The sequence below is a fragment of the Paraburkholderia sp. GAS32 genome, from assembly GCF_050434225.1.
In the GTDB taxonomy this organism is placed as follows: Bacteria; Pseudomonadota; Gammaproteobacteria; order Burkholderiales; family Burkholderiaceae; genus Paraburkholderia; species Paraburkholderia madseniana.
In genome coordinates this window covers 1-115,343 of the sequence record NZ_JBNPVS010000024.1, presented here as the reverse complement: position 1 = coordinate 115,343, position 115,343 = coordinate 1, and the positions used below count along the sequence as shown (strand labels likewise).

92 protein-coding genes and 11 pseudogenes (1 of these 103 running past the window's edge) are annotated in these 115,343 nt (G+C 58.5%); 72 read left to right on the top strand and 31 right to left on the bottom strand.

From position 1 onward, the window contains the following. A protein-coding gene (locus P3T25_RS26995) for a LysR substrate-binding domain-containing protein (protein ID WP_424104039.1) crosses the window boundary here: on the top strand, positions 1-36 show its end. It extends 954 nt beyond the left edge of the window; the window shows 36 of its 990 coding nt (coding positions 955-990); its start codon lies off the left edge, out of view; it ends in the stop codon at positions 34-36. Positions 37-38: 2 nt separating this feature from the next. Here P3T25_RS26995 and P3T25_RS26990 read toward each other — a convergent pair. Then, positions 39-215: pseudogene (locus tag P3T25_RS26990) on the bottom strand (IS6 family transposase); the annotation flags it as partial. A 386-nt stretch (positions 216-601) separates the two neighbouring features. Here P3T25_RS26990 and P3T25_RS26985 point away from each other — a divergent pair. Next, positions 602-2,101 carry a DHA2 family efflux MFS transporter permease subunit gene (locus tag P3T25_RS26985; protein ID WP_429359729.1) on the top strand — a complete coding sequence of 500 codons (1,500 nt, stop codon included), beginning with the start codon at positions 602-604 and terminating at the stop codon, positions 2,099-2,101. 197 nt (positions 2,102-2,298) lie between these two features. Here P3T25_RS26985 and P3T25_RS26980 read toward each other — a convergent pair whose 3' ends face one another. Continuing rightward, positions 2,299-3,240, bottom strand: coding sequence for an AraC family transcriptional regulator (locus tag P3T25_RS26980; RefSeq protein WP_429359677.1), 942 nt, complete (start codon positions 3,238-3,240; stop codon positions 2,299-2,301). A 95-nt stretch (positions 3,241-3,335) separates the two neighbouring features. Here P3T25_RS26980 and P3T25_RS26975 point away from each other — a divergent pair, with 95 nt between their 5' ends. Further along, complete coding sequence (locus P3T25_RS26975) at positions 3,336-4,088, top strand: SDR family oxidoreductase (RefSeq protein WP_429359675.1); 753 nt, start codon at positions 3,336-3,338, stop codon at positions 4,086-4,088. A gap of 321 nt (positions 4,089-4,409) precedes the next feature. On the opposite strand, the gene P3T25_RS26970 is transcribed toward P3T25_RS26975, so the two are convergent. Continuing rightward, complete coding sequence (locus tag P3T25_RS26970) at positions 4,410-4,598, bottom strand: hypothetical protein (protein ID WP_429359673.1); 189 nt, start codon at positions 4,596-4,598, stop codon at positions 4,410-4,412. A 23-nt stretch (positions 4,599-4,621) separates the two neighbouring features. On the opposite strand from P3T25_RS26970, the gene P3T25_RS26965 reads away from it, so the two are divergent. The 3 genes from P3T25_RS26965 (at position 4,622) to P3T25_RS26955 (ending at position 7,354) form a co-directional block, all read left to right on the top strand. Beyond that, the gene (locus P3T25_RS26965; RefSeq protein WP_429359671.1) at positions 4,622-5,506 is read left to right on the top strand and encodes an NAD(P)H-binding protein; all 885 of its coding nucleotides are present in this window, start codon (positions 4,622-4,624) and stop codon (positions 5,504-5,506) included. Between the two features lie 38 nt (positions 5,507-5,544). Next, positions 5,545-6,300 (top strand): SDR family oxidoreductase, encoded by a 756-nt coding sequence (locus tag P3T25_RS26960; protein WP_429359669.1) that lies wholly within the window; start codon positions 5,545-5,547, stop codon positions 6,298-6,300. Between the two features lie 919 nt (positions 6,301-7,219). Next, entirely contained in the window at positions 7,220-7,354 is a 135-nt protein-coding gene (locus tag P3T25_RS26955; RefSeq protein ID WP_429359667.1) for an NAD(P)(+) transhydrogenase (Re/Si-specific) subunit beta, read from the top strand. Positions 7,355-7,514: 160 nt separating this feature from the next. Here the strand turns inward: P3T25_RS26955 and P3T25_RS26950 are convergent. Beyond that, positions 7,515-7,884, bottom strand: a pseudogene (locus P3T25_RS26950) (transposase); the annotation flags it as partial. On the opposite strand from P3T25_RS26950, the gene P3T25_RS26945 reads away from it, so the two are divergent. The 21 genes and pseudogenes from P3T25_RS26945 to P3T25_RS26845 all read left to right on the top strand — a co-directional run bounded on the left by P3T25_RS26945 (position 7,861) and on the right by P3T25_RS26845 (position 29,218). Further along, entirely contained in the window at positions 7,861-8,145 is a 285-nt protein-coding gene (locus P3T25_RS26945) for an EAL domain-containing protein (protein ID WP_429359727.1), read from the top strand. The pseudogene P3T25_RS26950 and the gene P3T25_RS26945 overlap by 24 nt on opposite strands. A gap of 671 nt (positions 8,146-8,816) precedes the next feature. Beyond that, positions 8,817-9,182: pseudogene (locus P3T25_RS26940) on the top strand (MFS transporter); the annotation flags it as partial. 150 nt (positions 9,183-9,332) lie between these two features. Beyond that, positions 9,333-10,859: a CoA-acylating methylmalonate-semialdehyde dehydrogenase gene (locus P3T25_RS26935; RefSeq protein ID WP_429359665.1), complete on the top strand. Its 1,527-nt coding sequence runs from the start codon at positions 9,333-9,335 to the stop codon at positions 10,857-10,859. A gap of 90 nt (positions 10,860-10,949) precedes the next feature. Continuing rightward, positions 10,950-11,855 (top strand): 3-hydroxyisobutyrate dehydrogenase, encoded by a 906-nt coding sequence (gene mmsB / locus P3T25_RS26930; protein ID WP_429359663.1) that lies wholly within the window; start codon positions 10,950-10,952, stop codon positions 11,853-11,855. Continuing rightward, complete coding sequence (locus tag P3T25_RS26925) at positions 11,852-12,688, top strand: enoyl-CoA hydratase (RefSeq protein ID WP_429359661.1); 837 nt, start codon at positions 11,852-11,854, stop codon at positions 12,686-12,688. The genes mmsB and P3T25_RS26925 overlap by 4 nt, the downstream gene beginning before the upstream one ends. Continuing rightward, positions 12,685-13,854, top strand: a complete 1,170-nt coding sequence (locus tag P3T25_RS26920) for an enoyl-CoA hydratase/isomerase family protein (RefSeq protein ID WP_429359659.1) — start codon at positions 12,685-12,687, stop codon at positions 13,852-13,854. The genes P3T25_RS26925 and P3T25_RS26920 overlap by 4 nt, the downstream gene beginning before the upstream one ends. 287 nt (positions 13,855-14,141) lie before the next feature. Next, a complete protein-coding gene (locus tag P3T25_RS26915) occupies positions 14,142-14,891 on the top strand; it encodes an electron transfer flavoprotein subunit beta/FixA family protein (RefSeq protein WP_429359657.1) in 750 nt (249 codons plus the stop codon). A 13-nt stretch (positions 14,892-14,904) separates the two neighbouring features. Continuing rightward, on the top strand, positions 14,905-15,840 hold the full coding sequence (locus tag P3T25_RS26910) for an electron transfer flavoprotein subunit alpha/FixB family protein (protein ID WP_429359655.1): 936 nt from the start codon (positions 14,905-14,907) through the stop codon (positions 15,838-15,840). Between the two features lie 576 nt (positions 15,841-16,416). Beyond that, positions 16,417-17,124: pseudogene (locus tag P3T25_RS26905) on the top strand (transposase); the annotation flags it as partial. A 192-nt stretch (positions 17,125-17,316) separates the two neighbouring features. Next, positions 17,317-17,703: pseudogene (locus tag P3T25_RS26900) on the top strand (SDR family NAD(P)-dependent oxidoreductase). Positions 17,704-17,761: 58 nt separating this feature from the next. Further along, positions 17,762-19,021 carry an alpha/beta hydrolase gene (locus P3T25_RS26895; RefSeq protein WP_429359653.1) on the top strand — a complete coding sequence of 420 codons (1,260 nt, stop codon included), beginning with the start codon at positions 17,762-17,764 and terminating at the stop codon, positions 19,019-19,021. Between the two features lie 15 nt (positions 19,022-19,036). Then, positions 19,037-19,900, top strand: a complete 864-nt coding sequence (locus P3T25_RS26890; RefSeq protein WP_429359651.1) for a VOC family protein — start codon at positions 19,037-19,039, stop codon at positions 19,898-19,900. 26 nt (positions 19,901-19,926) lie between these two features. After that, entirely contained in the window at positions 19,927-21,618 is a 1,692-nt protein-coding gene (locus P3T25_RS26885; protein ID WP_429359649.1) for an AMP-binding protein, read from the top strand. Position 21,619: 1 nt separating this feature from the next. Then, positions 21,620-22,402, top strand: coding sequence for a maleate cis-trans isomerase family protein (locus P3T25_RS26880; protein ID WP_429359647.1), 783 nt, complete (start codon positions 21,620-21,622; stop codon positions 22,400-22,402). Position 22,403: 1 nt separating this feature from the next. Beyond that, positions 22,404-22,901, top strand: coding sequence for an acyl-CoA thioesterase (locus P3T25_RS26875; protein ID WP_424782650.1), 498 nt, complete (start codon positions 22,404-22,406; stop codon positions 22,899-22,901). Positions 22,902-22,903: 2 nt separating this feature from the next. Continuing rightward, positions 22,904-24,043 carry an FAD-dependent monooxygenase gene (locus P3T25_RS26870; protein ID WP_429359644.1) on the top strand — a complete coding sequence of 380 codons (1,140 nt, stop codon included), beginning with the start codon at positions 22,904-22,906 and terminating at the stop codon, positions 24,041-24,043. A gap of 159 nt (positions 24,044-24,202) precedes the next feature. Further along, positions 24,203-25,591 carry an MFS transporter gene (locus P3T25_RS26865; protein ID WP_429359643.1) on the top strand — a complete coding sequence of 463 codons (1,389 nt, stop codon included), beginning with the start codon at positions 24,203-24,205 and terminating at the stop codon, positions 25,589-25,591. Between the two features lie 88 nt (positions 25,592-25,679). Further along, the gene (locus P3T25_RS26860) at positions 25,680-26,093 is read left to right on the top strand and encodes a DoxX family protein (RefSeq protein ID WP_429359641.1); all 414 of its coding nucleotides are present in this window, start codon (positions 25,680-25,682) and stop codon (positions 26,091-26,093) included. Between the two features lie 113 nt (positions 26,094-26,206). Further along, the gene (locus P3T25_RS26855) at positions 26,207-27,430 is read left to right on the top strand and encodes a porin (RefSeq protein ID WP_429359639.1); all 1,224 of its coding nucleotides are present in this window, start codon (positions 26,207-26,209) and stop codon (positions 27,428-27,430) included. Positions 27,431-27,458: 28 nt separating this feature from the next. Beyond that, positions 27,459-28,448 carry a LysR substrate-binding domain-containing protein gene (locus P3T25_RS26850; protein ID WP_429359725.1) on the top strand — a complete coding sequence of 330 codons (990 nt, stop codon included), beginning with the start codon at positions 27,459-27,461 and terminating at the stop codon, positions 28,446-28,448. A gap of 74 nt (positions 28,449-28,522) precedes the next feature. After that, positions 28,523-29,218: a TetR/AcrR family transcriptional regulator gene (locus P3T25_RS26845; RefSeq protein ID WP_429359637.1), complete on the top strand. Its 696-nt coding sequence runs from the start codon at positions 28,523-28,525 to the stop codon at positions 29,216-29,218. A 12-nt stretch (positions 29,219-29,230) separates the two neighbouring features. On the opposite strand, the gene P3T25_RS26840 is transcribed toward P3T25_RS26845, so the two are convergent. Beyond that, the gene (locus tag P3T25_RS26840; RefSeq protein ID WP_429359635.1) at positions 29,231-29,566 is read right to left on the bottom strand and encodes a nuclear transport factor 2 family protein; all 336 of its coding nucleotides are present in this window, start codon (positions 29,564-29,566) and stop codon (positions 29,231-29,233) included. A 60-nt stretch (positions 29,567-29,626) separates the two neighbouring features. Next, positions 29,627-30,400, bottom strand: a complete 774-nt coding sequence (locus tag P3T25_RS26835) for an EAL domain-containing protein (RefSeq protein ID WP_429359633.1) — start codon at positions 30,398-30,400, stop codon at positions 29,627-29,629. Positions 30,401-31,231: 831 nt separating this feature from the next. On the opposite strand from P3T25_RS26835, the gene P3T25_RS26830 reads away from it, so the two are divergent. The 11 genes and pseudogenes from P3T25_RS26830 (at position 31,232) to paaG (ending at position 46,896) form a co-directional block, all read left to right on the top strand. Continuing rightward, positions 31,232-34,786 (top strand): indolepyruvate ferredoxin oxidoreductase family protein, encoded by a 3,555-nt coding sequence (locus P3T25_RS26830; RefSeq protein ID WP_429359631.1) that lies wholly within the window; start codon positions 31,232-31,234, stop codon positions 34,784-34,786. A 42-nt stretch (positions 34,787-34,828) separates the two neighbouring features. Then, entirely contained in the window at positions 34,829-36,628 is a 1,800-nt protein-coding gene (gene ilvB, locus P3T25_RS26825; RefSeq protein ID WP_429359629.1) for a biosynthetic-type acetolactate synthase large subunit, read from the top strand. Positions 36,629-36,716: 88 nt separating this feature from the next. Next, a pseudogene (locus P3T25_RS26820) lies at positions 36,717-37,226 on the top strand (Cache 3/Cache 2 fusion domain-containing protein); the annotation flags it as partial. A gap of 195 nt (positions 37,227-37,421) precedes the next feature. Next, positions 37,422-38,528, top strand: a pseudogene (locus P3T25_RS26815) (methyl-accepting chemotaxis protein); the annotation flags it as partial. Between the two features lie 239 nt (positions 38,529-38,767). Then, positions 38,768-38,851 (top strand): annotated as a pseudogene (locus tag P3T25_RS26810) (transposase); the annotation flags it as partial. Positions 38,852-40,500: 1,649 nt separating this feature from the next. Next, positions 40,501-40,935, top strand: coding sequence for an SET domain-containing protein (locus tag P3T25_RS26805; RefSeq protein ID WP_429359627.1), 435 nt, complete (start codon positions 40,501-40,503; stop codon positions 40,933-40,935). A 20-nt stretch (positions 40,936-40,955) separates the two neighbouring features. Continuing rightward, positions 40,956-41,150: a hypothetical protein gene (locus tag P3T25_RS26800; RefSeq protein WP_429359625.1), complete on the top strand. Its 195-nt coding sequence runs from the start codon at positions 40,956-40,958 to the stop codon at positions 41,148-41,150. A 1,427-nt stretch (positions 41,151-42,577) separates the two neighbouring features. Then, entirely contained in the window at positions 42,578-43,852 is a 1,275-nt protein-coding gene (locus tag P3T25_RS26795; RefSeq protein WP_429359623.1) for an FAS1-like dehydratase domain-containing protein, read from the top strand. 63 nt (positions 43,853-43,915) lie between these two features. Next, positions 43,916-44,698, top strand: coding sequence for an enoyl-CoA hydratase/isomerase family protein (locus tag P3T25_RS26790; RefSeq protein ID WP_429359621.1), 783 nt, complete (start codon positions 43,916-43,918; stop codon positions 44,696-44,698). A gap of 19 nt (positions 44,699-44,717) precedes the next feature. Further along, complete coding sequence (locus tag P3T25_RS26785) at positions 44,718-46,061, top strand: CaiB/BaiF CoA transferase family protein (protein ID WP_429359619.1); 1,344 nt, start codon at positions 44,718-44,720, stop codon at positions 46,059-46,061. 49 nt (positions 46,062-46,110) lie between these two features. Then, positions 46,111-46,896, top strand: a complete 786-nt coding sequence (gene paaG, locus P3T25_RS26780; RefSeq protein WP_429359617.1) for a 2-(1,2-epoxy-1,2-dihydrophenyl)acetyl-CoA isomerase PaaG — start codon at positions 46,111-46,113, stop codon at positions 46,894-46,896. A 103-nt stretch (positions 46,897-46,999) separates the two neighbouring features. On the opposite strand, the gene P3T25_RS26775 is transcribed toward paaG, so the two are convergent. Continuing rightward, positions 47,000-47,968, bottom strand: a complete 969-nt coding sequence (locus P3T25_RS26775; RefSeq protein WP_429359723.1) for an NAD(P)H-dependent flavin oxidoreductase — start codon at positions 47,966-47,968, stop codon at positions 47,000-47,002. Positions 47,969-48,121: 153 nt separating this feature from the next. Here P3T25_RS26775 and P3T25_RS26770 point away from each other — a divergent pair, with 153 nt between their 5' ends. The 10 genes from P3T25_RS26770 (at position 48,122) to P3T25_RS26725 (ending at position 59,433) form a co-directional block, all read left to right on the top strand. Continuing rightward, positions 48,122-49,279, top strand: a complete 1,158-nt coding sequence (locus P3T25_RS26770; protein WP_429359615.1) for an acyl-CoA dehydrogenase family protein — start codon at positions 48,122-48,124, stop codon at positions 49,277-49,279. A gap of 2 nt (positions 49,280-49,281) precedes the next feature. Then, entirely contained in the window at positions 49,282-50,274 is a 993-nt protein-coding gene (locus P3T25_RS26765) for an acyl-CoA dehydrogenase family protein (RefSeq protein ID WP_429359613.1), read from the top strand. 22 nt (positions 50,275-50,296) lie between these two features. Then, complete coding sequence (locus P3T25_RS26760; protein WP_429359611.1) at positions 50,297-51,160, top strand: enoyl-CoA hydratase-related protein; 864 nt, start codon at positions 50,297-50,299, stop codon at positions 51,158-51,160. A 234-nt stretch (positions 51,161-51,394) separates the two neighbouring features. Then, on the top strand, positions 51,395-52,171 hold the full coding sequence (locus P3T25_RS26755) for a FadR/GntR family transcriptional regulator (RefSeq protein ID WP_429359609.1): 777 nt from the start codon (positions 51,395-51,397) through the stop codon (positions 52,169-52,171). A gap of 1,458 nt (positions 52,172-53,629) precedes the next feature. Further along, the gene (locus P3T25_RS26750; protein WP_429359607.1) at positions 53,630-54,073 is read left to right on the top strand and encodes a cupin domain-containing protein; all 444 of its coding nucleotides are present in this window, start codon (positions 53,630-53,632) and stop codon (positions 54,071-54,073) included. Between the two features lie 40 nt (positions 54,074-54,113). After that, positions 54,114-54,881, top strand: a complete 768-nt coding sequence (locus P3T25_RS26745; RefSeq protein WP_429359605.1) for an SDR family NAD(P)-dependent oxidoreductase — start codon at positions 54,114-54,116, stop codon at positions 54,879-54,881. A gap of 28 nt (positions 54,882-54,909) precedes the next feature. Continuing rightward, a complete protein-coding gene (locus P3T25_RS26740) occupies positions 54,910-56,388 on the top strand; it encodes an aldehyde dehydrogenase (RefSeq protein WP_429359603.1) in 1,479 nt (492 codons plus the stop codon). A gap of 245 nt (positions 56,389-56,633) precedes the next feature. Continuing rightward, entirely contained in the window at positions 56,634-57,398 is a 765-nt protein-coding gene (locus P3T25_RS26735) for an SDR family NAD(P)-dependent oxidoreductase (RefSeq protein ID WP_429359601.1), read from the top strand. A gap of 207 nt (positions 57,399-57,605) precedes the next feature. Beyond that, the gene (gene bktB, locus P3T25_RS26730) at positions 57,606-58,796 is read left to right on the top strand and encodes a beta-ketothiolase BktB (RefSeq protein WP_429359721.1); all 1,191 of its coding nucleotides are present in this window, start codon (positions 57,606-57,608) and stop codon (positions 58,794-58,796) included. 310 nt (positions 58,797-59,106) lie between these two features. Then, positions 59,107-59,433 (top strand): hypothetical protein, encoded by a 327-nt coding sequence (locus P3T25_RS26725; protein ID WP_429359599.1) that lies wholly within the window; start codon positions 59,107-59,109, stop codon positions 59,431-59,433. 127 nt (positions 59,434-59,560) lie between these two features. On the opposite strand, the gene P3T25_RS26720 is transcribed toward P3T25_RS26725, so the two are convergent. The 5 genes from P3T25_RS26720 to P3T25_RS26700 form a co-directional block, all read right to left on the bottom strand. Next, positions 59,561-59,947: a nuclear transport factor 2 family protein gene (locus tag P3T25_RS26720; protein WP_429359597.1), complete on the bottom strand. Its 387-nt coding sequence runs from the start codon at positions 59,945-59,947 to the stop codon at positions 59,561-59,563. 102 nt (positions 59,948-60,049) lie between these two features. Further along, complete coding sequence (locus tag P3T25_RS26715; protein ID WP_429359595.1) at positions 60,050-60,655, bottom strand: carboxymuconolactone decarboxylase family protein; 606 nt, start codon at positions 60,653-60,655, stop codon at positions 60,050-60,052. Positions 60,656-60,681: 26 nt separating this feature from the next. After that, positions 60,682-61,614, bottom strand: coding sequence for a VOC family protein (locus P3T25_RS26710; protein ID WP_429359593.1), 933 nt, complete (start codon positions 61,612-61,614; stop codon positions 60,682-60,684). 14 nt (positions 61,615-61,628) lie between these two features. Next, positions 61,629-62,471 (bottom strand): fumarylacetoacetate hydrolase family protein, encoded by an 843-nt coding sequence (locus P3T25_RS26705; RefSeq protein WP_429359591.1) that lies wholly within the window; start codon positions 62,469-62,471, stop codon positions 61,629-61,631. Continuing rightward, positions 62,458-64,284, bottom strand: coding sequence for an FAD-dependent monooxygenase (locus P3T25_RS26700; protein ID WP_429359589.1), 1,827 nt, complete (start codon positions 64,282-64,284; stop codon positions 62,458-62,460). Before P3T25_RS26700 ends, P3T25_RS26705 begins: the two co-directional genes overlap by 14 nt. 1,174 nt (positions 64,285-65,458) lie before the next feature. Here P3T25_RS26700 and P3T25_RS26695 point away from each other — a divergent pair. The 3 genes from P3T25_RS26695 to P3T25_RS26685 all read left to right on the top strand — a co-directional run bounded on the left by P3T25_RS26695 (position 65,459) and on the right by P3T25_RS26685 (position 69,601). Further along, positions 65,459-66,829, top strand: a complete 1,371-nt coding sequence (locus P3T25_RS26695) for an MFS transporter (RefSeq protein ID WP_429359587.1) — start codon at positions 65,459-65,461, stop codon at positions 66,827-66,829. Positions 66,830-66,988: 159 nt separating this feature from the next. Then, the gene (locus tag P3T25_RS26690) at positions 66,989-68,497 is read left to right on the top strand and encodes a class I adenylate-forming enzyme family protein (RefSeq protein ID WP_429359585.1); all 1,509 of its coding nucleotides are present in this window, start codon (positions 66,989-66,991) and stop codon (positions 68,495-68,497) included. A 201-nt stretch (positions 68,498-68,698) separates the two neighbouring features. Further along, the gene (locus P3T25_RS26685; RefSeq protein WP_429359583.1) at positions 68,699-69,601 is read left to right on the top strand and encodes a LysR family transcriptional regulator; all 903 of its coding nucleotides are present in this window, start codon (positions 68,699-68,701) and stop codon (positions 69,599-69,601) included. 193 nt (positions 69,602-69,794) lie between these two features. On the opposite strand, the gene P3T25_RS26680 is transcribed toward P3T25_RS26685, so the two are convergent. Both P3T25_RS26680 and P3T25_RS26675 read right to left on the bottom strand, forming a co-directional pair. Beyond that, positions 69,795-70,832, bottom strand: coding sequence for a methyl-accepting chemotaxis protein (locus P3T25_RS26680; RefSeq protein WP_429359581.1), 1,038 nt, complete (start codon positions 70,830-70,832; stop codon positions 69,795-69,797). A gap of 230 nt (positions 70,833-71,062) precedes the next feature. After that, a complete protein-coding gene (locus P3T25_RS26675) occupies positions 71,063-72,352 on the bottom strand; it encodes an EAL domain-containing protein (RefSeq protein ID WP_429359579.1) in 1,290 nt (429 codons plus the stop codon). Between the two features lie 931 nt (positions 72,353-73,283). On the opposite strand from P3T25_RS26675, the gene P3T25_RS26670 reads away from it, so the two are divergent. The 3 genes and pseudogenes from P3T25_RS26670 to P3T25_RS26660 all read left to right on the top strand — a co-directional run. Next, a complete protein-coding gene (locus P3T25_RS26670) occupies positions 73,284-73,622 on the top strand; it encodes a P-II family nitrogen regulator (protein ID WP_429359577.1) in 339 nt (112 codons plus the stop codon). A gap of 32 nt (positions 73,623-73,654) precedes the next feature. After that, positions 73,655-75,172, top strand: coding sequence for an ammonium transporter (locus P3T25_RS26665; RefSeq protein ID WP_429359575.1), 1,518 nt, complete (start codon positions 73,655-73,657; stop codon positions 75,170-75,172). 505 nt (positions 75,173-75,677) lie between these two features. Then, a pseudogene (locus tag P3T25_RS26660) lies at positions 75,678-76,155 on the top strand (IS66 family transposase); the annotation flags it as partial. 44 nt (positions 76,156-76,199) lie between these two features. Here P3T25_RS26660 and P3T25_RS26655 read toward each other — a convergent pair. Continuing rightward, entirely contained in the window at positions 76,200-76,322 is a 123-nt protein-coding gene (locus tag P3T25_RS26655) for a hypothetical protein (protein ID WP_429359573.1), read from the bottom strand. A gap of 272 nt (positions 76,323-76,594) precedes the next feature. Here P3T25_RS26655 and P3T25_RS26650 point away from each other — a divergent pair, with 272 nt between their 5' ends. Continuing rightward, positions 76,595-77,032, top strand: a complete 438-nt coding sequence (locus P3T25_RS26650; RefSeq protein WP_429359571.1) for a winged helix-turn-helix transcriptional regulator — start codon at positions 76,595-76,597, stop codon at positions 77,030-77,032. A 217-nt stretch (positions 77,033-77,249) separates the two neighbouring features. Here the strand turns inward: P3T25_RS26650 and P3T25_RS26645 are convergent, their stop codons facing one another. Both P3T25_RS26645 and P3T25_RS26640 read right to left on the bottom strand, forming a co-directional pair. Continuing rightward, positions 77,250-77,669, bottom strand: a complete 420-nt coding sequence (locus tag P3T25_RS26645) for a DoxX family protein (RefSeq protein ID WP_429359569.1) — start codon at positions 77,667-77,669, stop codon at positions 77,250-77,252. 48 nt (positions 77,670-77,717) lie between these two features. After that, positions 77,718-78,293 carry an NADPH-dependent FMN reductase gene (locus P3T25_RS26640; RefSeq protein ID WP_429359567.1) on the bottom strand — a complete coding sequence of 192 codons (576 nt, stop codon included), beginning with the start codon at positions 78,291-78,293 and terminating at the stop codon, positions 77,718-77,720. Positions 78,294-78,934: 641 nt separating this feature from the next. Here P3T25_RS26640 and P3T25_RS26635 point away from each other — a divergent pair. Next, a pseudogene (locus tag P3T25_RS26635) lies at positions 78,935-79,075 on the top strand (biopolymer transporter ExbD); the annotation flags it as partial. 454 nt (positions 79,076-79,529) lie between these two features. Here the strand turns inward: P3T25_RS26635 and P3T25_RS26630 are convergent. The 6 genes from P3T25_RS26630 to P3T25_RS26605 all read right to left on the bottom strand — a co-directional run bounded on the left by P3T25_RS26630 (position 79,530) and on the right by P3T25_RS26605 (position 89,168). Continuing rightward, entirely contained in the window at positions 79,530-82,004 is a 2,475-nt protein-coding gene (locus tag P3T25_RS26630; RefSeq protein WP_429359719.1) for an efflux RND transporter permease subunit, read from the bottom strand. A 92-nt stretch (positions 82,005-82,096) separates the two neighbouring features. After that, on the bottom strand, positions 82,097-83,170 hold the full coding sequence (locus tag P3T25_RS26625; RefSeq protein ID WP_429359565.1) for a YCF48-related protein: 1,074 nt from the start codon (positions 83,168-83,170) through the stop codon (positions 82,097-82,099). A 36-nt stretch (positions 83,171-83,206) separates the two neighbouring features. Further along, a complete protein-coding gene (locus P3T25_RS26620; protein WP_429359563.1) occupies positions 83,207-84,838 on the bottom strand; it encodes a DUF1302 domain-containing protein in 1,632 nt (543 codons plus the stop codon). A 273-nt stretch (positions 84,839-85,111) separates the two neighbouring features. Continuing rightward, a complete protein-coding gene (locus P3T25_RS26615; RefSeq protein ID WP_429359561.1) occupies positions 85,112-86,476 on the bottom strand; it encodes a DUF1329 domain-containing protein in 1,365 nt (454 codons plus the stop codon). A gap of 892 nt (positions 86,477-87,368) precedes the next feature. Next, entirely contained in the window at positions 87,369-88,202 is an 834-nt protein-coding gene (locus P3T25_RS26610; protein WP_429359559.1) for a pirin family protein, read from the bottom strand. Between the two features lie 300 nt (positions 88,203-88,502). Continuing rightward, on the bottom strand, positions 88,503-89,168 hold the full coding sequence (locus P3T25_RS26605; RefSeq protein WP_429359557.1) for an NADPH-dependent FMN reductase: 666 nt from the start codon (positions 89,166-89,168) through the stop codon (positions 88,503-88,505). A 172-nt stretch (positions 89,169-89,340) separates the two neighbouring features. On the opposite strand from P3T25_RS26605, the gene P3T25_RS26600 reads away from it, so the two are divergent. Further along, on the top strand, positions 89,341-90,282 hold the full coding sequence (locus P3T25_RS26600; protein ID WP_429359555.1) for a LysR family transcriptional regulator: 942 nt from the start codon (positions 89,341-89,343) through the stop codon (positions 90,280-90,282). A gap of 230 nt (positions 90,283-90,512) precedes the next feature. On the opposite strand, the gene P3T25_RS26595 is transcribed toward P3T25_RS26600, so the two are convergent. After that, on the bottom strand, positions 90,513-90,911 hold the full coding sequence (locus P3T25_RS26595) for a DUF3331 domain-containing protein (protein ID WP_429359553.1): 399 nt from the start codon (positions 90,909-90,911) through the stop codon (positions 90,513-90,515). 652 nt (positions 90,912-91,563) lie between these two features. Between P3T25_RS26595 and P3T25_RS26590 the strand changes: the two genes are divergently transcribed. The 4 genes from P3T25_RS26590 (at position 91,564) to P3T25_RS26575 (ending at position 95,163) form a co-directional block, all read left to right on the top strand. Next, positions 91,564-92,313, top strand: a complete 750-nt coding sequence (locus P3T25_RS26590; RefSeq protein WP_429359551.1) for an electron transfer flavoprotein subunit beta/FixA family protein — start codon at positions 91,564-91,566, stop codon at positions 92,311-92,313. Positions 92,314-92,326: 13 nt separating this feature from the next. After that, entirely contained in the window at positions 92,327-93,259 is a 933-nt protein-coding gene (locus tag P3T25_RS26585; RefSeq protein ID WP_429359550.1) for an electron transfer flavoprotein subunit alpha/FixB family protein, read from the top strand. A 20-nt stretch (positions 93,260-93,279) separates the two neighbouring features. Further along, positions 93,280-94,101, top strand: a complete 822-nt coding sequence (locus P3T25_RS26580) for an HpcH/HpaI aldolase/citrate lyase family protein (RefSeq protein WP_429359548.1) — start codon at positions 93,280-93,282, stop codon at positions 94,099-94,101. A gap of 114 nt (positions 94,102-94,215) precedes the next feature. Further along, on the top strand, positions 94,216-95,163 hold the full coding sequence (locus P3T25_RS26575) for a LysR substrate-binding domain-containing protein (protein ID WP_429359546.1): 948 nt from the start codon (positions 94,216-94,218) through the stop codon (positions 95,161-95,163). 32 nt (positions 95,164-95,195) lie between these two features. Here P3T25_RS26575 and P3T25_RS26570 read toward each other — a convergent pair whose 3' ends face one another. From P3T25_RS26570 to P3T25_RS26560, 3 genes are read right to left on the bottom strand one after another with little or no spacing between them, the layout of a single operon-like run. Further along, positions 95,196-96,374 carry a CaiB/BaiF CoA transferase family protein gene (locus P3T25_RS26570; protein ID WP_429359544.1) on the bottom strand — a complete coding sequence of 393 codons (1,179 nt, stop codon included), beginning with the start codon at positions 96,372-96,374 and terminating at the stop codon, positions 95,196-95,198. A gap of 13 nt (positions 96,375-96,387) precedes the next feature. After that, on the bottom strand, positions 96,388-97,551 hold the full coding sequence (locus P3T25_RS26565) for an acyl-CoA dehydrogenase family protein (RefSeq protein ID WP_429359542.1): 1,164 nt from the start codon (positions 97,549-97,551) through the stop codon (positions 96,388-96,390). A gap of 43 nt (positions 97,552-97,594) precedes the next feature. After that, complete coding sequence (locus tag P3T25_RS26560; protein WP_429359540.1) at positions 97,595-98,449, bottom strand: FAS1-like dehydratase domain-containing protein; 855 nt, start codon at positions 98,447-98,449, stop codon at positions 97,595-97,597. 807 nt (positions 98,450-99,256) lie between these two features. Here P3T25_RS26560 and P3T25_RS26555 point away from each other — a divergent pair. The 6 genes from P3T25_RS26555 to P3T25_RS26530 all read left to right on the top strand — a co-directional run bounded on the left by P3T25_RS26555 (position 99,257) and on the right by P3T25_RS26530 (position 105,735). Then, positions 99,257-100,615, top strand: a complete 1,359-nt coding sequence (locus tag P3T25_RS26555) for a class I adenylate-forming enzyme family protein (protein WP_429359538.1) — start codon at positions 99,257-99,259, stop codon at positions 100,613-100,615. Then, the gene (locus tag P3T25_RS26550; protein WP_429359536.1) at positions 100,612-101,343 is read left to right on the top strand and encodes a hypothetical protein; all 732 of its coding nucleotides are present in this window, start codon (positions 100,612-100,614) and stop codon (positions 101,341-101,343) included. Before P3T25_RS26555 ends, P3T25_RS26550 begins: the two co-directional genes overlap by 4 nt. A gap of 11 nt (positions 101,344-101,354) precedes the next feature. Beyond that, complete coding sequence (locus P3T25_RS26545; protein ID WP_429359534.1) at positions 101,355-102,260, top strand: SDR family NAD(P)-dependent oxidoreductase; 906 nt, start codon at positions 101,355-101,357, stop codon at positions 102,258-102,260. Next, complete coding sequence (locus tag P3T25_RS26540) at positions 102,257-103,534, top strand: acetyl-CoA hydrolase/transferase family protein (RefSeq protein WP_429359532.1); 1,278 nt, start codon at positions 102,257-102,259, stop codon at positions 103,532-103,534. The genes P3T25_RS26545 and P3T25_RS26540 overlap by 4 nt, the downstream gene beginning before the upstream one ends. Positions 103,535-103,563: 29 nt before the next feature. Next, positions 103,564-104,760 carry an acetyl-CoA C-acetyltransferase gene (locus P3T25_RS26535; RefSeq protein ID WP_429359530.1) on the top strand — a complete coding sequence of 399 codons (1,197 nt, stop codon included), beginning with the start codon at positions 103,564-103,566 and terminating at the stop codon, positions 104,758-104,760. A 105-nt stretch (positions 104,761-104,865) separates the two neighbouring features. Continuing rightward, entirely contained in the window at positions 104,866-105,735 is an 870-nt protein-coding gene (locus P3T25_RS26530; RefSeq protein ID WP_429359528.1) for a MaoC/PaaZ C-terminal domain-containing protein, read from the top strand. 22 nt (positions 105,736-105,757) lie between these two features. On the opposite strand, the gene P3T25_RS26525 is transcribed toward P3T25_RS26530, so the two are convergent. From P3T25_RS26525 to P3T25_RS26515, 3 genes and pseudogenes are all read right to left on the bottom strand, one after another. Continuing rightward, positions 105,758-106,051, bottom strand: coding sequence for a helix-turn-helix domain-containing protein (locus P3T25_RS26525; protein WP_429359526.1), 294 nt, complete (start codon positions 106,049-106,051; stop codon positions 105,758-105,760). A gap of 317 nt (positions 106,052-106,368) precedes the next feature. After that, positions 106,369-107,385 (bottom strand): annotated as a pseudogene (locus P3T25_RS26520) (IS110 family transposase). Positions 107,386-107,696: 311 nt separating this feature from the next. After that, positions 107,697-108,596: a LysR family transcriptional regulator gene (locus P3T25_RS26515; protein WP_429359524.1), complete on the bottom strand. Its 900-nt coding sequence runs from the start codon at positions 108,594-108,596 to the stop codon at positions 107,697-107,699. A gap of 137 nt (positions 108,597-108,733) precedes the next feature. Here P3T25_RS26515 and P3T25_RS26510 point away from each other — a divergent pair, with 137 nt between their 5' ends. Genes P3T25_RS26510 through P3T25_RS26495 form a run of 4 tightly spaced genes read left to right on the top strand, consistent with a single transcriptional unit; the run spans position 108,734 to position 112,835 of the window. Next, entirely contained in the window at positions 108,734-110,065 is a 1,332-nt protein-coding gene (locus P3T25_RS26510) for an MFS transporter (protein ID WP_429359522.1), read from the top strand. A gap of 1 nt (position 110,066) precedes the next feature. Continuing rightward, positions 110,067-110,561, top strand: a complete 495-nt coding sequence (locus P3T25_RS26505; RefSeq protein WP_429359520.1) for an ureidoglycolate lyase — start codon at positions 110,067-110,069, stop codon at positions 110,559-110,561. A gap of 14 nt (positions 110,562-110,575) precedes the next feature. Next, entirely contained in the window at positions 110,576-111,502 is a 927-nt protein-coding gene (locus tag P3T25_RS26500) for a polysaccharide deacetylase family protein (RefSeq protein ID WP_429359518.1), read from the top strand. A 37-nt stretch (positions 111,503-111,539) separates the two neighbouring features. Next, positions 111,540-112,835 carry an amidase gene (locus P3T25_RS26495; protein WP_429359516.1) on the top strand — a complete coding sequence of 432 codons (1,296 nt, stop codon included), beginning with the start codon at positions 111,540-111,542 and terminating at the stop codon, positions 112,833-112,835. A gap of 544 nt (positions 112,836-113,379) precedes the next feature. Here P3T25_RS26495 and P3T25_RS26490 read toward each other — a convergent pair. Continuing rightward, complete coding sequence (locus P3T25_RS26490) at positions 113,380-114,480, bottom strand: hypothetical protein (protein ID WP_429359514.1); 1,101 nt, start codon at positions 114,478-114,480, stop codon at positions 113,380-113,382. A gap of 191 nt (positions 114,481-114,671) precedes the next feature. Here P3T25_RS26490 and P3T25_RS26485 point away from each other — a divergent pair, with 191 nt between their 5' ends. After that, positions 114,672-115,148 (top strand): DUF1488 family protein, encoded by a 477-nt coding sequence (locus P3T25_RS26485; RefSeq protein ID WP_429359512.1) that lies wholly within the window; start codon positions 114,672-114,674, stop codon positions 115,146-115,148. Positions 115,149-115,343: the final 195 nt, after the last annotated feature.

The window sequence follows — 115,343 nt, the reverse complement described above, 5'->3', positions numbered from 1 at the left end:
CGAACAAGCAAAATCGATATGGTATGGAATCCTTGACAGATCAGCGAGTAGAGCCGCTGGGCGGGAGTCTGGTCGTTATCGCTACCGTTATCGCTACCGTTCAGTTGTCCCTTCTTAATCATGTGCATCAGTTCGATGCCACCCAGAAAAATGCGGGCGCACCGGAAAGTCTTAAACCAGAGCATTGGCCGAGTGCAACGCTTGATTGCCCGGTAAATGGGGTTGAACTTTTGAGTCGGTGATGCGCGCGGTCGCGGCGGCGCTATCAATGGAAAGTGCCGATTATTTTCCAGTCTTTCCATTCGCGGGGGAGGTGACCGCACGCCATGGATTTTGCACAACCCGACGATCCCAGTGTCGAGTCTAGGCGCCTCTTTTGACCGGGGACCCTGCCAAAAGACTCGAGATCGAAGGCAGGTTTGCGTCCGAAGTCGTCCCATCATCGCTAAGGATCGTGAATTGTGAGAATTGCGCTAGCGGACCGTGCTCTGGTGCGCGCCATTCGGCTTTGTGAAGGATGTGTTTTTGCCTTTCGTGGGAGAGCGTTGTGAGTACACCGTCCGGAGTTCCAATCCATCCGCCGCTCACGGGCGGCAGGCTGATGCTCGGCACGCTTGTCGTCGCTCTGGCGACGTTCATGAATGTGCTTGACTCGTCCATAGCAAACGTCGCGATTCCGACGCTGTCGGGCAATCTCGGAGTCTCGGTCGACGAAGGGACGTGGGTCATCACGGTCTTCGCGGCGGCCAATGCGGTGTCCATCCCTCTGACGGGCTGGCTCAGCCAGCGTTTTGGCCAGATCAGACTCTTTGTCGGCGCGATCGCGATGTTCACACTCGCATCGTGGCTGTGCGGCATTGCGCCGAACCTTCCGGTGCTGCTCGTGGCACGCGCGCTTCAGGGCGCCATGGCCGGACCGCTTATCCCAATGTCGCAGTCGATTCTGCTTAGCTCTTGGCCGAAAGCTAAGTCGGCTACGGCGCTCGCGTTGTGGGGCATGACGGCGACCGTCGGGCCGATCGCCGGACCGGCGCTAGGTGGGTGGATCACGGACAGCTACAGCTGGTCGTGGATTTTCTATATCAACGTTCCAGTCGGCATCTTCGCCGCAGGAGTGATCTGGGCGATCTACCGCACGCGCGAAACGCCCATCCGTAAGTCGCCGATCGACCTTGTCGGACTGGGCCTACTTATTGCGTGGGTCGGATCGCTGCAGATCATGCTTGACAAGGGCAAGGACCTTGACTGGTTCGACTCGCCGGTCATCGTTATGCTTACACTCGCGGCCCTTGTGAGCTTCGCATTTTTCCTCATTTGGGTATTGACAGAGGAGCATCCAATCGTCGATCTACGTCTCTTCAGTCAGAGGAACTTCTTTGGCGGTACCGTTGCGATCTCGATTGCGTATGGCGTGTTTTTCGGCAATCTCGTGCTGTTGCCGCAGTGGATGCAGGAGTATCTGGGTTACCGGTCTGTGGATGCGGGGCTCGTCATTGCCCCGCTCGGTGTGTTCGCAGTGCTGCTCTCGCCAGTGATTGCGCGGGTGCTACCGCGCTCGGACGCGCGGAAAATCGCGACGGTGGCGTTCGCCGGCTTCGCGGTAGTCTTCTACATGCGCTCGAATTACGTCGTGTCGGTCGACACATGGCACCTCGTGCTGCCCACGCTGCTGCAAGGCATTCCGATGGCGATGTTCTTCGTGCCACTCACGGCGATTATTCTCACGGGACAACCGCCGAGCAGGATTCCCGCCGCAGCGGGATTGTCGAACTTCGTGCGCGTATTATGCGGCGCGGTCGGCACGTCGCTCACTGTGAACGAGTGGAACAACCGCACCGTATTGCATCACGTGCGGCTCACTGAGCAGGCCATGCCGGGAAATCCCGAATACGATCGCCTAATTGGCTTCCTCGGGAACTGGGCGCACCTCGACCCGGCAGCATCCAACGCCGTATTCGATTCGCTCGTGAATGCGCAGGCGGCGATGCTCGGTCTGAACGACATCTTCTACATCTCGGCTTTAATTTTTCTCGCGATCATTCCGCTCGTCTGGATCACGAAGGCAGGCAAGGCGGTGGGCGGCGATTCAGGCGCGCACTAAGCGAAACCTTCGTCCGCGGCACTGAGTCAGTCGCGAACGCTCACCACAGAACCCGGGAGATGAAATCTTTCGTTTCGGCTACGCGGACCCGATCGCGCGCAGCGCTGCCTGTATGTACGATCACACTTGCAATGGCTGCGAGCAATGCGGTCGTACTCAATCCATCTGAACGCATGATGGCCGCGTCAACTACTCCGCTATCCCTGTGTAACCAGTTCTGCGGAACCCGGGTGTTGACTGCGTCCGTACTGTCGGGGCGAGCAGCCCATATTTCGCTTAAAGGCCGTACAGAATGCGCTTTCGGATTCATAGCCCATGGCCTGTGCAATAGAGGAAATCGGCTCTACTGACGTTTCTAGCCGATCCGCTGCCAGAAGCATTCGCCAACGTGTCAGGTATTCCAGAGGCGATACCCTAACAGTCTCCTTGAACTTCGATGCGAAGGCCGAGCGCGACATACAGGCACGTTCCGCGAGGTCCTGCAATGTCCAACGATGCGACGGGTCTTCATGCATGGCAGCGATTGCCGTCCCTATCTGTCTGTCGGCGAGAGCGAACAGCCACCCCTGTCCAATCGCGGCGTCTTCCTCCTGATGCAGCCGCAGTGCTTGTACCAGCATCATGTGCGCCAGATGCTGTGCGATCAGTATCCCGCCAGGCCTGCGTTCGCGCAGCTCCTGCATCATTCGTTCAACCGACCAACGCAGTGCTTCCTGCTCGGATTCGCGACGTATATGCACGATTGGCGGTAGCATCGCTAATAGGATACCGGCATGGGTGCCGTGGACGGCAAAGCGGCTACCAACCAGAAAGAAATCCCCTCCGCCGATGTAGGAAACGACACCACCTTCTCGCGCCGGCGGAAAGATCGTACCCGCATCAACGGAGGGTAGTTTCATGTCGCTCGCCAGCCGGAAAGGCCGCCCGCTCGGCAACACGAAACAGTCTCCCGTCCTCAGGCGTACTGGCGCAGCCACACCGTCGACGGACAACCAACATTTGCCGGAAATCACCGCGTAGCACTTGATCCGCTCATGTTGGCTGGAGAACTGGATCGACCAGTCCCCGCCTGCGTCGAATCCGGCCGACACGTAGCTACGGGGCCGCAACAGTGAGAGCACGTCTGACAAGGGATCCATCAGTCAAATTTGGACGATTAACGAAATAATGTGGATTTTCCAATATAGATCGTAGCTCAGCTGACGTCTATTGTGGAGTGTCAGGAGGAATTCCCATGCAACTTACTGACGACGGGATCCGCATTACCGGTGGCACCAGCGGCATAGGCCGCGCCCTGGCCGAAGCGCTCCACCAGCGCGGTGACCGGGCCATCATCGCCGGGCGCCGTCAGCAGTTGATTGACCAAATCGTTGCCTTGCATCCCGGGATGCAAGGCCTGCAAGTCGATATGGCAGACTCGAGCGCCGTTGACACCTTTGCTGTCGGTGTGCGCGAACGCTTCCCCGACTTGAACGCTCTAATCAACAACGCCAGCATTACTCAAGCCGAAGACCTGACCATCACCGATATCGACGTTTCCGTGGCGCGGTCGATCATCGAGACCAACATCGTCGGTGTACTCCAGTTGACTGCAGCGTCGCTGCCAACCCTCCGACGGCAATCGCGCGCAACCATTCTTACTATGACCCCCGGTTTGGCCTTTGTGCCGCGCACCGAGTATCCGACCTACTCTGCAAGCAAGGCGTTCCTGCACCCATGGCTGCAATCGATGCGTTCGCAATTGCGCGGTACCGTGGAAGTTCTGGAGCTGTCACCGCCCTACGTACAAACCGAGCTGGGTGGTTCTTGGCAGGCGACCGACCCCAACGCCATCGCTCTGGCCGACAATGTGACCGAAGTGATGCAGGCTCTTGAGGCTCCGGCTCCATCGCGCGGCGAGATCCTTGTTGAGCGGCTTAAGACGCTGCGCTGGGCCGCCACCAATGGCGTGTACGAAAAGATGTTCGATGCCCTCAATGGGAGTTGATCTAAATGAGACAACTTGTCGAGAACATCACGCCCTGTTAGATCTGACAGGGAGGCAGTCGGTTTCGCGAGCGTAAGAACTCAGGCAACCCGGAAGGAAATGGCTCAGGCTGAATTGATTTTCGAAAGATTTCGTGGCGAACGTGCCAGAGGTTGGGTAGTCCGCGGGGGAAAGTGGTGAGAACGGGGCGTTTCAGGAATCTTGCGCCGCGGCTTCAATGGCAGTATGCGCAGTTCGTTGTGGGGGGGCCGGCGCCTGTGCCGTTTTGGTTAGTCGAATTGGTGCGGTCGATGGACGAAGTCGAGGATGCGGTGGAACGTGTCAGACGGTTGATGGGGCGAAATATCGGCTGGCTTCAGCGAGCAAAGTCGCGGCATCTCGCAAGTCAGCCAAACCGTTCTCGACATGGATCGCGCTGGACGATCGCGAAATTAATATGGATTTTGCCACATAGACCGTCTTTAACCAATCGAGTAACTTGATCGCGATGACGCCGCCGATTGCGGCCATAAACCGATACAGGAGAGTTCCACATGATCGTAGTTACTGCGCCCACTAGCATGATCGGCCAACAGGTCGTCACGCATCTTCTTGACGCCGGCGCTCCTATTCGCATGATTGCACGCGATCCGTCGCGTCTCTCTTTGGAAATACGTGATCGCGTCGAGGTCGTAGAGGGCTCGCATAGCGATACCAGAGTGGTGAACACAGCGTTCGACGGGGCTGACTCCGTGTTCTGGCTGCTTCCCCCTGATCCCGGCGCGAAGAGCGTTGAGGCGGCCTACGTTGATTTCACCCGATCCGCATGCGAAGCGTTCAAAAGCCATGCAATCGCTAGGGTCGTCGGAATCTCAGCCCTAGGCCGCGGGACGCCCGTCGCCTCTCACGCAGGTTACGTCACGGCATCACTCGCGATGGATGATCAGATTGCCAGTACCGCGGTCGGTTATCGGGCTTTGACGATGCCTTCGTTTATGGACAATATTCTTCGACAGGCAGCGGCCATCAAGAATCAGGACATGTTCTTTTCGCCTATTTCCGGTGATCGCAAGATGCCGAGCTGCGCCACCCGGGACATCGCTGCTGTCGCCGCCGAACTACTGCTCGATACATCCTGGCGCGGGCAAGGACGCGTGGCTGTCCTCGGTCCAGAAGACCTGTCCTTCGGCGACATGGCGAGAATCATGTCGGAGGTACTGGCTAAGCCGGTTCGCTTCCAGCAAATCCCCTTTGAGGCCTACAAGTCGCGGTTCATCGAGTTCGGGATGTCCGAGGCAATGGCACAGGGGATGACAGACATGGCGCGAGCGAAGGACGAAGGACTCGACAACGCGGAGCCTCGCACCGCCGAGAACACCACCCCGACCAGTTTTCGAGAGTGGTGCGAAGAAGTACTGAAGCCTGCGATTCTCGGCTAACTAGCGGCTTTACTGATGTCCAACGGGAGCACACATCTATGAATCTCACTGGTAATACTATTCTCATCACTGGCGGCACCAGCGGTATCGGTCTCGCGCTTGCAGAGGCATTTTTCCAACTTGGCAACAAGGTTATCGTTGCAGGCCGCCGTCAGTCCCTTCTCGACAAGATCACTGCTGCCAACCCAGGAATGCACGGCAAGCAGCTCGATGTCCAGGACCCCTATGCCCTCGACGAATTTGCCGCCAACATCCAGAAGGAGTTTCCCGAACTTAACATTTTAATCAGCAATGCAGGCGTCTCGAGGCAGGAAGATCTCGCGGCTGATCATATTGACCTTTCCGACGCGCGTTCGATCATCCAGACTAACATCGTCAGCACCCTGCACCTGACCGCGGCGCTCCTTCCAATACTCAAGCGCCAACCGGATGCGACGATTATCACAACCACTTCCGGCTTGGCCTTCGTGCCGCGAAACAACTTCCCGACCTACTGCGCCAGCAAGGCATTGCTGCACTCGTGGTTACAGTCACTGCGTGTGCAGCTCCGGCCCACCTCGGTAGAGGTGCTGGAACTCATCCCGCCGTACGTCCAAACAGAGTTAAGTGGACCACATCAGGCGACGGACCCAAGGGCTATGCCGCTGGCGGACTATGTTGCTGAGGTGATGCAACTGCTTGGTGACGGTACCTCGCCTTCTGGTGAAATCCTCGTCGAGCGTGTCAAAGGAGAGCGCTGGGCTGAAAGAAACGGCGATTACGAACAACGCTTTATTGCTTTCAATGGTGAATGATTTTAACGACCGTCACGAACCCACTCTTACCGATTTCATAGGGTGGGTCGCGCTCGCTCGAGGTTGGCTTGATGCTGGCTGACCTTCGCAGGACGACGTCGGACTGGCGGTGACCTTCAGACGCAATCCGAAGGTTCCGTCCAGTTGCGTCTCCATGATCGAACCGTTTCACGAGCTGGTGCGCGACTGATTCGAGTCCGGCGTCCAGAGCACGACGATCCTCAACGCGCTTGCGCTTAGCCACGGCCACATGGGTGGGTATTCTGCGGCGCGTCGCTTCGTGCTGGACCTCTGAACGCCAAACGTGGCGCGAAAGCGACGACAATCCTGGGGCTTGCGCTGGCCAGGGCAGTGCAGCTCGACCTCGGGGCTGGCCCGATGTCGCTTTCACTGTTTGGTGCCACCTGGAAACTCGCCTCGATATCTGGTGAACGCGGATTCGCCTAGCTATTGGCGCGGCGAGACTGTTAGGGCAATTCGACGACCGTCCTTATCGAATCCGTGTGTTATTTAAAAGCGTAATTCGGGTTGGCGAAATCGCCTCACATGCGTGCTACGGCGCCGCCAAAGTTGTGTCACCTTCAAGCGCGCGCGTGTCCCACGACGCATTTCGGTCCGATCTTGAAGTTGCGCGCTCGCACGGCCTCTGTCGCGAAACGTTATCGCTAAGGCTGGATGAGCTGGTCGATGAAGGTGCGATTTCTAGCGGGCTTGACTCTTCGCGAGTTTGGGACTATTGTTCATTTACGTCGAGACGATACGGTATCGTTCCGTAGTTGATTGGAGTGAGAAGTTCCACATGCCAGCTGTACGTACTTGAGTGACGCCTGCGTAATGAAGGGGGGCAGAACCAGACGGGCGGCGGTCGTGACAGTCAGGTGCTCTATCCATTCTGTGGCCGAGCGTGTGCCGGGGCCATATGAACGTGCTGCTTGAGGAGGAAAAAATGCCCTGCGGGCTAGGGGGTGAGAAGGAAGAGATCGACGGCCGATTTGCGCAGGTCGATGTGGTGACCGTGTTAGGCGCAAACGATGTGGTTAATCGGGGTCTTTGAAATCTAGCGGAAAGGTAGAGCTATCATGATGAATGTTTTATCCCACTGTATTTTTATTGGCAGCAATGCATACGACGAGTACACGTTCGTACCGTGGCTGAATAAATATATTTATCGGAGAACCGTTGATCTTTGTCGCGTGTGCTTGCTTTAAGAAGCGCTAACACAATGAGTTTTTAAGCTGTCGCCAACGGACGATGCAGGGCGATTTCATGAGCACCTTGTGTATTGCGGCGAGTTGTTCAGACCGGATTCGCAGGCGCCTGAAGTTGTGCAGCCATGCAAAGGTCCGCTCGACGACCCACCGGGTCTTTCTGAGGCCACTGCCGCGCGGTTCACCGTGACGGGCAATGTACGAAGCAATGCCGTTGGCGTGCAGTGGTCTGTGATATTTTTCGTGATCGTAAGCGCGATCGGCCTGCACGACGACTGCCTTTGACAGTGGCCGCCCCGCTTGCCACGGATGGGCCGGACAGCCGCATAAGGACCAACAGCCGGGTGAAGTCATTGCTGTTTGCGTCAGTGAGGACCCCGTCAATACGATCAGGATCGACCGCTCGTTCGTGCACGATCTGGACATTGATCCGGGTGGGCGGGCGCGGCTGCTGGTAGGAACGGTTGTCGCGTTGTGCAAGTCGCTCGGTCTTCACGTGATCGCGCAGGGCGTCGAAACAGAAGATCAGAGAAAGGTGCTCCACGAGGCCGGGTGCGACCCGATCCGGGGATTTCTCGTCAGTTCGGCGCTTCCGGCGGCAGAGTTCTGGGAGTTTTTGAAAGAGCACAATGGGTAGACAGAACATCGTGAACTCGCGAAGCGTTTTACTGGGTGCGGATACATGAAGGCCAGTAGCGCCTGTCTTGCCCCCGCATGACGTGGTACCGCCTGCCCGACATTAAATCACTTTAGCTTTGAGAATCAGGAATACCTTGCGGCTTGAGAATATATTGAGGTCGACTACGTCAAGGGTAGACTCTGTTGCGGGGCGCGCGCGAACCCGACTTTGACCAAGGCCAGATTGGCTGAGGTCTACGGATTGCTAACAATTTCATGGACCATTCCCATGAGAATAGCTGACACTGGGGGGATTCGCTTTGCCTTATGCAACACGATTGAATACAGAACGGCTGGATGACCTGTGCCAAATCCTGTTTGACCGATGGTGCGAAAGGCGAGCGTTAGTACCTTTGTGTTATCTGCTTATCGCCTGGCCAGTTGCCTGGGGAACTGCGGCAGATTTGCACAGACTCTCCGACGCGCTTGGCGAGTTATTAAGGGATAACAAAAATGACCTTTCAAGCTATGAACTCAGTGTTATCCGCAGAATCATGTCCGAAATTACCTGTGTTTGTATTGAAGACGTGATCTCAACTCCAGAACGACCTTGGAATCGGCATCTGAAAGCGGCAGAGGAAGGGGTGCCGATCGGATGCCTACACCGGTCTGAGGGAGATGAAAGGTGAACGTCTGTTCCTGATAGACCTTGTCGTCATGTCCCTGTTTACGGCGCCGTTCTTCGCCATGCTCGGAACGCGCAATCCCGTCATCGTTTGGCGGGCGATGGTGCTCGGCGTAGGCGTGGTATTTCCGATTCTTTGTGCGCCGGAGGCACGATTGTTCGCTTCGCCGATTCCCGCTGAGATCCGCGATAGCGGGATCTCGTTGTCGGTGCAGATCGCGGGTGTGCTTGGAGGCGGAGTCGCGTCGATGATTGCAACTGCCTTGCTGGCCGTGGGCGGTGGCCGCTCTCACTATGTAGTCGCTTACATGCTGGTGCCAGATATCGCCACGCTGTGCTGCACGATGTTGAAGCGGACACGGGTTGAATAGCAACGAGTGGCCGATCTTACCGTCAGGTGGTCACGTATCGCCGCAACGCCGCGGAGCGCGTGCAGTCGATAGGCGAGCTGATCACCTTGTTTTTTTATGTTGTCCGGCGTTCGACCGGACCTATTCGAACCTAACCAAAAGAGTTAAAGCATGAATGCTGTGACCGAAGCGTCCAATGAAGGCTTGAACACGGCCAAGCTGTTGATCAACGGTGAGTTCGTCGAATCCAAAACCACCGAATGGCGCGACATCGTCAACCCGGCCACGCAAGAGGTGCTGGCGCGCGTACCGTTCGCCACCGCCGAAGAAGTGAACGAAGCGATCTGCTCGGCGCATGCCGCGTTCAAGACGTGGAAGGACACGCCGATCGGCGCACGCATGCGCATCATGCTGAAGTTCCAGGCGCTGATTCGCGAGCATTCGCCGCGGATCGCCAAGACCCTGAGCGCCGAGCAGGGCAAGACAATTCCCGACGCGGAAGGCGATATCTTCCGCGGGCTTGAAGTGGTCGAGCACGCCTGCTCGATCGGCACCTTGCAGCAGGGTGAATTCGCCGAGAACGTGGCGGGTGGCGTGGATACCTACACGCTGCGTCAGCCGATCGGCGTATGCGCCGGCATCACGCCGTTCAATTTCCCCGCGATGATCCCGCTGTGGATGTTCCCGATGGCGATCGTCTGCGGCAATACGTTCGTGCTGAAGCCTTCCGAGCAGGATCCGCTCTCGACCATGCAACTGGTCGAACTCGCGCTCGCGGCCGGCGTGCCGAAGGGCGTGCTGAATGTCGTACATGGCGGCAAGGACGTGGTCGACGCGCTCTGCACGCATGAACTGGTCAAGGCGATTTCGTTCGTCGGTTCGACCGCGGTGGGCACGCACGTTTATCGCCTCGGCAGCGAACACGGCAAGCGCGTGCAATCGATGATGGGCGCAAAGAATCACGCCGTGGTGCTGCCCGATGCGAACCGCGAGCAGACCCTGAATGCTCTCGCTGGCGCGGGGTTCGGTGCAGCGGGACAGCGTTGCATGGCAACCTCGGTAATCGTGCTGGTCGGCGCGGCGCAGCAATGGCTGCCGGATCTGGTCGCGAAAGCAAAGACGCTGAAGGTCAACGCGGGCAATGAGCCGGGTACGGACGTCGGCCCGGTCGTCTCACGCACCGCGAAGCAGCGCATTCTCGGCCTGATCGAAACAGGCGTGAAAGAGGGCGCAACGCTGGCGCTCGACGGTCGCGACGTGAAGGTTCCCGGCTACGAGCAAGGCAACTTCATCGGCCCGACGGTGTTCACGGACGTCACCACGGAGATGGAGATCTACCGTCAGGAAATCTTCGGCCCGGTGCTGGTGGTGCTGAATGCCGCCACGCTCGATGATGCGATCGCGCTCGTCAACAGCAATCCGTTCGGCAACGGCGTGGGTCTTTTCACGCAAAGCGGAGCGGCGGCGCGCAAATTCCAGAGCGAAATCGATATCGGCCAGGTCGGCATCAACATTTCGATTCCGGTGCCGGTGCCGTTCTTCAGCTTTACCGGCTCGCGCGGTTCGAAACTCGGCGACCTCGGTCCGTACGGCAAACAGGTCGTGCAGTTTTACACGCAGACCAAAACCGTCACCGCCCGTTGGTTCGACGACGACACCGTCAACGACGGCGTCAATACGACCATTAGCCTGCGCTGAGCCCAGGATCTAATGTTTTGCATGGGAGCGCGCCGCGTGGGACGGGAGTAAGCGCTAAAGCGCCAACTCCTATCGACTGGAGACGACATCATGAAAATAGGCTTTATCGGACTCGGCAACATGGGCGCGCCGATGGCGCACAACCTGCTCAAGGCGGGCAACGCGGTCAACGTGTTTGACCTCAACGCGCAAGCCGTGCAGGCGCTCGTCGATGCGGGCGCGAAAGCGGCCGGTTCGCCGAAAGCAGCGGTGGCCGACGCGGAATGTGTGATCACCATGCTGCCCGCCGCTGCGCATGTGCGCAGCGTACTGACCGCGGATGACGGCGTGTTCGCCGGCATCGCGAAAGGCGTGACGATCATCGATTCGAGCACGATCGATCCCGCGAGCGTGAAATACTTCGCCGAACTCGCGCAGCAACACGGCAACACTTTTGTCGATGCGCCCGTGTCCGGCGGCACCGGCGGCGCGGCGGCGGGTACGTTGACCTTCATGGTTGGCGGCAGCGCGAGCGCGTATGAGCAGGTCAAGCCGGTGCTCTCGGCGATGGGCAAGAATATCGTGCATTGCGGCGACACCGGCACCGGCCAGGTCGCGAAGATTTGTAACAACCTCGTGCTCGGCATCACGATGGCAGGCGTGGCCGAGGCGATGTCGCTGGGCGAGGCGCTCGGCATCGACGCGAAAGTGCTGGGCGGCATCATCAATACCTCGACGGGCCGCTGCTGGAGTTCGGACACGTATAACCCGATGCCCGGCGTGATCGAAACCGCACCGTCCACGCGCGGTTATACCGGTGGCTTCGGCACCGATCTGATGCTCAAGGACCTGGGCCTCGCCATCGACGTCGCAAAAGCCGCACGTCAACCGGTCTATTGCGGGGCGCTCGCGCAGCTGCTTTATCAATCGATGAGCGCGAAGGGCGCGGGACGCCTGGACTTCTCGGCGGTCATCAAGCTCTATCGAAAGGACAGCAAGGTCGGAGAGGCGTCATGATCGAGCTCGACTACGCCCACGACGGCGCCGTCGCGCTGCTGACACTCAAGCGGCCACCGGCGAACGCGTTCACGCCCGACGGCTTGCTGATGTTGCAGCAGACCGTCGAACATCTGAACGGCGAAGCGCGCGTGCGGGCCATCGTGATTGCGGGCGATGGCCCGAAGTTCTTCAGTGCGGGCGCCGACCTGAACGCGTTCGCTGACGGCAATCGCGAAGTCGCGCGCACGGCGGCGACGCGCTTCGGCTCGGCGTTCGAGACCTTGCAGAACGCACGACCGGTGGTGATCGCGGCGATCAACGGTTATGCAATGGGCGGTGGGCTCGAATGTGCGCTGGCCTGTGATATCCGCATCGCCGAGCAACATGCGGTGATGGCGCTTCCCGAAACGGCGGTGGGCTTACTGCCGTGCGGCTGCGGCACGCAGACGTTGCCATGGCTGGTCGGCGAAGGCTGGGCCAAGCGGATGATTCTGACCGGCGAACGCGTCGACGCTGCGACCGCATTGCGTATCGGCCTTGTCGAAGAAGTGGTGGAAAAGGGTGCCGCGCGGGAGGCCGCGCTTACGATGGCGGCGCGTGTCGCGAGCCTTAGCCCGCAAGCGGTCGCCTTCAGCAAGACGCTGATTCACCAGGGCCGCAACGGCGTGCCGCGTGCGGCGGCGTTGGCGGTGGAGCGGGAACGCTTTGTCGATCTGTTCGACGGCGCCGATCAGCGCGAAGGCGTCACTGCGTTTCTCGAGAAGCGCGCGCCACGCTGGCAGGTGACGCAGGCTGGGCACGCAGGGAACGCTGACCAGGTCGCAAACGTCGAGCAGGAGACCCGCCGATGAGCGCCTTGCAGAGCGTCGTACTCGATACAGGCGTAGCAGCGGAGCGCGAAATTCTGTTTCGTGTTGTCAACCGTGTGGCGATCATCACGCTGAACCGGCCGGCCGCGCTCAATGCGCTATCGCACGCGATGGTGCGCGAGCTTGCTGTGCTGGTCGAACATTGCCGTACCGACGACGGCATCGTTGCCCTCGTGCTGAAAGGCGCGGGCGCCAAGGGCTTTTGTGCCGGCGGCGATGTGCGCGATCTGCATCGCCTTGCGAGCGCGAAGCATCTCGATTGGCAGCAGTTCTTCATCGACGAATACCGGCTCGATTACGCTTTGCATACCTTTCCGAAGCCAGTAGTCGCGCTACTTGATGGCGTGACGATGGGCGGCGGTATGGGCCTCGGTCAGGGCGCGCGGCTGCGCGTCGTTACCGAGCGCACGAAGATGGCGATGCCGGAGACGCGTATCGGACTAATTCCTGATGTGGGCGCCAGCTATTTTCTCGCGAAGATGCCCGTTGAGACCGAACTGTATGTGGGGCTCACCGGAACCACGCTGACGGGGCCCGACGCAGTGCTCTGCCACCTGGCCGACGTCTGCGTGTCGTCGGAATGGCTGAAGACATTCGAGGAGCGGCTGCAATCGATGCCATCGTCTCGCCTCAATCCCGCGTTTCCTGACGTGCTGATGCGCTCGCTACAGGCGATCTTCGAGCCGCCTGGCAACGTGATGGCGCATGCGCCACTCGGGTCGCTGACGCAGGTCATCAAGCGCTATTTCAATCCGCGCTTTGATCTCGATCGGATCGTGGGAACGTTGAAGCACGACGCCGATGCGAACGCTCCGCGCGAGATCAGGCAGTGGATTCAGGCGACGCTCGAAGTGCTGAAGATGCATTCGCCAACGATGCTCTATGTCGCGCGGGAGGCGATGCTGCGCGGCCGCCACAGCACGCTTGCCGATTGCTTCCGGATGGAACTGGGGATCGTGACGCGGGCGGTCGAGGAGGGTGACTTCCTCGAAGGAGTGCGCGCCCATCTTGTCGACAAGGACCGCGAGCCGCGTTGGGCACTTGCGCACATACACGAAGTTCGCCACGAGCGCGTGCGGCATTTCCTGTCGTCGCCTTGGCGTTCGACGGATCACCCACTGCGTGACATAGAGTGCGTTCGTCCTTGACGATCTGGGAATCGGCGACGCGACGCGCAGACTGCATCGGAATACCTGCCGGCCCCGCACGAGAACGAACGCTTGTCGTGTAAGCGGTACTACGGGTGCGCGGCCAACGGCGCAGGCGCTACACCCCACTGCAGCCACGCTGCATTCGCTTGGCCTGTTGCGCGAGGGCAGGGACGGCCCGTTGCATGCGTACGTGCAGCGCTCGGTTTGAGAGCGCGATGAATCGGATCGTGTGGTGCGAGTCGCCTCACACGATGTCTCAATGAATCTCGCAATAGGAATGCGATATGAAAATCATGGTGCCAGTCAAGAGAGTGGTCGATTACAACGTGAAAGTTCGAGTGAAATCGGACGGCACGGGCGTCGACATCGCGAACGTGAAGATGTCGATGAATCCGTTCGACGAAATCGCGGTTGAAGAAGCCGTTCGTCTGCGCGAAGCGGGCGTGGCGACCGAAGTGATCGCCGTGTCGGCCGGTGTCACGCAGGCGCAGGAAACGCTGCGCACGGCGCTGGCAATTGGTGCGGACCGCGCGATCCTGATCGAGTCGGGCGAAGACCTGCAGCCGCTGGCGGTGGCCAAGCTGCTGAAGGCGCTGGTCGACAAGGAACAGCCGCAACTGGTCATCCTCGGCAAGCAGGCCATCGACGACGATTCGAACCAGACCGGCCAGATGCTGGCTGCGCTGGCGAACCTGCCGCAAGCTACCTTCGCGTCGAAGGTTGTCGTCGCTGACGGTAAGGCTACGGTGTCGCGCGAAGTCGACGGTGGCGCGGAAACGCTGTCGCTGAGCCTGCCGGCTGTGATCACGACCGACCTGCGCCTGAACGAGCCGCGCTACGTGACGCTGCCGAACATCATGAAGGCGAAGAAGAAGCCGCTGGAAGTCATCAAGCCGGAAGACCTCGGCGTTGATGTGACGCCGCGCCTGAAGACGCTGAAAGTCGTCGAGCCGCCGAAGCGCTCTGCCGGTGTGAAGGTGCCGGATGTGAAGACGCTGGTCGAGAAGCTAAAGACCGAAGCCAAGGTGCTGTGAGGAGACGGACGAAATGACGAATCTGGTAATTGCTGAACACGACAACGCGTCGATCAAGGCTGCGACGCTGAATACGATTGGAGCCGCGCAGAAGATTGGTGGCGATATTCACGTGCTGGTGGCAGGTCACAACGCACAGGCTGCGGCGGATGCGGCAGCGAAGATTGCAGGTGTTTCGAAGGTGTTGCTGGCCGACGCGGCGCAACTCGAAGCGGGCCTGGCGGAAAACGTCCAGGCAACCGTGATGAACATCGCGAAGGACTACACGCACATCCTCACGCCGGCGACCGCCTACGGCAAGAACATCGCGCCGCGCATCGCCGCGAAGCTGGACGTCGCGCAGATCAGCGACATTACCGCGGTAGATAGCGCCGATACGTTCGAACGCCCGATCTACGCAGGCAACGCAATCGCCACGGTTCAATCTCAGGACCCAATCAAGGTCATCACGGTCCGCACGACCGGTTTTGACCCGGTGGCAGCAGAAGGCGGCGGCGCAACGGTCGAGAAGATCGAAGCGGCAGCCGACACGGGCCTCTCGCAGTTCGTGAGCCGCGAAGTGACGAAGCTGGACCGTCCGGAGCTGACCTCGGCGAAGATTATCGTCTCGGGTGGCCGGGGTCTCGGCAACGGCGAGAACTACACGAAGGTTCTGGAGCCGCTGGCGGACAAGCTGAACGCAGCGCTGGGCGCATCGCGTGCGGCCGTAGATGCGGGCTTCGTGCCGAACGACTATCAGGTCGGCCAGACGGGCAAGATCGTCGCGCCGCAACTGTACGTGGCGGTCGGCATCTCGGGCGCGATCCAGCATCTGGCCGGTATGAAAGACTCGAAGGTCATCGTCGCCATCAACAAGGACCCGGAAGCGCCGATTTTCAGCGTCGCCGATTATGGTCTGGTGGGCGATCTGTTCGCACTCGTGCCGGAACTCGTGAGTGAGCTCGGATGATATGGCTAGATTGACAAGCGGACCAGCGGGCCGACCATTTCTTACGGAGAAACGAGATATCTGATGCGCTCATCTTCCGAGCGGAAGTTAAATGAACAGCTCTCCGTAAAGCGTCGCGGAATTCAACGTTGCATCCGGAATTTAGTTGTGCGCGTCAAGCTGTGCAGAAAGTTGTGAAGATGGCTGCCGCTGCCAACGAGCGCCAAGGCGTCCATCTTAATATTGAGATGAGTCAGAGATCAATATTTGGGTTATTTTTTTAACCGGTGTGGAGGCGCGGGGCGAACGTGCCGTGCATCGCGCTCCTGAAGAGCGCGGACATCGCCACGTCTGGATGCAGCTCTGGGAGGAGCAACCGATAGCAGAAGGCCGTGTTTGATCGCAATCAGTCGCACGGGAAGAAAGGCGACAGTTGATTTGACGTCTGACGTCCGAACCTCAGCAGAGCTTTCGTAGTCGACCTTGAACAATTCGGAAGTCCTTGGTGGAGAGGCTTTACGGCCGAAATGGTGTTGTGGGAATTGCAGGGACCGGGCGTATTGATGCATGAATCCTGCAGTTTCTAACGAGGTACAGATGGGTCCCAAGACGCCTGTGACGGAGAGAGATTTCTTTCCGGCAACGATTGCGTGAACAGATCAACTTGACGCATCCGCTGATGTGCCTCGCCGACCTGATCAACTAGGAGCAGCTGGACACGGAGATGAGTGAAAGCTTTGTGCCCGGCAGGGCTCGCCCGGCTACATCGCTGCGCCTGATTGCGGGTCTGCTCTACCTGCAACACGCTTTCGACCTGTCCGGCGAAGAGGTCGTCTGGCAATGGGTCGAAAACCCGTATTGGCACGTGTTCAACTGGCGAGACTTACCTGCGGACGGAACCACCAGTTGACCCATCGAGCCTGCCACGCTAGCGCAGGCGGCTGGGGGAAGCCAAAGTTGAAGAATTGCTGGCAGAGACGATTGACGCAGCAAAGCGCGCCGGCACGATCAAAGTCGCGAGCGTGAAACGCGTAATCGTTGACACGACAGTGATGGGGGATGCGATCGCGCATCCGACCGATTCGCGCCTGCTCGAGCGGTGTTGCGAACACCTGGTGAGGGCCACTGCGAGACACGGCCTGAAGCTGCGGTAGAACTACAACCGTCAGGCGTCACGCCTAGCAAGCCAGATCAGTCGTTACGCACATGCGAAGCAATACAAACGGATGAGAAAGACACTGCGCATGTTGCGCTCGCGTGTGGGTCGGGTGGCGCGATGTCGAGAGGCAACTCGACACGGTGGCGGTGGTGCACGCGACGGGATAGGTTTTGCAACCGCGCAGATGCTGGCCGAACGGGGTGCCCATATCGCACTGGCCGATCTCGATGGCGTGCGAGTCCGCGAACTCGTGGCCGATCTGCCGGGCCGCGTGCGGCATTCGGCCCACCGCTCGATGTCACGGACGAGGCCGTGATCGCGCACGTCTTTGAGGAGTCGTGCAGAACCGCGGCGCGATCGATGGTCTCGTCGTTGCAGCCGGGCTGTATTCGCCCGAGTCTTTCACGGCGACTTCGCGCGCGACTTGGGACCGCATATTCGCGGTCAACGCCTCGGGTGCGTTTCTGGTCTCGTAGACCGTCTCGAAACGCATGCTGGGGCGGGGCGGCGGCCACATCATTCTGGTTGCTTCGATCGGCATGCTCCAGCCACAACTGACCGCGGCGGCTTACGGTGCGTCGAAAGCGGTGGTAATCCAGTTGGGTCGTTGGCGGCGAGCAGTCGTTTCTAGAGACCTAGTTTGGCGCGAAAACAGGCACGGCCGACCTTCTAGCCGGACAGTGCCGGGGCAGGCCTGTGGACTTCGGTCAGATTTTTCTGTCTAAAATTTGACGTAGTAGTCAAAAAAGCTATACTAACGTCAATGGCTACGGAGACATTTATATGAGCAATATGCCAGCTGGCGTGGTTCTCGAACGTCCTCATACGTTGACGATTGACTGGTTTCCTGACGCATTGCCGCTTGCCACGCAACAAACCAGCGCCACGCTGCGTACCGAAGATGGCGCGGCCACCTGTGGCGTGCTGTACTGCGGTGCATCGACGAAAACAGTCGTTTGCCTGATGCACCCACGCGAGAACTTCACGTTCCACTATCTGATTCCCGGATTGCTGCGGGCGGGGGCGTCGGTTTGGGCGCAGGCGGCTCGCTCGGTCGGCAACGACCTCCGGCTCGAGCATGAACTTGCCTTGCACGACGTCGCGGCCGGTTTGCGCTACCTGCGCGAGGCAGGCTTCGAGCGCATTGTGTTGCTCGGCAATTCGGGCGGTTCCGGGCTCTATAGTTTCTACATCCAGCAATCGGCGCTTTCCGCACAAGACCGGATCGCAAGGACACCCGGTGGGCGCGCCACCCATCTGGCGAGTGCGACCATGCCGATGGTGGATGGCATGATCTATCTGGCGCCGCATCCGGGGCAGGGTCGCTTATTGATGGGGTGCATCGATCCTTCCGTGACCGACGAAGGCGATGCGTTATCGATCGACGATGCGCTGAACCCGTTCAACCCCGGGAACGGCTATTCCCGCGAACCCGGCGCGACGCGCTATAGCGCAGAGTTCGTTGCCCGCTATCGCGATGCGCAACGGGACCGCGTAGCGCGTCTTGACCAGATGGCCCGGCAATTGATCGCCGCGCGTCAGGACGCGCGGCAAGCCGTGAAGGAAAAAGTTGCGACCCGCCGGCAGAAGCTCGAGGCCAACCACACGCCGGTCATGACCGTGTGGCGGACGGACGCCGACCTACGCTGTCTGGACGCATCGCTCGATCCGTCCGACCGCAAACCCGGTTCGCTGTGGTCGCCGAATCCGGTCGTCTCGAACTATGGTTCGGTCGGGTTTGGACGCTTGTGTTCCCCGGAGTCCTGGCTTTCGACATGGTCCGGTCTCTCGTCGAATGCAGCGTTGGAAGCAACGGCGCCTTCGGTCACCGTGCCCTCGTTGCTGGTCGAATACACCGGCGATCAGACTACTTTTCCATTGGCCATTGCCGACATTTTTGCCGGTATCGGTTCGACCGATAAGACCCACGTTCGCGTGCGTGGCGATCATCACGGCAGACCGCTGGAGGCCGCGGACGAACCGGGCCGGGCAATCGCCGCGCGCGCGGCCGGCGAATGGCTGCATCAACGCTCTTTCTTATAACTCGGGAGTTGACGAATGAATCAATCAGTACCGCTCAGGCTGTCGGGGGTCGATCACACGGCGCGCCCGACGTGGAAGCTGCGCGAAACCATCGAGTTCTATCGCGACACGCTGGGTCTGCCGCTTGTCCACACGATCTCCGCGCGAGGCTGGGGCCCGGAGCGCCACCCAGACTTTCTTCATTTCTTCTTCGATAGCGGCAACGGAAGCACGATCGCGTTTTTTTACTATCTGGGCGAACCGCCGCCGCAAGAACGTCCCTTGATGCCGCCCACGCCCGACGATCATGTATTCGATGCGACGCACACCGCGTGGCTGACCGATAGCGCGGAAAAGTTGCTCGCATGGAAGGAGATGCTCGAGGCGAAAGGTGTGGAAGTCTCATCGACCACTCAGCACGAAGTGATCGAATCGATCTACTTTCGCGACCCCAACGGTTACTTCATCGAAATCACCGTCAAGCTGCGCGAACTGCAATCGCTAGACGCGCGGGATGCGGCGCTGACGCTTGAAGCGGCAATCATGGCGGAGCAGCTCGCGAGCGACCATGCAGGACAACTCCGGCAAATTGATACTGTATGGCAGGCAAAGGGCAGGTTATTGAGCGGGCAATGCGGCATAAAGAGCGAAGGCCCGGGCATATTTGTGCCGGCGCTGGCGGAGTTCGCGAGCGTGGTGGATGCAGCGCGGTGCAATCCCGAGTATCGCGTATCGCAACCGTCGCCGGGCTACTTTCTGATTGAATCGGAAGAGGCGCTCGAATTCAACCGCAAGGAGCTGGGTCTGAAACCAGCCGTCTGGTATGGCCTCTTCACAGGCGGCTTGTGCGGGCGTATCGATACGTTTGACAAAGACCGCGTTCGCATCGTCGAACAATAAGAACGCGTCGACTGGAGAAGACAGACATGGCAGGCATCCATTATCCGCTCGAAGGTGTCGCATATTGCGAACCATCGGTCGCTCAGCATTATTTTCAGGTCGGCGCGTGGGTCGACAAAACGTTCGGCGAGGCGCTCGCGGCAACGGCGCGACGCCTTCCCGACAAGCTGGCCTTGATCAGCGACGAGCGCAGCATCACGTTTCGCGCGCTGGATGAACAAAGCGACCGTCTGGCCACGGCATTGCTCAAACTCGGACTCGAACCCGGAGCACGCGCTGTGTTCCAGATGGGGACGACCATCGACACCGCACTGGCGCTGTGTGCATGCTACAAGAGCGGCATTGTTCCGGTTTGCGCTCTGCCGCAGTACCGCGAGATCGAGATCGGCAAGCTGGCAGGCTTGTCGCTGCCGCAAGCCTATTTCGTGCAGGCCGACGCGGCACAGCTCGATCTGGTCGGTTTTGCGCGGAAGATGTGTGCCGAACATCCGTCTTTCAAACATCTGGTCGTTGCGCGTGGTGATGCGCCCGCTGGGACGCATTCGATGTCCGCATTACTGGAGTCGGTGTCGCTGGATGAGGCGAGGACCACTCTACGCGGTGTGCACATCGGCTCGGAAGACGTCCTTAGCTTCCAACTGTCTGGCGGTACGACAGGGGTGCCAAAGATCATCCCGCGTTTTCACGCGGAATATCTCGCGCATGCCGAAGCGTGGTCCAGGCACGTCGAGGCCGGCGAAAACGCCACGTTGATCTGGTCACTACCTTTACTTCACAACGCGGCGCATCTTTATGCGCTGGTGCCCACGATATCCCTCGGGCAGACCACCGTATTGATGCCAAAGGTCGATATCGTGCGGATGGCGGAACTGATCCAGCAGCATCGCGTAACGCATGCTGTTTCGATCGGACCGGTCGCCCCGCAGATCATGGCGTGCCCCGAAGTGCTCAACTATGACCTGTCGTCGCTCAAGCTGTTCTTTTGTCTGACCCGGGCCGATGGGCTCGAAGCGTTTCTCGGCGTGACCAGTTCGAATATGTACGGCACGACCGAAGGTTTGCTGATCGGTTCGGGGCCGGCTGCCGACGAGTTCGTGCGTCATCACACGCATGGGCGATCAGGCTGCGAACATGACGAAGTTGTTCTGCTCCATGCTGACAATGAATCACCGGTCGCGCCGGGCGAAATGGGTGAACTGTGTTTTCGTGGTCCGTCCAGCCTGAGAGGCTACTACAACGCGCCCGAGGCCAACGCGACGGCCTTTACGTCGACGGGTTTCTTCCGGACCGGGGACATGATGCGCGCTCATGTCGTCGATGGGGTGACTTACTTCTCGTTTGAAGGACGCCTGCGCGACAACATCAATCGCGGTGGCGAGAAAATCGGTGCCGAGGAAGTCGAAGCGTTGATGAGCCACCACCCGGCCGTGCTGGACGCAAAGCTCGTGGCGATGCCCGATCCGTTTTACGGAGAAAAGGGCTGTGCGTTTCTCATCATCCGTGAAGGACATGCCGCGCCCGATATTCCACAGATGATCGACTTCCTCTCGTCTCAGGGACTCGCGAAGTTCAAGTGTCCGGAGCGGATCGAAATCGTGGATGAGTTTCCGGTCACGCGAGTCGGCAAAGTCGACAAACCCGCCATGCGCCGGATCATCGCGCAGACCATCGAGTCCGAAGCCGCGGCGAATGTTTCACCTTCCAGACAGGATCATTGACATGAGCAAGATCGCCTACCGGATCGGCCAGATCGTGCCGAGTTCCAACACGACGATGGAAACAGAAGTGCCCGCCTTATTGCGGCGCCGCGAAACGCTGGCGCCAGAACGCTTCACGTTTCATTCGAGTCGCATGCGCATGCACAAGGTGACGAAGGAAGAACTCGTCGCCATGAACAAGGAAGGCTTGCGGTGCGCTGCGGAACTCGCCGACGCTCGCATGGATGTGATGAGCACGGCTTGTCTTGTCGCAATCATGGCCATGGGACCGGGATATCACCGCACGGTGGAGAGGGAGTTGGCCGAGGTGGTCAAAGCCAATCAGTGCGATGCGGCGGTGATGACTTCAGCCGGAGCGCTCATAGAAGGTCTGAAGATCATGGGCGCCCGTCGAATTTCATTGATGGCGCCCTACATGAAGCCGCTGACCAAACTGGTGGTGGAATACATCGAGAGCGAGGGGATCGAGGTGGTCGACGCGCTCTCATTCGAAATTCCGGATAACCTGGATGTGGGGCGGCGTGACCCCATGCAGCTTCTGCAAGACGTGGGGACGCTTAATGTGGCGAATGTCGATGTCGTCGTCGCATCGGCCTGTGTGCAGATGCAATCGCTGCCGGCTATCGACGCGATCCAGGCGCGACTTGGCATTCCGGTGACGTCGACCGCGGTGTGCACGACGCGGCGGATGCTCGACAAGCTGGGACTCGACGCAAAGATTCCTGGCGGAGGCGCGTTGCTGACTGAAAAGTTTGCGACGCCAATCGCGCCGGCCGAGGCCTGACATGACCGCCTTCGAGGGTTTCGACACAGGCCCGTCGGAGTGGCTGATCAGCGGCCAGCCCTTCGTGGTGCGCCGGCGCGTAAAGTGGAGTGAGTGCGATCCGGCAGGGGTGGTGTACACGGTCAATTTCAGCGAGTACGTGATTTCCGTGGCAAACAGGTTCTACGCTTTCCTGCTTGGCGCCCCGGTTGAAGCGGGCAAGGACGCACAAGGATTCGGCACGCCGGTCAAAGCGCTCAGCTTTGTGTTCAACAAAAGCCTGAGACCGGATGAACTGTTCGACATGAGCGTGGCGGTCATGGACGTACGTGAGCGTTCTTTCGACCTCGGGATAGCGGGAACCAGCGAGACCGGGGAGACCATTTTTTCGGCGACGCTGAGCCCTATCTGCATAGCCCGGCCCGAACGTCGTTCGATCGCCATACCCGTGGAATTTCGCAACCGTTTGATGGAAGTCGCCGCGCAGCGCACGGCGCTCGAGTCAGACGCAGGAGACTGAGGATGAACATCAATATCGTAGGAGGAGGGCCCGGCGGGCTGTTTCTCTCGTATCTGGTCAAACGACGCTTTCCGGAGTGGGCGGTCCGGGTCTTCGAACAGAATGACGCCAGCGCCACTTACGGCTGGGGGGTGGTGTTCTCGGACGTTGCACTATCGTTTCTCGAGAAATCTGACCCCGAGTTCTTCCGTCGGTTTACGGCCGGCCACGTGCGTTCGGAGCACATGGAAATCGTTCACCGCGGTGTGCACGTGCCAATCCATGGCAACTGCTTCTCGCGGGTCGCCCGCATTGCATTGCTGCAGTTTCTGCATGCCGAATGCAGATCGGCGGGCGTCGATCTACAGTTCAATGCTCGCGTGGATGATCTGGGTGCATTGCGTGAGGCAGATCTCGTGGTGGTGGCGGATGGTGTGAACAGCCGGACTCGCGCGCAATATGCGGACGCATTCAAACCGTCGTTCGTGCAGCGCCGCAACAAATTTGCCTGGTACGGGACCAGCAAACCGTTTCATGCAGTCTCGCTGATCTTTCGCGAAACCGAGTTTGGTGTGTTCATCGCCCATAGTTACGAGTACGCCAACGGCATGAGTACGTTTCTGATCGAAACGGATCCGCAGACGTGGGCACGCGCCGGATTGGACGCGATGAGCGATGCGGACAGCCGCGCCTTCTGCGAACAGGTTTTCGCCGACGACCTGGACGGACACGGTCTGCTGTCGAACAAGTCCACATGGTTTGAAGCCGTGACCGTCAAAAACGAGAACTGGCATCACGAGAACATGATTCTGATCGGGGATGCGCTGCGTTCGGTGCACTTTTCGCTCGGCTCCGGCACGCGTATGGCGATGGAAGATTCGATCGCGCTATACGAAGGTTTGTGTGCCCATACGAATGATCTCAACGCTGCGTTTGAGTATTTCGAGGCGTCGCGCCGCTCGGCTTCGGATCGCTTCCAGCTGGCCGCGGCAAAGAGTCTTGATTGGTATGAAAACGTCGGTGACAAGCTGCATCTCGATCCGGTCAGCTTCACTTACGACTACATGCGTCGTACCGGACGTGTCACGCATGATGATTTGCGCAAGCGCGACCCGGAATTCGTTCGGCAATATGAACTGCTTCACGGCGATGCGGTGAACTGAAGCTGCGACTGACGCGCGCTTATTTTTTTGTTCGTAATTTGTCGAATTCGTCAAATAAACGACATGAGAGTAAATTGAACGACAGATAAGAGGTGCGGTGGCGATGCGTCCCTTCACGCGAATCCGCACCGACTATAGCAATCAGGTTGGGAGACAGTCATGGCATCGTCAGGTGAAGAGAGCGCATTTTCGTTGTTCGACGGCAGGCCTGTTACCACCATGCAGTGGCGCGTGCTCGGCTTATGCGCGTTGTGTATGGTGATCGACGGCTTTGATGTGCAGGCGATGGCTTATGCCGCTCCGGCCTTGATCAAAACCTGGGGCGCCAGCCGCTCCATGTTGGGGCCCGTGTTCGCAGCCGGGTTGCTGGGCATGTTCGCCGGATCGCTGATGCTCGCGGGATTTGCTGACACGATCGGCCGCCGTCCGATGCTGATCGCCGCGACCGCCTGGATCGCGCTTTGCATGACGCTTACCCCTTTCGCCACCTCGATCGGCGCACTGATCGGCGTTCGTTTTGCCGCTGGTATCGGAATGGGAGCAATCGTTCCGAATGCGATGGCCCTCGCAGGCGAATACAGCCCGGCACGCATCCGCGTGAGCCTGATGATGGCGGTATCGTCGGGTTACATCGTCGGCGGGGTGGTCGGCGGAGGGATTGCGGCTCTCGTGATTGCGCCGTTCGGCTGGGGCGGTGTTTTTTACGCGGGGGCATTGCTCACAGCGCTGCTGTCCCTTTCAATGTTCGCGGCGCTTCCCGAATCCCTGCAATTTTGCCTGCTGCGCCACCCGCAAACGCTACGTACCTTGCTATTGCTGCAACGGGTGGCGCCCGGGGCCGCCATGCCCACATTGCCACCCGCGAACAGCGTACTCAGCGGCAGCACGCTGGCGATGCTGCTGGGCGAAGGCCGTCGAATCGTCACACCGCTGCTCTGGGCGGCGAACTTCGCCAACATGCTTTGTGCGTACTTTCTCGCCGCGTGGATTCCCGTGCTGATGAGCGGCGCAGGCTATTCGTCCAATCGAGCGGTGCTGGCGGGCACGGCGCTGTGGCTTGGCGGGTTGCTGGGCAACTTCGCGCTCGGCATGCTGATCGATCGGCGCGGCTTTGCCGCAGTGTTGTTTGCTAATTTCGCCCTCGGGGGCATCGCCATCGTCGGCATCAGCTACTTCCATACGGTGCCGCTGGCCGCCGCCCTGTGGATCGCATTCGCCGGATTCTGCATTCTGGGCGGGCAATCCGGCCTGAATGCACTGGCGGTCACGATCTATCCGACAAGCACGCGCGCTACCGGCGCGGGCTGGGCACTCGGTTTCGGCAGGCTCGGCGCGGTGCTTGGGCCGCTAGCCGGTGGACAGTTGATGGCGCTCGCGTGGAGCGTCGACCGGACCTTGCTCGTCTCGGCCGTACCGACTGTGCTGGCTGCGGTGGCGGTCGGCACGCTTGGTCGCCTGCGTGAGCGTCGTGTCAAGCAGATTCCGGCTTACCCGGAGACGTTCCCGGTCCGGCACAACACGACCAATCCACTGGACAAAGAGGCATAGCCGGCGCCCGCACGGGATGCCGAATCCAGGCAGCTGGTGAACGTATTGAACGTATTGATCCGATTTCTAACCACGATGTGAGGCACTGTTGAATACAAGCACTTCTTCGGCCGCAACCCTCGGCCGCATTCTCATGAGCTCGCTTTTCATGATGAGTGGTTTCGGCAAGCTGGCCGATCCCATTGGCACGAAAGCCTACATTGCCTCGAAGGCGCTGCCATGGCCCGAGGCTGCCTACGTCATCGCCGTGATTATCGAACTCGGGTTCGGCACGGCGCTAGCTCTCGGCTATCGCACCCGTATGGTGGCAGCAGTGATGGCGATCTTTACGTTGGCGACGGGGCTGACCTTTCACGACAACTTTGCTGATCCCAAGCAGATGATCAGCTTCATGAAGAACATTGCGATTACGGGCGGATTTCTGCAAGTGATCGTATGGGGTGCCGGTTCTCTGAGCCTCGATGCATTCATCGCGGCAAACCGGCGACGTGCGCGAGCGTAGTGGTCAACAGTTTTCCATTGCTTGACACCTGTTGAATTGCTGCGACACGAAATGATCCGTCCATAGATGGATCAATAATAAATAGTATAACGTATTAATATTGGAGATGATTCGTGAAAAAAACTTATATTGGCTGCTTCCTCGGTGGTTTCGTTTGTACGGCACATGCGCAAAACTCGATTAGCCTCTATGGCATTGTGGATCTCGGCGTCACTTACGTGAGCAACGCGCAAACCGGCAAGACCGGCGGTGCGCTGTCAGGCGCGCACCAGTTTGCTCTGACCGATGGAACGGCGACGGGAGCAAGCGGGAGTCGCTGGGGCCTGCGAGGAACCGAGGACCTCGGCGGCGGACTGAAATCCCTATTCGTCATCGAGAATGGCTTCACTGCGAATAACGGCGCACTCGCGCAAGGCGGAACGGAGTTCGGCCGCCAGGCCTACGTGGGTATTGCCGGCGGCTCCGGAGCAGTGACGCTCGGCAGGCAATATGACACGCTGGTCGACTTCTTGCAGCCGCTGGCTGTCGTGGGGCAGTGGGCGGGATATATGGGCACCCATCCCGACGACGTGGACAATCTGGCCAATACGAACCGCATCAACAATGCGGTCAAGTTCACGACTGCTGCGTACCACGGCTTAAGCGCCGGCGCAGCCTATAGTTTCGGCGGCACGGCGGGGAGCATCACGCAGAACCAGATCTGGTCACTCGGTGCAGGCTATACCGGCGGATCCCTGTCGCTCGGGGCCGGTTACCTGAATGCGCGCGACCCGAACATTTCCTTCTATGGAAACACGCCGAATAAGGGCGGTGTGACGGCGGACAACATGGGGGGGCTGGGATCGGCGACGTCGGCCCAATCGAATCCAGTGTTTGCCGGCTACGCGTCGGCTAAAACGACCGAGATTTTTGGGGTTGGCGCTGCTTATACATTCAGCGCCACTACGCTCGGACTGGTCGCGACCAATACACGTTTTGAGTCGCTTGGCTCAGCCTCTGGTCCCAACCCGTTCGGCTATTCCGGAGCGGCCCAGTTCACGAACCTTGAATTGAGCGTGAGAACCCGAGTAACCCCGACATTATTGCTCGGTACCGCATTTGACTATATGCGGCGAAATTCGGTCAAAGGCGATGATGGCGCCCGGTATCTGCAATTCGACCTCGGTGCCGATTACAACCTGTCCAAGCGAACTGACCTATACGCGCTGGCAGTACTGCAGCACGCAAGCGGCCGCGACTCGCTTGATCAACCGGTGGTTGCCTCGATCAGCGGCTTTAGTCCGTCCACTACCAGCAAGCAGGTGGGTGTTCGCGTCGCGTTGCGGCACAAATTCTAGCGATAGCTGGGGTAGCCGGGCGGACAGGATGAACCTGATACGAAACATGAGAGTCTTCGTGCGCGTGGCGGAGGCGGGCAGCTTCACCGCGGGCGCGGAGCAGTCGGACGTGACCACGGCGCAGGCTTCCCGCTTTATCTCGGATCTGGAGGCACATTTGCGCACCCGGCTGTTCAATCGGACGACCCGGCGTATCGCATTGACTGATGCAGGAAATCGATATTTGCATCGCTGCAGGGAGATCCTCGCGCTGGTCGATTCGTCCGAAGCGGAAGCCGGAGAGGCGCGGACATCGCCGGCTGGCGTGCTGCGGATTCATGCTCCTTTGAGCTTCGGACAGATTTATGTCATGCCGGCACTCACACGGTATCTCGAAAAGTATCCGCTGGTACGTGCTGAAGTTACGCTGTCGCAGCGAATTCCCGACCTCCTCGATGAGGGGTTCGATGTTTCGCTTCAGGTCGCCACTGCACATTTGCCCGACTCCGCACTCGTGTCCGCCAGAATCTGTACGATGCCGACCGTGCTTTGTGCATCGCCGAAATATATTGAATGCCGTGGCGCGCCGAGGTCGGTGCCGGAGTTGCATCAGCATACGTGCTTGCAACTGGTCACGCCGCACTTTCCGGCCGATCGCTGGAAGTTCGAAGGAAGGGACGGTGTGGCTGAAATCGAACTGCTACCTGGAAAATTGCGTGTGAACTCGGCCGAAGCTCTGGCGGCTGCACTGGTCGAAGGATTTGGCATCGGTCCGTTGCCGATGTTGTCGGCGTTATCTTCGCTGCAAGACGGTCTACTGGTACGAGTGCTGCCGGAGTATGAGATGCAGGGTACAACCGTGTACGCGACTTATCTGTCGCGAGAATACCTGGACGCAAAAATCAAAACACGGATTGCTTTTCTACGCGACTTTGTGGCGGCGGCGCTTTCTGCCCGTTATGCTCAATACTCGTGTGGCGACGATGACGCCGGCGTATGGGTTAGGACAGACCGCGAGGGGTTGAACGGAATGACCTGAGCGTTAGAATCACGCAAACACAACACTACGGTAGGGCGGCATTCTGGCCGTCGACCGCTATCAGGAGTGGTTTCGTGGCAAAGGTGAATGCTGACGGACAAAAAGAACAGATACTGAACGCCGCGGCCGCGCTCTTCATCGAGAAGGGTTTCGGCGGTGCGTCGATGCAGGAAATCGCCGAGGCGCTCGGCGTGACACGTACCGCGGTCTATTACTACTTCAAGAACAAGGACGAGATACTTACGGCGCTGGTCGAGGAGGTCACGTTAAGAGCAAGGCGGCTGTCGAGCCAGGCCGTGGCTGAGACGGACGCGGATCCGAAAGAGCGCCTGCGTCTGCTAGTTCATCAGCATACGATGCTGATTCTGAGCCACTACAACGAGTTTCGCGTGATTCAACGCACCGAGCAGCAGTTGCCCGAGCGCGCCTATCGTGCGAACGAAGATGCGAAGCGCGCGGTGCTGAACAACTTTACCGCGGCCATCGAAGCAGGAGTGAGCGCCGGGGTGTTCCGGGTCGTCGACGCCAAGGTCACGGCGTTCACGCTCATCGGCATGTGCAGTTGGCCCGCGTTCTGGTACAAACCGGAGGGCGCGAGCAGCGCAATCGAGATCGCCGACACGATCGCGGAGCTCGCCGTGCAATCGGTCGTACGGCCGGCCAAACGGCAATTGAAAGGCAGCAGCGCCGTCAGCGAGGCGTTGGCGCTGCTGCGCGAGGATCTGGATCATCTGTCGTTGATGATCGACAAAACACCGAAGGCCAGCTAGTGACTTATTCGCCTACGGTTTGACGCTCTCGCTGCACGCAACCGGTGTCCAGTTGGTGAGTGGTGTGAGGAAATGAAGGTCGAAACGGCGTTCGACGAACGCCCTGCGACCGTCTCGACGTTCAAAACGGTCGTGGCAGAGGCCGCTGATTTGCATTGGACCCATTTCGACATGGGCGCACAGGCAGTCGACGGCAGCCGGGCCGGTCGCTGTATCGCCGGCGATGTCGATCAATGGGTTGGCCATCCAGTGATGCATGTGCGGCATTGTCTGCCAGTTCTGCCGGGCTGATCCGAGAATCGCCTCGACGCCTTCGAAGTTGCCGCACGCATAGAAGTGCATCTTCATGCCATATGCTGCGCAGCAGGGCTTCATCGTGACGATCGAAGGCTTGAGCGTATTCAGCGATCAACCGTTCAAGAAAGAGCAAAGCGGTTCTTCGACCCATTCGGCGATGCTGCGCATGCCGAGATTGCGTGCGAGGGTAATGATAGCCCCTACGATCGCGATGTCGGTCGGATGGTTACTCATCGTGCGCACAAATTCGCCGTCGATCTTCAGTGCGTCGGCCGACAGCTTCTTCAGATAACGCAACGATGACTGACCGGCGCCGAAATCGTCGATCGCGATTTTTTCACCCATGTCGTGCACGCGCGCAATGAAGCGCTCTGTATGCTCGAGATCGTGCAGCGCGGCGCTTTCGTTGATGTCGATGCACAGGTAATGGATGACGTCCTCGTGACGCGAAAATAGCGCGAAGAGATCGTCGAGGAAGTGTTCGTCGTTCAGCGAACCACCGCTCTGATTCACGCACACGAAGCAAGTGGTGGAGAGCGACGCGCGGTTCTCGCTGAGCCATGCGAGCGTCGTCGAGAGCACCCAGCGGTCGATCGCGGCGATGGTGCTGGAGTCCTCGGCGGGGCGATCAGCTTCGCCGTAGTGGTCACCGAGCCGTCCGGCATGCGCAGACGCAGCAGCACCTAGAAGTCGAACGCTTTCGCCGGCGCGCGCTTCGACATGATCGGTTGCATCACGAGGAACAGCAAGGTTCCGGCCCAGGCCGATTGCTTTCAACTTGTGGCGAAACAGCTCGACAAAGAGCGCCGCGATCAGCAAGTAGTAGGCCGCGAACGTGACTTGCCGCAACAGCCCGATATGGTCGGTCGGGATGAGTCGCCCCATCCATTCGGTATCGAAGCCTATTGTCGGTCTAAGTCTACGTGGGTCGATATTCGATGCAAATTACCGCATCTGATGGATCAGGATTCCGTGTAACTCAACAATGTCGGCTCTGGAGGCCGCGATCAACTCATCCACGATGTCGCACTGAGACTGGAAGGTCGCCGATACCCGCAGGGTCACCAGTGAACGTGTCCAGTTCGTCTTCCTGACTGGCTTGCCTCGGCGATCCGCAAGACTGTCGACTACGTTGAAGTGGTCGACGCGCCCTTCGCGAATAGGTCGCTGAGGCGCGGCACAACGATCGAGCAAGTCCCAATAGCCGCTCAGTCACGATTCGATCGACGAGGTGCGGCGGAACATCGATGCTGATCAGGCAGTCCTGATAGACGCGCTCGCAGCGGCGAACCTCGTTATTCCTATTCAATAGTTACATATCCGTAACCCTTATTTGGCTGAACGATCTGACTATGTTCAGATAGCGGCTCGACACGCGAGCTGCTCGCATGAAGTCCGGGAAATGAGCGGATTTGCCACTAATGCCCGATTGGCCGGGTACGCGTTGCGGGATGCCAGGACGGGACGGTCTGGCGTTACATATATAACGCTGTCCGCAGGGACGGGTGCGGGGCCATCGTTTTTCACGATATCAGTATCGTGAGACCGTATTTCCTCCAAAGATTTATCTCTGGATAGACTTGGTTGCATGTAACGCGATTACGAAGTCGCGAAGCAGGCCGATACCAACGGCCAGGTCGTCTTTTCCTTCACGGTCCCCACCGTACAACAGAAGGTAGAGCGCGTTGAGACCATACAAGGTTCACGGAGATAAGAATGGAAGATACGCTGGTCGCGACTCAAGAGGTCGCGGATTCGAGCGGAGCGGTGTTGAAGGCAGACGTCACCCTTGATGACAAATACACGAAACGATCCGGACGTGTGTTCCTCTCTGGGGTCCAGGCCCTGGTGCGACTTCCGCTGATGCAGCGGCTGCGTGATCAGGCAGAAGGCCTGAACACAGCGGGTTTTATCTCCGGGTATCGTGGCTCGCCGCTTGGTGGCTTCGACGAAGCGTTGTGGAAAGCGCAAAAGCATCTCGGTGCGAGCCATGTGAAGTTTCAGCCGGGTGTCAACGAAGACTTGGCCGCCACGGCCGTATGGGGCACCCAGCAGGTAAATCTGCTGGGTGAATCGGACTACGATGGTGTGTTCGCCATGTGGTACGGCAAGGGGCCCGGTGTTGATCGCTGTGGTGACGTGTTTAAACACATGAATCACGCTGGCACTTCGCGGTCCGGGGGTGTCCTTCTGGTCGCAGCGGATGATCACGGCGCCTACTCGTCGACGCTGCCACATCAATCCGAGCACGCGTTTTCCGCTGCCATGATTCCGGTGCTCTATCCAAGTAACGTGGAAGAGTATCTGTCGCTTGGGTTGCATGGATGGGCGATGTCCCGGTTTTCCGGGTGCGCCGTTGGCTTCAAGGCACTCGCAGATACGGTCGAGTCCAGTTCCTCAATTGATGCAGATCCCTTCCGCGTCAAGACCGTATTTCCGCGAGATTTCACGCTGCCGGAAGGCGGCCTGCATGCACGCCTATCCACTGACCCGCTAGGGGTTCAGGCGCGCAAGCAGGAAGCGTTGATGCAGGATTACAAGATATATGCAGCCTTGGCTTACGCACGCGCCAACAAGCTCAATCACGTCACCATCGATTCGCCGAAAGCGCGGCTGGGAATTATCGCATCGGGCAAATCGTACCTTGATGTACTGGAGGCGCTTGAGGAACTCGGCATCGACGAGACAGCTGCCGAAAAAATCGGTCTTCGCCTGTACAAGGTTGCTATGCCGTGGCCGCTTGAACCTGAGGGGGTGAGGGAGTTTGCGGACGGCCTCGAGGAAATTCTCGTCGTAGAAGAAAAACGCCAGATTGTGGAGTATCAACTCAAGGAACAGCTCTATAACTGGAAGGAGGACGTGAGACCGCGCGTCATTGGGAAGTTCGACGAGAAAGGCGAGTGGGTGGCTCCTCGCGGGGAGTGGCTCCTCACATCGAAAGCTGATTTCTCTGTAGCCCAGATTGCCCGGGTCGTCGCTGGCAGAATTGCGCGCTTTCATTCAAGCACCGCTATCGAAGCGCGCCTAGGATTTCTCGAGGAGAAGGAAGCTGCGCTGGCACGGGCTTTCGTCGCCCCGCCGCGACCTGCATACTACTGCTCCGGTTGTCCGCACAACTCGTCCACGAAGGTTCCCGAGGGTAGCTTCGCGCTCGCAGGCATTGGCTGTCATGTGATGGCGACCGCGATCTATCCCGAATACAACAAGACCACTACCCACATGGGTGGCGAGGGTGCGCCCTGGATCGGTCAGGCTCCTTTTTCAAAGGTGCCGCATGTCTTCGCCAACCTCGGAGACGGGACGTATTTTCACTCGGGTTCGCTTGCAATCCGGGCGGCAGTCGCGTCCAAAGTGAATATTACATACAAGGTTTTATACAACGACGCGGTGGCCATGACGGGCGGTCAACCCGTTGACGGCACCATCTCCGTCGACCGTATTGCAAGGCAACTTGCTGCAGAAGGGGTCAAACGTATTGCAGTGGTGACAGAGGATATGGAGCGCTACGTATCCACGAAGGCGTTTCCGGACATTACGACGTTCAACGATCGTAAGGATCTGGACGCGATTCAACGCGAGCTTCGGCAAATCGAGGGTGTGTCTATCCTCATTTACGATCAGACTTGCGCCGCGGAAAAGCGCCGCCGGCGGAAGAAGAAAGAATTTCCCGATCCGGACAAGCGCCTGTTTATCAACGACGCTGTTTGTGAGGGCTGTGGCGACTGCGGCGTGCAGTCGAACTGCACGTCGATTCTGCCGCTGGAAACTTCGACCGGGCGTAAGCGGACGATCGATCAGTCGTCCTGTAACAAAGATTATTCATGCGTTAATGGATTCTGCCCGAGCTTCGTTACTGTGAAGGGCGGGAAGCCTCGCAGCAAAGCTGTTTCGACTGCGAAGAGTGAATTGCCGGATGTACAGCAATTGCCTGAAGTGACGCTGCCTTCCTGCGAGCATCCCTACAACATTCTCATTAACGGCATCGGTGGCACAGGTGTGATCACCATCGGGGCACTTCTAGGTATGGCCGCACACCTGGAAGGCAAGGGCGTTTCGGTGCTTGATATGACCGGCATGTCGCAGAAGAACGGTTCGGTGACGTCCCACGTTCGATTCTCGGCAACGCCCGGCACAATCTTTGCCGCCCGCATTCCCTCAGGAGAAGCAGACCTGATTCTTGGATGCGACCTGCTTACGGCGGGTGCGCATGACGCTGTCTCCAAGATGCGGCAAGGGCGCACAGTGGCCATCATCAACCAGCATCAACAGCCGACCGGGCCGTTCGCGAAGCAGCCAGACTGGCAATTTCCTGAAGAGGCGGTTACGCAACTCATCAGGGATGCTGTTGGAGCAAAGGGTGAATTTGTTGACGCAACCGCAATCGCGACAGCCTTGCTAGGCGATTCGATCGCGACGAATCTGTTCATGCTCGGATACGCATATCAGCGCGGTTGCATTCCGGTGAGCGAAAAGGCGATCACCAGGGCGATCGAGTTGAACGGCGTTGCCGTGGAGGCAAACAAGAGGAGTTTCACGTGGGGCCGATACGCAGCTATTGACTTGCGACGTGTTCAGTCCATTGCAACGCCAACAAAGGCCGTGACCTTGCACTTTCCTCCGTCGGTTGATCGGCAAATCGAGGAGCGTGTGCGTGAGCTCACGGCCTATCAGGACGCGACGTACGCACGACACTATCAGAATCTCGTAGAGCGTGTGCGTGCCGCGGAGCAGCGCATCGGAAAAGGAACGAAGCTGACAGCTGCGGTAAGCAAGTATTACTTCAAGCTGATGGCGTACAAGGACGAATACGAAGTTGCACGTCTTTACACGGACGGACGGTTTAAGGAAAGCCTGAAGGAGCAGTTTGAAGGCAAGGTCTCGCTGCGATTTAATCTCGCGCCTCCGCTGCTCGCGAAGAAGGATGCAAAGGGGCATCTTGTCAAGCGCGAATATGGTCAGTGGGTCTGGTATGCCTTCCACGTACTCGCTCGCTTGAAGTTCCTGCGTGGCACGGCGTTCGACGTGTTTGGGTTCACGGATGAGCGCAAGACCGAACGCCAACTGATTGCCGAATACCGACAAACAGTCGAAGCGTTGCTGAGCGACCTGAACGAGTCCAATCTCGCTGATGCAGTAGAGCTGGCTAGTTGGCCTGAGCGTGTGCGAGGTTTTGGGCATGTCAAAGATGCGAACCTGGCGGCGGTCAGAGCTCAACGTGACGGCGCTGTGCACGATAAAGGTCCGTCGAAGGCGAAACATCTTGCGGGCTGAGTACCAATGCTCACATTCCTTTCCCCGTAGCGAGAAGTGACGATGCTGAAACTGGAACAGGCTGATGCCGACCGCCCGAAAGCGGAACTATCGAGACCACCCGCCTATGCGTTAGTACACGCGGATCGTAACGGTGCGGCGGTATTGATAGACACGTTGATTGAGAACGGCGTCACGACAGTGTTCGGATACCCAGGAGGGGCCGTTTTGCCGCTGTACGACGCCCTCTTTGCCGACGGTCGTCTTCGCCACGTCCTCGTACGCCACGAACAGGCTGCCGTTCATGCGGCGGAAGGTTATGCGCGTTCGACAGGACGCGTCGGGGTCGTTTTTGTGACCTCGGGCCCGGGCGTCGCCAATACCATTTCAGGACTTTTGGACGCTTTCTCGGACTCGGTTCCGATTGTGTGTATTAGCGGACAGGTTGCAACGACAGCCATTGGCACCGACGCATTTCAAGAATGCGACGCACTCGGTATTTCAAGGTCAGTGACCAAATGGTCATACCAGATCCGGAACGTCAACGATGTGGTCCCGACGGTAGCCAATGCATTGAAGATCGCGGCCAATGGTCGACCCGGGCCCGTTCTCCTGGATTTTCCGAAGGATTTGCAGGCAGCGGCAGTCTCGTCGGAGCCGGACGAAAAGCGGCATTCAGGCTTGAGACGACATCTTTCGTCCTCGAGGGGCGCCAATAGGGGCTCAATTCGAGAGGCGCTGAGCCTGATTCAGGAGTCGAAGCGCCCAGTTTTCTACGGCGGGGGCGGACTGGTTAACTCCGGGCAAGTCGCCTGTGAAGCATTTGCGACGGTGGTTCGCGCGGTCGGAGCGCCATGCACGCTAACATTGATGGGGCTTGGCGCCTTCCCGGCAAGTGACCGCCTGTTCGTCGGAATGCTCGGCATGCATGGGACCGTCGAAGCCAACCTGGCGATGCATCACGCAGACCTCGTAATCTGCGTCGGGGCGCGTTTTGATGATCGCGTGACCGGAAAACTTGATGGGTTTTGCCCACATGCCAAGATCATTCACATCGATATTGACCCTACGTCAATCAACAAGGTCGTCAAGGCAGACGTGCCAATTGTGGCCGATTGCCTTGAGGCGTTGACGATGCTTAACGATGTACTGACCGCACGTGGAGCGTTACCTCGCACCCGGCTCTCTGCATGGTGGCGACAAATATCTTCTTGGCGAGACTCGGAATGTCTGCGCGTTGAGTCTCGACGGGATCACATTCTGCCTCAGGCATTGATGCAGTCCATCGCGTCGAGAATCAAGCAAAAGGATGCGATTGTCACCACGGATGTTGGGCAACATCAGATGTGGGCGGCGCAACATATACCGGTTGAACGCCCAGGGCGGTTCATTACGTCTGGCGGCGCAGGTACGATGGGATTTGGCCTCCCCGCTGCAATCGGTGCGAAAATTGGTAATCCGGAGCGCACTGTTATCTGCGTCTCTGGCGACGCATCTGTGCTGATGAACATTCAAGAACTTTCGACGGCCATCCAGCATCGCTGTGCTGTCAAATTGATCATCTCGAATAACAGGTACATGGGCATGGTACGTCAGTGGCAAGAGTTGAGCTACGGCGGTCGGTATAGCCATAGCTATACTGATGCATTGCCCGACTTCGTTGCCGTCGGTCATGCTTTTGGCTGGAAGGCTGAGTCAGTTGAAACGCCTGCACAGCTTGCGAAGGCGCTGGACCGATGTCTGGCCAGCAGCGATCCGTACCTGCTCGATGTACGTGTAGTTGAGCAGGCAAACTGTTTTCCGATGATTCCGGCCGGAAAGTCTCACAACGAGATCATGCTCTCTGAGGACAAGTGGTACTAGAAGCCGTTATCTGCTGAAAGCGTCCGGGCTACGCTTGGATAGAACGGCATATCAAGATCAAAGCAGGCGCCAATCCGCACGATCCGCAATGGGTGAACGCGGCCGCCGAAAATTTCGATCACGACATGGTTCGTGTCTTAGGATGGCTCATATGCTTGGCTTCGGGTTGCATGAAAACCGGCTCCGAAAACTACAGAGGAATCTCCTGGGGCGCTACAAGGAACCGTTTTCCCTTGACGAAACCAGACGTATCGAGGTCGGCGGCTACCCGACACCGATCTTGAGCAACGGAGGGCGTCAGGTCAATGCAGACCACACGGTAGTCGACGATTACTCAAAAGAAACGGGCGGCGGCGCGACCATTTTTGTCCGTGACGACGATAGGTTCGTCCGGATCGTAACGACGGTGAGGGATGCAAACGGCGCTCGCCCATTGGGTGGAACCCTCGACCGTTCTCACCCTTCCTATCAGCTGCTTCTGGCTGGACACGAGTACATTGGGTATACGCGCTCTACTGACAAGAAATTCCTCTCCCTCTTCAGTCCGATCTTCGATCGTCGCGATACGGTAATCGGTGCAACGATTACGGGTGTTGACATTAGCAGTTCGACAATGCCCAGCCTCGCGTTAAAACTATCCTGTTTGATTACGGCGTGGGCCGCAGCGCTTGTTGTTGGGCGTGAAATAGTTGCGGATTCTCTAGCTGGATCGAAAGCAGCTCCTTTCGCAACGTTTGGTGCCATTCTAAGTGCCATCGTTATACTAATGATTGGCGTGGGCACATATGTGCTGATCCGACGCAAGGTCAGCCTTGTATTGCATGATGCGGAGGCTGCTGCTCAACGCCTTGCGCAGGGTGATCTGACCACGCAAATGCCAGTCGATCGCGGCGACGAGATAGGAAGAGTACTGGAAGCCTTGAACGGGATTAACGTGGGCTTGGCGGGTCTGGTCGGAAATGTACGAGGGACAACAAATAACCTGACCAACTCGTCTCACGAAATCGCAGCCGGAAACATGGACCTGTCGGCGCGAACTGAAGCACAGGCGGCATCACTTGAGAAAACGGCGGCCAGCATGACACAGCTAACGGAGACCGTGAAGCAGAACGCCGACAATGCACGCGAGGCGAATAGCTTGGCAACGAGCGCCACTGAGATGGCCGAATCTGGCAATGATGCGGTCCAATCGATGGTCGTCACCATTGGTAAAATCAGCGCGAGTTCGAACAAGATTTCTGAGATCACCGGCGTGATTGAAGGCATCGCCTTCCAGACAAATATTCTTGCTTTGAACGCTGCCGTGGAAGCCGCACGCGCTGGCGAACAGGGACGTGGTTTTGCTGTCGTTGCCAGCGAAGTTCGTAGTCTGGCCCAGCGTTCTGCCACTGCTGCAAAGGAAATCAAGGAGCTCATCGGGTCGTCCGTGGCAACGATTGAGGACGGTGTGCAACAAGCATCCGAGGTCGGCGTGACCATGGGCCAGATTAAGCAGGCAATCAGACAGGTTTCTGACATCGTAGGGGAAATTGCCACAGCCTCTGAAGAACAGAGTCTCGGTATTGAACAGATCAGTCAGGCTGTTAGTCAAATGGACGAAGTTACGCAACAGAATGCAGCGCTGGTCGAACAGGCAGCGGCAGCATCCCAATCGCTTGAACAACAGGCAACCCAACTAAAGGGTGCAGTTTCCTTGTTCAAGGTAGCTGATGCAGGGCTAGCCGCCTCCCGGATCGCGGCACCCCGTACCGAACCTCGCCTGCCTGCTCTATCAACTAGTTCGGCGGAACGAGTGAACCCCGAAAAATCGTCCGACGCAACGAAAACACGTTCTATTTCGGCCCGCAAGACTAACGTCGCGTCGCCGGAGTCGAAAGGTGACGACTGGCAATCGTTCTAACAGAGGCAAAAATTTCGGACCCTAGCACGGAAGTACAACGACAGGTCATTTGCCAAAGCGGAGATAATCCTTTAATGCTTGGCTAGCTTCTGCTTATCTAGGTACCTGGTGCTGTGAAATGTAGGGAAACTGGTGATTGGCAGATTCACGGCGCGAACCATCCTGTCTTGGCCGAAAGTGGCACAGTGCGTTACCCGTTTGGACCACGTTGGCGAGGGCGGTTTTGTGCTTCACTACGTTCGGTAGCGGAGATTGCGCGGAGTCATGGAGTGAACGCGAATCAGGTGTTCGACTGGCGCAAGCAGTATCTCGAAGGACGCCTGGGTTGTGACGGGCGAAAATGAGCCTCTCCGCCGATCGCTTAGGAATGTGCTTTGGTGGGGGGTGTTGGTGCTCACAATTGCCGCTAGCCGTGTCAATGGGAGTGGACAAAAAGTGGGGGAGAGGCGCTCATTGTCGAGCGACCTCCGGCGATCTGAAGTGAGGAAAGCGCTTGGCGAAACACGTCTCCAGCCTCCCGTCGAGCAGTTCTACTCGGGTTTGCAGTAGGTAGTGAGCGCCCTTCAACGACCAACGCATTTGTTGACGTTTCGTGAGCCGTCGGTTTATCAAATGATTCATGACCGATTCGGCCGAGGCCGACGATACTCGACGGCCGATCATACGTGCTTGTTGATAGTCGATAAGATCGCTGCGATTGTTCACAAGGAAGGTCAATAATCGAGCGGCCGCGCTACTCGCTGTGCCGGCGCCGAGACCATAGAACCGTGGCAAAGATCCAATCTCAAGATTCAGGGAGGCGATGAGCGTACGTAGGATCTCGATTGCCGCGTCGCCCCGGCCGCGCCACAGCTTGTCGCGCACGCGATTTATTAGTCGCTCGCATCGCCGCATCACCACCGGTCGCTGGTAGAGAGGAAATGTGTATGCGCAGAGCGCCGACCGCACAGCGTGAAGTTTCACGCCGATGTGAAACCAGTCAAGAATCCGCAAGGCGCCACTGAAGTCACTAACGATCGCATACCCCGAGCACCATCTGTGACCACGTCGACCAAAGTAGAACAGACCCAGCCACACTGGTCGAGTGCAGCAGCGATATGCACGCGCGTCAGGCTTGGACGCTGGAGAGCACATGCGAATCGTCGAGCCGCTATCCCCTCACACTCGACACGTCCCGCGATAACTTCGAACCTGCGCACCTCTTCGAGCGGGACCGCCGTGACTACCGTGCCGTCAATTGCGAGACGCAGGTGCTTCGCTCCACCAGGGTGTTGGGTTCCCGCGAACCACCCAACGTGGAACTGGTCGTTTTCAATGTGCTCACCGCAGTTGAGCGTCTCTTTGCGGACAGTGGCGTGAGACAGGGTGTGCAACCCGGTGAGATCGGCGACATTGCGTGCAGCAGATGTTGGCGTTCTTAAATGCCGCTAGCCGTGTTCACAGGCTTGCGAGCGGCGGAAAAACGCTGTATCCCTTGCTGGGGAAGGGGAATCCGGCGATCAGAGGCGACGCGGCGTCTGTTGCTGTTGCACAACAACCAAGCTGTATTCTGCCCAGTAACGCCGCTAGCGCGCCTTGGCAGCAGGAGTATCAAAAACGCCGATGAGGCGTGTCGAGCGAGTGCGCTCATACCCGAAATCCAGTTCGACGTTCGATTGCGCATATCGAGAAAGGTTGCGCCCGCTTGCAATCGCTGCTTTCGAAGCGTGATGAAGAAATAGATCTACCCCTTCTATGAAGGCTATTCTGGCTTCCCATTCGTCACCGAGTCGATGGCGAATATGTTGGACCGAGATCAGTGCCGCACCAAACCACGTTCGCTCCAGCGCAGCGACGCAGAATGCTCCGATTCGATTCCTCGGTCGTGTGCAAGCTAAGCTAGCAGAGTTTGTGATCACGTTAGCGCCGCTGTGAACACGGCTAGCGCTATTTGTGATCGCCTACAGGCGCTGACATCGGGAAAGGACAGAGTATGCGGCGCGTGATTGTTCGGCGGTCTTCCGTTCACGGCAAAGGCGTGTTCGCCATACATCCGCTCTCGGCGGGCGAACGCGTGCTTGAGTACAAGGGTGAAATCACCTCCTGGCGAACTGCGGTGCGCCGTCACCAGCGTGAAGGTGTCGAAGGACACACATTTCTTTTCCGGCTCTCGGATGGGCGGGTGATCGACGGCAGCCGCAGCGGCAATAGCGCGCGCTGGCTCAATCACGCCTGTGCCCCGAACTGCGAGACCGTCGAACACGATGGCCGCATTTTCATCCATACGCTTCGGCCCATCGGGGCCGGTGAAGAACTGTTCATTTTGCGTGGCACTGACGATCCGCTGGATGAAGACGTCCGGGCGCAGTACACATGCCGGTGCGCCGCGGCTGACTGTCGTCACTCGATGCTGGCGGACGCTGCGTGAACAGGGGGGCGGAGGAGGTAGTGGGAAGCATCGCTATTCCGAACATTGCTGAGAGTCCGAAGCGGGAGAATGATGGATTTGTCCGGCTCGGCGTGGATGTGGTTTTCCATCTCGATGTGCTGAAACCACCGTCGCCAAAGGGAAATGTATCCGACGGTGCTCCTGGCGCAAACGCGAAGAAACAGATGTCGCTGGAGCTTGACGATTGGTGGTGACGTCGATGCCAGCGCGTATCTCGACAGCTATAGGGGAGCGGCCTTATGCGGAAGCGGAAGTTAGCAGGAAAGGTAACTGGAGAATTGAGTCTGCCGGTACTGCTGGACCGGCTTGAACTGGCATTGACGGAGATGCCAGCCCGCACGTCCGTCTGTCGAGCGCTGTCGGATCTGAACCGGCGGCTCGGCTCGACCGGCGAGGAAACTGCTGCACGGCCCAGTCGATCCACGTCCCCGCGACGTCGGCGGCAAACCGCCGTCGAATCTTTGCCACTGTTTTCGTGAGCGCATCTGTGAAAGGGCAAATAAGAACGTAACCGCCTGCTCCCGAAAGTGGCAGGTCGGCTCGCCCTCGCGACGAAACTTTTGCTTCCCGTCCAAACGAATGAGACGCGCCCATTTGCCTGTGCCCGTATCAAATGCCACTTCGCATCGTGCAGCACGGGTTCCCCTCTCAACATTGATTTCAGATGAGATCACCGGGTCGCCGACGGCCCTAGGTCGGAGGATCCGCGACAGTTTGCCGAACGGGGCGCGTTTTCGATAGTGCCGGATTCGGCGAATAACGCTACCGTTACGATAGGAATACCTGTACTAAACCGCTCAGCGGTTTAGTACAGACGCGTATCTTGTTCATCCCCCATGTTAACGTCGATTTCATGTGGCGTGTTGGCCCGTGGTTTCACGAACTGCCGGATTCCTGCGGCGAGAAAGAAAAGTTCCGATCGGCTGCGTTGCAGTCGTCACAGATGATCGCATTGGCATATGCCGAAACCATTTGAGATGCCCTCTCGGCGAAGCGCTCGCCGATACCATCTGCCAGTAAGACTTTTCGTGACTTGCACTCACGTTCGAACTCTGTCTTGACAGGGTCCTTCATGTGATCGTGATGCTCAACGAGACGGCACATCAAGGAGCCGTTTGCGTTTAGCTGGGCGATCTGGGGTTCCGATCGACCGCATGCCGGACACGCCCAGTCCATGGCGTACAGCACCGGGGGAGCGTCATGTCGACGGACTGCGTTTCGAACCGAACCATCAGCGATCGCGTCAGGGGGGACATGACGCCGTCGAGGGCAAGAGCGCCTCAAGCGACTTCCGCAAAAAAAGATCCGACCGGTCACTCTGACCGTTTGACACCGTCTGAGCATCCACGGGTGGCGGTTGAACATAAATGGTCGGGCGGTCAGGTCAGGCACGCCCGCTGAGATCTTCGTCAAAGTCAGTTTCGTTGCTCTATATCGGCAGTGCCGCCTGTTTTCTGTAGCTGTTTCACGCATAAAGCGGGCAGGCGTCCGCTTGCTCCCGGAGCGGCGGACGCGCGTGCGGATCGCGGCGCCGCGTAAACGCCACTAGACGGCCCTACATATTTAACTTATATATAGGATAAAGTGGGATGTCAAAACGTTACGTAACGAGGATGAGACTATGACTGAGCTGTCGGAAGATTCCACATATGGTGTGATGACGGAGGAGGGTATTGCGAGGCTGAGACAGCGCGTCGGGCTGGAATTCAACCAGCCGCGCGTTCCGCACAACTTTGAAGTTACGTTTGATGGCGTGAGGCATTTCGCACTCGGCTACGGCGATGAAAACCCATTGTGGTGCAATAAGACGTATGGTGACAATACGCGCTGGAAAGGTCTCATTGCGCCGCCGAACTTTTTGTACACGATGGGTGAGCAGGACGCTTCGCCCACGCCGGAACAGAAAGCCCTATTGAAGGGTGATCCACTCGCCGGACTTGGCTCTTATCAGGCAGTGATGGAATTCGAGTGGTGGCAACCACTACGGATCAACGACAGGATGCTGACCCGGTGCGCGCTGGTTGGAGCTCAAGTGCGCGACAACAGCCGGTTTAGCGGGCGAACGGTTTCGGAAATTCTCGCTTTTATTTACCGCAATCAGAATGACGAACTGGTAGCGATTCGTCGCGGTACGTGGATACGTGCTGAGCGGCAAGCCTCAGCCGAGCGAAAGAAACAGTACGAACTACCTCAGCCATACACGGACGAACAGATCGCGGCAATCGATGCAGCTGTGGCAGCGGAGACGATTCGTGGCGCTGACACGCTTTATTGGGAAGATGTGCAGGTGGGCTCGGAGATACCTGCAATTGCCAGAGGGCCCTTGCGTCTAAGCGACCTGATCGTCTGGCACATTGGCTGGGGCATGCAGTTGACCCCGCCCGGAAACTTTGGCCTGTCCCACAAGGTTCGCAGGAAGGCACCAGGGCTCTTTACGAAGAATGCGCTGAACGTTCCGGATACTGTCCAGCGGCTTCATTGGGAGAAGGAATGGGCCGCCGAGATGGGTATTCCAACTCCATACGACTATGGCGGGCTGCGCGAAACCTTTCTGACCAACGTGATCACGAATTGGATGGGTGATGACGGCTGGCTATGGAAGCTGCGCTGCGAGCATCGCAAGTTCGTGTACATGGGTGACACCTACTGGATCAAAGGTCGTGTAAAGGACAAAAGACAGGTCGACGGACGCAACGAAGTGCATCTTGATGTTTGGGTAGAGAATCAGTGGGGTACCACGGTCACTCCCGGCGAGGCCGTTGTCCTGTTGCCAACACGCGATGCGCCGGTGGAATTGCCGTTGCCGGCCGCCGCGGATTTGCGCAGGCTGATTGACCACGAGGTTGAACGTCACGCCGAAGTCGACACTGACTCGGAGCTGGCTGGTGCCGAATAACCGGCAACGCCCAATGCGCCTTCTGAGCGGAGGGCGTACGAACTGAACATCACGGAAGATGCAATGAATTACGAAACAATTCTCTATGAGACTTCACCCGACGGGGTCGCCACTATCACGCTTAATCGTCCCGATCGGCTGAATGCCTTCAATCACAAGATGGGTGAAGAGTTCAAGGACGCATGGGACCGCGTGAAACGGGACAGAGATGTGCGTGCTGTCGTATTGCGAGCCGCGGGCGATCGCGCTTTCAGCTCCGGGGCAGACGTCAAGGAAGGTGGGTGGGCGGACAAGACTCTTCCGCCGTTTGACTGGGAAGATCCGGGTCCCTCGCTCGGTCCCAAGCAGAACGCCGTGTGGAAGCCGGTGATCTGCGCCGTTCACGGCATCGCGGCGGCAGGCGCGTTCTACTGGCTCAACGAGGCGGACATCATCATCTGTTCGGAGGATGCGCAGTTCTTCGATCCGCACGTGACCTTCGGCATGGTTTCAGCGGTCGAACCCACGGGCATGCTGGGCCGTATCCCGCTGGGGGAAATCATGCGCATGATCCTGCTCGGTAATGACGAACGGATAAGTGCCCAGACCGCGCTGAGAATCAGCCTGGTCAGTGAAGTGACATCGCGCGAACTGCTCTGGGACCGTGCGCATGAACTGGCGGCGATCATCGCTGTAAAGCCCGCCGCCGCGACGCAGGGATCCGTCAAGGCCGTGTGGGAGGCAAGAGACCTGCCGCCGTCTGTCGCTGTGAAGGTTGCTCTTACATACACGCAACTGGGCAATCCGCTGGGAGAGGCGGAGGTGGACCGGTGGTCGGTTCCCAAAGCCAAGTGGCATCTGCGCTAACCGGCGTGAGGAAACTGTCATGGTAGACCAAATCAAGGGGGCTGGAGCCAGGTGCGGGACGGGAGCACATGCGCCCCTTCACGGCGTTAAGGTCGTGGAACTCACTTCTGTGCTCATGGGACCGTGGGCGTGCCAGATCCTTGGCGATTTCGGCGCAGACGTGATCAAGGTGGAGCCTCCAACGGGTGACAGCACGCGAGGAATTGGACCGTCGCGCAATCCCGGCATGAGCGCATTTTTTTTGAATCTGAATCGCAACAAGAGAAGTATTGCGCTCGACCTGAAGACAAAGAAGGGATACGACGCCTTTCTGAGCATCGTCAAGGAGGCGGACGTCCTGGTATACAACGTACGGCCACAGGCCATGAAGCGACTGAACCTCGACTACGAGACGCTTAAGGAGTTGAACCCGCGTCTCATTCATGTCGGCGCGTTTGGGTTTGGACAGGATGGCCCGTATGCTCAGAAGCCCGCTTACGACGATCTCATTCAGGGCCTGACAGCATTGCCGGCTCTGTCGGCAGATGTCAGTGACGGCGTGCCCCGTTATCTTCCTGTAACCATTGTTGACCGGACTGTTGCCTTGCACGTCGTCAATGCGGTCCTTGCGGCGCTACTTGACCAACGGACCAGCGGCCAGGGGCAGGCAATCGAAATACCGATGTTCGAAACCATGGCCCAGTACGTCCTTGGGGATCATCTTCAAGGTCATACATTTTTGCCGCCGTCGGGGCGCATGCGGTATGACCGGCTACTGGTCCAGGAGCGCAGGCCGTACAAGACGAAGGATGGATATGTCTGCGTGCTTGTATATAACGATCGTCACTGGAAGGCATTTTGCGGACTGATGGGGCGGCCGGAGTTATGGAATACGGACCCGAGACTTATTGATATTCGCACGCGCACCCAGCACATTCGGGAACTCTATGGCATGGTCGCGGATGCCATGGCAACCAAGACAACCGAGGAATGGATGAGGTTGCTTGAGGAGGCGGATATACCTGCCAATCCGCTCCATACACCCGAGAGTCTGCTGGACGATCCACATCTTCAGACAGTTGGCTTCTTTGGCACGTCCGAGCATCCGAGCGAGGGACTGCTAAAGACGATGCAGATTCCGGGGCGCTGGTCCAGAACTCCACCGGACGTCAGGCGTCTGGCGCCACGTCTGGGTGAGCACAGCCTGGAGATCCTTAGGGAAACGGGCATGGATGAAGTTGCGATCAGGAGTCTGCTGGAAGACGGTGGCGTCGTCCAGTCAGCGAACATTTCAGGCAACCGGCACGACAACGAGTCTTCATCTGGAGCTTCCGTCAGTAGGCAGCAACATCAGGCGAAAGGCGAAGAAGGCGGCACGGTCTAAGTTGGCTACCACGCACGCAAATTTTCCGACAGTAAATCCTGGAATCGATATGTATCAGACCATTGAATTTGACAGTGATGGTGGTGTCGCACGATTGCGCCTGAACCGCCCCGAACGACTTAACGCTTTTAACGTGCAGATGCACGCGGAAATCCAGTCGGTCCTTGAGCGGGTCGAAAATGACGTGAGCTTGCGTGTGTTGTTGATCACGGGCGCAGGCCGCGGTTTCTGCGCCGGGCAGGATCTGAACGAGCGCAAGGCCGGGACGGGCGCGCCACCTGATCTTGGGGAGGCACTCGAACTTCGTTACGGTCCAATGATCCGACGTCTCACGCGGCTTGCGATACCTGTCGTGTGCGCTGTAAACGGCGTTGCGGCCGGAGCGGGGGCGAGTCTGGCGCTGGCGGGCGATATCGTCATCGCGACGCGAAGCGCACGCTTCATTCAATCCTTCGTCTCTATCGGTCTTGTCCCGGATGCAGGCGCAACCTGGGTGCTTCCCCGGCTGGCGGGACAGGCGCGGGCCAAAGGTCTGGCATTACTGGGTGAGCCGCTATCTGCTTCGACTGCTGCGGAATGGGGAATGATCTGGAAGGTGGTGGATGACGATGAGTTCAGCGCGGAGACCGAGGCATTGGTCGAGCGTCTGGCCGCTGCCGCACCACTGTCCCTCGCCGCCATCAAGCGAGCATTTAGTGCCAGCAGTACGTCCACACTCGATCAGCAGCTGGATCTCGAGCGTGACCTTCAGAGGCTGTTAGGACGTAGCGCAGACTATGCTGAAGGTGTGCGCTCCTTCATGGAAAAACGCAAACCCGTCTTCACGGGAACGTAAGGTGTAGCATGAGTATGCGGCTAGCGTGCCGCATTACGGAACGGCATCAGGCGTTAGCGGGGAGGGCACCAGCGTTGGAGCCTCTCCCATTGATCACGGGTAGTTATGCCAAAAAGCCGGTGAGCCTGTTGCGCAAGATCTGCTCTGCTTCGTCGACGATCCGTTCGACGAGTTCACGGACGGTAGGAATGTCGTGGATAAGGCCCTGAACCATACCGGCCGACCAGACGCCGTGATCGAGTTCACCCGTCTCGAACCCCTCGCGCCCGCGAATGCCGCGGACGAGGTGCGCCACAGCTTCGAAGGGTTTGCCTTCTGCCTCGGCCGCGAGTACCTGCTGACTGATCGCATTCTTCGCTACACGTGCGCTGTTCCGGTAGGTTCGGAAAATGACGTCGGTCGCCCGTTCGTCACCCTCCACGAGCCTGTGTTTGAACGCGTCATGAATGGGCGCTTCTTGCGTCGCGCAGAAGCGGGTCCCCATATTGATTCCATCGGCGCCGAGCGCCAATGCTGCGACGAGTCCACGGGCGTCGGCGAAACCGCCGCTTGCGATCAGGGGAATTCGAACCCTCTCGGCAGCGGCTGGAATGAGAACCAACCCAGGGATATCGTCTTCTCCGGGATGCCCGGCGCATTCAAATCCATCTATCGAAACGGCATCAACTCCCATGCGCTCTGCCGATAGGGCGTGGCGAACCGATGTGCACTTATGAATGACCTTGATCGCATGCCGCTTGAACTCATCGACGTGTTCCTGTGGCTTGTAGCCGGCGGTTTCCACGATCTTGACGCCGCCCTCGATGATTGCTCGGCGATACTCCGCGTAAGGTGGCGGACTGATGGTTGGCAGGATCGTAAGATTGACACCAAAGGGCCGGTCAGTCATGTCACGGCAGCGACGGATCTCGGACGCCAAGGCTTCAGGCGTCGGCTGGGTGAGCGCAGAAAGAAATCCCAGTGCTCCAGCATTCGCTACAGGCGCAACAAGCTCGGCACGGCCTACCCACTGCATTCCGCCTTGAACAATCGGGTGCTCTATGCCGAACAATTCGGTCAGTCTGGTCTTGATGGACATGTGTCAGGTTCATCCAGGGCGACGATACGGATCGGAGGGGCGTATCGGGGGTTGACGACAAGATAAATGTATATATGATTGTACTAGGTTAGATAATTTTGTGCGAGACTTTGATCTTGCACTGCAAATCGGAGACTGGAGGCTGGCGTGGAATTTCGCTTTTCAGCAAGTGAGAAGTTGTTTCGGGAGAGGGTGCGCGACTGGCTTGCCGAGAGTGCGCCCAAAGGACAACGTCCGCCGCGCGGCCACGCGATGCGTGATTTCGATCTCGCCTGGCAGCGGGCGAAGTTCGAAGGCGGTTTCGGGGCAATCAGTTGGCCCAAGGAGTATGGCGGCGCTAATCTCAGTCCCGTCGAGCAGATGATCTGGTATGAAGAGGTTGCGCGCGCACGGGCGCCAACCCTGGGTTGCCTCTCGATCGCTATCAACCACGCCGGCCCCACCGTGATGGCACTTGGAACGCCGGAACAGAGGGCCTTTCACCTGCCGAAGATCCTGCGCGGCGAGGTTGTTTGGTGTCAGGGTTTTTCAGAGCCGGGTGCAGGATCGGATCTCGCGGGACTGCGAATGCGCGCCGAGGTTGATGGCGATCATCTCGTTATCAACGGGCAGAAAGTGTGGACCAGCCACGCGCAATATGCCGATTACCAGGAAACTCTCGTACGGACAGATCCCAGCCTTGGTCGTCACAAGGGCATTACGTGGGTCATCATCGACATGACCACGCCCGGTATTACGGTCCGGCCGTTGCGCACCATTGCGGGCGACGAACATTTCAATGAGGTGTTCTACGACAATGTGCGTGTGCCGCTCTCGAATGTTGTCGGGGAGCTGAATGAAGGCTGGAAGGTTGCAATGACGACACTCGCGAACGAGAGGGCGGGCGCCACGGCTAATCATGGCGCCGAACTCGGCGAACTGGTCGAACAGCTGATTGAGTTGGCAAGAAGTAGCATTCATTCGTCATCGGTCGACGACGCCTTTGTGTCAAGGCTCGCCAGGCTTCGAACTGATGCCGCAGCGCTGCGCTCCCTAAGCTACGCAATGATTTCGAGGGCCAACCGTGGACTCCCGGTTGGTGTCGAAGCCACACTCCCGTTCCTGTTTTTTGGTGAGCTTCAGCAACGGGTTCGAGCTCTTGCGGCCGAGTTGCTCGGTGGTGAGATGCTTGAAATTGATGGTCCTTGGGACAGTTGGGTGCGGGGCTTTTTTGCCGATCGCATGTACGTGATCGCAGGAGGAAGTTCCGAAGTTCGTCGCAACATCATTGCCGAGCGTATTCTCGGCCTGCCCCGGAGCTACTGAGCATGATCGATATCTTGCCTACAGAAGGTCAGTCTGAGTTTATCGGCACGGTCGCAAACGCAATAGCAAAAGCTAGAGCGAATACGAGTCAGGGTGTGCCCGAGTGGAGCGTTCTTGCGGAGCTTGGATGCATTGGTATGGGGCTCGATGAATCCGTGGGGGGATCAGGTTTTCCCATCACGGATGAGGCGCTGATGTACATCGAGCTTGCACGCCAGCTGGTCTCGCCCAATGTACTCGCAGCAGCGCTGGCAGCACGCCTTGCCGCGGAAGCTGGTGACACGGTTCTTGCCCAGCGGATTGTAACGGGCGTCAAGCAGGTCGCGTTTGCCAGCTCACTGGGTGGTAATGTCGCGGATGGAGGTTTAACAGGGGAGTTCCACCTTCTGACGCGTGCCGACGATGCGTTAGTCGTTGGCATCTCTTCATCAGGATGCGTGGTCGCAGAGGCGCATGACTTCATCCGACGCGATGTTGTCCAGTCGACGGACGAGACAGTTGACCTCGTGAGAGCTTCAGGCGTCGCGTCAGCGTTATACAGCACGGCGGGCGGGGATCATCGCCTATGGCGAACGGCTAGTCTGCTAATTGCTGCCCAGTTGACCGGCATTGCAAGGATTACGTTAGAGCGTGCGGTGGATTACGCCAAGATCCGCGAACAGTTCGGGAAACCTATTGGAGCCTTTCAGGCGATTTCGCACCATTGCGCCGACATGGCGCTGCGTTCAGAAGCCGCCAGTTCGCAGCTGTATTTTGCCGCCATCGCCCTGGGCGATGATGCCCCTGACGCGGACTTCCATGTTGCAGCCGCATGCTCCTACGCGATGGACGCCGCCTTTAACAACGCAACTGTCGCGATCCAGGTCCACGGTGGTGTTGGATTTGCGGCGGAAAGTGGACTGCATCTGTTCCTGAAGCGGGCCATCATGTTGCGTCATCTCGCTGGTGGCGAGCGCACGCAGGAACTTGCCGTCCTGCATTCTGATCGTGCCTGAGGGGGGCGAGATGTTTCCAACTATGCAAGACATCGAAGACGAGAACCATCACGTTCCGGAATACGTAACGTGTCAGGTAGAACACGGAGTCGCTCTCGTTACCCTAAATCGCCCCGAACGTCTTAACGCAATGGGCAATGAGATGGGCCGCCAGTTTGACCGGACTATGGTCCGTATAGCCCAGGATCAGAACGTGCGTGCGGTCGTGCTAACGGGTGCCGGTAGAGGATTTTGCTCCGGCGCGGATATGGAAAGGCTCTCGGGCTTTTCCGAGAAAAAGGGCAGTGCTCCCGTGCCGCGCGAGGGAGAGGTGCAAGGGGCATATCGCGCACTCGTTGGCCAGGCGCCTCAGGAGGTCCTGACCCGTTACTGTGCCCCCCAGGCGTTACCGCAGCCCGTAATCGCCGCGGTCAATGGACCGTGTGCTGGCATCGGCCTTGCCCTCGCCGTGCTGTGTGACATCCGCTTTGCGAGCGAACAGGCGGTTTTTGTTGCCCCGTTCGCGAAGCGTGGGTTGGTAGCCGAGATCGGTCTGGCCTCCAGCCTTGCAGCATTGGTGGGCGCAGGCGCGGCAGCTGATATTTTGCTATCAGGCCGCAAGGTGGTCGCCGATGACGCACGTCGGATGGGGCTCGTCGATCATCTCAGCGCGCCCGAGCGACTTTTGCAGGAGGCCCTTGCATACGCGCGGGATATTGCCGCCAATGCGTCGCCCCGCTCGACGCGAATTATCAAATGGCAGCTCTGGCAGGCACGCAGCCAGTCGTTCGCCAAAGCTCTTTCTCTGTCAATGAACGAGACCAAGGCCAGTCTGCTAAGTGAAGATTTTGCAGAGGGTATCGCGCATTTTCGGGAAAAACGGCCTCCGCGGTTTACCGGAAATTAGCGTGGGGACGGGTGCATGATGATCCGACGAATACCGGTCGATTTTCAATCACGAGTTCCTGGCTTCTCGTCGTGTCCGATCCCCTCATGGCAAATCCAGCTTGATAACCGCAAAGGGTCCAACTTATACTTATCTAACTTATACTTACGTTTTCGATGCATGGATCAGTGAAAATGCGCAGACGCTGCGCAGCGGGATCCGGCTCGTGACACCTAGCCTTAGCGAGATTTCTCCATGTCCGACCTCAAGCCCAATTCGCAAATGCGCATCCCCAAGATCGCTGAGCTCGTAGCCGGCAAAATCAGGCGCGCGATCGTCGAGGGCTCGCTAGGTGAGAATTTGCCGTCCGAAGCGAAGCTTATCGAAATGTTTGAGGTATCGCGTCCGACAATCCGGGAAGCCATCCGCATTCTCGAGTTCGAAAACCTTATCAGCGTTGCCAGAGGTGCACGGGGCGGTGCACGGATCAAGGCGCCCAGCGTCGACTTCGTATCACGTGCCATGGGTGTGGCCCTACAGACGCGGGGCGCAACGCTGGGCGACATTTATGCCGCACGCTCCATGATTGAACCCCAGGCTGCGCGGCTTGCCGCGGAAACGAGGCCAGTAGAGGCTGCTGCCGCTCTCCGTCAGCATGTCGTCGCGGAGCAGGAGGAGCTGAAGAAAAGTCTGGTGATAACTGGCTTTGCGGCAGAGTTCCATCGCACGCTTATGGAACAGTGCGGCAATCAGACTTTTGCTCTGGTGGGGATTGCACTTCATGATCTCGTCAACAAACACAATCAACTGGCTCATCGGACCCGACCGCCTGAGGATCCCGCAGTTACGCTGAAGCGTTCGAAAGCGGGAGTGCGGTCCCAGGAGCGCCTTATCGAGTACATTGAGGCGGGGCGCGGGGACGATGCGGAGAAACACTGGCGTGCCCACATGGCCAAGGCGGGAGAGTTTTTCCTGCAAGGCTTGGCGCATACGTCGGTGGTCGACATATTGCAGGAAGAAGTCTGGGCCTGATCAGCCCCGGGGGCAGGCCGCGTTGCGGTTCCAAATCGACATCTGGCGTGCGACAAGAAGGCTGCCGTGTTTTCCTCGCCTGCCACTAGCTGACCCGTGCGGTAACACAGTCGATGACATGTGCGGATGCTTCGGATGTGAGGTTCCCTAGGTTTGTCGCTTTCCAGAAGCACCAGGTTATGCGGCCGTATCCTTTATCCCCTGAGTCGCAAGTCAGTGTCGCGTGAGCCGGGTTGTTGCCGTCGACTGAAAGCATCCGCCGGATACATTCTGACGTGATCGCGGTCGACTGACGAGAAAAGCGCAGTTACGTCCCCACACAGTGCCATTGTGTGGCTGCGCGCATCTGACGTTCTTCGGTTCCTGTGCAGCAGGCACAGTCTTCCTGAAATTATCCAGGTTAGTGCAGTCTCAATACGTGCGCTTATCGAGGCGTGTCTATCAAGGCATTGTCCGGGCCTTTGCCTCAGCATCACGGGAGCCCTGCGACATTTCCTATCGTCCTATCCTCCGGGTTTTCTATCACGGCGACCTTCACGGTTGGCGACGCGTATATCGCTGTTCGGCGAGTCGCTCACACAAATATCTCCCTGCGCCGGCGGCATTTTAATCACCTTCCCAACCGGCGGTCTCCAGCCAAGTGCGCCATCCGCAGATAGACCTCAATTCGTGCATGTATCGTGAAGGTGTAGCGGCTCCACTCCGCAGCCTTTCTGCTTCAGGGCACATCACGGGGCGCATTCCCGCCAGCGCCGGTCAGCACGCACCCAAACACGCCGGTCGTGTGCCAATTCCGCCGATTGCGTGGAGCGCGGTCATGGCCCAATTGGCTACCTTAAAGAGACTTTTTGCTTGACCCGACTCAGGTTGGACGCTATAACTACAACATCAAACATATAAACTAGTTAGATAGGTTGATGATGCCAGTGATAGGGTCCTGCGCCTTGCAGTGCTGCTTCAAATGTCAAGGCTAGCTATTGTTGGTCATGGCGATGACGGGCGCTCGCGTGTCGTCGATATACGCGATGTGTCTGGCGGCATATCGTCATATCTTTACGATGCGCGGGTGCGCGATCTGTTGCACATGTCGCGCGAACCGCGCCCGGCCCCGGGCCGGCGTCACGACGCAACGGTTCCGGATATCGAGATCGCCCCAGGCCCGACCCGATGGACGATGCTTTCGTTCGAACCTGGTCATGCGACGCCACTTCGTGGCGCGTCAACGTGTGATCTTGTTGTCGTTCTTCAGGGAGAGGTCGCGCTTGGACTGGAAGATGGTGAACTGACGTTGCGCGTCGGTGACCATGCCTTCATTCCGGCGGCGATTCACTCCTGGAGAACTGGCTCTTTGGCTTGCACGATCTCCGTCGTGCACTGCGGCGTGATGAGGCCTTCGCACGGGACTGATGACCTTGAAGTCAAAAGGCGAGACATGAAACGCGAAATGTGGGAGGTGATATGTCGAGGTTTGTTGTGGTTGGCCTAGGAGAAGACGGTCAATCGAAGGTGACTGAGATTCGCGATGTGGAAGACGGAATGACGCCGCGCTTGCCCGGAGTTCAATGGAATCGTGTTTGGAGCACAGAACAGCAGCCTCCTGAGGTAGTCGGTCCACGCCGTGGAAGGGATTCCGCGTGGCTGGATATTGAACTGCCTGCGGCCGCTACGCGATGGGCGGTCTTTTCCTTTGACGCCGGACTTAGCACGCCGTTTCACCATACGGCAACCCTCGACTACGACATCGTTCTTCAGGGCGAGGTCACGCTTGCTCTCGAAGAGGATGAGGTCATATTGCAGGCGGGAGACTGCGTTGTGATACCCGCCGCGATGCACGCCTGGAAGACAGGGTCGAAGGGATGCACGATATCGGTCGTGTATTTCGGACTTGAGCCACCACAGTAACTACTCATATTAACTACTGGTATTGACATGGAGGAGCACAATGAACGGACGGTTTGAGGGAAAGGTCGCGATAGTGACGGGGGCGGCTGATGGAATCGGTCGCGTGACGGCACTTTTGTTCGCGCGCGAAGGTGCCGCGGTAGCTGTTGCAGACGTCAATAGCGCTGCGGCTGCCGAGACGGTTGGATTGATCGCGGAAGAAGGTGGGAAGGCCATTGCGGTGACAGTGGATGTCACGAAGTCGGATCAGGTCGCGTCCATGGTTGATCTCGTCGTCGCAACATTTGGACGGCTAGATATCCTGTTTAATAACGCTGGTCTTGTCGACTTTTCGCCAATGTGTGATCTGGACGAAAGCCGCTTTGATGCAGTGATGGGCGTTAATGCGAAAGGCGTCTGGCTCGGGATGAAGTATGCAATCCCGGCGATGATCAAGACTGGCGGTGGCGCTATCGTCAACGCCTGCTCTGCCTCAGGACTTGTGGCTGTGAAAAACTGCAGTGCGTACGTCGCGTCCAAGCACGCAGTCGCTGGACTGACCAAGATTGCGGCGATTGAATATGGAATGAAAGGCATCCGCGTCAATGCCGTCGCCCCCGGTGCAACGGCGACCAACATGAACAAGACAAACATGGCGCGGTTCTCGGAAGAAGAATGGGCTGCACGTATGCAGACGCTTTACCCTGGAAGCGGCAGGCTTGCCGAGCCTCGCGAAATCGCCCAATGCGTGCTCTTCCTGTGCTCTGACGACGCGTCATTCGTCAACGGCGCCATTCTTGCAGCGGACGGCGCATATACAGCGCAATAGTTTATCGGCATAGACGGAGACAACTTTCATGACCGACGCAACACTCTCAGGCGTGCCTCTTCAGCATCCGGACTGTTTGTTTATCGACGGAGTCTGGACCTCACCATCGGGGGCAAAAACGATCGACGTGATCAACAGCGGGACGGAAGAACTGTTCGTCCGGGTGCCTGAAGCACAAGAAGATGACATGAACCGCGCTGTCGCTGCTGCTCGCAAGGCGTTCGACGAAGGGCCGTGGCCCCGGTTAAGTCACCATCAGCGCGCCGACTACCTTCGAGCAATCGCGCGTGAGATCGCGACGCGCGGCGGCGATCTAGCTGACATCTGGACAACGGAATCGGGGATCGTCAACAGTATTGCCAGGTCGCGTTTTCCGGGACTCGCGGGAGTGTTTAACTACTACGCCGACCTGGCTGACACCTACCCCTTCGTTGAGGAGCGCAAACCTGCGACGGGAAATGTTGGTCTTCTGGTGCGTGAACCGGTAGGTGTCGTAGCTGCGATCATACCCTGGAACGGACCGTCTATCTGTATCGCGTGGAAGGTCGCGCCTGCTCTGCTAGCGGGATGCACTGTTGTGCTCAAGCCTTCCCCGGAGGCACCCGCGGCAGCCTATGTTTTCGCGGAGATCTGTGAAAAGATCGGTTTGCCCGCCGGCGTGGTCAATGTCATTACGGCAGAGCGCGAAGTGTCCGAACTTCTTGTTCGTCATCCCGACGTTGACAAGGTCACTTTCACAGGGTCGACTGCCGCCGGTCGACGGATCGGTTCGATCTGCGGGGAGCGCGTTGCACGCTGTACGCTCGAACTGGGTGGCAAATCGGCCGCAGTGATTCTGGACGACTATGACGTTGATACCGCTGCGCGCACCATATCCCAGATGGCCGGATTTCTTACCGGACAGGTATGTTCCTCTCTGACCCGGATCGTAGTCACGCGTGAACGCCATAACGCGCTACTGGATGCGCTTAGTGCCTCATTCGGGTCGATCAAGGTCGGTGACCCGTTCGATGCCGGCACGCAGATGGGCCCGCTCGCTATGCGTCGCCAGCGTGACCGTGTCGAACATTACATTGAACGTGGCAAGGCAGAAGGTGCGATTCTGGCAGCCGGTGGCGGACGACCCAAGCATCTCGATCGAGGATTCTATTTCGAACCGACGGTGTTCGGATTTGTCGACAACCATTCGACGATCGCGCGCGAAGAGATCTTCGGGCCGGTTCTCACTGTCATTCCTGCCGAAAATGAAGCGCAAGCCGTCGAAATCGCGAATGACTCAATTTACGGGCTTAATGCCTCAGTATTCACTAACGATGTAGACCGAGCCTATACCGTTGCGCGCCGATTGCGATCGGGAACGGTCGGCCACAATTCGTTCCGGACAGACTTCAGTATCGCTTTCGGCGGCTTCAAGCAGTCCGGCATTGGGCGCGAGGGTGGAACAGAAGGCTTGTTGCCGTTTCTTGAGACGAAAACCGTCATCCTGGACGCAATGCCGCACGACTAGAGCAACGAGTTGGACACTGCATTCCATCAGACGTTTTCGCGTTTCGCGATGATGGGCGGGCAGTCTTTCTATACCGGCGTGGCCGCGCAATGCACTGCGTGTCGACCGCGCCATTACGGTGGTGAGTCAAGGATTTTGCTTGCGTAGATGCCGCCCATGAGGGCGGCCGACGCGAAGCGGGCCTGCCGCTTGACTGATCACACATAGTTATATACGTTAACTATGTATATTTTTCGGAGATGGTAATGAGCACATGGTTTCCCAATGGGGTCGCGGTGGTGGCGGGCGGTAGCGGGGGTCTTGGGGCCGCGATCAGTGCCGCGTTGGCCGCTGATGGTTGCGATATTGCGCTAACGTACCGCAGCAATGAGGCGAAGGCGCAAAAGGTTGTCGAAGAGCTCCGTGCGACTGGGCGACAGGTGTGGGCGTCAAAGCTTGATCTCACCGACGCAAACGCTGTCAAGAAGTATCTGGCCGAAACGCGGGAGCGGTACGGGCGGATTCATACCGTTGTCTATGCAGCCGGTCCGTCGTTCAAGGTGGAATACATCGCCAGCATTACGCCGGAAGAGTGGGCACGGACGTTGGCAGACGATGCAAACGGCTGCTTCAATTTGATGAGCGCTTCGTTGCCGCACATGCGCGACTCCGGTGGGGCGCTGTGTGCTGTAACGACCTGCGCAGTTGAGCGAATTCCGCTTGCCGACATCCTCTCGGCCGCGCCAAAGGCGGCGATCGAGACCTTGATGCGCGGCATCGCAAAGGAGGAGGGGAGATTTGGCATTCGCGCAAACTGTGTTGCGCCGGGCTGCATTGATGCCGGGATTGGACATGCGGCGCTTTATGAAAGCGGTGATCGTTCGTTTATCGATGCAGTGAAGGCTGCCACGCCCATGCAGGAGATTGGCAGCGGTGATGACATTGGCAACGCTGTGGCGTTCCTTTGTTCACAGCGAGCGAAATTCGTGACGGGGCAGTCGCTTTCGGTGGATGGCGGCTTGCAGCTCTGATCGGTGTGACGGTGGCCACGATTCTCGTGGCCACTTCTTCGAATAGCCGATTCGCGGGAAGATTGACGGCGCCAGGGGGAGACTCCGCGGCCAGACAACCTGAAACGGTGGGGCCGGCCGTGCGTAGCTTACCGCAGGTCACGGTCGCTCTAAGGGGAGGCGAGCGCAACGCCTCTCTCGCGTATCTTGTGAGGCAAGGGCATGAACATGCAACGTGATGTAGTCGTCGTCAGCGGTGTTCGCACTGCCATTGGCAAATTCGGAGGGAGCCTCAAAGACGTACCGCCCGCCGAACTCGGTGCGATTGTCCTACGGGAAGCTTTAGCACGAGGTCGTGTGCCTGGTGAGTTGGTCGGGCACGTCGTATTCGGCAATGTGATCACGACCGAGCCGAAGGACATGTATCTCGCCCGGGTGGCTGCGATTCAGGGGGGCGTTCCAGAGTCAACCCCGGCGCTAACAGTCAACCGGCTCTGCGGCTCAGGACTTCAGGCAATTGTCTCCGCCGCACAATCTATCCTGCTCGGCGACACCGATGTCGCAGTTGGCGGCGGTGCCGAAAACATGAGCCGTGCTCCCTATGCCGCGACTGATGTTCGTTTCGGCGTGCGCATGGGTGATGCCCGATTGGTGGACATGATGGTTGGCGTGTTGAGCGACCCTTTTCACGGCGTCCACATGGGTGTGACCGCCGAAAAAGTTGCGGAGAAGTTCGGCATTACGCGCGAAGAGCAGGACGAACTCGCGCTGGAGTCTCATCGCCGAGCGGCGCACGCGATCGCGGAAGGTAAGTTTGATGGTCAGATCGTACCTATCAAACTGAAGATCAAGGGACGAGATATCACCTTTGACAAAGACGAACACGTTCGTTCGGACCTTGACATTGGCGAACTCAGCAAGCTACGCCCTGCATTTCAGACTACAGGTGGCACGGTCACGGCTGGCAACGCATCGGGGATCAACGATGCAGCCGCCGCCTTGGTTCTTATGGAAAACGAGGCGGCAAGAAAACACCACATTAAGCCTATTGCGAGGCTCGTGGCCTATGCTCATGCAGGCGTCGATCCACTGTACATGGGCATCGGTCCGGTTCCTGCGACGCGTTTGGCGCTACGACGCGCCGGTCTTACGATTGATGATCTCGATGTGATTGAGGCAAATGAGGCTTTTGCGGCACAGGCCTGCGCGGTGACTCGAGAGCTCAAACTCGACCCGGCCAAGGTTAATCCGAATGGTTCCGGTATTTCGCTTGGCCACCCCATCGGAGCGACGGGCGCCATTATCACGGTGAAGGCGCTGTCGGAGCTTCTACGTATCAGAGGACGTTACGCGCTCGTGACAATGTGTATTGGAGGCGGGCAAGGTATAGCAGCGATTTTCGAGAACCTTCAACGTTAGACGAGGCTCATGTAGCTGTGCCCCAAGATCTGTGCCATCGAAGGGTGTCTTCAATTCGCTGGGTTTCTCAGACGGCCTTCAAAAGTAATTACCAGCACGGTAACAGAATAACAAGGCGAGATAGTGGCTTCATTTACCACACGCGTCGAACTGCACGACGGCGATGCGGACTATGACAATCTTCATGAGGCAATGGAGAGGAAGGGTTTCTTACGCCACGTCGAGGGGACGAAAGGGACCTATCGGCTACCTGATGCTGAGTACGACCTCATGCGCATGGGGTGTTGCGAAGGTTACGAGCCGTACGACCTTGCTCAGTGCTGACAATAATGGCGCAACTGTGATAGTTGATCTCACCTACGATCTGGGCAGGAAGCAGAAACTGACATGCGATAGTGCGGTCATCACCGATGCGATTCCGGACAACATTCCAGTTCTCACCGACGCTGCGACCTTTTCAAAAAAGGTGACTGCGCCATTCGGCGAGATGCGGCTGGTTAGCTTCAGTCACGGGATTGATTTCAACATCTGTGCGGTTCCTGCAGATCCGCAAACCTTGATGGCCATCGATGACCGTTGCAACTTCGACGGCATCATGAGCGGAAAGATTGCACAGGATGTGATCCCCGCGCTGTAAAAGACTGGTCCGTCGAGGCTTGGGACGGAACGTGAGTCATGGGTCTTATCCGTTGAGAAGGGTGACGTCACAGCCACTGCATCAGTCGGGCTCTGACAGTCACCCGATAACTTCCTGGAATTTCGTCTCAGGCGAAGACTGGATTGATATCCATGTATACGCGATATTCGCCGATTAGGTCTCCTTTCATACGGTAGACGTTGCAGCAAGGAAGGCTGACAGTAGTTCCGTCAAATCGCGTGTAGTGAACCGTCATGCGGGCGATGATGACATCGGCATCTTCGGCCGCACTCCAAAGCTCATGGATTTCATGGCGTACGCCTTTCAACTTGGTCGTGACCTGGCCTGCCGTCGACTTGACCGCTTCTTTGCCGTGCACAGGCTCTGAGTTACTGAAAACCAGCACGATGTCGTCGTCCAATCGTTCCAGCAGTCCTTCGACGTCACCGCTGTCGCTTGCGACATACATTTGCCTGATTAGCGCGGCGCGTGAGTGAGTGTCAGGATCTGACATAGTTTTTCTCCTGGTTGGGGTGGGGACCGCACGGGCGAATTGTCCGTCGCGGTATTTCCCGTGTTTTGCTCAAGCGATACTTGCGTGAAGTTGCGGTCACACTTATTGCGATAGCGGGAATTCCTCCAGAAATGGCTGAAATTCCGGCTCTACGTCAACGTCAAGTGTGGCGAGCACGCGAATCACCGCGTTAGCGTGTGAAATGAGAAGGGTCAGGTCGACGAGGCGAGGAGTCCCCAGCTTGGTTAAAAGCTTGCTCCACGTTTCGTCGGACATCCGATGCTGCTGTGTGATCTCGCGGGTCGCGAGAAGGACCAGGGTCTCAAGTTCGCCGAGTCCATGTGCGCGCCCGTTTGTCGCAGCAATCAGGCTTCGAATGTCATCATCAGACAATCCTGCTTTTCGGCCAATCTCGACATGGTGACTCCATTGGTAGGGCGTTTTTGTCAAATAGCCAACCTGAAGGATTGCCAGCTCGCGGAGCCGCGCAGGCAATTCTGATCCTTGCTGAAACCATCGTCCAAGCACAGCCCAATGGCGAAGGCCGTCGGGACTGTTGGCTATGGCACGGTAGATATTCGCAGGGGTATCGGTTTTCGCTGGCGCGTCCGGGGGTAATACTGACACGACGCGTTGTGGGTTGCCCAGAAGAAGCGGCCTATCCTGTTCGGAAAGGTCCGACGCTGATAAGTAAGAGACGCGAGCCATGGATGTTTACTCAAGGTGGAGGCAGATCAATGGAGACCGGCCATAAGTTCTGCCAGATCATCAGGCTCGATGAGCGACGGCGGCATCGGCGGTCCCCAGACGTTGGCTGCTTCAGCGACTTCAAACACACCGGGTTTCCAGAGCTGATCATCATTGATCTCGTCCATGTCTGAGTAGTATTCGCTCAGATTCCCGGCCGGATCGCGAAAGTAGTAGAAGAAGTTGGAGCCGACCCAGTGCCGGCCAATGCCCCACGTGTGTCGCTCGGGATGGCCCTCGAGCATCGCGCGGGCACCGCGTCCGATTTCGTCGATATCCTCAACCTCCCACGACGTGTGATGAAGGAAGTTGACTGGCGCCGTCTGAACAACGACATTGTGATGGTCGGTCGAGCAACGCATGAAGGTCGCGTAGTCCTTTACCTGATCCGACAGCTTGAAGCCAAGTCCTTCCATGAAAAATCGCCTGGTCGTGGACGAGTCAACAGATCCAATACCGATATGTCCAAGCCGGCGCGGCCGAACGGGAGCCGTGCGCAACGCAGCCGGTGCCCGGTCATTGGGGCGACCGATGCTGCCGGGATAGTTATATGCCGGCAACACGAATGATTTGGGAATGACACGCGGGACAACGGAAACAGTCACATCAAGGCCAGTAATTGGCTCTTTTGTGAAAAGCGCGTTGTCTTCGATGTGGCTGGCCACCTGCAGTCGCTGCAGTGCTGCGGTGATGCGTGAGAGGTCATCGAGGTCATCAGCGCCAATACCAAGTGAAACGAGCCGCCGAACCGGCGCTCGAACGAGGCGCAATTGGCGATCGCCGCCGTCAACGGTACCAAACCATTGGTCACCATTTTGCCCGACTGGCTGGGCGATCAATCCGAACTGCGTGTAGTACTCGATGGCTTCCCGTAGATCGGGAACGCCGAGAGTGATATCGGTAATACGGTGGAGTGACATACCTGACTCCAGAATCAGTTGGCGACAAAGCGATGGTGCATCTGCCCAATGCCTTCGATGGTGGTGACGAGTTCGTCGCCCGGGCGAAGGAAACGCGGAGGATTGCAGTGCAGGCCAACACCGGCCGGCGTGCCCGTGAAGATCACGTCTCCCGGTTCAAGCGTCACGATGCGCGATAACTCTTCAATGATGCGCGGAACCGGAAATACCATGTCCGAGGTCCTGGCGTTCTGCATCTGTTCACCGTTGAGTGTGCAGCCGATGGCCAAGTTTCCTGGATCGGCAAACTCATCGGGCGTTACGAGCCACGGACCTGACGGACTGAAGCCGGGGAAGGACTTGCTCGGGGCAAACTGCGGCGCGTTGCCTCGAAGCTGGACTGTCCGCTCCGTGACATCCTGCCCCGCAGTCAGACCGGCGACGTATTGCCAGCCTTGTCCATCCGCGACGTTGTGCGCCTGCTTCCCAACGACGACGACGAGCTCCGTTTCCCAGTCGACGGTATCTCCGGGAACAACAATTTTCGCAACGGGCCCGATGAAGGAAGAAACCCATTTCGTAAATACCATCGGAAACTCCGGAACGGGGAAGTTGCCTTCCGCTGCATGAGCACGGTAGTTCGCGCCAATGGCAAAGACCTGTCGAGGCCGCGGTGCTGGCGGACCTAGATCATCGTTTGAAAACGGAGTGACCTGAGAGTCGAGGGACGTCTGCGCGTGCCACCCTACAAACTCGCCCCAGCGATCATAGATAGCCTGGGGATCGGAAGCGAAGCGACCGTCACTGGCTTGTTCAACGTCAATGGCGCCCTTGTCAGTGAACAGCGTAAGCCTGCCCGAAAGGTTACCTAGTCGCATAGTTTTCTCCTGCTTGTTCATGAATGGGGGTGGACAGGATCTGGGCTAACGCCGATGCCAGCGTGGCCTGCGGATCTTCTGTCCGTTGTAACGTCCGAAAAGCGATAAAGCCGTCAGGCCGGACAAGCACAGCGCCATCTGCGGCTATTTCGCGGTTCTTAAGCCAGGCCAGCCTAAAGTCGATCAGATCCCCTTTGTCAACGCCGACGGTCGCCGCGCGTAGCGGGATGCCCGTTTCTGCGGACAACTTGCGTGCAGCCTCCACCCAGTCGTGGCCGTCCTCGCCAGCGATTAGCACGAAATGACCATCGTGGATCAGCGAGCGCAACGCCAGTCGTTCTCCGGCGCGCAATACCCAGGCGTGTGGCAACTGGGAACCTGGGCGCGTGCTTGGTTCGTACAGGCGTACTTTGTCCAGAGGCTCGGGCGCTGGCGACCCGTCAGCGACGATGGCAGCCGAGTCGTATGTAAAGCCGAAGTCGGTGTTGTGCTGGCGATATTCAAGCGTCCGCTGACCAATGTAAGTGCTGAATACGTGGCGCCGTTCCTCGGAACCGGGAAGGTCTTCCCAGAAGAGGCGTAGTGCCGCCCAGTTTTCGTCGACGCTCTTTTCAGGTGAGACGCCCAGAGCTTCCGACATGTTCTGGAGATTCTGGGCAGCACGCACTGCCGTTTCGATGTTGTCCGCGTCCACCTTGCGGCGCTCAACCTCGTAGGTATCCAGCAATCCGTCTCCTGCACGGTTTGCGAGGACTGCGGCAACTTTCCAGCAAAGATTGTAGGCGTCGTGGATGGCGCTATTCAGTCCCAGCCCACCGGTTGGCGGGTGCCGATGCGCCGCGTCACCTAGCAGAAAGACGCGCCCGCTTCTGAAGCGTTCGGCCAGCACGGTTTCCATCCACCATTCGGCCTTGTGATGAATCGTGGGATTGAAATCAGGAATCCCCAGGGTCTCCCTCAGCCAGTTGACGATGTCCACGTCATCCGGGTTCGGGTCATCCGGGTTGAAGGACATGGTGACGCTCCATTCCTCAGACCGATGGCCCCAATTGTCTGGACCCATGGCGACCAGAACCACGCCAAAATGCAGGTGTTCGGGATGTTCGGGATTGAAAACAAAGCGGAACTCGACTTCTGGGTCGTTGAAGTAGCTGGACAGGTCTGCAGACATATGGACCATAAACATTTTTTTCAGTTTGGCGATGCCACCCATGTCTATGCCGACCAGATTTCCAACGGTGCGTCCGCCATCAGCACCGAACAGATATGCTGACCTGACCCTGTAGGTTGACCCACTCGCGTGATCAAGGATCGTGGACGTGACGCCAGTTTCGTCTTGCTCGAACGTCAGTAGTTCGTGATTGAAGCGGACGTCCGCAAGCGCATTTTCTTCAGCGTACTGTTTAAGAATCGGCTCCAGGCGGATCAGCGGCAGGTTTGCCGACGGGTATGGGCTGGCGGCAATATAGTCAGGATCGGAGAATCCTCCGCCCCATGCCTCCGCAAAGGCCAGTCGTCGTCCGTGCGCGTCAGCGGGACCGCCACCACCAAGTCCTGAATACCAGCCGAAACCCTTGAACTGTTCTGCGGGTGTGCTGCGCGCGGAAATGGTGGGGGCGACACCAGCGTCCGCGAAGATTTCCATGCTTCGCTGATTCAACACGTGCGCTTTCGGCATTCTGGATGTTTCGGGAAAACGCGAAACGAGAAGCGACTTAACCCCAAGCCGGGACAGCAGGATCGAAGACGTCAGACCGGCACCGCCGCCGCCGACAATCAGAACAGGTACCTCTACATCGAAAGTTTTGGACACGTCGTCTCCTTTATTGCGCAGCGTTACGCCACCGCACCCTCACGTGCATCTGGGGTCTCGCTTCGATGCGCCTTATGCCGTCAACACGAACGGCTTCCATGTGAGAATTAGTTAACTTATATATACAATTGTACAGAAGCGCAAGTGGCATTTCCCTCAGTCGCGTCACGCGAACAGACTTTGCGCGCTGACTCGCTCGCGGTACCGCGGCCCTTGTGGGTTAGACGGCAACGGCCGGTGCACGTTGACTAGCTTGTAGTTGCGGCGCTTGATGATCGATTGCCACGATACTCATCATCTGGTGCGGACGTGCACGACAAGCGAAGGTATTGACGAAAATGTCTTTCGTCGAAGGCCCGACAATCGCGAGACCGTTGCCCGGGCCAGTAGCACGACATCAGTGACTACGAACAGAAGAGGCTTGCCCTTGAGTGCTGCCACCGCGCCGAAGACGAGTAGCAGGACGATGGTGCCCATCCGCCGCCAAGCCGATGCGAGATTCATCCATGTGTCTAGCCAGTGAGCGACACAGCCGCCCAGCACATAGCGGGGGTGGTCGGTAGACGATCCCGCGACGTCACGCGTAACGCGGAAGGTCTGACGATTCGCTTGCCGATGCGTGTTGATGTGCCGAATCGGATTCAGCATCGCGACGCATTTCGACCCATGTCCGGGGTAGGCGCGAAATCCTCTTTTCAGGATAGGGGAACGTCTTTGTGAGCCGAACACGTCTGATTACGATGCGCGTTCTACGGACCACGCGCAGGAGCGCTAATGCGGCGTTGGGTCGCTTGCGGGGAGAGGCAAGCGACACTGGATTACCCTAGCTTGACGTAGTTAACGTATGTAACTACGTTAACTATGGAGAGTGCAGCGCTCTTTGACGTATTTCGAAGTGAATGCATTGCCGATCGTGTGGCATCGAAGGCGTGCGCCACGTAGGTTAAGAGTTGGCACGCCCCATCCACGGTAGGCATGTCCGATCAATAAATCGTTTCGCTGACGTATTGCCGCTGTTGATCGCGCTGGTACGGGGACATTTTCGGCGGTGCGGGACGATAACCGGCTCCCGGTCGGAAGCCTTCGAGGTGTCAAGTATCGGGTGGGACGTTCAATGCGAAACCACGTTCGCCTGGACTGGGGCAACGACACGACCACCATATAGGAGATCTGATTGGCCATCATCCAGCAAGAAAAAACGGAACATCCGCAGCGGATCGACGTACACGGATTCGTCGACAATGCGGAGTTCAGTCAGTACCAGCGGTTTCTTCTCGGATTGTGCTTTTTTGCCACCTTTATCGACGGGTTCGACACTCAGGCCGTGGCTGTTGCGGGGCCCATGTTGCGCCTCGAGATGGCGCTACAACCGGCGCAGTTAGGAGCAATTTTCGCAACAACCATGCTGGGGGGCATTGTCGCCGCCTTCGCGATGGCTCCGTATGCTGACCGGATCGGACGCAGGCCGCTACTCATCATCTCACTGCTGATTTCCGCCGCGTTGAGCGCCGGCCATGCACTCGCCGGGACGTTCTCCCAACTGCTTGCTTTGCGTCTCGGCGCCGGAATGGCGCTGGGTGTTGCCGTTACGGTCACCTACGCTTACGCGGCCGAAGTTGCGCCCAAACGAGCATCAGCTACAGCAGTGATGGTAGTTTCGGCCGGGTTCGGACTTGGTGTGGCTGCCACCGGATTCATAGCCGCATGGCTGATCCCCGAATCTGGTTGGCGCTCTGTTTTCTATGTAGGCGGAGCTGCCACTCTTATGCTATGCGTGCTTCTAATGGCTGTGCTACCAGAGTCGGTTCGATTCATGGCTCAGCGTTCGGGGCAAGACAGCGAAATACGGCGCATCCTGAAGCGGATTGATCCCCACGCTTCATTTCCGAATCTGGCAACGTTTATTTCAAGCGAGGATACCAAGACGAAAATTGGCTTGGCCAATGTGCTGGCGTCCGGTCGAGCTCATATCGCCATTCCGCTGTGGATCAGTACGTTCCTCGTAGCGTTCGTTATCTATGTGCTGATGCAATGGTTGCCGATCTTTGTGGATAGCGCGGGTGCGACTGCTTTTCGTACGAGCGCGTCCGTTGGGTGGTTCAAGCTCGGGGGAGTATTTGGCGGCTTCATCTGTGCAGCGTGTATTGAGCGCACGCACAACCCATACACCGTATTGCTGACGTTCCTCGTGCTCGCTTGCACGGGTTTTGCCGGCATGGTGGCCGCACCCGTTGGTGGCGACATGTTCATGCTCAGTGTGATCATCTCCGGAGTCTTTCTAAACGGACCGCTATATGCGTCGAACGGACTTATCGGTCGTCTCTTTCCCACTCATGCACGCACCGGAGGTCTGGCGATCACCGCTGGCGTTGGACGTGTTGGAGCTCTGACAGGCCCCTTCATCATTGGCCTTCTGCTTCAATCGGGCTGGTCCGCTCGGCAGGTGTTTCGTGCCGTCCCTATTCCTGTGCTCCTGGCTCTGGGCCTTGTCGCAGGACTTGGTTTGCGCGAGCGAGCGGCAGTGCAGCGCGGGTCTTCCACGTGACAACATGGCGCAAGCCAGATCCGATGTGAATGGACAAGCTGACGAAGCCCGGCGATAGCGACAGTTGATTTATATCTAACTTATCTATATGTTTAAAGCTGGCAGGTCGTCTGTATTGGCGACCATGGTTTCCGGAACTCTTACACTTGCGGGACAGTTATGATCATCGAGCGTTTTCTGCAGGAGGTCACTACGATTGACCCCGACGCATATGCAGTCGAAGCTGAAGGTACTTGGAGCACGTGGGGTCAACTATCCGCATTGTCCCGGCAGGTGCAGGCGCTTATGAATGAGTCGGGGGTTGCGGAGGGAGCGAGAGTAGGCCTGCTTTTGCGAAGCCGGGCGCCGCACCTTGCAGCTTTTCTTGCCTGCATTGCGTCGAATCGTTGTGCTGTCGCATTCAATCCGCTGATGGGTCCGGAACGTCTTGCCATTGACATTGCCAGCCAGGTCCCAACAATACTGATCGGCACCGATACGGATCTTGGCGTTCCGGAGATCGCAGAGGCAGCGACCGCCGCAAGTATTCCGATGTTGCAGCTGCCCACCAGAATCGATGGAGAAGTGGGGTGGCGCAATAGTTCATCCGAAGTCAAGCCCCTTGCCGGTAGACTAAACCCTGAAGTGCTGATCGAGATGTTGACGAGCGGCACGACGGGAACACCTAAGCGGATCGCACTGAGCCGTCAGAGCATGGATGAAAGCTTCGTGCAGGGGCGCAAGTATGAAAGTGGTTCGAAGGAGGACCCATCGCTGCGTTCTGGTGTGCGCATAGTAACGGCGCCGCTAACCCATATTAGTGGCATTTTCGGAGCGCTTACAACGCTTGCCGACGGCCGCAAACTCGTTCTGCACGAGAAGTTTCAGGTCGATCAGTGGGTTGAGGCTGTCGAACGCCATGGTTCGAAAGTCGCAAACCTTCCTCCTACCGCTCTGCGGATGATTCTCGACGCAGAAGTACCACGGGAACGCCTGTCCAGTCTCATCGCACTCCGTTCCGGGACTGCGCCTGTGGACCCTGCCATCGTGGACGCATTTCTTGACCTGTACGGGATTCCTGTGCTGGTCCAATATGGCGCGACCGAATTTGCCGGTGGGGTTGCGGGCTGGACCATCAAGGATTTCCACAGCCATTACACCTCAAAGAGAGGCAGCGTCGGCAGGATGCAGCCGAACGTTGAAGCACGAGTTGTGGACGCCGAAAGCCATGAAGTCCTCCCTTTTGGCGAAGAGGGCATCCTGGAACTTCGCAGTAGTCAGTTCGGCGATGCACTGAAATGGGTGCGCACAACCGACCGTGCGATTCTTGATGCGGATAACTTTCTATGGATTAAGGGCCGTGCCGATAACGCCATTAATCGAGGCGGATTCAAGATTCATCCGGATGACATTGCGCGCGCCATCGGCGAACATCCGGCCGTCAAGGAGGCCGTTGTCGTCGGTGTCCCGGATCGACGGCTGGGTGAGGTACCGGTTGCCGTGATGACGCTGAAGCAGGGAGTGCCCTATCTCGAATCGGTCGAATTGCGGACGTTTCTTTTGGAAAGGCTTCTACCTTATCAGATACCTGCCAGCTTCAAGATCCTCTCTGAAATTCCACGCACGCCGTTGTTGAAGCCGAGTGCACCTGACATCAAACGGCTCTTCGGCGACCGGGAGAGCGAGTAAGAGGCCGTCCGGACAGATTAAGTGAACAACGCGCGTTTGCCATTGAACAGGAAATGGCGGCAAACCACGGAGGCAGCAGTATCCCGGCGCGTGACGTGTCACTGAATTCTGGGAGTTGGCCACAACGGATTGTGCGCCGTGCACCTGGCAAGACGGGCGGATGGAACGTTTGAATGTAATACGACCTTGTCGGGTAGACCTGTGCATTTTGACGTAGTCGACCTTAAACTGTTCGCAAACATAGCGGAAGCAAGCAGCCTTACGCGTGGAGCCGAACGCTCGCACCTTTCACTCCCCGCGGCCAGTACGCGCATCAAGAATCTGGAAGAGCATGTACGTGTAAAGCTTCTAACCCGTACCAATCAGGGGGTGCAACTGACTGCTGCGGGCGAGACGCTTTTAAGCCACGCACGGCGTGTCCTCCGTCAGTTGGAATTGCTAAGAGTGGACCTTCAGGAGTTCTCGACTGGTGTGAAGGGGCACGTTCGCATGCTAGCGAATACTACGGGCACGACTGAATTTCTCCCCGCTGTCTTGCGCACGTACCTTATTAACTACCCGGATGTGACTGTTGACTTACACGAGCGGCTAAGTGCCGACATTGTCAGGGGGGTGCAAGAAGGCATAGCTGACATTGGTATCGTTGCCGGGACGGTGCGCACGGAAGTCATGGAGTTCATCCCTTATCGCTGCGAGCGACTCGTTTTGGCAACGAGTTTGAGTCATCCCCTTGCGCAAGGACCGAGCGTCAATTTTGAGGAGACACTTGATTACGACTTCGTTGGTCTTCCCGAGGCGAGCGCGATTCACAACTTCCTGAAACGGGCTGCTGCGGGGCTACAGCGCTCATTGCGGCTTCGCATCCAAGTCAGCAACTTTGAAGCGGCCTGCCGCATGATCGAGGCTAATGTGGGTGTAGGTATCATGCCCGAGGGAACGGCAGCCCGACATGCAAAGACGATGGCACTGAAAATCGTGCCGCTTAATGATGACTGGGCAGAGCGAGATCTGCACATATGCGTGATCGACAGGCACGCGTTGCCAATGTACGCCCAGAAACTGTTGGACCTTTTGATTGAGGATGGTTCTGGAGCACAGGATTGATGTTGCGGACACGAGGTGCGCGGCCTTTTGACGGTAAGCGCTAGTTCGTGGACATCCATGCTTTGAGCAGGTGACGTCGCCATGATGGTGTCCACCTACTTCGGTGTAAACAGGCGGGCACCGGAACACGCTCAAAGAAGAGGCGCTTTCCGAACATCAGGTCAACGCTGGCACCGGCAATGCTGAGGTGACGTCAGGCAGTCGGTGTCTGTATGACTACACCGTACCAACCTAGTCCGCGGTAGCTTTCGTACCCGGGTGTCACTGCGAAAGAGACTGTCCGCCCGTCCGATAACCGGTAAGATCCGCGTGCTTTTCCCTCAGTGATGAGGCGGAACGGTTCGTTCAATATTCCCTTTTCATCGGAGCTCGCGATAATGCGAAACGTCGAGTCCACAATCATGCAGCGGCTCCGTGCCCACTCGTCGTCGCTAAGGCGCACCCCGCGTACGACTGCGGAGGCCTGTGGTGTCCAGTCGAAAAAAATGATGAGGGCGCCCACTGGTTGACCATCAACTGCGCCCCGTTCACGAATTGCCGTGGCATAGGTAGCTACGTGTGCACCTCCTAACTGCGGGAGCGCTTCCACGTCCGCAGCTACGAAATCTGATCCCGACGCGGTTTTCATTGCGTCCATAAACCATCTGGCACTGGCGATATTTTTGCCAATGACAGGATAGGTACCAGGGTGACCGTTGGCCACCACGGTCCCTCCAGCGTCTACGATCCAGAGATCCAGATATACGGTATAGCTATCCAGAATGACCGACAATCGACGGGAAGCATATTCTTGAGCCGCGGCATTTCGATTGGCTAGGCAGTCGACCACAGCCGAATCGGTGGCCCACCAACGGACGTCGCACGATCGCTCATACAGGTTCCGGTCGATGATATCGATCATATTCAGCGCAAGATCGGTGCATCGCTGCCCCTCGTGTGAGCGCACACGCTCAATCATGCCGTCAGCCAGTTCCGTCAGTTTCGACAACGAACCTGCGAGTTCCTTGTTGAGTACTGTCGTAATGTCTGAAATTCGTGTTGACACGTGCTTGACCTGGTTTGCTACGACAGCGAATCCCTTGCCGGCATCGCCGGCACGCGCCGCCTCAATCAGTGCATTGAGCGCGAGAAACGTGGTCTCTCTATTTATGTCGTTAATGTCTGATATTTTGTTCGTCGCGAGCTTTTTAACGTGATGTGTAAGTTCAACGATTTCTTGTGGATTCGACATTGCTCGTGCCTTGGTAGATGGATCAACACCTATCCGTCAATGCAAGGATTGGGCCTGCTGACATAGTGTCGGCGCGTACTGGTATGTAGGGAGTTGAGCGAGCTCAGTTGCTTCGCTGCTCTCTACTGGAATAAACGACCTACAAGGTCGTGTATAGGGCTCCGGCGCACTGAAAGACGGTCAACGGCAGGTGAAACCCCGGATTCACGTTGCAACCGACGAACTTCTTGTCACCGATTCCAGCTCATCGCATTGCCGACGTCATAGCGCCCTGCCATGTGTTGCCAGTCAGTATCCGCGCACAACACCCACATTGATCCTCTGGCAGAGATCGCGATTGAAAACGTGACACACAGGTGCATCCCGCTGATTGACAGGTAGGGTTCGGAAATCTGCACCGTCCCTGGTTCGCTGATTGCATCGCGAAAGTATGGACGCCTGTCCCAACAACCTCCCGACGCCACGGCCGTGGATCGAAACAGATTTGGTGCTGAAACGCAAGGTTGCGTGGCTTTGATGTCGTCTCCGATCTGATAACCTTGACCGTCTAGTAGATAGCAGCGGACTGCGCCCTCCAGGCGTAGGAGGTCTTCTGTAGCACGAGGCAAATCGATGCCGACGCAAAGCTTCTCTCCCGCTGTTTGTAGGGCGTCCGTGTAAGCCGACAGAAGAGTGGTCTTCGTGCGTGCATTCAGTTCTACGCGGGCGCGAAACGTCTCAGATATCGAGTCCATGGCGGCACGACAAGACTCCTCATCTACTTTGCCCGGAGCAGGGCGTGCAAAGTAAAATCCTTGCACGAAATCCGCATCGCACTCCATCGACAGAAGTGCTTCAGATTGCGTTTCCACGCCTTCGACCAGGACTAATGCGCCGGTTTCGTGCAATAGCGAGACCAAGCGCGACAACATGCGCGCAACGCGAGGTTCCCGAGCCGCCTGTGTGATGACGCTGCGATCCAGTTTGACGATATCGGGTTGAAGTCGCCAGACCCGATCGATGTTCGAATGACCTGCACCGAAGTCGTCGAGTGCTATCAGAAAACCCTGCCGCCGAAATGAGGCGATACCGTCGAGTAATCGCTCGAGATCCCCGTTCGGTGTTTCGAGAACTTCGAGGACAATACGTTCGGGCATCAATTGCAAGCGCGCTAGTGTGTCTTCGACGAGACGGCGATAGGCATCCGAGGTGATGAAACTGTCCGGTCGGGCATTGAGAAAGAGCCGCTGATGTGCATTTGCTACTCGCATGAAATTGGACGCGTGAAACAATTGAATACTGCGCTCGAGGTTGTTCCAGCGCCCCGGTGCAGCAGGGCGGTTCAGTACTTTCAGAGGTGCAACTTCGTTGCCGAACGAATCGTGTGCGCGGAGCAGTGCCTCGTAGCCGATCGGAGTGTGGTGTGAAAAGCTAAAAATTGGTTGAAAAGCGCTCGAAAGCGTCAAATCGCCGAATCGGGCGAAGGATGGCTGGAGCGATGCGTCATTTCCGGAAAATTGCACGAGGTCTGGAAGTCCCAATTGGATTCTCGCTAAGATGGCGCGTCGTGTTTCGCATCGATGGGGACGCCGCGGTAGTGAACCTGATCTTCGGTTTGGGCAAGCGCTCCACCTTTATGCCCTCTCCATTCATCGTAGATCGCAACAAGACAGGCGTCGCGGGTCAACTATTTGCTTGTGGCAAGTAATGCATCAATTGGAACTCATTCGAGTTTCGGAGCGTTTTGTATGTTGCCCTTCCAACATGATGATCCCGTGGCAGGTTAGCTCTGTCCGATATCACCGCCGTCTCACGTTTGCATATTTTCTTGCTTCGCGTCCTGCTTCAGGCAGGAATACGTGCCGCACTCGCTCATTGTGCCCGAAGAAAAAAAGTGCAGCGGGCCATTCCCAGGACTTCACGCGTACGTAACGGGTATACGGGGCGACAGAGCAGACTCACTCGAATCGGCATCGTAGTGTGCGAGTTCCAGCATGCTTTGACTATCCGTTCAGTTGCGCAGGAGATAGCGTGGTCGGCGTATTTCGAATCTGAGTTGGTCGCGGTTACAGTTCAATAATCTTTATGCGAAAGGTGATTGCAAAGATATTTGTGTGGCGGGCGCCCCTTCTTCGGTCATCGTATCCTGGCTGTGGTTAGTTCCGGTGCGGGTGCACCGTTTCAGACGTCATTATGTAGTGCGATATGAATGTTCAAAGGAACATTGTCGACATGAACGTGCCATGACTTCACCCGCTTAACCAATGTATCGGATCAGATGCTCGGTGCGCATATGCAAGCGCTACCGCAGTCACGCTGACAGTCCATCGCGTCTAGCCGATTTGCCACTGACACTTCTTTCAACGATGATGATCTAGTTGGCATGGCAGTTGCTCTTGGTTACTCCCGGCAGGAAAGGATCGCAGATCCAAAGAAGGATTCTGCGTTTTGTATCCAATAGCTGAGGAGTCCATGAAACTCATTACCGCAATCATCAAGCCGTTCATGCTCGATGAGGCCCGCGAAGCCTTGTCGGCCATCGGCGTCTCGGGCATCACGGTGACGGAAGTCAAAGGGTTCGGCCGTCAGAAGGGGCATACGGAGCTGTATCGGGGCGCGGAATACGTGGTCGATTTCCTGCCGAAGGTGAAGATCGAGGCGGCTGTCTCGGACGACATCGTCGATCAGGCGATCGAGGCGCTTGAACGCGCGGCACGCACCGGGAAGATTGGCGACGGCAAGATCTTTGTCACGCCGATCGAACAGGTGATTCGGATCCGCACCGGGGAGGCCGGCGCGGACGCTCTGTAACATCAAAAGATAGCGACAAGAGGAAACTAGAGATGCGCAAATTAATGATGTCCTTGCTGATGGCCGGTTCGCTGCTCGCGGGCGGTATCGGCGCCGCCCTCGCGGACGACGCTTCCGCCCCTGCGGCTGCCTCGGCAGCTGCTTCCGATACGACGGCGAGCGCGCCTGCACCGGACGCCTCGGCAGCCCCTGCTGCCGCCGCGGCTTCGGCACCGGCCGCGGACGCGTCCGCCGCGCCGGCTGCCAGCGCCGCAGCCGCACCTGATGCATCGGCCGCATCCGCTGCCGCCGCACCGGCAGCGCCGACCGCGCCGTTCTCGGTCGATTCGTCGAAGATCAATTCGGGCGACACCGCCTGGATGCTGACCTCCACCTCACTCGTGCTGTTCATGACGATCCCGGGTCTGGCGCTGTTCTACGGCGGCATGGTCCGCAAGAAGAGCGTGCTCGCGATCCTGATGCAAAGCTTCGCGATCACCTGCCTCGTGTCGATCATCTGGGTCGTGGTGGGCTACAGCCTCGCCTTCACGCCGGGTAACTCGTTCATCGGCGGCTTCTCGCGCTTCTTCATGGCGGGTATGAACTACATCCACGGCGACAAGGCCACGACGCTGACCGTCAGCCACCTTGCACCGACGATCCCGGAAACGGTCTACGTCGTCTATCAGATGACGTTCGCGATCATTACCCCGGCACTGATCACGGGCGCGTTTGCCGACCGTATGAAGTTCTCGGCAATGCTCGTGTTCATGACGCTGTGGTCGATCATCGTCTACTCGCCGATCGCGCACATGGTCTGGGAACCGACCGGCTGGCTGGCTAGCGCGGGCATCCTCGACTTTGCGGGCGGCACGGTGGTGCACATCAATGCCGGTATCGCGGCGCTGGTCTGCGCGCTGGTGCTCGGCAAGCGTGTCGGCTACGGCAGGGAAGCCATGGCGCCGCACAACCTGACGCTCACGCTGATCGGTGGCGCCATGCTGTGGGTAGGCTGGTTCGGCTTCAACGCGGGTTCGGCCGTGGCGGCAGACGGCCGTGCCGGCTTCGCCATGTTCGCAACGCAAGTGGCAACCGCGGGAGCAGCACTCGCATGGATGTTCGCCGAATGGGCAACCAAGGGTAAGCCGTCGGTACTCGGTATCGTGTCGGGTGCCGTGGCAGGTCTGGTGGCGATTACGCCGGCTTCGGGCTTCGTCGGTATGACGGGTTCGCTGGTGATCGGCATCGCGGCAGGCGTGATCTGCTTCTGGTCGGCCACGTGGCTCAAGCACAAGCTCGGTTACGACGACTCGCTCGACGCGTTCGGCGTGCACTGCATCGGCGGTATCGTGGGTGCGCTGCTGACCGGTGTGTTCGCGGTCAAGGACATCGGCGGTTCGGACGGCAGCGTCATTCTGCAAGCCAAGGGCGTGCTGACGACGCTGGTCTACAGCGGCGTGGTGAGCTACATCCTGCTGAAGGTGATCGACATGGTGATGGGCCTGCGCGTGACGGAAGAGGAGGAGCAAGAAGGTCTCGACCTGGCCCTCCACGGCGAAGCCGTTGTATAACTAACGCGCGATGCACGCCTCGACGCAAGCCAGGACGCACGGTTCGCCGTTCATCGAAATACTGCAATGGGAGAGCGAAGACCACGCGAACCTTCTTCGCACGTTGGTCCAACCACGATAGCCGGTAAGCCATGAACATGGCCTCGCACTCAGAGCGAGTGAGTGGTGGCGACTGGCGACATTAGTGCCAACTAGAATCCAAGTGAAGCGAGTTTTGCCCGCCTTTATGGCGGGCGTTTTTTGGATTCTGGCGCACGAAACTGAAGTTAGGACGCTGAACGTCGGATTTGCTGTGCATTCCATTCGGCGAGCATTGTGCTGCACGAAGACGGAGTCTTATCGTTGAGGCGCACCCGGCCCAAGGCAAGCTGGCCCTTGCGAATTCGACGCGAGAGTCCAACACCGATGAGCGAGATTACTGCGCAGTCGAAATTCTTGAACCCGAGCATGGACCCGGTCTCGCATTTGATGCCCCGCTGATCCTTTTCGATCAAATTATTCAGGTATTTCGACGAGGTATAAGTTTGAAGAGTCGCTTCGCGACAAGCCTCCCGATGAACGCCGCACGTGTCGAAGAGAACACACTCGGCCGCTACTCGAGCACTTCCATGCGTGGCTCACACCAACGCTGGAAACACTCTCGCGCAAATCCGACACGAGTCGGGCGATCCTCTACGCCCTGAAACGGTGGGAGGCATTCACGCGATTGCGATGACGGCCGGCTCGAAATCGACAACCTGCCAGTCGAGCGCGCGTCGCGCGGGGTGGCCATCGGCCGACGTAACTATCTGTTCGCCGGCGCTGACTCGGGTGGCGAACGCGCTGCCGCGATCTACAGCATCATCCGCACTGCGAAACTCAACGACGTCGATTCTGAGGCGTATCTGCGCTTCGTGCTCCCGCGCATCGCCGACCACGCGATCAACCGCGTGAACGAACTCAAGTCGTTGGTGGTTGCGGACCAGCTTCGCGCAAACGCCTGAAGAACCCGGCCGCCTGTCACGACGGCGCTCGCGCAGCGCTTACCCTAGGTCAGAGTTGCAATTCCTGAATGCAGATGCAGGCCACCTTTGAACGCTTCACCTTCGTGATCGAACAGATCGAGAAAAACGAAGGGCTTCAGGATTTCATCGAAGTCCGATGGGCTCATGAGGCGTGTAACGGGACCGCTCGTTCGGCTCCGGGTGCGTTGTGCGATCGTACGGACCAAGTTCGATGATGCCGCTTTGGCTAGAACCTAGGACATAGGTATGTCTTTCCACATGACGTGCAATCGAACAAAGACCAAGTCGGTCCTGCTTGCTAGCCGTTCGTATCTTCGCAAGGGATTCTGGACGGTTATAAAATCATTGCATAGCCTAGATTAGGTACGAATGCTATGCTGCGCAAGAAGGCACGCTGCTGATATCTACGTACATTGAAATGACCGTCCAACTACCCGACCCCTCCAATCCCGATTGTCGCGCCGTCAACTCCGTGCTGACTCGAGTTGGTGACAAGTGGACGATGCTCATTGTCGTCCTGCTCAGTGACGGGCCGAAACGCTTCAATGAGATCAAGCGCACGGTAGGCGGTATCTCACAGAGGATGCTCACGCTCACTCTCCGCAGCCTGGAGCGCGACGGGCTGGTGACTCGGACGGTAACGCCCACCATGCCGCCGCGCGTCGACTACGAACTGACCGCGCTTGGACGCACCTTATGGGGCGCGGTCGAGCCGGTCTGTAGCTGGGCCCGCACAAACGTGACAAACATTCTCGCCTCGCGGGAAGCATTTGATGAACGGTCGGAGAGCGAGGCCCATTCCGAAGTGCAAGGTACGCGGCGGATTCGCATGGCCGAGCGATCGTCAAGCCGATAACAACGTGCCATTGTAGAAACTTCAAGCTTCTCTCGCTTGAGTTTGCGCCTGGAAATCATCATCGAATAGGGTTTAACCGCGAGACGGGCCCCCGCGATCATCCAGCCAGTCTGTAGGATCGGTATCGGACCGGACACGATGTCCTTCACGGGGGCGACGAGACGGCATTATCCATGAGCCGTCCACTTGTGAATCTCTTGGCCGTAGTGCGACCCGCTCAGATCGCGCTCCGCGTCGTAATCTGCGAACCCGCGACCCGCTTGTCGAGGCTGAAGCTGCCCGCACCAAAGGCGACAACCTGGAGTAGTCCACCCGCCATCGAGATGTTTTTCAGGAAGTTCATCATCTGATTGGGGTCGGCAAAGTTGTTGTGGAAGCTCAGCGCGGTCGCGACGCAATAAATGGCCATGGCCACCCCGACAATACGCGTCTGCAATCCAAGGATGAGAAATAGGCTGCCGCCGATCTCGACGATGATGGCGATGGTAAAAGCAAAAATCGGTAACGGGAGGTGCACGGCGTTTATGTAGCCGAGCGTCATGGCTGGTTCGGTGATTTTGCCGTAGCCGCTGACCAGAAAGATCACTGCGATCAGAAACCGGCCAAAGGTGGCGACGTAAGAAATCTGCTTGGACATAACTTTTTTCCTCAGTTGGAATAGGTTGATGAGTCGTTCATTTCAAGCTTAGCTACGCGCCGTCTTCAGCGCCTTTGCCCACCAAAGAAGATCGTCGATCATCACCCCGGCCTGGGCTTCCTGCTCGGCCAGGCCGGCCTCGACATCGCCACCCTGAAAGTGCGCCCACAGGGTAGCGGCGGGGATATGGACCGCCGAGCGGACCGGGGCAAGCTGCAACTCGACCGCGATTTCACGGAGTTGCTGAACGCTACGTGCACCCGCCGCGCCGCCATAGCTCACGAAGGCCGTAGCTTTACGGTTCCATTCCGGATAGACCCAATCGATCGAATTCTTGAGGACTGCGGAGGGACCGTAGTTGTATTCGGGCGTCACGAAGACGAAGCCATCCGACTGAGCGATTTCAGCCGTCCACTTCTTGACGACCTCATTCTCATAGGGTGCGCGCCCAGGCATGGCAGGGGGCACTGGCTGGTCGAAAAATGGGAGCGGGAAATCTCGCAGGTCCAGCAATTGCGCTTTAACCCCTTCGCGCTTCTGAATTTGCTCGAAAATCCATCTGGCAGGCTTCTCGGAAAAGCGGCCTTCGCGGGTACTGCCGATAATGACCGAAATGGTCGTCATACGTTGTTCCTTGTCTGGTTTGGATTCAGGTATAAAAACGGTACCTAGCCTATGCTAGGTACCAAACGCAGGCTGCACAAGAAGGCACACGCGTGATACCCGGGCACACGGGCGTAACCGCAGCGCCATTCATTCAGGGCGTGTACATAGCCTCTATTTCGGCAGGTCGGATTTGGACGCGAAGGCAGGGGGATGAACGGAGAGGAGTGCAGCGTTGGGGTGTCACCCACACACAATGTAGGGCGAACTGATGGGCGTCGGGACGACCGGCTTCTTATCGTCGTCGCCTTCCTGCCTCTGCTGTGCGAGCCAGTCGATCTTACGTCGGTCAGCCGCGCTGAAGGCGTTCTGAAGGGGGAACCCGGACCGTGGGTCGCCAGCGGCGTCTGAGGCGCTTGTCGGCGCTCGGTGGGCCGACAACCTAGCGAGGCCATCCGCGTTTTCCATCTCGATGCGCTGGAACTGTCGCCCGCGACGGAACAGGCATCCGGCGAAGATCGCCGTACGTGCCGCTTTGCCTATCTACGTTTGCCAACTATCCCCGAAATGCTGAACGCAAAGGGTGGCATGGCGAACGCCGATTCACTCCGATCTTTCCTACGCACGCGCAGGAATCCAAATATGGAATTCTTTGTTCACTTAGCATCGAGATCCCGGTCAACAAGGACGGCGATCTGTTCTGGAACGAAAAGCTGGTTGATACGCCGACGCTACTCACGCGGCTGAAGGTGGTGTCGGTGAAGCTGCCGCCGCCTGAGGTGGACGTACACGGTGACCAGACGTAAGCGTGTAGCTGGTGACGCCCTGACTTAGATCCTGGATCTACTGGTGCGCGCGAAGCTGGTCTGCAACGATCCACGGCGTGAGTTCGTCCACGCAGTTAATCGGGTGCTCCGCATTATTTGGTGGACACCAAGGTAGCAAAATTCACCGGTTAGTTCCAGACGGTACTGAGAACTCGCTTACGCTTCGGCGCGCAGGCGGCCAGCTGCTGATACTCCTCGGCATTCAGCATGACGGTGTCGTTTGGCATGGCCGGTTAGACCATGCCAGTACGCCTTGCGTTCAGCCTATAAGTTCGTAGTAACGCCGGGGATGCTCCCAGGTGACTGCGAGGTCAATGCTGAGAACCGGCCAGTTGCTCGGCTCTCAGCGTGACGGCCTCGCGTCCAGATGGCCAGGTGAAGCAGTCGGCTTCGAGCTGGGGGCCGATAGTGGCATCTTTGAACGCTTTTTTCAGCTTGCGGTTCGAATGTTTGCCGGCCCATCGTCACTTGATTCTGTGCTTGCACCACTGGCGATGTGTCCTTCCTCCAGGGCAGATGTGCTTTTGACGTCTGTGGTATCGAACGCATCACGCAGAAGGAAGTAGGACAATGCCGGTATCAATACAACTGCGCCCAACATGTTCCAGAGAAACATAAACGCAAGCAGGATACCCATATCGGCCTGGAACTTGATCGGAGACCATGCCCAGGTGATTACCCCAGCGGCCAGAGTGACTCCAACCAGCCCGACTACCTTGCCCGTGAACATGACAGATTTTCGATAAGCGACTGTTAATGTCGCACCACTGCGTTGCATGGCAAGCTGGACGCTGAGTAAGTAAAGCGCGTAGTCAACGCCGACGCCTACACCGAGCGCCGTAACCGGCAAAGTTGCAACCTTGATTCCGATGCCGAGTGCGACCATCAGCGCTTCGCATAGCACTGACGTAATGACGAGTGGGACGAGGGCGACAACGACGGCGCGCCAACTTCGGAAGGTAAGGAGACACAGGACCGAAACTGCGCCATACAGCAGTATGAGCATGTTGCGGTTGGCCGCCTGAACGACGACGTTGGTGATAGCTTCGATTCCAGCTGACCCCGCGGCAGGCAGGAATTGGATGTTCGACGAATCGTGCTTCTTACCATAGTCGACCACTTCATCGAGGACACGTGAGAGTGTAGCGGCCTTATGATCCGTCAGATACGCGATGATCGGTGTGACCGAACAGGACTCATCCGTCGCGTCTGGCGCAGCAGATTGGACAGCTGAAAAGGCGGCGTCGACAAGACGCTGATCCCGGCTGATTGTTTGCCATTTGCCGTTGCCGTCGAACTGGCCGGCGGTCACGTGCCGAATGATATCTGGAAGCGATACGACAGTCTGGACGCCAGGCAGTTGGGCTAGCGACCAGGTGAGGTCATCCATTCCTACAAGATTGGCCCAGCTCGCACATTCATTGGCAGGTGTCTTGACGATAACAGCAAACTGGTCACTGGACAGCCCGTAGTGTGCGGTCACATATGCGTCGTCGCGATTGTAGCGGGACGATTTGCGGAGTTCAGGAGCGCCGGGATCCAGATCACCCACCTTTACTCGCTGGCTGACTACGAAGCCTGCCATTCCGATTGTGAGAAAAATTGCAACTACCGTTAGCGCCCATCGACGTTCGGTCAGCACATCAAGGTGATTCCACCAGTGTCGGGTTAAAGCTGAGCCTTCGATTTCCCGTTCATCATTGTTTGCGTGGCGTGCTGCCGCCTTTGGACTTACCCCAACGTACGAGAGCATGACGGGTATCAGAATCAGCTTCGTCACAATCAGAATACAGACTCCAATACTGGTCTGCAGCGCCATGTTTCTGATGATGGGTATGTCGATAAGCATCAGGACGGCGAACCCCACGATGTTAGTGAGCAAAGCCGTGAGACCTGCGAGAAAGAGTCGGCGGAATGTATATCGTGCGGCAACGTATCGATGTGTACCGCGCGCGATGTCCTGCATGATGCCATTCATCTTCTGCGAACCGTGCGACAGCCCTATGGCAAAGATCAGGAACGGTACCAGGATGGAGTATGGGTCAAGGTCGTATCCCGTCAGCTGCATCAAGCCTAGCAGCCAGACGACGCCGGTCAATGAGATCAATACCAGTAGCACGGTGCTGCGCCAGCAGCGCGTGTACCAGAAGAGAAATGCCGTCGCAATTGCTACGGCGACGCCAAAGAATCGTGCAACGTCGACCAGTCCATCCATGAGGTCGCCGACGAGTTTTCCAAATCCGACGATATGGATGTCTACGTCCGGTGTCTGGGCGGCGCGTATCCTCCGTTCCAGTTCGTGGGAGAAGACGCGGTAATCGAGAGGAGCTCCTGTCCTGACATCGCGATCGAGAAGCGGAACGATGATCATGCTCGACCGTTGATCGTTGGCAACAAGGGTGCCCGATATGCCGGCTCGGGTGACATTTTTGCGCAATGCCGAGATGCTATCCGATGAGCCGTTGAAGTCAGCCGGCATCACCGGTCCGCCGCTGTATCCATCTTCTGTGACTTCGGTCCACCGGACTAGGGGCATCCAGAGGGACTTCATCCACGACCTGTCGACGCCTTGCATGAGATACACGGAGTCGTTGACTTTTTTAAGCGTTTCAAGATAGCGAGGATCATAAATGTCGCCGTTTCTGTTCTCCACGACGATCCGTAATGTATTACCCAGGCCCCGGAGCTCTTTTGCATTTTCGAGGTAGTTTTTAATATAAGGATGCGAACTGGGAATCGTCTTCTCGAAACTTGCGTTCACGGAAAGTCGGGTCGCGTGAAAGCCGAGGAAGAGGGTAATGAGCGCACAGATAGCAACCACAATGAGCCGATGGTTGAAGATCAGTCGTTCGGCCAAACTGCCCGAATTTGAATCAAAATCACGCGGGTCCCGGATGACGGGCATGTTGTCCGTCTCAGCAGATGGTGAATTTACTGGCACTGTCACGATGCGGTCCTTGAGAATAAGTCCAGAAAACACGACTTGCCGGCGATCAGTCAGTCCTGATTGCTCAGCTGCACGGATTTCGGCCCGACTGAGGTTGCAACAACCGCCGTGTGCTCGTTGAACATGGTTATCCCGAAAATTTCTCCGGCCTTTGCGACACCCACTTCATCGAAGTCGATGCTTGTGCCATGAAGTCGCATGATTTTTCCTCCGCTTGTAGCAAATAGCAGATCGCCTTTTGGCGTCGTGGTGTGCCCGACGATCGTCTGAGTTGTACCCGTGTTGAGAGCCTTCCACGTTCGTCCGCGATCTTCGCTGAGGAACGCATGCCCGTTAAGTCCGTAGATGACGATCTGTCCATCACGCGCCGCGACACCAAAAAAGGACCCCGTATAGGGCGGATTCATGGAGCGGAACCTGCCGGTTGCCGGGTCCAGCCTCAAGGCGGTGCCGTGCTCGCCCGCAATATAAACGTCATCCTGATCGCCCTGAATCGCGTAAAGATGCATTCGCTGAGGATTGTCAAGGCGATCGGTGAGTGGTACCCAGTTTTTTCCAGCGTCCGACGTATGAAGAACGATGCCGAAGGCACCGACGAGGTACCCGTCACTGTCGTTCCTGAACCAGACGTCCAGAAAAGGCCACGCCGGCGTGCGGGATGCGTTCTTCTTGAGCCGACTGGCCTCGCGTTGCGCGGTGGCATCCCCGCTCGCGCCGAGCTTTTCGTAGTACGCCAGCTGGATCTTGTACGCCTCGTTTCCGTCCATCTGACGCGTCCACGTTGCACCACCGTCCACGGTGCGGAGGACTACGCCATCATGTCCCACTGCCCATCCGCGACCCGGGGAGGGGAACGAGACAGCGACCAGATCCGTGGACACGGGGGCTCCCACCTGATGCCACGTTGAGTCCGACGAGGCAGCGCGCAAAATATGACCGCGCTGGCCGACCGCAATGAGCGTCGAACCTGCGTGTGCTATGGCCATGACGGGAGCGCGAATAGAACTCCCGGTCAGCAGGGCGGGTCGCTCCACAGGGTCAGAAAAGTTCAAGGGCGTCGCGATCGCGTTAAATGAAATACCTAGAGTCGCGATCAAACAGGTCGTCAAATGAAACAGCCGCATACAGTTCCCCTCCTGGTTCACACATGAAGTGGAACGTTAGAATCCGGCCTTAAAGGTGAGGAAAACCCACCCCTTGTCGTTGTACGCTGCGGCACCGTTGGCGAGCACTGCGGGTCCCTGGTTGTGTGTCCTGGCGTAGAAACCTTCATAGCTCAGCGTAAGATCGTACTTGCTTTGATACTTGAAGTTGACCCCAATGGAATAGGTCGCCGCCCCTTGGTAACCACCGCCGTTGTTCGCGGCGTTCCCGTAGAGACCATAGTTGATGAAGACCGGCATATCGATGTCGACCGATGGGAACACCTGCAGCCACTGTGGATCGAAGCTGTAAGCGACGCCAACAAAATCTTTGGTCGCGCATCCGTTCCATTTGTATGTGCATGAACCGTAGCCAACACCGTTGAACTGCGTTGGATTGCTTGTCACCGCCGACAGATGGTTGAAGGTAAGTTCAAGTATGGCGCTTCCTGTGTCATAGAAACGGGTCTTGTCGAGTACCCAGATTGCGTTGAGCACGGCATTCCAGGTGTTGCCTGACGGGCCCTGATTATTTACCGGGTTGATTCCCGAAGGAGACAGGGCCGTGTTCTTACGATAGGAAATCTCCGCTCCGATGCTCGCACCCGCAATGTCCCGCGCCGCAGTGACGCCAAAGAGTTGGGTGCTTTGCGGATAAACCAGCCGATATGCGTTGGCCGTTATTTCAGGTGCAACCCACGGCGTGTAGTCGTCAAACTTCCGGTAGTAGAAACCGAACTTCGTTTCGATCGGCGCGACATTCCACTGGACGTTTACTCCAAAATTTCCCGTGTTCTTGGGCTCGAGCGCTCCGATCTGTGGCAAGGCTCCGCCTCCAGGTAAGGGGAGCTGATTCGGACCCTTGTAGAGGAAGTCGGCACCCCCGAAGTAGGTGCCTCCAACCGGAAAGCGTGTTGGTTCCCATTCAAGAAAGTATTGGGCGCCGAGTGAAACAGAAGGTGTGACTTGTGATTGAAGCGATACTGCATTCAGGGGCAGAAAGAGAGTCTTGATCTCGGCACCTGGGTTCGTGCTGCCTTTGATGCCGTCTACCGGAGATTGGGAATATGAGACAGCATATGTATTGGAGAAAACGGCTTCACCCCAATACTGGGTATGTCGTCCGATCTTTACGTTGATCGGTACATCGCCGACAAAGAATTTTCCAAACGCATAGGCGTCAAGAAGTTCCGCCCCCGGGCCGCGATAGTAGTGGGTGGTATACCCACTGAACGAATTGTTTGCGTAGCCGCTGGCGCCGAAAAGCGGATTGATGTCCGCCTTGGATGCACTATATGCAGGGTCATACCAACCATCGCCGCTGATACGAAAGCCGTAGTTGTTTTGATACTTCACTACAAGTTCTGACAGCAGGCTGAACCGGCTCGTATTGATGTCGCCCTGCCCGAACTTCAGATCGGATCCGCCTGCGGCAGAATTGATAATGTATTGGCGTTGAGCTTGGGTGCGTACACCGCCCGTGTACCCGAACGTATTGGTCCAGGACACGCTCAAGTCTGGAATCCCTGTATCTACCTCGAACGCCTTCGCCGGATCACCCGCAAACAGCAAATACGCGGCAACCATAGCCAGCTGAAGGCCTGGTCGAATAATGTTGGACGAAGTGCCACTATATTGCTGGGTTGCCATGATGCATAGTCTCCGTTAATAGTTTTTGAGGCTCCCCCGGTCAATCCTGACTGGAGATTCGTGTGATCGATTAACTGGACAGCGGGTGCTAAAGCGAGACGGTTTGTAGATAAGTATGGATTACGAAATATATGTATTATGAAATACAAGTTAGTCGTGGCTGGTGTGCCTTGGTGAAGCGCATGGTGGGGAACCATCGAGGGGCATCGTCTGATGCCCCTTGTCCTCCGAAATGGTTCTCTTATGTCGGATCCATCTCAGGCATTCTCAGGTTCAGTCGTTGCCACTGCCTGCGAGCGCTTCCGGGGTCAACTCTCGCTCTCCAGGGATCTTGGGATGGAAGTCGTAGTAGCCGCTCGGACTAAGAAGGACGTTGATGGAGTAATTGCCCTTAACGAAATCGAAGACGGAATACATCGATCCGAAGGGGCTCGCAGCGTCATAGACTTGAAAGGGGTAGACGAACAGGCCACGGTAAAGGTTGCCGCCGCTATCGTAGTTATCAGCCATACCAGCCGCCGGGTTGTCCTCGTCGAGATACAGGACCCGTTTGCTGTACGCGTGTCGCATTCCCGCTTTCAAAGTGGCCTCAACCACCCATACGCGATGCAACTCCCAACGCTCGCAGGTCGGATCGAGCGTGTGCGCCTTAAGTGCCTTCTGTCCGAGGCACTGCATCGAAAGCTTGTAGGTGTTGTAGGGTATGTACATCTCCTTCTTTCCTACGAGCTTGAAGTCAAACCGGTCCATCGCGCCTGAAAAAAGGAACGTGTCGTCGAAGAAGGAGGTGCCGGCTGCCGGTGCGGCGGGAGTGTCATAGGCAAACGTCGGTGCGAGTTTCATCCTGCGTTGGCCCGGATCGAAATCCCAGGCACGACGCGGTTGCTTAATAGGATCGAGATAGTCCGCGTAGGTGACGATCTCTCCTCGCGATCGGGGAGGGTTCGTGAAGTTGAACACTACAAAGTTGTATTTTTCAACATCAGACCGTTTGTCTCCCATGTAGAACGGCATTTCAATATAGCCATCCACCTCGCTGGCGAGGTAAGGGTGTCCCGATGTATCAACGATCCAGACATCGGAATTGTGAAGGGCGACGGGCGGCTGATATGCCACAAGGTGGTTCCACATTGCTTCGTAGCCCGTTTTGGGAATCGGAAACGGAATCCCACCCCTGCAACTGGAATCAAGGCTGAGGCCGCCCTGAAGCGTCTTGCACTTTGTCGCGTTGCCCCGGGTAGCCTCGTACACGGACTCGGGAAAAGCAGCTGTGCGGTGCGTCGGATAAATGTCGAGATAGTAGTCAGGATTCCGCTTGAGCAGTTCACGTGCCCCGGCGCTCAGACGATCCGCATACTGCGACATGTTCTTGCTATCGATACGCAGGACTGGTTTTTCGTCCTTGTATGGGTCGATATATGCGCCGGGCGCAAGCTTGCGCACATAACCTGCCGGAGGTGTTGTCAGTCCGCCAGTCCAGGCGGGGATGGTACCGTCCGCGTTTGCCGCTTTTGTCGCTCCGACCGGCGTGAGGGAGCCCCCCAGATCCTTTGCCTCGTCTGCAGACACCTCCGCAAGGCAGGCGTGATAGCCAATCGCGAGGGTGCAGGCAAGCGCCATTGCTTTCCATGCTTTCATTTGTGTCTCCGATGTCGTTGTAGGCATCCGTATGCGTCGATCTGTCGCCTGACTACGCTGAAGAACAACGCCAGATAAGTTCAATTATATATACGATAAAGTCAGGTCCGGGACTTATCGCAAACCCGCACTTGGCGCGAACTGGTGTCGATAGCGTTCGTGCGAACCCCAGCCGGACGGCCGTCCGGGTGTAGCAAACTTCCTTTTTGACGCATGCCCGCGGCCGGAAAGCAGTGAGGGAGAAAAGGCTTGAAGCGCTTCCGGTGCGACGCGACGTCGAACCCAGGATCAGCGTTGTGTATTGGTCGGAGAAATGGATCGGCTGAATGAGGAACGCTCGCGCGCAATGGTTCGCCGTGCAGTGATCGTGGAGAACGGGGCGGTTGCGAGGCGGGTCAGCCCATAGTGGCCGCTGGAGGCCAAACCCGCCTGACCGAATCCGGCATGTGGGCCGGTTCAGATCGCTGGTGACCGAGCATGTGCAGTGACATTTTTTCAGCGCCGCCGGGCACCGCGGGTGACGCGGTGCGGAGGACAGCGTACCGCCCGGGAACCGGGAGCACCAGGGCCGACTGCGGTCATGAGATCATGGTGGCCGGATGCATCTCAGGGCGTTTGCGTTCGGGGGGAAACACGCGCCACGTTCCATCGTCATGTCGGAAGAAGAAGATCGCGAACGTGCCGCTTGCGCAGGTAGCTTCGATGCATGCATACCGCCATGTCGAGCGCCGCGAATGGTTGAAACTGACGACCCTGATGCACCGTTCGGTGCCGGCTCCTAGCCATTTGTCGACAAGGGCACGTAATGACCTTTCTCGATAGCTCATGAATGTCTCCTGCAGGGTCCGCGTCCCATGTGCATTGCGAGCGGCTTATGAAGTACCGGAGGAAGTTACAGCCGACCTTCCTTCACAAGCTGGTTACGGAGCCTTGATATGTGCGCCTCGCCTTCACGCAGTGCGGCTGGCGTTGAATGCACTGAGTAGTAACCAAGGACAAGACTGTGGTCATGGGGTGCAGCAGAGCCGACGACGAACTCGGTGTCGCTGGCTGCTTCAAACTCGACTGGCTGGCTCGACGGAGCGAAGGTTGCGAGGACCCCGTAGTCCAGACGGTCAGGGACCAGCACTGAACCGGATGCGATGGCCGTCCACAACACCGCGTGGTCAACTGGCGGCTCGTAACGCCAGCGTTCGCCTGCCTTTAACCGAACAGCAAGGTAATTGATGGACGATGGTGACCGGATCGCGCTTGATGCATTGCCGTAACTTCCAAGCAGCACTCGAACAGGTCCTTCGCTCTTGACTTCATCAGGAGCAAGATATCGACTGATCGTCGGCCCAAGTTCCGAATCGGGAGGTAAAGCAACCCAGAGCTGGAAGCCGCGAGTCCGTCCGGCTGCACCGATTCCACCGCCATGCCACATCCCACGACCTGCCTGCATCCATTCGACGCCACCGGCTGGCAACTTGCCTCTGACATCGTCGGGATCCGTATAGTCGAGGACTCCCTCAAATATGTAGGTCAGGGTGGCAATGCCCGAATGCGGGTGCAGTCCGCCTTCGAAGGGCGGCCCGTCATGGTCGAACAGGTCAAGGAATACGAAGGGCTTCAAGATATTGCCGAGGTCCGACGGGTTCATGAGCCGCGTAATCGATCCATGTTTGTGGCCTCGCGTTCGGTGTTCGATTGCACGTACCGGCGTGTCCTGGCAGGAAATGTTCATGCTGTTATCCCGTAAGTTGATGAGGTAGAGGGTGTCCGTTGTTTTCGCGTACACGTGATAAACGACGCGAAGGTGGCAGATGCGAAAAGTCAACGAGGGCGGGGAAGGCGCCGCGATCAAAAGACCACGCGCGCCAAATAGCCGTGTGTCTGACAGCGGCACCCGCTAACATCAAGCGGGGCCAGTCACCGCCTTCGAGGGGCGATCGACAATCGTCACGCTGATCGACGGTGGTTCAATCCGCGAGCGCCTGTGGCATCCTTGCTGCTGGCAAGAAGCGATCGACCCGGACGGTTGCCGTTACGCGGCGTCCGCCTTGGACGACGTGCGTGCGACGTGCAGCGCCGACGTCCACCAGAGCAAATCGTCAATCATCGCATTTGCGGGTGCTTCAAGTTCCGCGAGTCCTGCTTCGACATCGCCTCCCTGGAAGTGAGTCCAAAGCGTTGCAGCGGGAATGTGCACGGAGGAACGGATGGGCGCGAGCTGCAGTTCGACTGCTGTCTCGCGCAATTGCTGGACGCTTCGAGTTCCGCCCGCACCGCCGTAGCTCACAAACGCAATGGCTTTGCGATTCCATTCCGGGTAGACCCAGTCCAGCGCGTTCTTGAGTACCGCAGATGGTCCGAAGTTGTATTCAGGAGTTACGACCACAAAGCCGTCAGATTCGGCAACAGCAGCGGTCCAGCGTTGAACGACTTCGTTGGCGTACGCCGCGCGTCCAGGCATGGCCGGCGGCACGGGCTCGTCAAAAAACGGCATCGGAAAATCACGCAGGTCCAGCAGGCGTGCCTGAATCCCGCGTCGCTCCAGCTGTTCATGTATCCATTTCGCAGGCTTCTCCGAAAAACGACCCTGACGAGTGCTTCCTACAATCACAGATATGACAGTCATTACGGTATCCTGATTAAAGTGCGTTGTATTTGCGGTATGCTTGCCGCGAGACGGGGGGCGGCGCCAGTTCATGGCAGATCTGGCGAAAAGCGAACCGGCTGTCTACGGGCTCTTTCAGGTCCTCACTCCCGGACTGAAGGTTTATGACCGACGCCAGTAGACGTATTGAATACTAGACAACCGCTCATTCCATTGCCAGACGGTAGAATGGCATGCACTCGTGCAAATTTGAACGCAATCCAAGATGGACCTGAACGATATCTCTCTATTCGTAAGCGTCATACGAGCAGGCAGCTTTGCTGAGGCGGGACGGAAGCTGGGCGTCCCCCCCAGCACCTGCAGCCGGCGGATCAGGGAACTCGAACGTGCCCTGGGAGTGCGCTTGATGCAACGCTCGACGCGGCGGCTGGTGATGACAGACGCTGGTGCCTCATTTTTTTCGCAATGCGCGGAACAGATCGACGCCCTCGGCCAATCGGTGCAGCAGCTCACGGATGCTGGCGAGGTGGCTGTTGGCAGGGTCCGGGTGGCAGCGGCTGTCGACTTATTTAGCTGGTTTCCGATGGACCGGATTGCGGAGTTTGCGGCAAAGTATCCCGGCATCTGTCTCGAATTCCACCTAAGTGACTCCAAAGCCGACCTGATGGGTGACGGCATAGACGTGGCGTTACGCGCGGGCAAGGTGACCGAGCCCACGCTTGTGGCGCGCCAGGTTGGCTGGAGTGAATCCACCCTGGTCGCCAGTCCACACTACCTCGAGGGGCGTGGCGCCCCGATGACACCGATGGACCTGGCCGCGCACGAGTGCATAACACCGCCGAGCCGGGCCGGTACACCGGTCATCTGGCACCTTGACGGTCCCGACGGTCCAGTCGAATGTCAGATCAGTGGTCGCTTTCAGGCAAACACTATACAAGCTCAGCTTAGCGCGGCGATATCAGGGCTTGGTATCGCGCTGTTGCCTTCGGTGCTGACCGCGGGGTACCTCCAGAAGCAGCTCTTGCAAACGGTAGCTCCGGGATACGGCCTCCATGACGTCGGAATCTATTTCGTGTACCTGAATCGCCGCCATATCCCGCGGGCGGTAACCATCTTCAGCGAGTTTGCCAAGTCGGTGATGATCGAGGAGGGAATGGTCACGCCAGAGCGCTCTCCGAGGTCCGTCTCTGCCAGATCGACTCTTTAGGCCAATGCGAAAAGTCCATCGCGGTGTTGAGTCCGGATTGTGTCCGCGTGCGTTCCCGATCGGTCCATCTTATCGCCAGGACCGTCAGGCAGCAGTCAAAGGATCAGTGACGGAGGTGCTTTGTCATGGAAATCATCGCAGTGGCCGGCCGCGATTGTGCGGTCAGCGCTTCCGGTTCGACTGTTTTTTGGATGGTGCCTGTCCTGATTCGCGGTAGAACCCGCGATTGATCACTCAGCTACCGCAAACCCGATACCATCGGCTGTAATCATCGCTCCCGCGTTGTTTGGCGGCGTCGCGCCACCCCGAGGTCGATAGACGGCGTCACCTCTTGCGATAGGGCGGCCCGTCAGTACACAGGTTCCTGATTTCCTCGCAATCGCAAGACGCCAAGTCTGATGACCGTAGTGGCCGGAGAGCGCGTCACGCCATGATTCTGTTAGCGTCTGGGCGGTCGGCTTGTCGATTACGCGTACAGTTGGTTTGTTGTGCTCGCTCCAGTTGGGCAAGGCAACAGGTCTGCGGGAACCCCGAGATGATGAAGGCGCGGCGGGTGCCTGCCATGCTCCGCCCAATCTGCAGATTGCCTTGACAGTTTGCAACCACGCGTTGGCATTCGTCTCAATCATGTACTTCCCCCAAAAGTCGAAACTGCGCCCGCACGGCCAGCAGTGCGGTTTTCCCCGCGGAATGGGGTGCATCACTACGGACTGCGTCGAGCATTGGACTCCGACACACGCAGTATTTCCAGCGCTGTTTGGGACCGTCTGACATGGAGGACATGCGGACGGGCTGGCGTTTGCCGCCGCTTGCATACGCATCTCCTTGCAGTGCTGATCGTCCCCGCGTGGGCGGAAACGGTGACGACGGCTATGACCGTGAAAAGTTGATGAACGAAGCCCGCAACTCGCAAAACGTTGTTCCGTGTGGGGATGCGAGCGTCGTTTTGCGAATGACGTGGCTTGTCTGCATGCGATGTCGATACAACGCTGACCCCACTCACGCCTGAGATCCACTTCGCGATTAAAGTGACTAGGTTTCTGGCGGTCTGCAGTGTGGCTGCTGGTCTGGTGTCGCAGCGGTGCCAAGTTCCTTACTTTGAGCCATAGGACAAACCTATGGCTGGCAAAGCTAACTGATATTTGCGTTGCCGGCGGCCTGGCTTTCAAATAGAGGCTGAGCGAGGCATTGGCCTCGCGATCTTTCTACAAAAGCGGCACCGTCGATGCTCCTGTTGTCATGTGATTCCATCGGGCGCGGTGCCCGTGATCGGGAGACGACGTGAAAGTCCTGGTGCCAGTGAAACGAGTGGTCGACGCCAACGTGAAGGTCGGTGTGAAGTCGGATCAATCCGGTGTCGACATCGCGAACGTGAAGATGTCGATGAATCCGTTCGACGAAATCGCGGTTGAAGAAGCGGTGCGTCTGAGGGAAGCGGGCGTGGCGACTGAAGTGATCGCCGTGTCGGCGGGCGTCACGCAATCGCAGGAAACGCTGCGCACGGCGCTGGCGATCGGCGCGGACCGCGCGATCCTGATCGAGTCAGGCGACGAGCTGCAGCCGCTGGCGGTGGCCAAGCTGCTCAAGGCGCTGGTCGACAAGGAGCAGCCTGGGCTGGTCATCCTCGGCAAGCAGGCCATCGACGACGATTCGAATCAGACCGGCCAGATGCTGGCTGCACTGGCTAACCTGCCGCAAGCTACCTTCGCGTCGAAGGTTGTCGTGGCGGACGGCAAGGCTACGGTCTCGCGCGAAGTGGATGGCGGTGCCGAAACGTTGTCGCTGACGCTGCCGGCTGTGGTCACCGCCGATCTGCGCCTGAACGAGCCGCGCTATGTGACGCTGCCGAACATCATGAAGGCGAAGAAGAAGCCGCTGGAAGTCGTCAAGCCGGAAGACCTGGGTGTCGACGTCACGCCGCGCCTGAAGACGCTGAAAGTCGCTGAGCCGCCGAAGCGCTCCGCCGGTGTGATGGTGCCGGATGTGAAGACGCTGGTCGAGAAGCTGAAGACCGAAGCCAAGGTGCTGTGAGGAGACGGACGAAATGACGAATCTGGTAATTGCTGAACACGACAATGCGTCGATCAAGGCCGCGACGCTGAACACGATTGCAGCCGCGCAGAAGATTGGTGGCGATATCCACGTGCTGGTGGCAGGGCACAACGCGCAAGCTGCGGCGGATGCAGCAGCGAAGATTGCAGGTGTTTCGAAAGTATTGCTGGCCGACGCGACGCAACTCGAAGCGGGCCTCGCAGAAAACGTCGAAGCAACCGTGTTGAACATCGCGAAGGACTACACACACATCCTCGCGCCGGCGACTGCCTACGGCAAGAACATCGCGCCGCGTATCGCCGCGAAGCTCGACGTCGCACAGATCAGCGACATCACCGCAGTGGATTCGGCCGACACGTTCGAACGCCCGATCTACGCGGGTAACGCGATCGCGACGGTGCAATCGGCTGACCCGATCAAGGTCATCACAGTTCGCACGACCGGTTTCGACCCGGTTGCAGCAGAAGGCGGCAGCGCAACGGTCGAGAAGATCGAAGCGGCAGCCGACACGGGCCTCTCGCAATTCGTGAGCCGCGAAGTGACGAAGCTTGACCGTCCGGAACTGACGTCGGCGAAGATCATCGTCTCGGGCGGCCGGGGTCTGGGCAACGGCGAGAACTACACAAAGGTGCTGGAGCCGCTGGCAGACAAGCTGAGCGCAGCGCTGGGCGCATCGCGCGCGGCAGTCGACGCGGGCTTCGTGCCGAACGACTATCAAGTCGGCCAGACGGGCAAGATCGTCGCGCCGCAACTGTACGTGGCGGTCGGCATCTCGGGCGCGATCCAGCATCTGGCCGGCATGAAGGACTCGAAGGTGATTGTCGCGATCAACAAGGACGAGGAAGCGCCGATTTTCAGCGTCGCCGATTACGGTCTGGTGGGTGATCTGTTCACTATTGTGCCGGAGCTGGTGGTAGCCGTCTGACGACTTTTTAAGGAGCTAAGATGTCGAAAATTGGCCGTCAGCTACATCGATCGTTTCTGTTCGTTTCGGGTAATCAGCCGGAACGCTTCGAGAAGGCTTTGAACAGCGGGGCGGACGCTGTCATCCTCGATCTCGAGGACGCTGTCGCCCCGGAAGACAAGGACCGAGCACGACAGGCCATCGCCGCCTGGCTCTCGCGGGAGCGTCCTGTACTGATTCGAGTGAACGCGGCGGGCACGCCGTGGTTCGAGCAGGACGCTGGTCTGGGCAAGCTGCGCGGTGTGGCAGGCATCGTGTTGCCGAAAGCCGAAAGCGCCTCCGATGTGATCGAGCTCGTCTCGCGAACAAAAAGCAGGATGCCGGTCTTTCCGTTGATTGAAAGCGCGAAGGGCATCTGGAATGCACTCGAAATCGCCCGCGCGCCGTTCGTGCATCAACTGATGTTCGGCACACTGGATTTTTGCGCCGACATGGGCATGGAGCCGGACGGCGACGAGTTGAACCCGTTTCGCGCGAAGCTTGCAACGATTTCGCGGGTCGCCGATATTCGGGCGCCTGTCGACGGCGTAACACAGGCCATCGGCGACACCGAATTTCTCGAAGCCGAAACGATAATGGGCAAGCGCTGGGGTTTTGTAGGCAAGCTCTGCATTCATCCCAAACAGGTGGCTACGGTCAATCGATGTTATACGCCGAGCGAAAGGGAGCTGTCGTGGGCAAGGCGTGTGCTCGATGCGGCCGCGAACGCCAACGGAGCAGCCGTCGCCGTCGATGGGAAGATGGTCGACCGGCCGGTGGTCATACGGGCAAAAAGCATCGTCGAAGCTGCACGCATCGGATGAATCGCACGTGAAGATCATCGACGGGGCGCCCGTTTGTGTGTCGATATAGAATGAGGTTCCGTCTGCGCGCGGGGACCGACCTCACGCAATCGCACACTTGCCGATAAGCCCCTCATGGACGTTCGCCAGCTTCGCTACTTCGTCAGCATCGTCGATTACGGCAGTCTCGGCAAAGCGGCGGAGAAGCTCTTTGTCGCGCAGCCTTCTCTGAGTCAGCAGATGGCGCGGCTCGAAGAGGAACTCGGCGTGTCCCTTCTTCTGCGCAGTAATCACGGCGTCACGCCGACTGCCGAGGGCGACGCGCTCTACCGGCACGCCCGGCTCGTGCTGCGGCAAATGGAGCAGCTCAGGCAGGAAGTGACGAAGGGCGCTGGCGGAGAGTCTGGGACGGTGGCGCTCGGCTTGCCGACGACGATGGCATCGGTGCTGGCCGTGCCGTTGTTCGAGCGGATTCAGGACAAGTATCCGGGAATCCGTCTGCAATTCTTCGAGAGCATGAGCGGCTACCTTAACGAACTGCTCGCCAACGGACGACTCGATCTCGCCATCCTGTTTCGCGAGTCTGACACACCCGGCATTTCGGCGTTGCCCGTTCTCGACGAGACGCTTTATCTTTTCGGCGAGCCGGAGAACGGGTTGTCGCCGCGCTCGACGACCTGTCCGCTTGCAAAGCTCGCGGGCGTCAAGCTGGTCGCGCCCGGTGTCTCGAACGGCCTGCGGCTATTGATCGAGCGGACCTTTTCGAGCGAAAAGGTCGAGCTGAATATCGTGGCCGACATCGATTCCTTGCCGTCGATGCTGCTCATCGCGCATTCGGGACGCGCGTGCACGATCTTGCCCGCATCGGCCGTCGCGCAACTGGACCGCGCGCGCTTGCCGAAGATGCGCAAGATCGTCGATCCCCTCATCCGAAGACCGGCGAGCATCTGCTGGCCGAACGGCGTGCCAATGCACTCGGCGACTGTAGCCGTCCGGCAAACGCTTGTCGAATTGATGGCTGAACTCGTACTGTGCGAAACGTGGCAAGGCGTGACATTGCGCGAGCAGCGCACGCCGATCTGACGAGTGGTGAATGCCCCGATGCAGCGGTTCGCTCAGATTGCACTGGCGGCGCGCAAGCCTTCCACGGCTGAAGGACTGAAGCCGAGTTCGAGCAGTATCGCTTCCGTGTGTTGGCCCAGCGCGGGGACGGCGTCCATGCGCGGATCGTCGGCGGCCGTCATGCCGGGCGGATAGAGCGCAGGAATGTCACCGGCCGGTGTCGTGACGCGGGTCCAGCGTTCTCTGGCCTTGAGCTGTTCGTGGCCCCATACCTCGTGCATCTCGTTCATGCGCGCGTTGCCGATGCCCGCCTGTTCCAGCCTTCCGATGACCTGCGCGGCCGTCAACTTCGAAAACACGTCGACGATGATCCGCATGAGTTTCTCACGATGCTCGACGCGGCGGCTGTTCGAGCAGAACCGTTCGTCTGTGTGCAGTTCGGGCCGGCCAATCACCGTTTCGCAGAAGCTTTTCCACTCGCGTTCGTTCTGCAGGCCCAGCAGAACCGTCTTGCCGTCGCCGGCGATGAACGGACCGTAGGGAAAAATTGTCGCGTGCGACGCGCCTGCCTGGCGCGGCGGCGTTTGTCCGTCGATCGAGTAATAGAGCGGATAGCCCATCCACTCGACCATGCTTTCGAGCATCGACACGTCGATATGCTTGCCGCGCCCTGTCTGCGCGCGCTCCAGTAGCGCAGCGAGGATGTTGGTATAGCCATACATGCCCGCCGCGATGTCGGCGATCGAACAGCCCGCCTTTGCCGGCTCGCCCTTTGAACCCGTGATGCTCAGAAAGCCCGATTCGCTCTGGATCAGCAGGTCATACGCCTTTTTGACGCGAAACGGGCCATCGAGCCCGTAGCCCGAAATGTCGCAGACGATCAAACGCGGATACTTTTCGCTCAGCGTCGCGTAGTCGAGTCCGAGGCGTTGCGTGGCACCCGGCGCAAGGTTCTGCACGAACACGTCGGCGTTGGCGAGCAGCTTGTGCACGACGTCGAGCGCCCGTGGCTGCTTGACATCGAGCGTGATGCTTTCCTTCGAGCGGTTCGTCCACACGAAATGCGAAGCGAGACCCGACACGCGCTCATCGTAGTTGCGCGCGAAGTCGCCTGTGCCCGGACGTTCGACCTTGATGACACGCGCGCCGAGATCGGCGAGTTGCCGCGTGCAGAACGGCGCCGCGATTGCGTGTTCGAACGTGACGACCTTGATGCCTTGAAGCGGACGCATGATCGGCTCAATTTCAGAAGGAGCGCGGCAGATCGAGGATGTGCTCGGCGACGTACGACAGAATCAGGTTCGTTGAGATGGGCGCGACCTGATACAGGCGCGTCTCGCGGAACTTGCGCTCGACATCGTATTCGGCCGCGAAGCCGAACCCGCCATGAAACTGAAGGCACGCATTAGCGGCTTCCCACGAAGCATCGGCGGCCAGCAGCTTCGCCATGTTGGCTTGCGCGCCACACGGTTCGTGCGCGTCAAAGCGGCGCGCGGCGTCGAAGCGCATCAGGTTGGCCGCTTCGACGTTGATGTAGGCGCGGGCGATCGGGAACTGCACGCCCTGGTTCTGGCCGATCGGACGACCGAACACCACGCGGTCTTTCACGTACTGCGACACCTTGTCGATAAACCAGTATCCGTCGCCAATACATTCGGCCGCGATCAGCGTGCGCTCGGCGTTCAGACCGTCGAGGATGTATTTGAAGCCCATGCCTTCTTCGCCGATCAGGTTCTCCGCCGGAATTTCCAAGTTGTCGAAGAACAGTTCGTTGGTCTCGTGATTAACCATGTTCGGAATGGGCTGCACAGTCATGCCGTGACCGATCGCTTCGTGCAGATCGACCATGAAGATCGACATGCCTTCGCTTTTCTTCTTCACGTCGGCAAGTGGCGTGGTGCGGGCGAGCAGGATCATCAGATCGGAATGCTGTACACGCGAGATCCACACTTTCTGGCCGTTCACGACATAACGCTCACCTCTGCGTTCGGCTGTGGTCTTGATTTTTGTCGTATCCGTGCCCGTGGTCGGCTCCGTGACGCCCATCGACTGCAGACGTAATTCGCCCGACGCGATTTTCGGCAGATATCTCTTCTTCTGTTCCGCAGAGCCGTGGCGCAGCAGCGTGCCCATGTTGTACATCTGGCCATGACACGCGCCGGAGTTGCCGCCCGAGCGGTTGATCTCTTCCATGATAACGGACGCTTCCGTCAGGCCGAGTCCGGAGCCGCCGTATTCCTGCGGGATCAGCGCGGCGAGCCAGCCCGCCTTCGTAAGCGCGTCAACGAAGGCTTCCGGATAGCCGCGCGCTTCATCGATCTTGCGAAAATATTCGGCGGGAAACTGCTGACAGAGGTCGCGAACGGCTTCGCGGATGTCCTGCCAGGCGTCGGTTGTGGTATTCATCATGGTGTGTCTTCGTCGTTGCCGGTCAATTCTTTTGCATGTCCGTTCAGGCGAGCGTCGCGTGCGCGCTCATGGCGAGCCATCCTTCATGGTCCTTCGACCAGAGTTCGGCCGTTTTGCCGTCTACCGATGTTCGCCCGCATAGATGGAGCGGATTGCCGAGAAAGCTTGGACGCAGCGCCTTGAACGAGAAGTCGAGCACGGCGGCGTCGGGACATTGCGTGCGCAACAAGTCCATCAGCAGCGTGGCGATCAGCGGGCCATGCACAACCAGATTCGGATAGCCTTCCGTCCCCGTCGCGTATGTCTTGTCGTAGTGAATGCGGTGCGTATTGAACGTCAGCGCGGAATAGCGGAACAACAGCGTTTCGGTGGGACGGATTTCCTTGTGCCACTGTTCATCGATGGGCGCTACCATTTGCGGCGGCGCAGGCGTGCCGGGCGTGGCCGGCTCGCGGTACACGATGTCCTGTTCTTCTTCGACGGCGAGCGTGTCCGCGCAGCGGATCCGATGGTCCACCGTAACGAAGCCGAGCTTACCGCTTCGGCCATGTTTCTCGCTTACATTCCGGATGCGCGACTCGCGTGTGATGGGCTCGCCGACGATCAGCGGCGCGCGGAAGCGCAGACGCCCCCCCGCCCACATTCGGCGCGGCAGGCCGAGATCGGGCAGAAAGCCGCCTTTCTGCGGATGACCGTCTTCGACAATCAGCGATTGCGCAGCGGTCGGCCTGAAGAAAATCCAGTGCCAGAGAAGCGGAAGTGGATCGCCGTCGCGAGGCGGGGTGTCATGATCCAGCGTGGCGCTGAGCGCTGCAGCCGACGTCGATACGGCGATATCGGCAACGCTTCCGGTGGGTTGTTCCATATGCGCTTCGGATGCTGCGAGCTGGTCGGTCATGCTTGTCTCCGTCGCTGGGTGATCAGGGAATTGATTTTTGGTCAGGAGACTATAAGTGGACGCCGCGCGCCGCGGAAATACCAGTTTCATGTGCCAGTCATAGGGCGATCCTATTGCGAATGGGGATTTCTTCTCTTGTGGACTGCTCGTCGAGTGCTATCCGTCTCTTCTGCTCGCAGACGAGACGGATAGCATGTGCCGGCGCGTACGGCGTCTGTGATCTGGCTGACGAGCAGATCCACGACGCAGCGCACAGCCGCGGGTATGCGCCGGTTATCGGGCAGCGCGAGCACGATCCTGCGTGGAGGCGCCGCGCAAAGATGCCGCGCGCGATGTCACCGATTGACGATTCGGATATCGAGGACGTGGTGTCGACCGCGGAGGAATGCCTATGATCGTCGTCACGGGCGACGGCGAGTAGCTGATGGGTATCGGCAGCTGACGCTCGGACGCGGTTGGTGGGTGAGCGCTGAAAGGCGAGATGCGTCGAGGTGGTCGATACGACGAAGCGCGGACATGCGGTGGTCTGATGCCGCCCTTCAGGGCACCTCCCGCGCTATTGCTGCAGTGCCGCTGCTTGCCTGTTCGTCCAACAGGGCCCGGTCACATACGCGGGATCGTGGCGATAACGAAGCATTCCCGTCCGCTGTCGGCATCCGCTCGCCAAACGTTTTGGGGTTCGTGAAATCCGAATTCCGGCTTCCCGGAATACGAATAGCCGTTGCCAACCGTATCTAGCACACTGTCATACATCGCGGCGGGATTCCGTCAGTCGCCCGGGTCGCGTCTACCACATGGTTGGATGAAATGCCATTTGATCATTCTTCGGCAACGCGGATCAGTGACGTGGTCGCCCACTGGGCACGAGCGACGCCTCACAAGGTTGCCGTCTACGAAAACGACCGCGTCGTTACTTTTGCTGCCCTTTGGTCGAACGTGGAGGCGGCGCAGACGTACCTCCGTTCGCAGGGAGTCAAGTCTGGAGAGCGGGTGCTGATCGTTGCGGAGAACTGTCTCGCTGTGGTTACGCTGCTGTTTGCACTAACCGAAATCGGCGCGTGGCCCGTAGTCGTTAGTGCGAAGTTGTCGGGTCAGGAAGTCGAAGTGATAAGGGCGATTAGTAGGCCGCGCCTGATGCTGTTCACGCATGCGGCTTCTCCGGACGCGCTCCGACACGGTATCCGGAATCGTGCCATGGAAGTTTCGCCCGCCGGGCTGGGATTACTGATGGCGGTGTTGGTCGACGATGTTAGTGCTCCTGAACCTGAAGCGATTGCGCGCGATGTTGCGGCGCTGGTTTATACGTCCGGCGCCACAGCGCACCCCAAATGCGCGATGGTTACGCATCGCGGATTGATGCATTCGGCGCGGGTATCCGCAGACGCGTCCAATATGGGTCGTGATGATTGCGTGTACACAGTCATGCACATGTCGAACATTTTCGGCCTGGCGACGTCAGTCCTTGCGACATTCCACGCGGGCGCGAGCATTTATCTGCCTACACGCTTCAAGGCGGCGGAAGTCTGTGCCGCTCTGCGATGCGAGGCAATCACCATCGTTCAGGGGGCGCCCAGGATGTTCGAGCAGCTGGTCGCTTTTTCACACGACCATGATGCTTCGTACGTTTCGAAACGGCTGCGCTATTTGTGTGTGATTGGCGGTCCACTTAACGTGATCCTCAAGCGAAATGTGGAAGAGCGATTTGGTCTGCCCCTGCATCAGGGTTACGGCATCACTGAATATTCTGGGTTTGTGGCGATGACTGGAATGAAGCGACCGCGAGCTGATGAGGCGTGCGGGGAGGTCGTCACAGATGCCGAAATACGCATCACAGGACCTGACGGCGCGGCTGTGTCGCCGGGAGTTGTGGGGCAATTGTGGGTGCGTGGGCCGGGAGTGATGCGCGGCTATTACGGTGCTCCAAAAATGACGGCAGAAGTGCTCCGTCCGGACGGGTGGTTCATTAGCGGTGACCTTGCGCGACTCGGACCGGACGGCGCCCTGAATATCGTCGGACGTACTCGTGATCCTATCGTGCGTTCAGGCTGCCAGGTTCATCCAAAGGAAGCTGAATCGGTCTTCAACAGCTATCCAGCAGGGCAGCGCTCAGACGTTTTTGGACTTGCGGCTGACGAGGGCAGCGAGATGCAACAAGCGTTCAGATGATAACTCTTGCCGACACCTGGACCATAACGGACGGCGATGTGTTGTGCCGCGAACGCAACTTCGTAGCTGGCGACGCGTGTGTACTTCGCATCCGGAACCTGCGGTTGCCTTTCGGGATGCAGATGATCGCTCGCAGGGGGCGACACCGGTTCGCGTCCGGGCGTCGTGAGGGAACGCTGGAGCAGGGCAGGAGCGTGTCTGTCGAGCCGTATCGCACGGTGCACTACGACGGCACGACGGCGATTGATCCGCGTGTTGGATACGAGCTTCATCTGCTGCTTCACGATGAGAAAAGTCCTGTCGCCGACGAGGCGTTAGCCGCACGCGTTGCGCTCGCCGTCTTTCGCGAGCCCGCTTCAGACTGGTCAGTGGCACTTGCGGCACAGCGGATGGAGTTGAACGCGCAAAACCTGAAAGCGCAACTGTTCCGCGAAAACCATGCGTTGACGGCGATCGTGCGCGAGCAGCGACTGATGCGTGCGTTGCTCGCGTTGCTCGCACAGCCTCGGGCGCGCAACAACCTGGCGGCGCTCGCAGGCCGGTTTGGTTTTACATCGGCAACGCGGATGAACGACGCCTTTGCGGCGCATTTCGGCTGCCCGGCGTCGCGGGTCGCGAAGTTTGCGTGGTATCCGGCGCTCACGTGGTCGATGAGGGACGACGTCCAACACGCACGCGGCGTGACGCGTGCAATCGCAGATTCGAATGATACGGAGTGGCAATGGTGATGGAACAAAGGATGATGAACGGTAAGGTCGTGGTCGTGACGGGCTCGGGCGGCGGCATCGGGCGCGACATCGCGTTGCTGATGGCGCGAGAGGGCGCGAAAGTCGTGATTAACGACGTCGGTGCCTCGCTAGCGGGAGATGGACAGAGTAGCGGCCCCGCGCAGCAGGTGGTGATGGAAATCGCGGCATTCGGCGGTGAAGCAGTGGCGAACACGGATAGTGTCGCGGATCCAGCGGGCGCTGCACGCATCGTCCAGCATGCGCTCGATACGTTCGGCCGTATCGATTGCGTGGTGAACAACGCGGGCATTCTGCGCGACCGCTTCTTTCACAAGATGTCCGAAGAAGAGTGGGACGCAGTGCTGAAGGTGCATCTGTATGGTACGTACTACGTGTCGCGTGCAGCCGTCGATCATTTCAGGGAGCAAGGCAGCGGCGCGTTCGTGCATATGACGTCGACCTCCGGCCTCATCGGCAATCTCGCGCAGGCCAACTACAGCTCAGCGAAACTGGGTATTGCCGGTCTGTCGAAATCGATCGCGCTCGATTTGCAGAAGTACGGCGTACGTTCGAATTGCATCGCGCCGTTCGCGTGGAGCCGCATGATCAGCTCAATCAAGGTCGACACGCCGGAGCAGGAGGCGCGCGTCGAGAAGATCAAGCAGATGACGCCCGCGAAGATCGCGCCGCTCGCGGTCTATCTCGGCAGTGATGCTGCAAAAGACGTCAACGGCCAGATATTCGCGGTGCGCAACAACGAGATCTTCGTGATGAGCCAGCCTCGTCCTGTGCGTTCGGTGCATCGCAGCGAAGGCTGGACGCCGGAAACTATTGCCGAGCATGCAATGCCGGCATTGCGTTCGAGCTTTCATTCGCTTGACGTATCGGCGGATGTTTTCAGCTGGGATCCAGTGTGAGCGGGCGCGCTGCACTGACGGTCGATGCATCGGCGTTCGAGATCGCCGGCCACGTGCAACCCGGCGATGTCGTCGCGTGGGGCCAGTGCGGCGGTGAGCCGTGCACGCTGACGGAGGCGCTCGCTGCTCAACGTCATACCGTGGGTGGCAGATTCACGGCAATGGTCGGCGCGCTCTGGTCCGACACGTTCTCGCCTGAGCATGCTGATGTGATCGACTTCGTTTCATATTGCGGGTCCGGTGCGAACCGATCTCTCGCTGACGCGGGCGTGCTCGACGTGTTGCCGATCCACTACTCGCAGTTCGCACGGGCTCTCGCCGAAGGTCCGAACCGGGTTGATGTGTTGTTGCTGCAGGTCGCGCCCGCCGAGGACGGTGGTTACAGCCTGTCGGTCGCGTATGAGTATCTGGTGCCTCTCGTGCGGAGCGCACGTGTCGTTATAGCGGAAGTCAATGCGGCGGCGCCTTGTACGTATGGCTTACCCGTACTGGAGGCCGGCGATTTCGACGTGCTCGTGCCGACGCATCGCGCGCCGCTCGAGCGCTCACGTTCGAGCGTCGGCGACACCGAGGTCCGCATTGCGCGGCATGCGGCATCGCTTGTCGAAGATGGCGCGACGCTTCAATGCGGCATCGGTGCGTTGCCCGAAGCAATCCTCGCACAACTGACGGACCGCCGCGACCTCGGCATCCACAGCGGCACGATCGGCGACGCGGTGGTCGACCTGTGCGAGCGCGGCGTCGTGACCAATGCACGAAAGCGCGAGGACACCGGAATTACGATCGCCGGAACGATGATGGGCTCGCGGCGCGTCTACTCATTCGCACATCGCAATCGCGCAGTGCAGTTCCGCCCGACGGCGTACACGCACGACATCAATGTGCTGGGCCGCATCGACCGCTTCGTCGCGGTCAACGCCGCGATCGAGGTCGATCTGACCGGACAGGTCAACGCCGAAATGGTAGCGGGGCGCTACATCGGCGCGGTAGGCGGCGCGATCGATTTTATGCGCGGAGCAGCGCGCTCGCATGGCGGCGTGCCACTCGTCGCGTTGTCCGCTAGCGCGCGCGGCTCGAGCCGGATCGTCGCCAAGCTCTCGGGACCGGCGAGCACGCCGCGCGCCGATGCCGGCTTGATCGTCACCGAGCATGGCTATGCCGATCTGCGCGGTCTGACATTGCGTCAGCGTGTGCGCAGGATGCTGGATATCGCGGCGCCCGAGTCGCGCGCGGCGCTTGAGGAAGAAGCGGCACGCGGGGGGCTGCGCTTCTGACACCGACTGGATATCAAAAGGAATTCAACATGAGACGAGCAGCAATCGTTGCACCCGTGCGAACGCCCGTCGGCACCTTTGGCGGCAGCCTGCGTTCGGTGCCTGTCGAGGCACTGGCGGCCACGGTCATCAAGGCGACGCTTGAACGCAGCCAGATTGATCCCGCACGCATCGAGGACGTCGTATTCGCGCAGTCGTACGCGAACAGCGAGACGCCCTGCATCGGGCGCTGGGTAGCATTGGAAGCGGGCCTGCCTGTCGAGGTGCCAGGCATGCAGCTCGATCGCCGCTGTGGTGGCGGGCTTCAGGCCGTCGTGACGGCAGCGATGATGGTACAAAGCGGCGCCGCCGATGTTGTCGTGGCGGGCGGTGTCGAGAGCATGAGCAACATCGAGTACTACACCACGGACATGCGCTGGGGCTCGCGCTCGGGGTCGGTCAAGCTGCACGACCGGCTCGAACGAGGCCGCGAGCGCTCGCAGCCGGAGGCAAGGTTCGGCTATATCTCCGGCATGATCGAGACGGCCGAGAATCTCGCGCGCGAATATGGCATCACACGCGAGCAGGCTGATGAATTCGCAGTTCGAAGCCACCAGCGCGCCGCTGATGCCTGGGCGTCGGGCCGTTTCGACGATGAAGTCGTGCCCGTCAGCGTGCCGCAGCGCAAGGGCGACCCGGTGCTGTTCACGCGTGACGAAGGCGTGCGCGTGGACGCCAGCCCCGAATCGCTCGGCAAGCTGCGCGCGCTGATGAAGAACGGCACCGTGACGGCGGGCAACGCCAGCCAGCAAAACGACGCGGCGGCAGCGTGCCTGATTGTCGCCGAGGACAAGCTTGCGGAACTGGACCTCGAGCCGCTCGCGTATCTGACGGGTTGGGCGGCTGCCGGTTGTGAACCCGCGACGATGGGCATTGGCCCCGTGCCTGCCGCGCAGAAACTGCTGCGCAAGACAGGCCTCACGTTCGATCAGCTCGATCTCGTCGAGGTGAACGAGGCGTTCGCGTGCCAGGTGCTTGCGGTGCTCAAGGGCTGGGGTTGGGACGACCACTCTCGGTTGAACGTGAACGGCTCGGGGATCTCGCTCGGTCATCCGATCGGCGCAACGGGCGTGCGCATGCTCGCTACGCTGCTCTATGAACTGCAGCGACGCAAGGGCCGGTATGGCCTGGAGACGATGTGCATCGGCGGTGGACAGGGCATCGCAGCGATTTTCGAGCGTCCCTGACGGTTGGGATCGCCAACACGAAGACTTCTTCGGAAACCGCATGCCCGCGGCCGACTCGATCAGAGGCGGTGGCTGAGGCTGACCTCATGACGCAAGAGACTGACAATGACGATCAACTACGACACATTGAAAAACTGGCCGTTTGAGGACATCGAGCAGCATTACACGGCGCGCGACGTGATGCTCTACCAGCTCGGTGTCGGCTACGGTTGGGATCCGCTCGATCCCAACGAGCTACCGTTCGTCTACGAAAAAGATTTGCGCGTCACGCCAACCTTTGCGGTCGTGCTCGGATATCCGGGAGTCTGGGCCAGAGATCCGCGGAGTGGAATCGATTGGGTCAGGATGCTTCATGGCGAACAGACGCTCTATATTCACAAGCCGCTACCGCCCTCTGCGACCATCATCGGGCGCTCCAGAGTCGCGCGCATTGTGGACAAGGGCGCCGACAAAGGCGCACTCGTCCTGATTGAGCGCCGGGTCACGGACAAGACGACTGGCGAGCTGCTGGCGACGATTGAACAGCTCAATTTCTGTCGTGGCGACGGTGGCTATAGCTTGTCAGGCGCACCCAGCGACGAGGCGCCCACGTCACCACCGCCCGTTCCAGAACGGGCGCCGGACGCGGTGTTTGACTTGCCAACGCGCCCTGAAATGGCGCACATCTATCGCCTCTCAGGCGACGACAATCCGCTGCACGTCGATCCCGAAGTGGCGCGAAACGCCGGATTCGAGCGCCCGATTCTGCATGGTCTTGCAACGTGGGGAGTCGCAGCACATTCAGTGATCAGAACAACTTGCGACGGTGATCCGACTCGCCTTGCGTTGTTCCGGGCACGCTTTACTGCGCCAGTGTTCCCGGGAGAGACGATTCGCACCGAAGTATGGCGTAGCGGCAATGCTGCCCACTTCCGCTCGCGCGTAACGGAGCGCGACGTCGTGGTGTTGAACAACGGATACGCGGAAATGCGTTAGAAGGGCTTTGTCGCGGTAAGGATCAAGCGGCCAGCGTCGGCCGAAAGTCGCCGTAGCGTTCGCGGATGATCGCCGGAGCCCGCTGGGTCAGACTCTCGTCCAGACGCCGGTTACCTTGCCGGCCACGCTTGCGCGAACTCAGTCCCACCGCACCGGATTCCTGATAGCGGATCACCAGGCGCTCAACCTGACGCACGGTCAAGCCCAGACGTTCGGCCGAGCGAACCGGCTTGAGTCCCATGTCAACAATGGCCTGGATGACCTTCAGACGGTCGAGTTCGCGCATGTTCAATGTCACCAGTGCAGCTGCATGCATCGCCGGCTCCGCAGTCCCACGAGGAACCGGCAAGCATACCGAGGTCCAAACACGACATTTCTTATATGGTCGCCTCCCATTTGCAAGGAGATACTGCATGCGGCGAGGAGGGTGGTTGCGGACTTATATCCGGACTTGAATCACGGGACATGCCCGCCGGCCCCGATGGATTTCGCCGCAAGGATCCTAATCTAAACAGCGGACTCGAGGTCCGAGAAATGTCTCAGGTTTGTCCTTGCGCGGTCCAACCTGTCTTGCCATCGCTCAATATCACCTATGCAGCCTGGAGTGGGGTTGTATCGGACTGCGATGCTGTATCAGGCTGGTGCCGACATCGGACTCTCATACGTTCGACCGTATGCCAGCAACGCCCAGATAGTTCGAGCCGCCTTGTTTGCCAGGGCAACGGCGACCACGTTCGTCGGCCGTCGTGCAAGCATGCCTCTCAGATGCTCCGGCAAACGCTTGGAACTCGATATAACCGATCGGGCGCCGTGAATGAGCAGGGTGCGCAACTAGACGTCGCCGCGTTTGCTGATGCCACCCAGCCTCACTTTGCCACCTGAGCTGTTTTGTCGGGGTACCAGCCCGAGGTAGGCGGCGAATTCGCGCCCTGACCTGAATGCGTGTGCGTTGCCTATGACAGCAACTGCAGGCGTCGCAGTCAACAGACCCACACCGGGAATCTCGGAGATGCGACGGCATGCTTCGTCACCCCGACGCCATTCGGTAATGCGTTGCTCGATTCGCAGGATCTGCTCGTCGAGTGCCAACAGCCGCGATAGCTGGTCTTGCAGACTGTCTGTCAGCATCGCTGGCAATTGGTCGGCCATGGATGCAAGTGATGTTTTGGCGGCGTCAACCGCCGCGCGCCGACCTTGCGGCAGGATTACGCCAAACTCATATAGCAGCCCGCGCAACTGGTTGACCTGCATCACGCGGAATCGGACCAGTTGCTGGCGCATCCGGTGCAGTGCGAGCATCGCCTGCTGATCTTCCGTCTTGACGGCGACGAACCGCATGCCGGGTCGCTGGGCGGCCTCCCAGATCGCTGCAGCGTCTGCGGCATCATTCTTGTTCGATTTGACGAACGGACGGACGAATTGCGCTGCGATCAGCCGGACATCGTGACCGAGCGTAGACAGCTGCCGGGCCCAATGATGGGCGCTCCCGCAGGCTTCCATGACAATCCGGCATCGGGCACGTTTGGCGAAGAACGGCTTGAGCTGGGCACGTTTCAGCACCTTGCTGTGAATCGCGCCGGTATCAGGTTCAACGAAATGCACCTGGAAGACGCTCTTGGCCAGGTCAATGGCAATGGTCGTGGGTTCCATCAGCTTTCTCCTTAACGGGATGTCGCAACGGAAACGATACTCGGGCTCGACGCCGTCGCCAGGCTTGCTGCGGCGTCTGAACGACCGCTAAGGCGGGAGGCGACCATTCCATCTATAAAGCTACTACACCAATGATGTTGATAATTTCTTTTATGTGAGATTGATACGGATAACAAAATGTATTGTGAGACCGGTTGGCTACCTTGGCGAACGCCGGGTTCAGCGTCTTCATCGATTCTCTCATCGGCGACTTCGCATCGCCGGAATTCTACCGTCCATCTCTTACTGCGACGCAACCGGTTTAACGGGCTCTATGGGCGAAGAGCCTTCATCGCATCATGTGTTTCAACCAGCAACGCTTCCGCGAGTCGCGTCAGCGGGCGGTCTTTCGAGGAAATCGCCCAGGCGTCGATCGTGCTCTTCGGCCGAAACGGCAAAGCGACAATCTGCTGCTGACCGGTATGTGCGATGGCCGACAGTGCGTCGACCACCGCGACACCGGCGCCGGCGCCTACCAGCCTGCACGCGGTTTCCGAATAGCGTGTCTCGACAGCCACCCTGTACGGCACACCGGCGTCGCGGAATGCCGCGGCAATCAGCGTGCTGACGCGCGCCAGACTCGACAGACCGATCAGCGGATACGGCTCGAGATCGGCCGGCCTGACACGCTTGCGCCGTGCAAGCGGATGTCCATGAGGCACGACGCAAACCATCTCGATAGACGCGATCTTCACCATCTTCAGCGACTGGTCAAGCTCGGGTTCGAGCGCCATGGCCAGGCCGAAATCGGCCGCCAGCGCTTCGACGCTTTCGATCACCTTGAATGAATCGACGACGTCGCAAAACACCTTCACGTCAGGTTTGCCGATCATGAAACGCTGAATTGCCTGCGGAAGTATCGAGTGACCGAGCTGCGGCGTGGCGCTCACGCGCACATGTCCGAGGCGGTTCTCCTTGATGTCCTCGACGGTCTGGTCGAGCGCCTCGGAATACATGAACATGGCTTCCGACGCGCTGAACAGCAGCTTGGCTTCCTCGCGCGGGACCAGCCGGTTCCCGACGCGATTGAAGAGTGGGAAGCCAAGTTCTGACTCAAGTTGGCCGAGCGCAGTGCTGACAGCCGGCTGCGAGATCCCGAGCACGCGGCTAGCACCGACCGTGGTCTGCGACGTCATGACGGTCCTGAAGATACCCAGCAGTCTCGTGTTCACGATAACCTTTTCTTATACGGGGTGAATAATTTTCAATAGTTGATTATTGTAAGGCCGCTTTCGATAATGTCAGTTCCCGCATACGGAAGACCGGATGCGCGCCGTGACGGCACAACCCCTCAGAACGAGACACCCCCATGAATACAGTCGCAAGCGCCAACGTTTCAGGTGTCGAACAAGCCGTCATGACAAAGGTGGCATGGAGAATCCTGCCTTTCCTGATGCTGCTTTACTTCGTCGCGTTCGTCGACCGGGTCAATATCGCCTTCGCGTCGCTGCAGATGAACGCGGACGTCGGGCTGTCGAGCGTTGCTTACGGAATCGGGGCGAGTGCGTTTTTCGTCAGCTATTTTCTGTTCGAGGTGCCAAGCAACTTCGTACTCTCGAAGGTCGGCCCAAGAAGATGGATCGCACGCATCCTGGTGACCTGGGGGCTGGTCTCCGGCGCCATGATGTTCGTATCGGGCGAGAAAAGCTTCTATGTACTGCGCTTCCTGCTTGGCATGGCAGAAGCAGGTTTCTTTCCGGGCATTGTGGTTTACCTGAGCCGATGGTTCACCGCGAGTTACCGGGGACGGGTCACAGGCATTTTCATCGTTGCAATCCCACTGTCGGGCCTGATCGGTGGTCCGATTTCCGGGCTGATCCTCGATGGCATGAACGGCGTGTCTGGCCTGCGCGGCTGGCAATGGATGTTTCTACTGGAAGCCATCCCCGCGGTAGTACTCGGCATCGGTTGTCTATGGTGGCTGGCCGATCACCCTGCGGACGTGACGTGGCTGAGCCCTGACGACAAGGACAGGTTGGAACGCATGCTCGAGAGCGAGCGTCGCGCGCTCGAGTCGGAGGCGCGCTATCCGTTGTCAGCGGCGTTCGCGAACCGCGCTGTCCTGCTGCTTGCCGGCACGCTGTTTTGCATCGTATTTGGCACGACCGGCATCGCGTTCTTCCTGCCGCAGATCATCAAGAGTTTTGGCTATAGCAATACGGCAGTTGGTTTTCTGAGCGCCGTACCGTATCTTTCGGGCGTGATTGCAATGGTGTCATGGGCGCGCCATTCCGATCTCCATCGCGAACGCGTCGCGCATCTGGCCACGGCGACGCTGTTCGGTGCGCTCGGTTTCATTGCTCTCGCGTTCCTGTTGCCCGTACACTGGGCCGCCATGATCGCTCTCTGCTTGGCGGCGATGGGCGTCTATGCTTCCAACGCGCTGCTATGGACACTGCCTTCCGAATTGATGACCGGTACAGCGGCAGCCGTGGCAATTGGTGTCATTAATTCATTGGCTAACCTGTCTGGTGTGATCGCGCCCAGTCTGCTGGGGTGGAGTCGTCAGGTCAGTGGTGGATTCGCTCTACCGGCGTCGATTTTCGCGGGTTTTTTAATCTTGGGAACCGTGCTAACGGTACTCTTCAGTCGCACACCGATGTTCACTACATCGCGACGTGCTTTAGGGAAGGCAGTTTGATATGACGACGGCAGGCGCAGCACCGTACATCAATGTAAAGCCATTAAGCGCGAACGTGTTCGAGCCATATGGCGAAGTTCTCGAGAACAAGACTGAACAGCGACGGCGCGATTTTTCAATGCCGTTTGCCGGACTCGACGCTGGTACTACGCCACGTTTGTGGATTAACCGCTTGCAGCCTAGCCGCACTCGGTCAATCACAATCGATACGATGGAGTGCCATCCGCACTCGCATCAGACCTTCATTCCGATGCGCGAGGTTCCATACCTGATCGCGGTTGCACTACCCGGCGAAGACGGCCTTCCCGACCTCGCCACGCTCTCCGCTTTTACCAGTGACGGCGGCCAGGGAGTGTGCTATCGACGCTCGGTCTGGCACTTCGCGTTTACGTCGCTCGACGACGTCAATGAGGTAGCGGTGATCATGGCAGACAGCGGCCGCAGCGATGACACCGTCGTAACGAGGCTGGCCGAGCCTGTTATGGTCGCGCTTTAGAGCAGGAGCACGCAATGGACGGCAAATACGATCACCTCGAACGGAACTTCACGGGCTATGGACGCCGGCCGCCCAACCCCCGGTGGCCCAACGACGCCCGACTCGCAGTCAATATAGTCATCAACTATGAGGAAGGCGCGGAAGCCTCCTTCCCTGATGGCGACGGTGACTCTGAAAGTGGCCTGGCCGAAGGAGGGGCGGGCGGTTTCGAAGGCCGCGATCTCGCTGCCGAGTCGATGTTCGAGTATGGCAGCCGGGTGGGTATCTGGCGCGTGCTGCGCCTGCTTGAGGAGCGCAGTTTGCCCGCCACCGCGTTCGCCTGCGCGCAGGCGCTGGAGCGCAATCAGGAATTCGCGCAGGTGATCCGCGATGGCGACATTGATGTTTGCAGTCACGGTCGGCGCTGGGTGAGGGCGCAAAATCTCACTGAAGAGCAGGAAGCCCAGGAAATCAGGCGTGCCTTCGAGTCTATTACTCGCACCACGGGACGGCCCCCAGCGGGTTGGTATTGCCGTTATGCGCCGACCGTTCATACTCGCAGGTTGCTGGTTGAGCATGGCGGATTCATCTACGATTCCGACGCGTATAACGACGAGCTCCCGTACTGGACGACGGTGCAACAGCAGCCGCATCTGGTGATTCCGTATAGCCTGACAAATAACGACGTCAAATTCGCGCGCGGCGCGATGGCAACCGGGGACGACTTTCACACGTTCGTCAACGACGCGGTCGAGATGCTGTGTCGCGAAGGCGCTCATGCGCCGAAGATGATGTCTATCGGGCTGCACATGCGTTTGATCGGCCATCCTGGCCGTGCCGCGGGACTCGAGCGTTTGCTCGATAGCCTCGCGCGCCGGGAGGATGTGTGGATGTGTCGCCGCATCGATATCGCGAATCACTGGTTGCAGGAACATCCTTTCAGCGTGGCAGGGCGGAGTTGAAGAAAGTGCAACACGGCCAACTATTGGCGATCCCGGAATGAAAACAGCAGCAGATTCCTATTCCGTCGTCGAGATTTCCCGGCGGGTGCAAACCGGGGTCGACGATTCACTCGATGCAGTGCGCCATGCGCTTACGGTCATTGCACGGCGGGAACCAGAGTTGTACGCATGGTCGCACCTCGCGTCTGCGGGCGACCTCATTGGCGAGTCCGCGCGGACCGCGTCCGGTCCGCTGGCGGGTGTTCCATTCGGCGTGAAGGACATCATCGACGTGGCCGGCATGCCGACCCGATGCGGTTCCGAGGCCTGCAACACCTCGCCGTCCCAATTCGATGCATCCTGCGTCGCCTTGTTACGGCGAGCCGGGGCGGTACCGGTCGGCAAGACGGTGACGGCCGAATTCGCTTATATGACGCCGGGACCCACACGCAATCCGGCAAACCGCCAGCATACGCCGGGAGGTTCATCGAGCGGTTCGGCCGCTGCCGTAGCCGCAGGCATGGTGCCAATGGCATTGGGCACGCAAACTGGCGGATCGATGATCCGGCCGGCGGCGTTTTGCGGTGTCGTTGGCTTCAAACCGAGTTTCGGGGCGCTCGGCCGCGACGGTACGAAAATAATGTGCGAGTCGCTGGATGTGATCGGCTGGTACTGCGCCGATGTGGGTGACGTGGCGCGGGTCGCGGAAGTCATGCTCCCCGATGCACCATCTCCGTTGTACTCAACTGAACATATGCGGACCGTAAAGATCGGATTTTTGCCCGGCAATCCCGGCCATGTACTGGAACAGGCTGCACAGGCTGCTCTCGAAGATGCGAGGATTGCGCTTCGCGATCTGTCGACGATCGAACCGGTCCCTGAATTAACCGACCCAACCAGATTTCTCGAAGCGCATTCGGTGATCATGCGTTACGAACTGGCGCGCAGCCTCTTGCCGGTGGCCTCGGAGCACGCAGCGCAATTGAGCCGGCCGTTGCGTGAGGCTATCGACCAGGGACTGGCGATGCCGGCGCAGACTTATCGCGAGATGAAGGCGTGGCAACACACGCAGCGTTTGCGTTGGACGGATCACTTCGGCGATGCGGACGTCGTCCTGACGTCGAGCGCTTTGGGTCCGGCTCCCAGAGGGCTTGAATCGACTGGAACCGCGGCCTTCAATAAAGCGTGGTCCCTGCTGGGCTGGCCGTGCATTCATTTGCCCACCGCGTTGAGCGAGGATGGCCTGCCGCTCGGTGTGCAACTGGTCGGGAAGCCCGGAACGGACAGGGAGTTAATTGGCTGGGCACTCGCTCTGCACAAGTTTGTCGATCGGCGAAGCCGCGCCGAGCCGTAGGCGTTCGTACGGATCGCGGAAAGAGCGTACATATGACGAACTACGGGAGCTCATATCGTTAGCAAACATGCTTTCCGTGTAAAGCGAAAAACGGCGAGTCTGTGGTCGTCATCGGGGCCGCAAAAGAAAACGCCTGCGCTTTTCACACAGGCGTTTCCGTGGCCCCGCTACCGCGCCCCAATGAACGATTTCTCGTCCGCTTCTGCTTCAGGGGCCGGCTTCCGCGCGGCTCCCTTTCAGTATAGGACGCGCAGCGGGATATCCAAGTCGACGAAACGAGCGCATAGCGCAGGTCCTGTTTTGCTACGCGGAGCGGGATGGTCCCGAAAGGATAGCTCGTCTGAATTTGACATAATTAAAGTGAGCGAATTTTCGACTTGTAGAGGCTACGTTGTAATATCCGGTTTTCGCATCGCCGAGGACTCGCTCCGAACAGCGCAGCGTAATCGCCGCCACTGATCGAGGTGGGGGCACGTAGCATGTTCACGTTAGCTTGCGCTGTATCGAAGACGCTCGATGGAGAGCCGGATGATTGCCTATTCCGTCATGGGAAGTCTTTTGTGCTGAGTGGAGCGCCGCGTGCCGGCGTTGCACGGGCAAGCGCATCGAGCACGGCTCGCGCGACGCGATGGGAGATCGCAGCGAGGTCGCCGTCGGGTGTGCTGCGCTCGCGGATCTGGCGGTCTGGATGAATCAGATTGCGCGACTCGCGCAATGCTTGCGCATGGCGCCCGAGACTTTCATCAATGTACCCGAGTTCGGTAGTGACCTTGATCAGCGCAGCAAGTGACCAGTCCGCCAGCGGCAGCACCCGCTGCTGCCTGTCCTGCGGCGCCGCACGTGCCGCGTTGGCTCGCTCAATGTCCCGTCCCAACCAGTCCGGTAAAACCACCTCAAGAATCGACGCATACAATGCGGTGGCGGCGAGCCACGCACGAGCTCCGGCACATCGCCCGGCCTCCTCCCATCGATATCGCAAATTGTCGGCGAGCGTCGGGTCGAGGCCGAGATTGTCGAACGGCAGCCGCTGGGGTTCGATTGGCGCGAGGATAGTCGCCGGAGGCTGCAGGCCCAGCCGCGGGACCACGTCGTGCGCATACAGGCGCCGCCCGTCCGCTGTGAGCATCAACCGGAATGGCCAGCCGAGTAGATCCTCGTCATCGCGGCGAACCAGGCCCCGCACGACCAGGGCATCGAGTGTGGTGCTGCAAACCGTCTCACCTAAGCGGGACAGGTAAATCCCCAAGGCCCCCGCGACGAGACCGCCACTGGCCAGCGTGTCGCAGTCGTCCCCACCGCTCGCGATAACTGCGATGACGAGGTCCTCCACAGGGGCGGTTCGCGACACCAGTGCCGGATGGCGCCGTTTGCATTGCTGCCAGCGCAACTCCCGGGCTATCTGCCCAGCGCGGGTCGCCTCCCAGTACTCGCGAATATCGCCGCCGAAACCGTCTCGTCGCAGCACGAGACCTTCCTCCGCCATGCAGCTCAGTTCGTCCGCAAGCTCCGCGGGGCTGAAGACCCAGGTCGCTTCCACGTGGCGGATACCTTCAAGCAGATACCCGGAGTTGGTGTTTCCTGCTCCGAACATCTCGTGCTCGAAAATGGCATCGCGGATCGGTGTGTCGACGGTCGGTTCGGTCATCCCTCAGTTCACTGTCGGCTGCCGGCCGGGGCGGGCGTGCTGCGGCTGCCGCACGGTGGGGAGAATTCTGCCACACCGCGAACGTGTCTTTCCGTCCTTATTCGCCAGTTCCTTGAGTCATGCAAACGAACATCAACCAGTGAGTGCCTCCCGGAAGAGCTCACCGTTCCACGTCTTTCTCAATTCCATCAATGCAACTAACCGTCTTGCACGAAACCGTAACCCACAAACGTCAAACCCGGTCTGCAGAGGGCCGGGGCGATGGCCTGCCGTCCGCGTGCGCGCGGCCAAATCCGCAGTCTGTATTGGCAGCCGCAGTCTGTGACCATCCGCGCTCTGGTAAATTTAGAGGCGAGGAACAGCAAAAGTTCGCAAATGAATCCACGAGGTGTGTGATGGACGTTGTTGATTTCGCCGCAGGCGTGTCGTCAGACGGAAGCGCAATTGCGTTCCGGTTGTCCGGCCGGATTGGCGACGCCGAGTGTGCGATTACGCGCGAGGCACTTGAAGTGCATTTCTGGCTACCAGTGGGCGCGGATGCCAGTCGTATGCTCAGGACGTTCGCTGATGGTCGAAATCGAATTGTCGCAGTCGCTGAAAGAAAAATGCGGGCGCGGCCCGGCCAGCCCGTTCGACTCAACAGTCATGATTTCAGCGCAAAGCGTTAGGCAGACCTCAACCCACGCATCGCGAAGTTCCAAACTCGTAGCCGGCCGCGATCACAATCGTCCATCAGCAAATCCGAACATAAAAGCACGATCGTTCAAATGTTGATTCTTGGCACCTCGGGCATCGTGTTGCGAAGGTTTGTTCTTCAACTCTTCCCTTTATTTATAGCGGGGAAGTTATCCACAGGCGCCGCT

Bases quoted from the DNA above. Each gene is read 5' to 3' on its own strand.
- P3T25_RS26985 (WP_429359729.1), top strand. From the start codon at position 602: ATGCTCGGCACGCTTGTCGTCGCTCTGGCGACGTTCATGAATGTGCTT.
- P3T25_RS26980 (WP_429359677.1), bottom strand. From the start codon at position 3,240: ATGGATCCCTTGTCAGACGTGCTCTCACTGTTGCGGCCCCGTAGCTAC.
- P3T25_RS26975 (WP_429359675.1), top strand. From the start codon at position 3,336: ATGCAACTTACTGACGACGGGATCCGCATTACCGGTGGCACCAGCGGC.
- P3T25_RS26970 (WP_429359673.1), bottom strand. From the start codon at position 4,598: ATGGCCGCAATCGGCGGCGTCATCGCGATCAAGTTACTCGATTGGTTA.
- P3T25_RS26965 (WP_429359671.1), top strand. From the start codon at position 4,622: ATGATCGTAGTTACTGCGCCCACTAGCATGATCGGCCAACAGGTCGTC.
- P3T25_RS26960 (WP_429359669.1), top strand. From the start codon at position 5,545: ATGAATCTCACTGGTAATACTATTCTCATCACTGGCGGCACCAGCGGT.
- P3T25_RS26955 (WP_429359667.1), top strand. From the start codon at position 7,220: ATGAACGTGCTGCTTGAGGAGGAAAAAATGCCCTGCGGGCTAGGGGGT.
- P3T25_RS26935 (WP_429359665.1), top strand. From the start codon at position 9,333: ATGAATGCTGTGACCGAAGCGTCCAATGAAGGCTTGAACACGGCCAAG.
- mmsB (WP_429359663.1), top strand. From the start codon at position 10,950: ATGAAAATAGGCTTTATCGGACTCGGCAACATGGGCGCGCCGATGGCG.
- P3T25_RS26925 (WP_429359661.1), top strand. From the start codon at position 11,852: ATGATCGAGCTCGACTACGCCCACGACGGCGCCGTCGCGCTGCTGACA.
- P3T25_RS26920 (WP_429359659.1), top strand. From the start codon at position 12,685: ATGAGCGCCTTGCAGAGCGTCGTACTCGATACAGGCGTAGCAGCGGAG.
- P3T25_RS26915 (WP_429359657.1), top strand. From the start codon at position 14,142: ATGAAAATCATGGTGCCAGTCAAGAGAGTGGTCGATTACAACGTGAAA.
- P3T25_RS26910 (WP_429359655.1), top strand. From the start codon at position 14,905: ATGACGAATCTGGTAATTGCTGAACACGACAACGCGTCGATCAAGGCT.
- P3T25_RS26895 (WP_429359653.1), top strand. From the start codon at position 17,762: ATGAGCAATATGCCAGCTGGCGTGGTTCTCGAACGTCCTCATACGTTG.
- P3T25_RS26890 (WP_429359651.1), top strand. From the start codon at position 19,037: ATGAATCAATCAGTACCGCTCAGGCTGTCGGGGGTCGATCACACGGCG.
- P3T25_RS26885 (WP_429359649.1), top strand. From the start codon at position 19,927: ATGGCAGGCATCCATTATCCGCTCGAAGGTGTCGCATATTGCGAACCA.
- P3T25_RS26880 (WP_429359647.1), top strand. From the start codon at position 21,620: ATGAGCAAGATCGCCTACCGGATCGGCCAGATCGTGCCGAGTTCCAAC.
- P3T25_RS26875 (WP_424782650.1), top strand. From the start codon at position 22,404: ATGACCGCCTTCGAGGGTTTCGACACAGGCCCGTCGGAGTGGCTGATC.
- P3T25_RS26870 (WP_429359644.1), top strand. From the start codon at position 22,904: ATGAACATCAATATCGTAGGAGGAGGGCCCGGCGGGCTGTTTCTCTCG.
- P3T25_RS26865 (WP_429359643.1), top strand. From the start codon at position 24,203: ATGGCATCGTCAGGTGAAGAGAGCGCATTTTCGTTGTTCGACGGCAGG.
- P3T25_RS26850 (WP_429359725.1), top strand. From the start codon at position 27,459: ATGAACCTGATACGAAACATGAGAGTCTTCGTGCGCGTGGCGGAGGCG.
- P3T25_RS26840 (WP_429359635.1), bottom strand. From the start codon at position 29,566: ATGAAGATGCACTTCTATGCGTGCGGCAACTTCGAAGGCGTCGAGGCG.
- P3T25_RS26835 (WP_429359633.1), bottom strand. From the start codon at position 30,400: ATGGGGCGACTCATCCCGACCGACCATATCGGGCTGTTGCGGCAAGTC.
- P3T25_RS26830 (WP_429359631.1), top strand. From the start codon at position 31,232: ATGGAAGATACGCTGGTCGCGACTCAAGAGGTCGCGGATTCGAGCGGA.
- ilvB (WP_429359629.1), top strand. From the start codon at position 34,829: ATGCTGAAACTGGAACAGGCTGATGCCGACCGCCCGAAAGCGGAACTA.
- P3T25_RS26805 (WP_429359627.1), top strand. From the start codon at position 40,501: ATGCGGCGCGTGATTGTTCGGCGGTCTTCCGTTCACGGCAAAGGCGTG.
- P3T25_RS26795 (WP_429359623.1), top strand. From the start codon at position 42,578: ATGACTGAGCTGTCGGAAGATTCCACATATGGTGTGATGACGGAGGAG.
- P3T25_RS26790 (WP_429359621.1), top strand. From the start codon at position 43,916: ATGAATTACGAAACAATTCTCTATGAGACTTCACCCGACGGGGTCGCC.
- P3T25_RS26785 (WP_429359619.1), top strand. From the start codon at position 44,718: ATGGTAGACCAAATCAAGGGGGCTGGAGCCAGGTGCGGGACGGGAGCA.
- paaG (WP_429359617.1), top strand. From the start codon at position 46,111: ATGTATCAGACCATTGAATTTGACAGTGATGGTGGTGTCGCACGATTG.
- P3T25_RS26765 (WP_429359613.1), top strand. From the start codon at position 49,282: ATGATCGATATCTTGCCTACAGAAGGTCAGTCTGAGTTTATCGGCACG.
- P3T25_RS26760 (WP_429359611.1), top strand. From the start codon at position 50,297: ATGCAAGACATCGAAGACGAGAACCATCACGTTCCGGAATACGTAACG.
- P3T25_RS26755 (WP_429359609.1), top strand. From the start codon at position 51,395: ATGTCCGACCTCAAGCCCAATTCGCAAATGCGCATCCCCAAGATCGCT.
- P3T25_RS26750 (WP_429359607.1), top strand. From the start codon at position 53,630: ATGTCGAGGTTTGTTGTGGTTGGCCTAGGAGAAGACGGTCAATCGAAG.
- P3T25_RS26745 (WP_429359605.1), top strand. From the start codon at position 54,114: ATGAACGGACGGTTTGAGGGAAAGGTCGCGATAGTGACGGGGGCGGCT.
- P3T25_RS26740 (WP_429359603.1), top strand. From the start codon at position 54,910: ATGACCGACGCAACACTCTCAGGCGTGCCTCTTCAGCATCCGGACTGT.
- P3T25_RS26735 (WP_429359601.1), top strand. From the start codon at position 56,634: ATGAGCACATGGTTTCCCAATGGGGTCGCGGTGGTGGCGGGCGGTAGC.
- bktB (WP_429359721.1), top strand. From the start codon at position 57,606: ATGCAACGTGATGTAGTCGTCGTCAGCGGTGTTCGCACTGCCATTGGC.
- P3T25_RS26720 (WP_429359597.1), bottom strand. From the start codon at position 59,947: ATGTCAGATCCTGACACTCACTCACGCGCCGCGCTAATCAGGCAAATG.
- P3T25_RS26715 (WP_429359595.1), bottom strand. From the start codon at position 60,655: ATGGCTCGCGTCTCTTACTTATCAGCGTCGGACCTTTCCGAACAGGAT.
- P3T25_RS26710 (WP_429359593.1), bottom strand. From the start codon at position 61,614: ATGTCACTCCACCGTATTACCGATATCACTCTCGGCGTTCCCGATCTA.
- P3T25_RS26705 (WP_429359591.1), bottom strand. From the start codon at position 62,471: ATGCGACTAGGTAACCTTTCGGGCAGGCTTACGCTGTTCACTGACAAG.
- P3T25_RS26690 (WP_429359585.1), top strand. From the start codon at position 66,989: ATGATCATCGAGCGTTTTCTGCAGGAGGTCACTACGATTGACCCCGAC.
- P3T25_RS26680 (WP_429359581.1), bottom strand. From the start codon at position 70,832: ATGTCGAATCCACAAGAAATCGTTGAACTTACACATCACGTTAAAAAG.
- P3T25_RS26670 (WP_429359577.1), top strand. From the start codon at position 73,284: ATGAAACTCATTACCGCAATCATCAAGCCGTTCATGCTCGATGAGGCC.
- P3T25_RS26665 (WP_429359575.1), top strand. From the start codon at position 73,655: ATGCGCAAATTAATGATGTCCTTGCTGATGGCCGGTTCGCTGCTCGCG.
- P3T25_RS26655 (WP_429359573.1), bottom strand. From the start codon at position 76,322: ATGAGCCCATCGGACTTCGATGAAATCCTGAAGCCCTTCGTTTTTCTC.
- P3T25_RS26650 (WP_429359571.1), top strand. From the start codon at position 76,595: ATGACCGTCCAACTACCCGACCCCTCCAATCCCGATTGTCGCGCCGTC.
- P3T25_RS26645 (WP_429359569.1), bottom strand. From the start codon at position 77,669: ATGTCCAAGCAGATTTCTTACGTCGCCACCTTTGGCCGGTTTCTGATC.
- P3T25_RS26640 (WP_429359567.1), bottom strand. From the start codon at position 78,293: ATGACGACCATTTCGGTCATTATCGGCAGTACCCGCGAAGGCCGCTTT.
- P3T25_RS26630 (WP_429359719.1), bottom strand. From the start codon at position 82,004: ATGCCCGTCATCCGGGACCCGCGTGATTTTGATTCAAATTCGGGCAGT.
- P3T25_RS26625 (WP_429359565.1), bottom strand. From the start codon at position 83,170: ATGCGGCTGTTTCATTTGACGACCTGTTTGATCGCGACTCTAGGTATT.
- P3T25_RS26620 (WP_429359563.1), bottom strand. From the start codon at position 84,838: ATGGCAACCCAGCAATATAGTGGCACTTCGTCCAACATTATTCGACCA.
- P3T25_RS26615 (WP_429359561.1), bottom strand. From the start codon at position 86,476: ATGAAAGCATGGAAAGCAATGGCGCTTGCCTGCACCCTCGCGATTGGC.
- P3T25_RS26610 (WP_429359559.1), bottom strand. From the start codon at position 88,202: ATGAACATTTCCTGCCAGGACACGCCGGTACGTGCAATCGAACACCGA.
- P3T25_RS26605 (WP_429359557.1), bottom strand. From the start codon at position 89,168: ATGAACTGGCGCCGCCCCCCGTCTCGCGGCAAGCATACCGCAAATACA.
- P3T25_RS26600 (WP_429359555.1), top strand. From the start codon at position 89,341: ATGGACCTGAACGATATCTCTCTATTCGTAAGCGTCATACGAGCAGGC.
- P3T25_RS26595 (WP_429359553.1), bottom strand. From the start codon at position 90,911: ATGATTGAGACGAATGCCAACGCGTGGTTGCAAACTGTCAAGGCAATC.
- P3T25_RS26585 (WP_429359550.1), top strand. From the start codon at position 92,327: ATGACGAATCTGGTAATTGCTGAACACGACAATGCGTCGATCAAGGCC.
- P3T25_RS26580 (WP_429359548.1), top strand. From the start codon at position 93,280: ATGTCGAAAATTGGCCGTCAGCTACATCGATCGTTTCTGTTCGTTTCG.
- P3T25_RS26575 (WP_429359546.1), top strand. From the start codon at position 94,216: ATGGACGTTCGCCAGCTTCGCTACTTCGTCAGCATCGTCGATTACGGC.
- P3T25_RS26570 (WP_429359544.1), bottom strand. From the start codon at position 96,374: ATGCGTCCGCTTCAAGGCATCAAGGTCGTCACGTTCGAACACGCAATC.
- P3T25_RS26565 (WP_429359542.1), bottom strand. From the start codon at position 97,551: ATGATGAATACCACAACCGACGCCTGGCAGGACATCCGCGAAGCCGTT.
- P3T25_RS26560 (WP_429359540.1), bottom strand. From the start codon at position 98,449: ATGACCGACCAGCTCGCAGCATCCGAAGCGCATATGGAACAACCCACC.
- P3T25_RS26555 (WP_429359538.1), top strand. From the start codon at position 99,257: ATGCCATTTGATCATTCTTCGGCAACGCGGATCAGTGACGTGGTCGCC.
- P3T25_RS26550 (WP_429359536.1), top strand. From the start codon at position 100,612: ATGATAACTCTTGCCGACACCTGGACCATAACGGACGGCGATGTGTTG.
- P3T25_RS26545 (WP_429359534.1), top strand. From the start codon at position 101,355: ATGATGAACGGTAAGGTCGTGGTCGTGACGGGCTCGGGCGGCGGCATC.
- P3T25_RS26535 (WP_429359530.1), top strand. From the start codon at position 103,564: ATGAGACGAGCAGCAATCGTTGCACCCGTGCGAACGCCCGTCGGCACC.
- P3T25_RS26530 (WP_429359528.1), top strand. From the start codon at position 104,866: ATGACGATCAACTACGACACATTGAAAAACTGGCCGTTTGAGGACATC.
- P3T25_RS26525 (WP_429359526.1), bottom strand. From the start codon at position 106,051: ATGCATGCAGCTGCACTGGTGACATTGAACATGCGCGAACTCGACCGT.
- P3T25_RS26510 (WP_429359522.1), top strand. From the start codon at position 108,734: ATGAATACAGTCGCAAGCGCCAACGTTTCAGGTGTCGAACAAGCCGTC.
- P3T25_RS26505 (WP_429359520.1), top strand. From the start codon at position 110,067: ATGACGACGGCAGGCGCAGCACCGTACATCAATGTAAAGCCATTAAGC.
- P3T25_RS26500 (WP_429359518.1), top strand. From the start codon at position 110,576: ATGGACGGCAAATACGATCACCTCGAACGGAACTTCACGGGCTATGGA.
- P3T25_RS26495 (WP_429359516.1), top strand. From the start codon at position 111,540: ATGAAAACAGCAGCAGATTCCTATTCCGTCGTCGAGATTTCCCGGCGG.
- P3T25_RS26490 (WP_429359514.1), bottom strand. From the start codon at position 114,480: ATGACCGAACCGACCGTCGACACACCGATCCGCGATGCCATTTTCGAG.
- P3T25_RS26485 (WP_429359512.1), top strand. From the start codon at position 114,672: ATGCAACTAACCGTCTTGCACGAAACCGTAACCCACAAACGTCAAACC.